Here is a 114088-nt window from a genome sequence, read left to right on the forward strand (position 1 = left end):
CGGGTCATGCCGCCGTCGACGTCGTCGAAGGCGCGGTCGTCGATGTGGTGCCACTCGTAGACCTCCTCCCGCTCCAGGTCCCCGGTGAACGGTTCGAGGCGATGTGCGTAGGGCAGGGCGGGCAGGTCGCGGGGGGCGGGTACGCGCATCGGAGTCCTTCCGGGGCAGACACAGGTCACGCCTGCTGCGACCCGGTCGGGGGCCGCCTGGGGTGCGGGGGGGGGTCTTCATGCTGACCCGGGCCCGCGGGTTCCGCCTAATCGCGTCGCAGACAGGAATCGCGGTACAGGACCGCGCGCTCACGGACTCTATAAACGCCCAAACATCACATACAGGATGAATCACTGCTGTGGCGTGCTGACCCCTGCCGCCCTCGAAAACACGGCAGCGCCGTCCTGCATCCCGCACACGGAGTCAACACGCCTGCTCCACACGCCGGTTGGTTCACCAGGGTGGTGGCCCGGGCGTCGAACGCCCGCCGGCCCCGGACTTCCCTGAGATTCATTTTGCGCCTCAGGCCCGATTGTCCCGCTACGAAGATCGCGCGCTCGGGCCGTCCTGGACAAGCTCGGCGGCCAGAACACCTCGTCCGATGACTTCAGGCGTCGCCAGCAGATGAGGGCGCGTCCAAGGGTGAGAGAGGCTTTATGGGTGTCGTCACGTACTTCCCAGCGGATCCGAAAGCTGCGGAACCAGTGCAGTTGGGCGAACGCACGCTCAACAACCCAGCGCCTGGTACCCAGTCGCGCACGGGCGGAATGGCTTCGAGTAGCGGGATGCCAGTGGCGTCGGTGATCAGTGGCGCGCCTCGTGGAGCCGGGGCCAGACGTCGGCCCGCGGGTCCACTCAGCCAGGCGGCGCCAGAACGTCATTCCCGAGCCGAACCCGAGCTCCCGGGCAGCTGAGGCTCTTCCCCACCCCGGGCCGCCAGTTCGCCCGCACCCACGCGGCCCGCATCGGCGACCGCGGCATCCCCGACTTCCAGGCCGTCTCCCAGCAACCGCAGCGGATGGCCGACGAGCGCCGGGTACACGTCCGGACAACGTGGATCTGGCGGGGAGAATCACAGGTCGCGCGTGCCGTCCCTGTTCGGCGGGGCCGATCGGTGCTTGACCTTCGACCTGGGTCGAAGGTCTACCGTCGGTGGTGTGAGCACGATGCGGATTTCCCAGCTCGCCGAGCGCTCTGGCGTGCCGGCGACCACCCTGCGTTTTTACGAGGGCACGGGAATACTGCCGGCGGGCCGGACCCCGGGCGGCTACCGGGTGTACGGCGAGGACGCGGTCGAGCGGCTGGCGTTCATCGGCGCGGCCAAGCACCTCGGGCTGCCGTTCGAGGAGATCGGTGAGCTGCTCGGAGTGTAGGAGGCCGGTGCTTGCCGGGACGTGAAGGCGGACCTGCGGCCGCGGATCGCCGCCCGTCTGGCCGAGGCCGAGTCCCGGGCCGCCGAGCTGGCCGCGTTCGCCGCCTCCCTGCGCACGGCCCTGAAGCACCTGAACGCGGTGCCCGACGGCCTGCGGCTGACCCTGCCCGTCGACCGGACGGCGCGGGTGGCGGAACTGGCGGCGGCCGAGCAGCGGTGCTGCCCCTTCTTCGACTTCCGGCTCCATCTCAACGGCCCCCACCTGTACCTGGAAGTCCGCGCGCCGGCCGACGGCGCCGCTCTGCTCGCCGGCCTGTTCGCCTCCGCCGCCTGACCGCCCCCTCTTCCCCCTTCCCCTGCTCCGGAGAGTTCCTGCCGCGCTCGTCGCGCGCTCCATCGCCCTCGGCCGGATCCTCGCCGCGTACGGCGGGATCTCGTCGATCGCTGGGGCGTGGTCGCCGACGGCTACCGCCCCGACCGCTACGACGTCATCGGCGCCCTGATCCGCCTCGCTGGCATGGCCGTGATCATGTGCGCCCCGCGCGGCCACTGAACCCGCCGTGCGGGCTCAGGTTCACGGGCAGCAGATGCAGCCCGGCTCACAGTCGCACGCGTCCGACTCGGCCGCGGCGGCTCCGGCAGTGGCCGGCGCGTGGGCCGGCGGTGCGCAGCAGCCCTTGCCCTGCCAGGCGTCGCGGCCTTCCTTGACCGCGATGGCGGCAATGACCAGGGCGGCGATCGGGTCGGCCCAGGACCAGCCGAGGGTGGCGTTGAGGACCAGGCCCACGAGGAGGACGGCGGAGAGGTACGTGCACAACAAGGTCTGCTTGGAGTCGGCGACGGCGGAGGCGGAGCCGAGTTCGCGGCCGGCGCGGCGCTGTGCGGCGGAGAGGAACGGCATGATCGCCAGGGACAGGGCGGCGATGACGATGCCAGGGATCGAGCGGTCGGCCTCGCCGGTGCCGACCAAGGCTCGGACGGCGTCGAAGGTGACGTAGGCGGCGAGGGCGAAGAAGGACACGGCGATGATCCGCAGGGTGGTCTTCTCCCGGGCGTCACGCACGGCGTGGTCGCGGGCGGAGAACTGCCAGGCGACTGCGGCGGCGGAGGACACCTCGATCACGGAGTCCAGCCCGAACCCCATCAGTGCCGTCGAGGAGGCGATCGTGCCCGCGGTGATCGCGACGATCGCCTCGATGGCGTTGTAGGTGATGGTCGCGGCGACCAGGAGCCGTATGCGGCGGGCGAGCGCGTCGCGTCGGGCCGGAGACGGCCCGAGGGATATCGCGGACATCAGCAGCAGTCCTTCGTGGCGGCGTCCGGGCAGGTCTTGTCGGTCTCGACCGCGACCACGGCGGCGAGCAGGTGGTCAAGGGCGTGGCCGAGGCGTTCGTCGGCGAGCTCGTAGCGCGTGCGGCGGCCGTCGGGCACGGTGACCACGAGGCCGCAGTCGCGCAGGCAGGCCAGATGGTTGGACAGCCGGGTCCGGGAGATGTCGAGGGTGTCGGCGAGGTCGGAGGGGTAGGCCGGCGCCTGGCGCAGGGCGAGCAGGATGCGGCAGCGGATCGGGTCGGCAAGCGCTCGGCCGAAGCGGGCCAGCACGTCGATGTCGGAGGCAACAGTCAGCACAGGAGGACAGTACATCTAATCGTGAATCCATGACATCCTGAATCATTGACGACTCGTCACTTCCCACCGGGAAGCCACCGGACTCGGGCAGGCGAGTCGGTTCGCGCGGAGAGTGAGCTGCACTGGCGAGACATGAGCGCCGCGGCGCCAGCGCCCATGACCGCTGCTAGCCGGCCGTGCGGAAATGCCGCACCCGTGAGACTCGACCACGTGCCATCGGCCTGAGACAGCGGAAGACGCACAGGCCGGAAGGAAGGGCCTCCGAACGGACACTTGCGCGAGTTTGGCCGGATTCACTCCACCCATGAAAACAGAGAGTAGCCAGACTGCTACGTTCCGACCATGGCAGACTTCAATGCAATCGCCCAAGCCTTCGTGGGCCACTACTTCCGGACCTTCGACAACTACGACGCGCGGGACAGCCTCGCCAGTCTCTACCGGCCGGAGTCGATGCTCAGCTGGGAGGGCTTCCAGATCCAGGGGGCGGAGAGCATTGTCCAGCAGCTGAAGAAGCCCGAGCTGAAGGTCGTCAAAACCCAGATCACCTCGATCGACGCGCAGCCCGGGTTGAACAACGGCGTCGCGGTCCTCGTCACCGGCACCCTCGTCATCGACAACCAGTTCGACAAGCCGATGAACTTCACCCGGACGTTCACCCTGGCGCCGATCCCCGGCCAGCCTGGCGGCTTCTTCGTCTACAACGACATCTTCCGTCTCATCCTCGGCTAGCAGCCCGTCCCCGGCCGTCCCGCGCGGCGAGCAGCGGGCACCCAGTTCCGCTCTCCGCGCCGCGTGGGACGGCCGCCGCACAGCGAGGGACCAGCATGCTGGAACTGCGCGACCTGACAGAACAGGACGCCCACGCCGTCCGTCGCATCTACACCGGCCGCGCGGTCGCCGACATGTGGTTCGGCCAGATGACCAGCGCCCAGGCCCACGACTACGTGTGCGAATCCATGGCCAGCAACTACGCAAGCCCGCGCACCCTGCACGTGCTCGGCATCGATCTGGACGGCGACCTGATCGGTGTGGTCCGACTCCGCACCACCGGCAGCATCGGCCACCTCGCCTACATCCTGCGCGAGAACACCTGGGGCCACGGCTATGCCACCGCCGCGGTGCGGCTCCTGCTGGCCGGCACCACGGTCCCGTTGGTCACCGCCGAACACCGCGTCGGCAACCCCGCCTCGGGCCGCGTGCTCGCGAAGGCCGGCTTCGTCCAGATCGACGCGAACGCCGATCTGCTGCGCTACGAGATCGCCACCTCGAACCAGACTTCCGCCACGGAACGGCAGAACCTGCAGCGATCTCAGGAATCGAGGGTGATGGGGCCGTCCGGGATCCAGTCCTCAACGTAGCCGGTCATCAGAATGCCGAGCTCCCGGGGGAAGACGATCGCTGGATCGATGTCTGCGTGGGGACAACCAGAGCCCGAGCGCCCACCTGGAGCTGTCGTTCGTCACAGTCCGCGGATCAGTGCGTCGAGTCGCCGCCACGCCGGGGACGATGCGTTGATCGTGCGCTGGACGAGGGCGGGGATGTCGGAGTCCTCGTCCAGGTGGGGCGGTTCCTCGGAGCCGTAGCGCTTCCGGGTCGCTTCGACGATGCGTCGGGCGAGGTCGTCGATGCGGGGATCGCCGGGGTCCAGATCGTGCGCGTGGTCGTAGTCGAGGAAGAGCTGCCGCAGCGCCGGATCGGCCAGGGACGCGGCCTGGTCGTGGAACAGGGTGATCGCGTGGTCCGGGTACGTGGCGAAGACGAGGATCCACAGGTCACGCTGCAGTTCCACCCAGCGCGGGGTGAATCCCCAGTCGGCCAGGTGCTCCAGGTGGGCGGCGACCTCGGCCGGCACCGGTGCCAGCCGGCCGGCGGAGAGCCTGCGCAGGCGCCCCTGGGTCACACGCAGGCCCCGGATGCGAGCAGTGAGTTCGTCGTCGATCTCCCTCAGTGCCTGTTGGAGCTCTTCCTCCGTCGCTGACCTCAGGTCTCGGATGCGGGTCAAGGGGACCCCCGCCTCGGCGAGCGTCCGGATCTTGATGAGGTCGATGACGTCACTCGCGCCGTATCGCCGGTAGCCGGACGCGTCACGGTCGGGCTCGGGAAGCAGTCCCTTGTCGTGGTAGACGCGGATGGTCTTGATCGACACTCCGACGTAGCCGGCCAGCTGCCCGATGGTGATCACCCGGCCATCGTCCCACTTGACCTTTCCCCAGGGGCAAGGTCGCACCATGGCGTCATGGAGAACACGAACATCGATCGCGAGACCCTGCGCGAGCTGGCCGACGAGGGCAACGAGACCGCCCTGGATCGGCTGGCCGACCTGGCCGACAAGGCCGGCGATCTTGAGGAGCTGAGCGAACTGCTGGACGAGGGGGCCATGCACGCGGGGTTCCTGCTCACCCGACGGGCGGTAGCCGCCCGGGATCTGCGGGAGCTGCAGCGGATCTCCGATGCCGGGTACGACGAGGCCGGGAGCGAGCTGGAGCGGCTGCTGAAGGATTCGGCCGACGAGCACCGGGACTGACCTCGGTGCACCGGTGCCAGGCGGTCGCCAGGCACGGGAAGTACGGCGGGGAGCCGTCGGCCATCCTCATCAGCGAGGACCGCCTGGCGATCTCCGCGTACGCGAGGCCGTCGGCCAACCCCCATGCGATCTGCTGACGTTCGGGCTGGGCGAGTCCGCCTCTCGGCATCGCGGTCTTCTTCGCCCTCCGTGGCGCCGTCATAGCGTTCGCCTTCATTCCATTGCAACGCAACACGGGGAGGGCGTTGCGTTAGATTCAGAACCGTTGCAATGAAATCTCGCAACTGACCTGCAAGGATAGCCATTTTTCGCAACCAAGATCTTGCTGGATCATCGAACGCAACGTAGCTTTTCCTTCATCGGAAACAGCGAGGCGAAGAAGCGCCCGCTACAGACGAAGGAGAAGCACCATGCAGAAGTTCGACACCGCCGCCGCGATCGTCACCCTCCTCTCCGTCCCCGCCGGACGCATCCACTTCATCGCCTCCGACCGCGCCGACACCACCGTCGAGATCCTGCCCGCCGACCCCTCCAAGAGCCGCGACGTGAAGACGGCCGAGCAGACCGAAGTCACCTACACCGACGGTGTCCTGCGGATCGAGGTCCCGAAGACGAGGAACGGGATCCTCGGCAACACCGGATCCATCGAGGTGACGGTCCAGCTGCCCGCCGGCTCCCGCGTCGAGGCCGAGGCCGCCGCCGCCGAACTCCACGCCGTCGGACGGCTCGGCGACGTGACCTTCGAGGGCGCGTACCGCCAGATCAAGATCGACGAGGCCGCGAGCCTCCGCCTCACCGCGACCGACGGCGACGTCGAGGTCGGCCGGCTGGGCGGCTCCGCGGAGATCAGCACCGCGCGGGGCGACATCCGCATCGCCGAAGTGGTGAGCGGCACGGTCACCCTGAGCACCCAGAAGGGCGACATCTCGGTCGGCGCCGCCGCCGGCGTCTCCGCCTCCCTGGATGCAGGCACCGCATACGGCCGCATCAGCAACTCCCTGACGAACGACGGCACTCCCGGCCTGAGCATCCAGGCCACCGCCGCGTACGGCGACATCACCGCTCGCAGCCTGTAACCCACCCCGCCCGACGCGCAGCCCCTGAAGGAGCACCTCACATGACCACCCCGGCCATCGCAGCGAACGGGCTGCGCAAGTCCTACGGCGACAAGACCGTCCTCGACGGCATCGACCTGACCGTCCCCGAAGGCACGATCTTCGCCCTGCTCGGTCCGAACGGCGCGGGCAAGACGACCGCCGTGAAGATCCTGTCCACGCTCATCACCGCCGACGGCGGGCAGGCCCGAGTGGCCGGTCACGACCTCGACACCAGCCCGCAGGCGGTCCGCGCCGGGATCGGTGTGACGGGTCAGTTCTCCGCCGTCGACGGCCTGATCACGGGCGAGGAGAACATGCTCCTCATGGCGGACCTGAACCACCTGTCCAAGCAGGAGGGGCGGCGGGTCACGGCCGAACTCCTGGAGCGATTCGATCTGACAGAGGCCGCGGCGAAGCCGGCGTCCACGTACTCCGGCGGCATGAAGCGCCGCCTGGACATTGCCATGACCCTGGTCGGCAGCCCCCGGATCATCTTCCTCGACGAGCCGACCACCGGTCTCGACCCGCGCTCCCGCCACAACATGTGGCAGATCATCCGCGAACTCGTCACCGGCGGGGTCACGATCTTCCTCACCACCCAGTACCTGGAGGAGGCCGACCAGCTCGCCGACCGCATCGCGGTACTGAACAACGGCAAGATCGCCGCCGAAGGCACCGTCGACGAACTCAAGCGCCTCATCCCCGGCGGACACGTACGACTCCGCTTCACGGACCCCGACGCCTACCGCAGCGCCGCCACCACGCTCCACGACGCCGGGCGGGACGACGAAGCCCTGTCGCTGCAGATCGCCAGCGACGGCAGCCAGCGCGAACTGCGCACCATCCTCGACCGGTTGGACACGGCCGGCATCGAGGCCGACGAACTCACCGTCCACACCCCCGACCTCGACGACGTCTTCTTCGCCCTCACCGCCACCGCCACCGTCCCCACGCAGTCCGAGGAGTCCGTCCGATGAGCGCCCTGTCCCTCGCCGCCCGCGACACGTCCACGATGCTGCGCCGCAACCTCCTCCACGCCCGGCGCTATCCCTCCCTCACCCTGAACCTCCTGCTCACGCCGATCATGCTGCTGCTCCTGTTCGTCTACATCTTCGGCGACACGATGAGCGCGGGCATCGGCGGCGGCGACCGCTCCGACTACATCGCCTACCTGGTCCCCGGCCTGCTGCTGATGACGATCGGCTCGACCACGATCGGCACGGCGGTCTCCGTCTCCACCGACATGTCCGAGGGCATCATCGCCCGCTTCCGCACCATGGCGATCCACCGCGGCTCCGTCATCACCGGCCACGTCATCGGCAGCGTGATCCAATCCGTCGTCAGCGTCGTCCTCGTCGGCGCGGTCGGCGTCGCGATCGGATTCCGCTCCACCGACGCCACCGTCCTGGAGTGGCTGGCCGCCTTCGGACTCCTCGTCCTCTTCGCCACCGCCCTCACCTGGATCGCCGTCGGCATGGGCCTGATCAGCCCGAACGCAGAGGCGGCCAGCAACAACGCGATGCCGCTGATCTTCCTCCCGCTGATCTCCAGCACGTTCGTCCCCGTCGACCAGATGCCCGGCTGGTTCCAGCCCATCGCCCAGTACCAGCCCTTCACCCCGGCCATCGAAACCCTCCGCGGCCTGCTCCTGGGCACCGAGATCGGCTACAACGGCTGGCTCGCCGTGGCCTGGTGCCTCGGCCTCGCCACCCTCGGCTACTTCTGGTCCAAGGCGGTGTTCAACCGCGACCCCGAGTAGGAGCCGTGAACACGCGGGCCATCACCCGCAACGCGTCCCACCCGAGGGCGGCGTACCCCCGACACCACGTCGGCGTACGCCGCCCCGTCCGCGTCCTCGTCCCCCCGGCGGTCCAGCGGCATCAGGTGGTCGCGCCGGCCGCCAGGTCCGGAACGGACGGCGGGGCCCCGTCGGCCATCCGCAGGCACGTGGCGGCCCATCATCGCCGCGGCGAACGCCGGCGCAGCGAGGGCGGAGACGCTGCGGCTGCGGGTGAGCGCGCCATCGTACGAGGCGCGCATGGTCGCCGACACGGTGGCGGCGAAGTCGTCGTCGGCGCGGGCCCGGACGATCGTGGAGCATCTTCCAGCTGCCGTCCGGCGCCCAGAAACGGCGTGGCCGACACGCCCGCACATGGCTACTCTGGCGCTCCTGGGAGCCGGAGGAGACACAGGACTGTGAAGCACAAGACACCCCAGGAGAAGAAGCGGCTGAGCTACGTCAGAGATCATCGGAACAACTACGGCGAGAACGACAAGAGCTCACGCAAGAACATCCGTCGAAACAAGCGGTTCCCCCACAGTGCCAACCGGCGTCACGCACAGACCGCGCTGACGGCACTCCTGGGCTCACCCGACGAAGTACGCGCCGACGCTGTCGAGGAGCGCATGAACGGCCGGCGTCCGAAGCGCTGGCAGAAGTTCCCCGACGCGCCGCTGGGTGCCATCGTCGACGGCACCCTCCAGCACCGCGCGAGGATGGGCACCGCCGAGGCCGAAAGTGCTGCTGCCCGCCTGCGCAGCGTCCGCAGTCGATTCGACTGGATGGCCCCCTCCGACAACCCGCTTCTGCCGCCCTTCGCGGTGCGCGCAGTCCGATCATCGCTCGCGGAAGGCCGGATCGGTCGGTGACGAGGTGGATCTTCGATCCGTCCTTGCCACGATCGGTCGGATCCGGTCCGGTCAGCAGCCCAGCCCCCTTTGAGAGCCCGGACGCTCACCGAGTCGATGACGAAACACGACCAGTCCAGGTCTCCCTGCGCGCCCAGCTCATCCAGGATGACCCGGTATCGATCACCCACTCCCCGACCGTCTGCCGTCTCAGACCGCGCAGGGCAGCGAGACAACCATGGTCAGGCCGCCGCCCGGGGTGTCCTCCGGGGTCAGCGTGCCGGACATCGCCTCGGTGAGGCCGCGGGCGAGGGCCAGGCCGAGGCCGACGCCCGTGGTGTTGTCCGTGTCGCCCAGGCGCTGGAAGGGTTCGAAGACTCGCTCCCGGTCGCTCGGGGGGAGTCCGGGGCCGCGGTCGACGACCCTCAGTTCCACTCGACCGGCGAGGGAACTCACGGTGAGGAGGACGGGGTGGGCGGGTGGTGCGTAGCGGCTGGCGTTGCCCACCAGGTTGGCGATCACGCGTTCGAGCAGGGGTGGATCGGCGAAGACCGGCGGAGCCTGCTCGAAGCCGTGCAGGACGGGTCGGGGTGCGCCGGAAGGCAGGGTGTCGAGAGCGGCGGGCAGGACTTCTTCCAGAGCCGTGGGGCGGAGTGAGAGGTTCAGGGCGCCTGCCTGGAGGCGGCTCATGTCGAGGAGGTTCTCGATGAGCCGGGCCAGCCGGGCCATGGACTCGTCGGCGGTGGCGAGGAGTTCGTCACGCTCGTCCGGGGTGAACTCCACGTCGGTGCTGCGCAAGGAGGCGACGGCGGCCCAGCCGGCGGCGAGGGGCGTGCGCAGGTCGTGGCTGACGGCGGCGAGAAGGGCCATGCGCATCCGGTCGGCGGCCCGGACGGGCTCCACTTCGGCGGCGGCCTCGGCGAGCCGGGCGTGTTCGGCGGCCGCGGTGACGTGGGCGGCGAAGGCGGCGAGGACGCGGCGGTCCGATGACGGCAGGGTCCGGCCGCGCAGGACGAGGAAGTGGCCGTCACCGACGGCGACCTGGCTGACGGCGGCTTCGCCCTCATGGGCTGCGGGGAGCTGCGCGGCCGGCACGAGTTCGACGGACTCCGCGCCGAAGATCTCCCGGGTACGGGCGAGCAGAGCGGCCACCGTGTGGTCACCGCGTACCACCGACCCGGCGAGCGAGGAGAGGGTCTCTGCCTCGGCGGTGGCCCGGGCCGCGCGTCGGGACAGGCGGAGGGAGCGGTCGACGGCACCGGCCATGAGGGCGGCGACGAGGACGAACACCGCGAGGGCGAGCATGTTGTCCGCGTCGGCGAAGGTGAAGGCGCCCACAGGTGGGATGAACCAGTAGTTGAGCAGCAGTGACGCGGTGACGGCCGCGACAAGCGCCGAGACGACCCCGCCGAGGCAGGCCACGCCGACCACGGTGGCGAGGAACAGGAGCGCCTCGCTGGTCAGGTTGAACACGCCCCGCGTGTGGTCCAGGAGCAGGGTGAGCAGGGCCGGCAGGACGAGCCCGGCGAGCGGCCCTGCGATACGGCGCGAGACCGGCAGCGTGCGACGGCGGGAGGGCAGCAGCCGGCCGTGCCCCGCGCGCTCGTGGGTGACCGTGTGGACGTCGATGTCGCCGGAGAGTTCGACGGTGGTCTCGCCGATCCCCCGGCCGGTCAGGAAGCGTTCGAGGCGGCCGCGTCGGCTGGTGCCCAGGACCAGCTGCGTGGCGTTCTCGGCCCGGGCGAACTCGACCAAGGCCGTGGGGATGTCGTCCCCGACGACGGTGTGGAAGGTGCCGCCGAGGCTCTCGGCGAGCTGCCGCTGGCGGGCGAGGGCCGCGGACGAGGTGCCCGCCGCGAGGCCGTCGCTGCGGACGACGTGCACGGCGAGCAGCCGGCCCTGTGCCGTCCGGGCGGCGATGCGGCTCGCGCGTCGGATCAACGTGTCGCCCTCGGGTCCGCCGGTGAGAGCGACGACGATCCGCTCGCGTATGTCCCACACCCCGCCGATGCCGCGCTCGGAGCGGTACTTCCGCAGGGCCTCGTCGACGCGGTCGGCCACCCACAGGAGGGCCAGTTCACGCAGCGCGATGAGGTTGCCCGTACGGAAGTAGCTGGCGAGGGCCGCATCGACGTCTTCGGGCGGGTGGATGTTGCCGTGGGCCATCCGGCGCCGCAGCTCCTGCGGGTCCATGTCCACGAGCTCGATCTGGTCGGCACGGCGGACGACCGCGTCGGGCACGGTCTCGTCCTGCGGCACCCCGGTGATCTTCTCGACGACGTCGCTGAGCGACTCCAGGTGCTGGACGTTGACCGTGGTGACGACGTCGATGCCGGCGGCGAGCAGTTCCTCGACGTCCTGCCAGCGGTGGGCGTTGCGGTGGCCCGGCGGGTTGGCGCGGGCGAGGTCGTCGACGAGGAGAAGGGCAGGTCTGCGACGCAGAGCCCGGTCGAGGTCGAGGTCGAGTTCGGGGTGGACGCGGCCGTCAAGGACGGCGCGGGACGGCACCAAGGTCCCCAGGCCGGCGAGCATCGCCTCGGTGTGAGGGCGACGGTGGCACTCGGCGATGCCGACGACGACGTCGGCGCCGCGTGTGGCTCTACGTCTGCCCTCGTCCAGCATGCGGTAAGTCTTTCCGACACCGGTGGCGGCACCGACGAAGACCTTGAGCCGCCCCGGACGGGTATCAGGGGCAGTGGGCTCCGACGGTGCGGGAAGGTTCAGAACTTCTCCGGGCGGATCAGTGCGGCCACCAGGTAGCCGACGATGCAGACGGCGACGATCAGTCCGACGATCTTCTCCACACTCATGTGCTCACCACTCCCTGTCGGCGGGTTGTCCCTGTCGGGAGGAAACCCGCTGCGCGGCGTCAGTACGAGCACCCTGACGGGTCTCTGGCGGGGTGCCGCCCCATGCTGACGCCGTCTTGGCGCGTCCCTTGCGCGGAGCCGCCCGTTCAGCGGAACTCGGCGAGGCGCGTCGTGGGCGTCCATGTCGTTGAGGGCGAGGTCGAGGCCGGCGGCGCTCACGGTGCGCGGGGTGTGATGGCCGGTGACGGCGTCCCAGGTGTCGGAGGCGGCGAGTCCGGCCGTGATCATCAACCCGGTGCAGGCAGCCGTGAGCAGCAGGATCGCCGTACGAAGCAGACGCAGCCGCGCGGGCAACGTGACCCACCGGCGGCGCCGCAGCGCGCGAAGGCGACTCCTCGCACGTCCGGGGGCGTCGCCGGCAGGGCCGACGGACGGGCCGTCCGGTCCGCGACCCCCTCGTTGCCGCGGACTGGGACGGACCACCGGCGGACGGCGTTGACGTGGCCCTGATGCTCCTTCGGTCCGATTTGACGCGGCCTTGACGAGGACGGCCAACAGCCGTCAGGGAGCCGTCAATTCGGGCGTTCCGATGCGGCTTCCGCCTCCTGGTGGTCCTAGCTTTCTTCTCGGTCGCTCACCGGCCGCGGACGTCAGTGGCCTGATCGTCCCGGACCGCGGGGGCGCGGCAGCACACACCCATCCGGCTGCCGCGCCTCCGCTCCCCGAGCGTCGCTGTCCGTCCGCAGCCGTCCTGTGGGTGCCTGGAAACCTCCGCGCATCCACGGGCGCGGACGAGGGCGGCCCTGCCGTGCTCTCCCCGGCCGGCGCCGATCGGGCGGGCCGGGCTTCATCAGAAGGTCTTCCGCGATGCATTCCCGCGCGCCCCAGCAGGCGCCCTCCGCTCCGCCCATGTCGGCTCCGCCGTCTGCTCCACCCCGCAACCCGAACCCCGGGCCGAAGCGGCGGCACTCCGCACAGAGCAGTGGCCTGCTCGACCCTGTCCAGCTGGTGAAGTGCTTCCCGGAGGCCGTGCGCAAGCTGCATCCACGGGCCCTGGTGCGCAATCCCGTGCTCTTCGTCGTCGGCGTCGGTTCCGTCCTCACGACGCTGTCGGCGCTCTTCGACCCATCCGTCTTCACCTGGGTGATCAGCGTCTGGCTGTGGCTGACGGTGATCTTCGCCAACCTCGCCGAGGCCGTGGCGGAGGGGCGGGGCAAGGCCCAGGCGGAGTCGCTGCGCAGGGCGCGTACGGACACGGTGGCGCTGCGGCTGAAGCACTGGCGGTACGGGACGGACATCGACCGGGCGGAGACGGAGGCCGTCGCCGCCACCGACCTGCGGCTCTTCGACTTCGTGCTCGTCGAGGCGGGCGAGCTGATCCCGGCCGACGGCGACGTCGTCGACGGCGTCGCGGCGGTCGACGAGTCCGCCGTCACCGGCGAGTCCGCCCCCGTCATCCGTGAGTCCGGCGGCGACCGGACGGGAGTGACGGGCGGTACGACGGTCCTGTCGGACCGGATCGTCGTACGCGTCACCTCCCGCCCCGGCCACTCCTTCATGGACCGGATGATCGCCCTGGTCGAGGGCGCCTCCCGGCAGAAGACGCCCAACGAGATCGCGCTCAACATCCTCCTCGCCGCCCTCACCGTCGTCTTCGTCCTGGTGGTCGTCGCGATCCAGCCCATGGCCTCGTACGCCGGCGCCGTCCCCTCCACCACCGTGCTCGTCGCCCTGCTCGTGACCCTGATCCCGACGACGATCGGCGCGCTGCTCTCGGCGATCGGCATCGCGGGCATGGACCGGCTCGTGCAGCGCAACGTGCTCGCCATGTCCGGCCGGGCGGTCGAGGCCGCCGGCGACATCAACACCCTCCTCCTCGACAAGACCGGCACCATCACCCTCGGCAACCGAGAGGCCGCCGACTTCGTCCCGCTGCCGGGGATCGACGAGGCGCAGCTCGCGAACGCCGCCCAGCTGGCCTCGCTCGCCGACGAGACGCCCGAAGGCCGGTCCGTGGTGGTGCTCGCGAAGGAGCGGTACGGGCTGCGGGCGCCGGCCGAGGGCGAGTTGGCGAACGCCCGGTTCGTGGAGTTCAGCGCACAGACGCGGATGAGCGGCATCGACCTGCGCTGGGACAACGGCGCCGCCTGCCACATCCGCAAGGGCGCGACGGCGCAGGTCATCGCCTGGGTCGAGATGTACGGCGGGAAGGTGCCGGGCGAGGCACGCGCCTGGAGCAACCACATCTCGGGCGCCGGCGGCACCCCGCTCCTGGTGGCCGTCAACGACTGGGACGGCCCACGGGTCCTCGGGATCGTCCACCTCAAGGACGTGGTGAAGGACGGCATCAAGGAACGGTTCGCCGAACTGCGCCGGATGGGCATCCGTACGGTGATGATCACCGGCGACAACCCGCTCACCGCGCGCGCCATCGCCCACGAAGCCGGCGTCGACGACTTCCTCGCCGAGGCCACCCCCGAGGACAAGCTCGCCCTCATCAAGAAGGAGCAGGAGGGCGGCAAGCTCGTCGCGATGACCGGCGACGGGACGAACGACGCGCCAGCACTGGCCCAGGCGGACGTCGGCGTGGCCATGAACACGGGTACGTCGGCCGCGAAGGAGGCCGGCAACATGGTCGACCTCGACTCCAACCCGACCAAGCTCATCGAGATCGTCGAGATCGGCAAGCAACTCCTCATCACCCGAGGTGCCTTGACGACCTTCTCGATCACCAACGACGTCGCGAAGTACTTCGCGATCATCCCGGCCATGTTCACGGGGGCGTACCCGGGACTCGAAGCGCTGAACATCATGGGCCTGCACAGCCCGACCTCGGCGATCACCTCGGCCATCATCTTCAACGCCCTGATCATCGTGGCCCTGATCCCCCTCGCGCTGCGCGGCGTCCGCTACCGGCCCGCCTCGGCGCACGACCTGCTGCGCCGTAATCTCCTGGTGTACGGCCTCGGTGGACTCGTGCTGCCCTTCCTCGGCATCAAGGTCATCGACCTCCTCGTCTCCACCGTCCCCGGCCTCGGGTGAATCCTCATCAGGAGGGCGTCAGGGAACCGTCGTCCACCTTGTCCGAGGCGTCCGGTGCGGGTTCGATGGGAGGCATGAACAGCGCGTGGCTCCTGACCGACCGGCCGCCTCATCAGGCGCCCCGTCGCGAGCCCCGCTGCCCGGAGACGTCCGCCCGCCGCTGACGTACCTCCGCATCACCGGGGGCGTCGTGACATCCCTTGTCCGGCGCCCCTTCCTCGTACCCGTACACACCTTTCATCCCTGAGGGACTGACCAGTCATGTCCGTATCCGACCTTTCCTCCCGCACTGTCCTGGTGACCGGTGCCACCTCCGGCATCGGCCACCAGACCGCGCGGCTCCTCGCCGAGCGCGGAGCCACGGTGCTCGTCCACGGCCGCACGGCCGAGGAGGCGCTCGCCGCCACCGACCGGCTCGTCACCCTGTCCGGGGTCGACGCGAACCGACTGTGTGCGTTCGGAGCCGACTTCACGCACCTGGAGGAGGTCGAGCACCTCGCGGCCCGGGTCCTCGCCGAGCACCCGCGCCTCGACGTCCTCGTCAACAACGCGGGCATGGCGGCGCCGGAGCGGCACACCGTCACGGCCGACGGCAACGAGATCGCGTTCCAGGTCAACTTCCTCGCTCACTACCTGCTCACGCACCTCCTGGAGCCGGCACTCACCAGCGACCCCGGCGGCCGGGTCGTCAACGTCTCGTCCTCCCTGCACCGCACCGGCTCCATCCAGTGGAACGACCCCAACCGAGTCCGCCGCTACTCCCGCCTCCCCGCCTACGCCCAGTCGCAGCTCGCCTTGACGGTCTTCGCGGCCGACCCGCGGGTCACCGCGGTCTCCGTCCACCCCGGCATCTGCACCACCAGCCTCCTCCCCCTGTACGCCCACGAGGGGCTCGCGCCGGCCGAGGGCGCCGCCCACGTCGTACGGCTCTGCGACCCGGCCGTCGAGATCGTCAACGGCGCCTACTACGACCGCGACCACCGCGTCGCCCCCGCACCCGCTGCCTCGGAGGAGCGCACGGTCAAGCGCCTCACCAAGCTCGCCGACCTCCTCGTCGGCCAGAACGCCTGACCGGCCTGACCGGCCCGACCGATCTGAAAGGACAACACCTCATGTCGAAGCGCGCGAGGAAGCGGCGGGACCGCCGCAAGAAGAAGGCGAACCACGGCCGCAAGGCCGGACAGCGCTGACCCACGGGGGCGGCTCGCGTGCGGGCCGCCCCCGTTCCCCTTTCCGTACCCGGAGGTTCCGTGATCCCGCACCCGTCCCACCAACCACCCGCCTCCGCCCGCGCGTTCCCGTCCGGTGCGCCGGGCACCGCGGCTCTCGCCGAGCACGTCCTCGCCACCGGCCATGGACAGTGGTGGACCGACCGGGCCGACCGTCCGCGTGTGGTGGCGGTCTCGTGCGGCGATCACGTGCTTCTGGCCGGCGACCCCACCGCCGTCACCCCGGCGGAGCTGGCCCCGCTCTCCGGGCACTACATCGAGACGGCCGACCGCTTCCTGCCCACCCTCGGCGCCGCCTTCGAGCAGCTCGTTCCGTGGGAGCGGATGCTCTACGTCCACCGGGCCGAGCCCGTCGCACCCCGCGTGCCCCGTGGCGTGACCGTGCGCCGCCTCACCTCCGGGGACGCCCCGGCGCTCTCGGCGCTCGACCCCTCCATGGCCTGGATCCACGGCACCTGGGACAGCCCCGCCGCCCTGGCCGGGTCCGGCGTCGCCTGGGCCGCCTTCCGCCGGGGCCGCGTGATCGCCATCGCCTGCACGCGCTTCCTCGGCAGCCGCTACGAAGACGTCGCCTGCGCCACCGCGCCCGACGAACGCCGTCAGCACCTCGCCCTGGCCTGCGTCGCCGGACTGACCGGCGACATCGCGACACGCGGCCACCGCGCAAGCTGGTGCTGCTCCCGCGACAACCGCCCGAGCCGACTCCTCGCCTGGACCGCAGGCTTCCGCCTGACCCACGAGTACGTCCACCACGTCGCCGGACCCGTCAGCCGCGCGTCAAGGTTGGCCGAGGCGGCATAGGTACCCCGTCAAGACAGACCGGCAGGGGCCGGTCCGGGTTCTAGCGTCCGTTCCATGGAGCCAAGATTCGTCCCGCAGCCAGAGCAGCCCGGTGACCGCACCGTCCACGACAGCGAGTGGGCCGGCGAGGCCCGGGCCGCCGTCGGCTGCGCGGGCCTCCTGCTGACCCTGTCGCTGAGCGTGGACGCCGGGGACGACGGACTGACTCTGTCGAGCGCCCTGATGTGGATCGCCCTGGCCGTCGTGCTGTTCGTGATCCTGCTGCCCGCCAGGGTCGTCGCGTCACCGGGCCGGCTGACCGTTCAGAGCCTGTGGAGCCGGAGGACCACGTGCACCGACCGGCTCGCGGCCGTCCGCTGGCCGGACGGAATCGAACAGCGTCTCGTGCTCACCGACGCCGACGGCGGCCGGGCCCAGATCGAACTGCGCGTCCTCCTCGCCAACCCAGCCCTCTGGCTCCTGCTGGAGGCAGACGCACGGACCTCCTACGAGAACGGCACCTTCCGGGAAGGCGTCCGGGACCTCGACCGGCTCGCCCGCCGTGTCGACAGGGACACGACCCACTCGGTCTTCACGATCTCGGGCCTGCACTGACCCTGTCGTCGTCCAGAGCGGCGGCGGTACGGAGCCGGGTTCGGGAGTCAGAAGGAAGCGGCCCTGGTACCGCCCGTGGACGATGGCGCGCAGTTCGGTCTAGCCCTCCGGCCAGCCCTGCCGCTCCAAGTCCCAGATCCAGCAGTCCACCTTCACCGTCCCGTCCGGGTCGAGCCGCGGCGGACGCCCGATGAGCGTGCCGTACTCGAAACGGCACGCCCTCAGCTCCAGCACGTCGATGAGTTCGTGCCGCACTCGTTGGACGACGTCGTCGGAGGAGGACGTGCTGGAGCGGGCCAGGCGGGTCGTGCCGTGCAGCCGCTCCAGATGCGTGGCGTCCGTGACCGCGACCCGCTTCATCGTCCGGGCGCGCGCGGCAAGTTGGGAGACGATCAGGCCGACGACCAGGAGCAAGACGGCCGTCTCGATGTCCGCCCGGTCCTCGATATGGAAGCTCTGCCGTCGGTGTCGCGCGGGCTCCCCGGACCCGTAACGCACTCCTCACGGACAGCGGGTGGAAGGACCGGTGGGGCTCGGTCAGGGCGTGCCCTCCGCCAGCTGACGGGCGTCGAACCGCAGCCACCGGCTGAGCCGGCGGTGCGCGGAGACGAGGTCGCCCAGCAGGGGCGAGGGCGGTACGGCGAGGACCGGGCAGGCGGCATGGGCGACGCAGTACCGGACGACCGACGGGAACATCAGCCGCCGCAGACCATGCCGCTCATCGCTCCATCACCCCTCGGCGTACACACATGCGGACTCTGTGCTCCCTGCATACGCCCGAGGGCAGAGGTAGGCCATAGAGTCCGTGTGCGCCTGACACATCTCTGACGCCGAGGGCCCAGCGCCCCATGGGCGGCACCCTGGCAGCGTCGATGGGGACGCGGGGGCAGCAAGGCCTCTGGCACGCCTCTCCTCCCCCTCCGCCCCCACCGACACGGCCGACCCGAGCCCACGGCCTCCGCCCTCCCGCCCAACGAGGCAACCCAGCCCTTCGACAAGGGCACCTGCCTCAACGGGGAGTTACCGGACTCGACGACCCCCGCGCGTCGACGGTGCGGCGGCGGATCCCCTGCACAGCGTCCGACGCGTTCTGCCGGGTGATCGAGAGGGTCCCGGATCCCGATGGCCTCGGGATCCGGGACCGCTGTAGCGACAACCCCAAGACCGAGTACGCGTTGCGCCTACCGCTTCACCCTCAACGGCAGTGTCACCGCCCCGTGCGTCGGCTGACCCGTCGGCATCGGCTCGTACGCCTGCCGACTACGCCCCCGCCTTCGGCCGGTAGGTACACACGTGCACTCCGGTGCCGCTGACGACCGTGGAGACCAGTTCGAACGTGCGGAGGTGACCGTCGGCCGGGTAGATCGTCTTACCGCCGCCGAGAAGCACCGGCATGATCATGAGCCGGAGCTCGTCGACCAGTCCCTCGGCCAGCAGGGTGCGGGTGAGGGACGCGCTCCCCATGACCACCAGGTCGCGACCTTCGGACTCACGCAGCTTCTTGATCTGGTCCAGTGCCTGGTCGCCGGGGATGCGCGTGGTGTTGTTCCACGTCAGCTCGTCCTCGCCGAGGGTGCTGGACACGACGTACTTGGTGACGCTGTTCATGTGGTCGGCGAAAGGGTCGCCGGCCCGGCCGGGCCACGCCGCGGCCATGGTCTGCCAGGTGCGGCGGCCGAACAGCAGGGCGTCGGTGGTGGCCTGCCATTCAGACAGGGCACCGCCCATCACCTCCGGGTCGAAGAACGGGTGGGTCCAGCCGCCCTGGGCGAAACCGCCGTCGGTGTCCTCGTCCGGGTGCCCGGGGGCCTGAACTACGCCGTCCAAGCTGATGAATTCACCAATTGCAATGCGCATGCGGATCTCTCTCTTCCTGATCTGTTGAGTTCAGATGGGATGGGTAGCGGCGGTGTCGACGGCCTGGAGGCTCATGTCGGGCTCCTGCCGCTGGAATCCCCGTCGTTCGCGACAAAAGAAAAGCTATGTTGCGTTCAGCTGTCCAGCAACCGATTGAAGACCCAGTCTCCGTATCTATGCAGGTCAGTTGAGAGACATCATTGCAATGGATCTGTCGCTAAACGCAAGGTACGCCGTCGAGCCATTGCAATGACCTGAGCGTGAACGCTCAGTGGTGGCCGGTGTGGACTACTTAGCCTCCGGCTGGCGGCGGGCCAGCCGGACGGTCACCGCGGTGAGTGCGGCGAGGCCGAGCGCCGCACCCACGGTGAAGGACAGGACGGAGGCCGCGGACCCGGCGAATCCGGCGAGGACGCCCACGGGGACGATGCGGCAGGCGATCGCCCAGCCACGCTGTCGCCGGTCGGCGAAGTGGCGGGCCAGCACGAGGAACCCGGCACACAGGGCGAGGTAGCCGACCATGCCGGCGAACATGTGGACCGCGCCGTGAACGCTCAGCGTGGGGGTCACGGCATCCGGGGTGCCGGCGGGGAAACCTGCCCCCGGATCGGCGGCGAACACCCCGTTGACCAGGAACGAAGCGCCGAACACACCGACCAGCCAGGGCGCCGCGCGGTGGCCGGGGCCGTCGACCAGCGTGCGCCGCAGCCCGACCGCGCCGGCGATCATGAGGGCGCCGGCGACGAAGAAGCTGGTCATCTGGATCCAGCCCAAGTCGCCGAGGCTGAGCTGGCTGATGGCGTTGCGAGTGAAGTCGAATCCCTCACGAGTGAGGCCCTGGATGAGCCCCACGCCCAGGAACAGCGGGCCTGATACGGACGCACAGGCCAGCAGAACCCGCCCCGCCGGCCGGATGACGGCCGCGGATGCGGCCGCGTTGGGGACGGCGGAGGTGCTGATCGTCTGGGTCATGGCATACCTTCCTCGCTTGCCGCGCCCACCCCGGGGTCGGGATCGCGGCACTGGAACCTCGTTGCCTGTATGACCGTGAGGGCTGACCTGACTCATCGGCCTAGCCGAAGCGATTCCAGATCACATGACGATGCTGGTTCCTCGTCCGCGTCCTCGTCCGCGTCCGCGTCCGCGTGCCGGGCTCAGGCGAACAGCTCGGCGAGCATCTCGGGGCCGATGGCGATGGGGGCGGGGCGGTGGGCGGGCGGCTGCGTGCCCATCAGCTCGCGCACCAGGAAGTCCCAGCAGCGTGTGCGGACGTAGGCGAGGTGGTCGATGAACGTGTGCTCGGCGCCGGGGACGATGAGCAGTTCGAAGTCCTTGCCCGCGGCGATCAGACGGTCGGCCAGGCGCAGGGTGTGGTCCGGGTGGACCTGGTCGTCCATCTCGCCGTGGATCAGGAGCAGTTTGCCCGCAAGGCGGTCGGCGAGGTCCACGTTGGAGGTACGGGCCCAGGCCTCGGGGTTGTCCGCGCCGTCGTAGGTCTCGATGAAGCCGGCGTTGAAGTGCCGGGCCTCGTGCGAGCCGGCGAGTGCGACTCCGGCCTTGTACGTCTCGGGGAAGGCGAGCATCGCGCGGGCCGCGGCGAAGCCGCCGCCGGAGTGGCCGAACACGCCCACGCGGTCCAGGTCCATCCACGGCCGGGTCTCGGCCAACTGCCGCAGCGCCGCGACATGGTCGTCCAGGCCGCCCGCGTCGGCCATCCGCCCGTACGAGGCGTCGTGGAAGGCCTTGTCCCGCCCCGGGGTGCCGCGACCGTCCAGTGCCACCACCACGAAGCCCAGCGCCGCCAGGGGTTCGGCGTCGAGGCCCATCCCGCCGGGGTCGAAGCAGGGAGCGACCCGGTCGACCTGCGGGCCCGGGTAGACGTTGTCCACCACCGGGTATTGGTGGGCGGGGTCGAACCCGTGCGGGTGGTACAGCACGCCGTAGATGTCCGTCACCCCGTCGGCCGCCTTGACGCGGAACCGTTCCGGCGCCGTCCAGCCGGTGGCGGTGAGCTTGCCGATGTCGGCGCGCTCCAGTTCCACCAGCACCCGGCCGGTCCAGTCGCGGACCGTCGTCACCGGCGGGGTGTCGACGGTGGACGCGGAGTCGATGAAGTACTGCTGGTGGTCGGGGAGGGTGAGGGTGTGGTCCAGGTCGTCGTCCGTGAGCCTGGCGAAGCCGGAGCCGTCCAGGGCGACGCGGCAGACCGTGCGTCGGTACGGGTCCTCGTCGACCAGCCCGGAGGCGGTGAAGTACACCACGCGCTCCGCCTCGTCGACGCGCAGGATCTGCCGCACCGCCCACTGCCCGGAAGTGACCTGTCCGAGCAGCGCGCCGGTGCGCAGGTCGTACCGGTACAGGTGACCCCAGCCGTCCCGCTGGGAGTACCAGAGGACCTCGTCGGCGAGCACCCGCACGATCGGCGGCTCGTACCCGAACTGGTTGGGCTCCACGCGGGTGGGTCCGGTCTCGCTCAGCACCGGGGTGACCTCGCCCGTGGCCGGGTCCAGCCGGTACAAGGTCAGCGTGCGCAGGTCGCGGGGCCGGCCGAGGTAGTACACCGCCGAGCCGTCCTCCGCCCACCAGGCCCACTTGGTCATGATCGGCGACAGCTGAGGCATGAGCAGCGGCTCGGCCTGCGCGCGGACCACCGTGCCTGACTGCACGTCAAGGACGACCAGCTCGGCGAGAGGGAGATGCTCGTCGCCGGGATGGGCGTACCGCTGGGTGTGCAGCACCGGGGCCCCGCCGTCGGCAGGCCTGGCCTCCACGAGGTGGGTCTGCCGGACATCTCGCTCGTCGGTGCGGTGTGCCAGTACCTTCGTCGAGTCGGGCGACCAGGCCACGGCGGGCGGCAGGTACGGCAGGCCGATCTTGCGCAGCAGGGTGCCGTTCGCCGTGCAGTCCGGGCCCGTGCCGTACTGATGGTCGGGCGCACCACCGGTGGTCAGCGCCCACTCGCGGCCGTCGGACAGCGAGCGCGCCCACAGGTCGTGGCCCCGCCGGGACACCGCAGTCTTCTTGTCGGGTGACGGCACTTCGAGGGGGTTGCCCGGCGGCGTGAACTCGGCTCGCTCGCAGGTGTAGTCGTCCAGGTGGCAGCGCCAGTACTCGCCGAACGCGTCGAACTCGACGGTGTTCCCGGCCAGTTCTATCGCCGTGGTCGGCAAGAATTCGGGGTCGACCGGTTGCCCGGAGGCGCTGGCAAGGGCGGCGGCGAGCCGGGCGTGGTCGAAGGCCGGCTCGCGGGTGCCGGCCGTCGGGTCGACCAGCACGAACCGCTTACCGGCGCCGTTGCTCACCGCGTACCAGAACCGGGCGCCTCCGTCGATCCACTGCGGCCTGACCTTGTCGCCGACGACGAACTCGCCAGGGCGGGCGGGCCGGCCGAGGAGCTGCTCGGCGGCCTGGTAGTGCTGAGTGGTGCTCATTCTCTCTGTCCTTCTTCGGTGTCGGTTCTGGGCATGGTGATGCCACGGTGGCGTCATCACGGCAGGGGTGATGTGGCCTGGGAGTGCTCGTGCGAGGGCGCCGGCCGTCTCGCGTGCCAGGCTGAGGGAAGGCAAGCGCAGTGAGTGCCGCGTCGGCGCGTGAAGTCGGCTTCCCGAGCGCGGTCCTGCGAGGCGGAGCCACGGATTCGTCCCGCAGCTTTACGAGCGCGGCGTCGGCATTCGGCGGGGCACCGACAAGGGCCGCTGACTACAAGGGCCCCTTCGGGGCTGCGCGGATCAGAGGCTGCGGGCGGTGATGTCGCCGTAGGAGGTGGTCGCGTGGATGTTCAGGCCCGTGCCGTCGCCTTCGGTGTTGCGGAGCGAGTTGTGGATCCGGCCGTACGAGGTGCGGGCGTCCAGGGAGGCGGAGACCCCGCGGGCAGCGCCGACGGAGATCGCGCCGTGCTCGGTGCTCAGGGTGACTGTGCCGGTCACGGCCTCGGCGATGTGGATGTCGCCCTTCTGCGTGCTGATCTGGGCGGGGCCGCCCAGGCGGCCGACCGAGATGTCGCCGGCGAGAAGGGCGAGGTGGGCGCTCGCGGTTTCGTCGAGCTTGATCGTGCCCTGCGCGCCCTCGAAGCCGACGTCGCCGAGCCGTCCGACTCCCTGGAACTCGGCGCTGGCCGTCTTCGCCTCGATGCGGGAGCCGGCGGGCAGCTGGACGGTCACCTCGACGGATCCGGAGTCGCCAAGGATCTGGTTCTTCGCTGCCGGGGCCACGATCCGCAGGACGCCGTCGCCGTATTCGACCTTGGTCTGCTCCGCCGCCTGTACGTCGCGGCCCTTCGAGGCATCCGCGGGCAGGACCTCGACCACGGCATCGGCCCGGTCGGCGGCGATGAACCGGATGCGTCCCGCGGGGATGTCCAGGACGGCGGCGATCGTGCCGGGGGTGTCGAACTTCTGCATGGCGCTCTCCTTGAGCTCGTTGTTTCTGATACAGGAAAAGCTACGTTGCATTCACGACTTCATCAACCAGTCCACTGCCTGAAATCACTATCATTGCAGGCAGGAACCGTAAGATCGTTGCGATGATCTTAGAGGTTAACGCAATGACGGTCATCAGGTCGTTGCAATGGATTGACGGTGAACGCCCGAGCGGCTTCATCCGCGCGGCTGCTCCCGTCAGGGCCCTGGCAGCCGCGGGCGGCATCACCAGTCCAAACCCTTCGACTCAACGGTGTTCGGGGGCGCCGGCCGGCGGCACCCATTCGGTGAGCTGGACCACGACGCCATTGGGATCGGTGAGCCGGAACAACCGCTCACCCCAGGGCTCTTGGCGGATCCCGCCGCAGACGACGGCCCCTTCGCTCCGTAACCGTTCGTACTCAGCCGCGACATCCGTGACGGTCAGGATCACGGCCAGGTCGGCCAGCCCCTGGCCCCGCCAGGCCTGCGGCGGCAGCTCGGGGTCGCGCTCGGTGAGGGCGATCTCGGCGGAGGTGTCGTCCCGGCGGAGGCAGACGTACCCCTCCGCCGACTCGACTTCACGAAAGCCCAGATGGGTGGTGAAGAACCGGCAGGAAGCGCCCACGTCCTCCACGGTCAACGACACCTTGGTACTGACAACGTTCATGCACTGAGCATCACGTGTGGACAAGTTGATCATCAACCGTCGATCATGCAACGTCGGTTAAGCCTGGGGTTAATGAACAAGCGGGGGCGTGGGGGCGCGTGGAGCTGCGTGACATCGAGATCTTCTTGGCATTGTCGGAGGAGCTGCACTTCGGCAGGACCGCCGAGCGGCTGCACGTGTCGGCGGCGCGGATCAGTCAGGCGATCAAAAAGCAGGAACGGTCGATCGGGGCCCAACTCTTCGAGCGGACCAGCCGCCAGGTCCAGCTCACACCGGTCGGTCAGCAGCTGCGCGACGACCTGCTCCCGGTCTACCAGGGCCTCAAGGCGAGCGTGGACCGGGCGCGCCTCACCGCCCAGGGCAAGACGGACGTCCTGCGGATCAACCTGTTGGTCTCCAACGCGTACGAACTGCGGCCCTTCTGGGACGCCTTCCGCTCCCGGAACCCGACGTGCGGGGTGCGGCTCCGCTACAACGGCTTCGTCGATCCGTTCGGGCCGTTGCGCAGGGGCGAGGCGGACCTGCTGCTCGCCTGGCTCCCCGTCGAGGAGCCGGATCTCACCGTGGGCCCCGTGCTGTTCGAGGAGCCCCGCGTCGTGGCGATGGCGTCCGACCACAGACTGGCGGACCGGCCGTCGGCGTCCATGGAGGTGTTCGCCGACCACGTCGTGCTCGGCGGGGACTCGCTGCAGCCCGACTACTGGGAGGACGCCTTCATGCCCTTCTACACGCCCAGCGGCCGGACGATCGAACGGGGGGACTTCGGCGCCAGGGACCTGGATGATCTGTACACGATCATCTCCTCGGGCGACGCCATCCACAGCCTGGCCGCCCAGGTCGCCCGCTTCCACCTCCGCCCCGACATCACGTACCGGCACCTCCACGACGCCCCGATGCTGCGCTGGGGCCTGGTCTGGCTCTCGGACAACGACGACCCGATGGTCCGGTCGTTCGTAGCCGTCGCCCGCCAGCTCGGCACCATGACCTTGTGAGGAGCCTTCCGACCGGCCGCACGCACGATGAACCATCGGAGCGTGCGGTCGGCGCCGTTGATCAGGGGGACGATCCGGCAGTTCGGCGGGTACGAGCGGCGCTACCGGGTGGCCTCGGAGGACGCACTCGCGGGTCACCGCTCGCAGAAGCGCTGAGCGGCCCGCCCCACCAAGCGAGCGACCGGAAGCGTATGTCCACTATGTGGAATGGCGGCTGAGACGACTCCACCTGGTGCTAGCGTGCACCTCATGCAGCACACCGCCACCCTCGCCATGATGCGAATGATGCCCCCGCCCCCGGAGGCGCTTCGCTAGCGAAGCCGTGTGCGCGCAGGACGCGACGGACCCTCCGGAGACGGAGGGTCCGTTTTTTGTTGTCCCGGCCCGCCACCGAGCCTGTCGGCCCCTGCACCTCGAACCCCACCCACCCCGTGTCCTCCCTCGACAGAAGGGCGAAGTCCCGCCATGCCGATTCCCCCGGTCGTCTCCCTCACCGACTGCGCCGACCCCAATGCGCTCGCCCGCCAGTCCACCCGGATCGCCACCCTGTTCGGCTCCACGCCGACCGTTCTGCCGCTCGGCGGACCGGACCCGGAGGGCGCCGCCGCCCTCACCCTGCTCGACCTGCTCCGCTCCACGGACCTGATCGGCGGCCCGAGCCGACCCGTCGTGGTCCTCGTCAACATCGCACCGAGGGACGGGCACTGGCCCAACGGCGTGCCCTTCTGCTCCTTCCGCCACGGGAACCACCTGGTCGTCAGCACGCTGAACCAGCGGGTCCTCGCCCCGCTGGCGACCTACCTGGGTCTGACGGAGGTCCAGGTCACCGATGTCCGCGAGGTGCTGGAAGCCGCCGCCGACGACTGGGCCGAGCTGACGCCGGCCGAGATCGAGGAGATGGTACGGACCCAGTTCCGGAGCCTCTGGTACGCGCCCCTGCTGGCCCGCTGGCTGGTGGACGGCCACCCCGTTCCCGCGCAGCCGACAGCGGTGCGCCCGTCCGTCGCCGACGACGTGCGGATCGCTGTCGTCGACAACTTCGGCAACTGCAAGCTGGACCGCCCGGCCGCCGAACTGCCCGGCTACGACACCGCCGACAGCCTTCTCGTGCGCAACCGGCTCGACGGCCGCGACATCCGGGTGCGCTGTTACGACCGACTCCCCGACGTCCCGCTCGGCGAGCCCGGAATCACCGTCGGGAGTTCCGGGGTCGGATTCGCCGAACTGGTGGTCCGCGGCGGTTCCGCGGCGGAGACATTCGGACTGCGTCAAGGCGACCGGGTATTCCATCTCACCAGCTGACATGTTATCAACGCGTTACCCCGGCAACGGTCTTCCCGATTGACGCCGGTCTCCGTGAGCCGGAATGCTGAAAAGCATGTCCGGAACTCTCCTGCTGGTACGCCGCCGCCACGTGGACAACGTGCGCTGTGCGGCCGATCTGTGTCGCTGAACGCACAGCACCGGCCCTCTTACCCGTACCTTTCCCGGACTTCTCTCGAAGGACCTCCGATGTCCCGTACCCGCATATCCCTGGCGGCCTCCGCCGCAGCCCTCGTCGCGCTGGCGGCGGCCGGCTGCGCGCCGCAGCCGCAGAACACCCCCGAAGCGGCCGGCGCCAAGGACGCCGCCCGGTGCACGACCGACAGCCCGAGCCTCCACAAGCGCGGCCGGCTCACCGTCGCGACCGACTCCCCGGCCTATGAACCGTGGTTCGACAGCAACACCCCGTCGAACGGAAAGGGCTTCGAAAGCGCCGTGACCTATGCGGTGGCCGAAAAGCTGGGCTTCGAAAGCGACCAGGTGAAATGGGTCGTCGAGCCTTTCGCCCATTCGTACGCCCCCGGCCCCAAGGCTTTCGACTTCGACATCAACCAGATCTCCATCACGCCGCAGCGCGCGAAAGCCGTCGATTTCTCCACCAGTTACTACACGGCCAATCAGGCCATCCTGACGCTCGACGGATCCGCGTTCACGAAGGCCACGTCCCTGAACGCCTTCAAGGACGCCAGGATCGGCGTGCAGGTCGCGACGACCAGCTACCAGGCCGTGCTCGACCAGATCAAGCCGTCGAAGCAGCCGAGCGTCTTCAGCACCACCAAGGACGAGGTCACCGCGCTGCGGAACGGTCAGATCGACGCGATCGTCACCGACCTGCCCACCGTCTTCTACCTGGCCGGGGCGGAGCTGGACAACGGCGAGATCGTCGGCCAGTTCGGCTACGCGGGCGGCACCCCCGAGAAGTTCGGTCTGCTGCTGCCGAAGAACAGCGGATACACCTCCTGCGTCAACCAGGCCCTCGACGAGCTCAAGGCCGACGGCACGCTCGCCAGGCTCACCACGCAGTGGCTTTCCGCCTCGGCGAACGTCCCCGAGCTGAAGCGATAACGGGCCGGCTGTGGACATCAGCAAGACGGCCGTACCGGACCGGTCGGCCACCTCTCCGGGCACGCCCGACACCGACTACCGGCCCAGCGACCACGAACAGGAGCGGCAGCGGTACCGCCGCTCCCGCAAGCGCCGCCACACCTGGGTCTCCACCCTCTGCACCCTGCTCGGCCTGGTGGCGGTAGGCGCGGCCGCGGTGGCCTCACCGGGCTGGGAGCGCGTCGACAGTCTGTTCTTCGACGGCGCCGAATTCCGCTCCGCCTTCCCCGACCTCCTCCGGGGCTTCTGGCTCAACATCCAGATGTTCCTCGTCGCCGAGGTGCTGATCCTCGTCCTGGGCCTGCTGATCGCCCTGGTGCGGGTGACCCGCGCACCGGGTCTCCAGCCGCTGCGGCTCGCCGCCACGGTCTACGTGGACGTCTTCCGCGGCGTACCGACCCTGCTGCTGGTCTTCCTCGTCGGCTTCGGACTGCCGGCGCTGCAACTGCAGGGCACCCCCTCCGAGCCCTGGCTCCTCGGCGTGATCGCCCTCACCCTCTCCTACACCGCGTACGTCGCCGAGGTGTTCCGGGCGGGACTGAACTCGGTCCACCCGGCCCAACGGAACGCCGCCCGGGCCCTGGGCCTCAACGAGCGGCAGACCGTGCGGCACGTCGTCCTGCCCCAGGCCGTGCGCAACGTGCTGCCGCCCCTGCTCAACGACTTCATCGCCCTGCAGAAGGACACGGCGCTGGTCGCCGTCCTCGGTCCGCTCGAGGCGCTGCGGGCCGCGCAGATCAAGGCGGACTACGACTTCAACTACACCCCGTATCTGGGAGCGGCCCTCTTGTTCATCGCGGTGACCATCCCGCTGACCCGCTTCGCCGACCGGCTCCAGCGGCGGGCCGCCCAGCGCACCTGGGCGGGGGCGGTCCGATGAGCGAGTCGCTGCTGCGCATCCGCGGCCTCCGCAAGCAGTACGGGGAGCGGCTGGTGCTGCGCTCGATCGACCTGGACGTCGCCGAGCACCAGGTCGTCTGTCTGATCGGCGGCTCGGGTTCGGGCAAGTCGACCCTGCTGCGCTGTGTGGACCTGTTGGAGGTCGTCGACGACGGGACCGTCCACCTGAGCGAGACCGAGCTGACCGATCCCCGTCTCGACCCCGACATCGCCCGCCGTCGGATCGGCATCGTCTTCCAGGCGTACAACCTCTTCCCGCATCTGAGCGTGCTGGACAACATCACGCTCGCGCCCCGCCAGGTCCACGGCGTCCCGCGCAAGAGGGCCGAGGCCTCGGCCCGCGAGCTGCTCGACCGCCTCGGGCTCGCGGACAAGGCACACGAACACCCCGACCGGCTCTCCGGCGGACAGCAGCAGCGGGCGGCGATCGCCCGCGCCCTGGCCACCGAGCCGGAGCTGCTGCTCTTCGACGAGATCACTTCGGCCCTCGATCCCGAACTGGTCGGCGAGGTCCTGGACGTCGTCGCCGACCTGAAGGGGCGCGGCCTGACCATCCTGATGGCCACCCACGAGATGGACTTCGCCCGGCGGGTCGCGGACCGGGTCTGCTTCCTGGAGGGCGGCGTGATCGTGGAGCAGGGCACCGCGGAGCAGGTGCTCACCGCTCCGCGGGAGCAGGCCACGCGGCGCTTCCTCGCCCGCGCGCTCGACCGTTCCTAGCGCCGTCTCCCGCGGATCGCGGAAGCCGGTCCCTCCCCCTGCCGCGGGGAGGGACCGGCTTCCTCCGTCAGTGTCGGAGCTGGGGACGTCGGTCCGTACGCAGCTGGGGAGAAAAGTCCGTACGCCAACCCGGGCCTGATCGGTCACGGGACCGCCCCGTGCGCACCTTGTCAGGTGAGGGCGGCGCCGCGCAGCAGGAGCAGGGCGACGTCGAGGGTAGCCAGGGCGAGGGTGGCCAGGAAGGGCAGCCGGCTTTGCGGATCGGAGCCGGTCGGCAACGCGACGGCGAGCGCCAGCGCGCCGGTGACAGCGAGGGAGACCCAGCCAACGGTGCCAATCCGCTCGCTCGGTCCCAGGATGAGAACGACCGCCCCGGCGAGCAGCAGGCCGGCGGACAGGAGCCTCGCGCGTAGCGGTCCGAGGCGCTGAGGCAGGCCGCGAACGCCTGTCCGCAGATCCCCGTCGATGTCAGGCAGGACGTTGGTGAGGTGGGCGCCCATGCCGAGGAGTGCGCCGGCCGCCACTGCCCATCCCGCGGGCCAGGAGTGGCCGGGCGGTGCGAGGGTGACGAAGGCGGGAAGCAGCCCGAAGGCCACGGCGTAGGGCAGCCAGGAGAGCACCGTGCGCTTGATGCCCAGGTTGTACGACCAGGCCGCGGCGATCCCGACCAGGTGGGCCGTACCGGCTGCCAGGCCGTTCGCCAGCGACAGCGGGACGCACAGCGCGAGCGCGCACCCGGCGGCGACGGCCACGGTCCGCGGGTGTGCCGCACCGGTCACCAGCGGCTTGTCGCTCCGGCCGGTGGCGAGGTCCCGGCGCAGATCGACGCGGTCGTTGCACCAGCCCACCGACAGCTGCCCGGTGAGCACCGCAGAGGCCACCAGTGCGCTTCCCGCCACGCTCCGCCCCGAGGCGGCGGCCAGTGCGGTGATCACGACGGTGACGGCGATCGACGGGGCAGCGTGGGAGGCGGCCAGCAGCCCCCGGACCGGCCCGCCCGGGCCGAGAGGCGACGCTACGTCTGCGGCTTCGCGCACCTGCTGGCCTCTGGCGGTGTACACGTCCCCATGCTAGATCGAGCAAACCGCCGAATCCCGGACATTTTGTAATGAATAGTCAGGTCGAACCTATTCTGGCCCGATGACCAGAATCGCGGCTGTCCACGGGGTGCTCCCGTCGCACCGGTACGAACAGGGCGAGATCACAGAAGCCCTGGCGGCGATGTGCCTGCCGCAGGACACGGAGCGTGGTGTCCTGGAGCGGCTGCACACCACCTCCACGGTCGGCACCCGTCACTTGGTCCTGCCGCTGGAGCGCTACCGGGAGCTGAGCAGTTTCGGGCAGGCCAACGACCTGTTCATCGAAGCCGGGCTGCGGCTCGCCGAGCAGGCACTGACCGGCGCCCTGGCGGCGGCCGGGCTGGCGGCCCAGGACGTCGACCTGGTGATCTCCACCTCCGTGACGGGCATCGCCGCGCCCTCGTTGGAGGCCCGGCTGGCCGGGCGCGTGGGCCTGCGGCCGGACGTGAAGCGCGTACCGATCTTCGGTCTCGGCTGTGTCGCGGGTGCCGCCGGCCTGGCCAGGCTGCACGACTACCTTCAGGGCCATCCCGAGCAGGTCGCGGTCCTGCTCTCGGTCGAACTCTGCTCGCTCACCCTGCAACGCACCGACACCTCCGTGCGGAACATGGTGGCCGGTGCGCTCTTCGGGGACGGCGCCGCAGCGCTGGTGGCCGTCGGCCGGGAGCACCCACGCCACCAGGAGTACGCGGGCCCGCAGGTGCTGGCCACCCGCAGCCGGCTGTACCCAGGCACCGAGCGCGCGCTGGGCTGGGACATCGGCGACACCGGCTTCAAAATCGTGCTCGGCGCCGAACTGCCCGAACTGGTCCACCTGCACGTCGGCGAGGACGTCCGGTCCTTCCTCGCCGAGCACGACCTGAAGCCGCCGGACATCACCGGCTGGGTCGCCCATCCGGGCGGGCCCAAGGTCCTGGACGCCCTGCACGAGACACTCGGGCTGCACGACGCCGCACTCGAGCTGACCCGACGTTCGCTGGCCGAGGTCGGCAACCTCTCCTCGGCCTCCGTGCTGCACATCCTGCGCGACACGCTCGCCCAGCGCCCGCCGGCGCACGGCAGCCCTGGCCTGCTCCTCGCCATGGGGCCCGGCTTCTGCTCCGAACTCGTCCTGCTGCGCTGGTAGGCCCGCGTGCTCCCCTACACCCTGCTGATCCTCCTGGTCGCCGCCGAACGCCTCGCCGAACTCGTCGTCGCGCGACGCAACGCCACCTGGAGCCGGGCGCGAGGCGGCGTCGAGTACGGCCGCGGCCACTACCCCGTGATGGTCCTGCTCCACACCGGCCTGCTGGTCGGTTGCCTGGCCGAGGTCCACCTCGCCCACCGCCCGTTCCTGCCCGCCCTCGGCTGGCCCATGCTCGCCCTGGCACTTGGCGCCCAGGCCCTGCGCTGGTGGTGCATCGGCACACTGGGGCCACGCTGGAACACCCGAGTCATCGTGGTGCCCGGCCTGCCGCTGGTCACCTCGGGGCCCTACCGGCTGCTCAGCCATCCCAACTACCTCGCCGTCGTCGCCGAAGGGGTCGCCCTGCCCCTCGTCCACAGCGCCTGGCTCACCGCGACCGCCTTCACCCTGCTCAACCTGCCGCTTCTCGCCACCCGACTGCGCTGCGAGAACACCGCCCTGACCCGCTGCTCCCCGGTGCCGGCGTGATCGACCTGCTGATCGCCGGCGGCGGACCCGCCGGTCTCGCCACCGCGATCCACGCCGCCACGGCCGGACTTGAGGTGGTGATCGTCGAACCGCGACCGACTCCGATCGACAAGGCGTGCGGCGAGGGCCTGATGCCCGGGGGCGTCCGCGCCCTGGCCGAGCTGGGCGTCACTGCGGCTGGGCAACCGCTGCACGGCATCCGCTATCTGGACGGCCACCGGCTCGCCGAGGGGCGGTTCCGGCACGGTACGGGCCTGGGCGTGCGGCGGACCGATCTGCACGCGGCGCTCTCCCGGCGAGCGGCGGAACTCGGAATCCCGGTCCTGTCGCTGAAGGTCGGCACCGTCCGACAGGACGCCCGAAGCGTCACTGCTGCCGGCCTCACCGCCCGGTACCTCGCCGCCGCGGACGGCCTGCACTCCCCCATCAGGCGGCAGCTGAGCCTCGAACTCCCCGACCCGCGAGCGCCCCGGCACGGGCTGCGGCAGCACTTCGCGGTGGCACCCTGGACGGACTGCGTCGAGGTGCACTGGTCCGCGCTCGGCGAGGCATACGTCACCCCGCTGGGCCCGGACTTGATCGGCGTGGCCGTCCTGACCGGCGAGCGAATGCCGTTCGACGCACTGTTGACCGCATTCCCCGCGCTCCTCCGCCGCCTTCCCCCTCGGGCCGCCTCCTCCGTCCGCGGTGCCGGACCGATGCGCCGACGGGTCCGGGCCAGAGTGGCCGGGCGGGTCCTGCTCGTCGGTGACGCCGCCGGCTACATCGACGCGCTCACCGGCGAGGGCCTCTCCCTCGCACTCGCCGGCGCCGCACACCTGGTGCGCTGTGTACGCGCCGACCGACCGCAGGAGTACGAGCAGGCATGGCGACGCACCACCCGACGCCACCGCCTGCTCACCGAGACGCTGCTCCGGATCCGAGCCAGCCCCTTGCTGGCCCCGCGGATCGTCCCGCTGGCCACCCGCGCTCCCACGGCATTCACCGCCCTGGTCAACCACCTCACCTGACCGTCACAAAAGCATCCAGGCCGAGGGCGAGATCCGCCCGAGCCGAGTTCGCATGCTCAGGGAGGCCACCCCGCGCACAGACGGTCACCCGCACGAGTGACGGTCCCCGCGGGGCGGATCGCCTGGGGGAGCGGGGCGGGCATCGGTACGTAACGTGCTTCGGAGACTCGCCGTCGGCGAGCCGTGCCACCGCATCCCCCCGGGGCCAAGAGGTCTGTCATGAATCGTGTCATCGCCCTTGCTGTTGGTATGGCCGCCGTTGCGGCCTGTGTCTCCGGATGCAGCAGTTCCAGTACCACGACTTCCTCGACCCCGACTCCAAGCGCCGGCGCCCCGACGACCACCGCCGGCTCCCCCGCTGCCAGCGGTAGCGCCTCCGCATCGACCGGCAGCGCCGCCACGGTGAAGACGGCGAGTTCGCCGCTGGGACAGATCCTGGTCGACGGCTCCGGCAGGACGTTGTATCTGTTCAAGGCCGACACCGGGACGACCTCGACCTGCGACGGCTCCTGTGCGCAGGCTTGGCCGCCGCAGATCACGAAGGGGACACCCCACAGCAGTGGTGTGTCCGCGTCCTTGGTGGCAACGACCGCCCGCTCGGACAACTCGACCCAGGTGACCGTCAACGGCCACCCGTTGTACTACTTCGTCGAGGACACAAAGCCCGGAGAAACCAACGGTCAGGGCGTCAACGCCTTCGGCAATTCGTGGTACGTGGTCAGCCCCAGCGGTGACGCGGTCACCAGCGCGGCCTCTGCGTCGGCTTCACCGTCGGCCAGCTCCAAGAGCGGCAACGGCTACTGAGTGGGGTCGGGGACCGGCGTGCTGACCGATGCTCCGTTTCCAGTCCCCACCTGCTCATGCCAGAGCTCCGGCTTCGGGCCGACGAACGGCGGGCTTCCGGCGGCCCGCTCAGTTCGTGCGCCGGAGCATCGCGAGTCTGCTCGCCGTGCGGTCCAGGTCGCGTGTCAGGGGCTGGTCGACGGGGAGGGAGGTCAGCGGGTCGCAGCCGATGAGGACCAGCCTGACGTCCCGGTCGCAGGCGACGTCCACGAGGTTTGCGAACCGGCGGCCTCCGACCGAGGCGGCGCAAGCCGGCGGAAGTCCACCGGACCGGTGACGTCCAGGACGTCCATCCGCTCCTCTATGAGCTTGATGGTGGACTCGAACAGGTGGTGGTAGAGCGGGTCCGGCATCAGCCCGGCGGGCGGGTAGTTGGAGGTCGTGACCAGGGTGATCCGGCGGTCCAGCAGTGTCCGGAAGAGGCGTGCGATCAGCATCGCGTCGCCCGCGTCGTGTGCGTGGAACTCGTCGAAGACCAGGACCCGGCTGTCCCCGATCAGCTCGTCGAGAGCGCTGTCGACAGCGCTCTGCCCGTCGTGGCGGGTACCCGGCCTGCTCACTCCGTCGTGCAGCCGCCGAAAGAAGTCGTGGAAGTGCAGGCGGCGTTTGCGTCCGGCGGGCAGCCCCTCGTAGAAGGTGTCCACCAGCCAGCTCTTCCCCCGGCCCACCGGGCCCCAGACGTACAGGTCGCGGGCAGGCCTGGGGAACGTCCAAGCCGGCCGGGCGAGTTCGGCCGCCAGCCGGGCCAACCGCTCGACGGCGGCCTCCTGTGCCGGGGCGACCGAGAATCCGCGCCGTGCCGCGGCCTGGTGGAAATGGCGGCGCATGGCCTGCTCGTGCTTGGGCACCGGTCAGCTCATCCGTTCGTACGCTGGGGTTCGGCAGGGCATCGGTCGAAGGGTCAGGCTAGTTCGGGGGCCGCGGTCGCCGGCTCCAGGACGTCCACCGTCCCGCGGCCGCCGTCCACCCGGATCCTGTCCCCCGTCCGGATCCGGGTCGTGGCGTTTCCGCATCCGACCACCGCCGGAATGCCGAGCTTCCGCGCCACGACGGAGGCGTGCGAGAGGTTCGCGCCGACGTCCGTCACGATCGCCGAGATCCGCGTGAAGAGAGGTGTCCAGCCGATGTTCGTCACGGTGGTCACCAGGATCTCGCCCGACCGGATGGCCTCGCCCTCTTCCATGGTCGCGACGACCCGGGCGCCAGGACCAGGAAGATCTCGATGTCCCGCAGCTCCATCACGCCCCCGTACGCCTCTGCGGCTCGACAACCCGGAAGCCGGCGAGCCACGGAAGTATATGGCGATCATGGTTCCGCAAGCTGGAGCCTTCGCCCGGGCGGAGCGAGATCCGGGCCAGTTGCGGGCCGGCCCCGCATGCTCGATGGCAGAACCCCCGTCGGCATCACCCGGGCGCCGCCGACAGCTGGCGGGGCGTTTCGGCGCATTCGACGCTGGACGGATATTGGCGTTAAGCCGGGAGAAAGCTAAAACGCCATCTCAGCCGAAGCTCCGCCGCTTCGGTCACCATCACGCTCGGCCTGACCGCACTGGCCGGTTGCTCGTCGGACGAGCCCTCCAGCCCCGCCGCCTCCTCGGCGGCCTCCGCAGTGAAGTCGGGGGTGTCCGAACGCGCGTCCACAGTCGCTTCGGCAGAGGCAGCGGTAGATGCCGCTCTGGCGAAGGTGAAGGGCGGACTGAACGCCACGGCAGACGGCGCCCTCGGCAGTGTCGCGACCGCCTCCGACGGTCCGGCGGAGGTCCCGGTGAACGTCACCAACCATGACGCGAAGCCCGCCGAGGTCCGCAACGCATTGCGGTACTGAACGGCGCCGGGCCGCGGCTTTCCTGAGCCCAAGGGAGGATCCGACAGCCCCGTCAGAGCAACCCGGCGCGCCATGGCCGTCACCTTCCGTGTCAGTGGAGGTTCGTAGCAGTCTCGAAGCGACCGCCCGTAGGAGCACGATGAACGACGCGGAGCCCTCGTCCGTACCGCCGTCCTCGGGCGGGACGGCAAGGCAGCGGCCGCCGGGCACCTCGACGAGCGGTAGCGCGGCCGCCCGTGCCGCTGCCGATCGGGCGGAGGGCTCCGGCCGGCTCGCAGCGCGGTTCGAGCGGAGGGCTCCTACGGTGGAGAGGTACGGCGCTCGGCATGTGCGGCCCGGTTGCGGTCCGTCCCCGTCCCGCGTCGGCCGCCCGCGACACCGGAAAGGCACATCGCCATGGCCACAGCATCCGAAACCCCCGTCCTGGACACCCTCGCCGCCATGACCGTCGACTCGGTCGAACGGTGCGGGCTGCCCGCGGACATGCTCATCCTCACCCGCATCGCCGCGCTCGCCGCCTCCGACGCACCGCCCATCTCCTACGCCGCCCACATCGAACCGGCCATGCAGGCGGACCTGACCGCCGAACGGCTCCAGGACGTCCTGGTCGCCATCGCCCCGATCGTGGGCACGGCACGCGTCATGACGGCGGCCGGCAACATAGCCGCTGCCCTCGGCGTCGCCATCGCCGTCGCCGAGGCGGAGATCGAAGCCGAAGGCTCATAGGGGGTACGGTCCTGCGCCCGGCGACCGGATGCGAAGACCGGGACCGGCCCGCAGCATGAGAACCATGACCGATCTCGCCGCAACCCCTTCGTCCGTATCGACGCCGGACCTGGTCGAGACCAGAATCGGCCCGCTGCGGTTCACCGACGGGATCCCCGACACCGACACCAGCGCCAAGCTCTACGACCACTTGGACCTGACGCGCGGCGTGGACGCCTACCTCACCGGGCTGCCAGGGGTGTCGGTACGGGCGATCCGGCAGGGGTTCCTCGACGCCGGCGTGGCGGACAACACGGTGCTGCTGTTCTCCGAACTGATGGACAGCCGCTCGCTGTTCCTGACCGGCAACGCCGACACCGTCTACTTCCTCAGCTTCCTCGACCTGAGCGACGGACCGCTGGCCGTGCAGGTGCCACCCGGATGTCTCGGCACGATCGACGACATGTGGTTCCGGTGGGTGACCGACTTCGGCCTGCCCGGCCCCGACCGCGGCCTGGGCGGCACCTACGTCCTGCTGCCCCCGGGCTACGACGGTCCGGTACCCGAAGGCGGCGCCTTCGTCGCCCGCTGCTCCACACTGCGCGCGTGCCTGCTCGGCCGCGCGTTCCTGGAGAACGACGATCCGGCCCCGACCGTCGCCCAGATCAAGGAGACCCTGCGCATCCACCCCTACGAGCCCGGCGGCTTCGGCAGCAGCATCGGCGCGTTCCTCCAGGGCAGAGCGCCCCTGGCCCCGGTCACCACGCCTGACCCGCCGGTCTTCGTCGAGGGCACGGGGCTGGCCATGAACACACTCCCGCCGAACGACTTCTCCTTCTACGAGCTCCTCGACACCCTCGTCCAGGAAGAGCCCGCCGACGCCCCCGACCTGGAGGCCGGCGGCGCGTTCCGCGCGATCGGCATCGCCAAGGGAGCCACGTTCGCGCCGGACACACGCATGCGCGCGCTCCTGGAGGAAGCGGTATCGCTGGGCAACGCCACCGCCCGCACACTCGGACTACACGCCCGCGACCAGGAGCACTTCGCCTACTACGACGACGGCTCCGCCTGGTACAACCCGCTGTTCGTCGGCGGATACGACTGGACGTCCCCGCCCCCGGAGATCACCGCCGACGGCTTGCGCCCCCATCCGCCGGCATCCGGGCGCGCGCTGAACTCGCGCACCGCGTTCTTCTACATCGCCACCGGCGTCACCCCGGCCATGTGCATGCGCCTGACCGGCATCGGCTCCCAGTACCTCATGGCCGCCGCCGACTCCACCGGCCGGCCGGTCGACGGCTCCCGCGCCTACACCATCCACCTGCCTCCCGGAATCCCCGCGGCGCGCTTCTGGTCCGTCACGCTCTACGACAACCAGACCCGCTCCATGCTGCAGACCCCCCAGCGGTGCCCCTGGGCCGGAAGCCAGAACTTCCCCGGCCCGGCGGCCACCGCGGCGGCGGACGGCACCACCACCCTCCACCTCGCACCGCAGCAACCCGACGGAGTCCCGACCAGCAACTGGATCCAGACCGTCCCCGGCAAGGGCTGGTTCGCGATCCTCCGCCTCTACAGCCCCGAACAGCCCTTCTTCGACAAGACCTGGCGCCCTTCCGAGGTCGAACCGGCACCCGGAGCGTGACGGGAAGAAGCAGGCGGAACTCTTTGGCGGACGTCGACGTAGTGGTCGTGGGCGCCGGGTGCCGGGGCGTGGTCCGGCGCGCTCCTGGACCGTGTCGACCCGGAGCAGCCGCCGAAGCCGCCGAGGAGGCCGTGGCCCATCACGCGGCACTCGCCGCCGAGTCCCGTATGCGCCCGCCCCTGACCGGAGCCTGGCCCGGCCTGCTCGCCGACGCCTACCGGCAGCTCATGGACCAGACGTACGCACGGATGCCGGACGGCTACGTCCTGCCCCCGGAACTGGCCCCGCTCGGCTACGAACACGGGCCCGCGCTCGCAAAACTCGCCCAGACCCACCTCGACCGCCTGGCGGCCAGGGAGAGCCCCGGCCAGTGAACGCCTCGGCCGGCCTCCGCTGCCGAGCGCAGTCCTTTCCGTTGGCCGAAGTCGTGCTTCTCACCGGCTACTTGCCGAGGCGGCTGCCCCGGGGTGGGTGTCCCCGTCCACAGCAGGCCGGCCGATCGTAGGAATCACCAGGTCACGCCCGTGGAGCGGTCCCCGGAACTGGTGGGACATCCACTGATCTTTCCCGACGCTGCGGTGTTGACTGCATGCAACCCTCCCATCACACCATCGCAGGTCGATTCCTCCCGTCGGCGTGCCTCAACATCGTCAAGGGGCAGGTACGTTGAAGACTTCCACACCACGCAGAGCCGGGCTCGTGCTCGGCTCCGCGGCCGCGCTCGTAGCCGGGCTGTGTCTGGCACCGGCCGCCCAGGCCGCACCGGATCCCAGCGTCTCCTTCGGCGGGGCGACCGCCGTCCCGCTGCCCGCGGGCTCCGGGAAGGGCACCGCCCCGGCGCTGGGCGACCTGAACGGCGACGGCAAGGCCGACCTCGTCACCCCGGTCCGGGGATCGAACACCCTGGTGGCCGCGCTCGGCGACGGCAAGGGCGGCTTCGGCCCCGGGGTCTCCTTCGGGCTCGACACCGGCACCTACCCGACGGCGGTCGCCCTCGCGGACCTCAACGGTGACGGCCGACTGGACGCGGTCGTCGCCGCGGCCCTGACCAAGCAGCCCACGCAGCACGGCGTGGAAAGCATGGGCAGCATCGTCGAGCTGCTCGGCGACGGCAAGGGCGGTTTCGCCCCTGCCACCTCCTACTTCGCGCCGACGCTGGTCAACCCGTCGACGAACGCCATGTTCCCCGTGGACATCACGGTCGCCGACATGAACGGTGACGCCAAGCCCGACGTGCTGACCTCCAACACCAACGGCGACAACGTCTCGGTGTGGACCAACGACGGCACCGGCGCGCTGGGCACCGCGAGCAACTACTACGTCGGTGGCGGCCGGCCCAGCAGCCACTCCGCCGCGCAGCTGCGCCCTTCCGGCTTGGAGACCGGGGATGTGAACGGCGACGGCAAGCCCGACGTGGTCACCGTGAACACGGGTACGTCCGACATCTCCGTCCTCCTCGGTGACGGCAAGGGCCGTCTCGGCCCGGCCACCCGCTTCGCCGACGGCGTCTTCCTCGGCCGAGCCGTCGCCCTCGGCGACGTGAGCGGCGACGGCAAGCCGGACGTGGCCGTCGCGCACACCGACCGGACGATCACCGCCTTCCTCGGCGACGGCGCCGGAGCCTTCGGCGCCCCGGTCACCTACCCGGTCGGCGGCAGCGCTCTCGAGGGCGTGGCCGTCACCGACGTCAACACGGACGGCAAGCCGGACCTGGTCACCAACAACGGCCCCGACAACCAGCCCACCGTCCTCCTCGGCGACGGCACCGGCACCTTCCGCAACGCCGGCCCGCTGTACGACACGAAGAGCGGCGGGACCGGCTCGTACGCTGTCGGAGACCTGAACGGCGACGGTCGGCCCGACTTGGCGGCCGCCTCCACTGCCACGGGCGTCGCGGCGCAGGTGCTGCTGAACACCTCGAAGCCGAACCGCACGGCCCAGTCGATGTCGATGCAGATCGCCAAGGCGCCCGGTGTCCTGTCGATGGAGGTGAACCTGCCGGCCGTCAACTTCGGCACGCTGACGTCCGGCACCGTCAGCGCCCCGGCCGGACTCGGCACGTTCACGTACACCGACACCCTCTCCACCACCGCCCCCTGGTCGGTGACCGTTGCCACCACCGACCTGGTCAGCGGCACGGACACGATCGGGTGGAACAATCTGAGGATCACGACCGGCGGACACCTCAACGGGACCGGCGGCCAGTGGACGGGCATGGCCAAGCCCGGCCCGGGCGGCCACTTCCCCGAAGGCGCCGACCCGCGACCGGGCACCAGCCTCTCCCCGGCCGTGACGATGGCGACCGGCGACGGCGGCACCCGCGGCGTCTTCACCCACGACGGGTCGACGGCGCAGTGGAACATCCCCACGGAGACAGTCCCCGGCTCGTACAGCGGCACCCTCCAGTACACGATCACCGGCTGATCCCGTGAACGGCTGTCTGCGCGCCCGGGGCGGCGCCACCGCCACCCACCGGGCACGGTTCCCCGCCCTGTGGAGCCTCCTCCTCACGGGCCTCGTGCTCGCTCTGGCGTCGGGCGCGCAGGCAGCGCCGGCCCCCGTACCCTCGCCCACTCCCCCGGAATCCGCTGCGGGCGGGCCGTTCGGCGTGCAGGCCGGGCTCTACGGTCTGACGACGCTGACCGGCGGGCACTTCGGGTACGCGCTGAAGGCAGGTGCCCGGATCGAGGATTCCGCGGTCGTCTACAACGAGAGCGACGAGGCCCGGACCTTCCACGTCTACGGCGCCGACGTCACCAACGCGGCCGGCGGCGGTCTGGCCCCCGCACAGGAAGGCCAGAGGATGCGCGCGGTCGGGGCCTGGCTGAAGCTGGGCTCCGACGCCACCGTCACCGTGCGGCCGAAGAGCAGCGCCACAATCCGCTTCTCCCTCGCGGTCCCCGATGGCACCCCGCCGGGCAGCTATCTCGGCAGCCTGGTCACCGCGCTGCGCACCCCCGCGGTCAGCGGCAGGGTGAACACGGAGACCCGTATCGCCCGGCTCGTCGAACTCACCGTCCCCGGCACCGCCGACCTCCAGGTCTCCCTCACGGAACTGGAGCACCGGCCTTCGGGCGGCGGCGAGGAGTTCACCGTGACCGTACGCAACACGGGCAACGTCCTCTACACCTTCGCCGGAACGCTGAACGTCACCGGCGGCGGCTCCGCGCGTACCGTCCCGCTCACCCCCACGGGGATCTACGTGATCCCCGGCGGCAGCGCCACCCTCACCGGTCACCTGGCCGACCTCCCCGCTCTCGGCCGCCGCGCGGTCACCGCCTCGGTGACCGCCACGGTTCCCGGCGGCGCGGCGAAGACCGTGGACAGCAACACGGTCCGGCTGACCTACTTCCCCTGGCTCATCGCCGCCCTCATCGCCGGCGGCCTCCTTGCCCTGGGCCTGCTCCTCGTCATCACGCGCAAGCGACGGCGTGCTTGGCTGCGGCGTCGCGCGGAGGAACGTACCGCGCTGCGCGCTCTGCGGCGGGAACTGCGGGCGGGCAACCCGCCTGCCGACGCCCCTCATGAAGCGCAGGCAGGCGGCGCCGAACACCCGTGACCGGGGCAACGGGCTGTGGCGGGGGCGGCCGTGTCGGCCCTTTGGGCAGTGACCCGAATGTGTCGTGACCCGAATGTGTAGTGATCCGAAGAACAGGACCGGGGCCCGCCGGATTCGGCGGGCCCCGGTCCTGTCGGCGGGTGGGCTCAGCAGGCGCCGAGGTCCTGCCACACGCCCCACTCGCCCGTGGTGCCGGGCTCCTCGCCGGTGGTCCACCACTTGGCCTTCCAGGTGTGGCCCTTGTGCGAGACCTGCTGGCCGCCGGTGTACACGCTGGAGGAGACCCACGGGGCCGCCGTGCACTGGGTGGCGCCGCCGGTGACGGTCAGGGAGAGGACCGCCGCGTGCCCGGCCGAGGCGCTCGCTCCGTTGACCACGATCTGGTAGGTGCCGGAGACCGTGGCCGCCGTCGTGTTCAGGGTGAGGGTCGAGGAGCCCCCGGCCGTCACCGACGCGGGGCTGAGCGTGGCGGTGACGCCCGCGGGCAGCCCGCTGACCGTGAGGTTCACCGTCTGTGCCGTGCCGGCGGTGACCGCGGTCTTCACTGTGGCGGAGGTGGATCCGCCGGCGGTGACGGTGGCGGCGGCCGGGGTGGTGGTCACCGAGAAGTCGTCGGCCGGGGCGGTCGTCCCGCTGGTGAACGGGGCGAAGATGTGCGAGAAGTCCCAGGTGTTCTGCTGGATGCCGGAGCAGCCGTCGGCGGCGGCACCGCCGGCACAGCTGCCGTTGTCTCGCTGGAGCGCCCAGAACGAGAGGGTGTTGATGCCCTTGGAGACCGCCCAGTCGTAGACCGTGCGGGCGTTGGCGAGGGTGAAGGTCTCGGCGGGGCCGAAGTCGTCGACGCCGATCATCTCGGTGATGCCGACCATGCCCCAGAGCTGGGTCGCCGTCTTGGTCGGGTAGAGCTTGGCGAGCTGGTCGTAGAGGCCCTGGGCGGCCGTCTTGGTGTCGGCGGCCATGTCGTGGACGGCGTTGTCGTAGTAGTCGAAGGTCATCAGGTTGACGACGTCGACGCGCGCGCCGTTGGTCACGGCGTTCTTGAGGACCGCCAGCCCACTGGCGGCGAGGCCGTGGGTGGTCGTCGGCAGGGTGTACGAGATCTGGATCTGGCGGCCGTTGGCGGCGGCCCAGTCCTGGACGAGCTTGATGGCCTTGTTGCGGCGGTCGATGCCGGCGGTGTTGTCGAGGGAGTCGACCTCGATGTCCATGTCGAGCCGGGTGACGTCGTAGGTCGTGATGACCTTCTCGTACGCGGCGGCGATCTGGTTGACGTCGGTGCAGCTGTCGGCGATCTCGGTGCCGGTGGTGTCGGCGGTGTAGCCGCCGAAGGAGGGGATGACGTCCCCGCCGCGGGACCGCATGGTCGCGATGTCGGCGCCGAAGGAGGACTGGGCGATGGGCAGCCCGGTGTCACCGTTCCAGTACACGGTGCAGGAGCCCTTGGCGGCGGTCTGGAGGAACGCCATCGTGAGGTGCTTGGCGCCCGACTGCGCGCTGAGGGCGGCCGGGCTCTCCCCGGTCCAGGACTCGAAGTAGGGGGCGAAGACCCGGGCGGGGAGCGGGGTCGCCGCCTGGGCGGGGGCGACGGCGCCGAGGCCGAGGGCGGCCACGGCGGTCACGGCGACGGTGAGGGCCGAGCGGAGAGAACGTACGCGTCGTCTCATGGCAATCCCATGTCTGCGGGGGGCGGGGGTGCGTCAACGTCCTTGTCGCGCACGACTGTCGCGTTACGGAGTATCCCCGCGGCCATGGGCACGTCAATGGCCTGGACCAAACTTGGACTAGACCAATTTCGCGGTTCGGTGTGTGGTGCATCCAGCCGGTGCGGGCGGGTCCTGGAACGATGCGCGCGGACGGCCGGATTGGTCCAGCGAGCCAGGCCCGGCACCCCTCGCGCTCGGAAGCGGTTCCTCCGCGGAACGGCCGGGTACCTGGCGTGCATGTCAAAAGGCTGGCACTGGCTCCTCCTGGTCGCGTTCGTCGTCTGGACCGCCCTCGCGCTCCAGTGGAAGGACATCGGCTGCGACTACCCCGAGGCCTACCTCGCGGTGATCCGCTTCGGCACACCGGAGGGCCTGGAGTTCATCCCGGCCTGCGCGGGCTGACAAGGCGTACGCCTCCCGGAAGCGAACGGCGGTGACCAGCACGTGGCCACGTCTCAAGCCCACACCGCCTTGACCACGGCGTGACCTGCCGAAGCCGCCCGCCCGTAGAACTCCTTGAGGTCCCGGTGATGTTCGAGGTACTCCTGCCTGGCCCCGCCGAAGGCACTGAACCTGACACCGACAACGTTCCACAGCTCGTCGAAAGAGACAGTCGTAAGGAAACGCGCGGCCTGTGACACCCCGGCCGGCTCCAGAAGCATCAGCGGGGGATCCGAGGGGTCGGCGTCAGCGCTGTGGGGCACGGGGCGGCCGCCGTAGATCGGCAGATTCCAGGACTCTTCGGCGACTGCACAGAGGGCATCGGCTGCGGCAAAGAGGTCGTTGACAGCGCCCCAGCTCTTGCAGATCGAGTGGGCAATGCCCACTGCGTATTCGTCGTCGCTCTTTTCCCAAGCCTCGGACATGAACGCAGCGAGCCAGGTGTGGTCGTCCCGGATCTCGGACTCAGCCACGGCACGAAAGTGCAGGTAGATGCTCACTACGCCGAATCCCTCAGCTCAGACGACCCGTCTGTCAGGCCGAACGCACAGAACCTACTTGAAGACCCCGGTTCAGCTCGGCGGGTCCTCACCCGTGAGCCCGTCGACGGATTCACGGATGAGGTCGGCGTGACCGGCGTGGCGGGCGTACTCCTCGATGAGGTCAAGGAGAATACGGCGGAGGTTGGGGCTTTCGCCGCTACGGGTGGTGAAGGCGCCGAGTCGGTCCAGTCCGCCCGTGCTGAGCGCCTCGTCCACGATGACACGGGAGCGGGCGACCGATTCCTGCCAGAGAGAGCGCAGTTGCTCGGGGGTGTCCTCCGCAGCGGAGCGGTAGTCCCAGTCGGGAGTGCTGTCCCAGTCGACGGTGTCCCAGGGAGCGCCGACGGGGGAGCCGAGCCACAGCCGGGCGAAGTGACTGTCTTCCACGTGCGCCAGGTGCTTGAGGAGGCCGCCCAGGGTGACGGTGGACGGGCCGAGTGTGGCGCGAAGGCCGGTGGCGTCCAGGCCGGAGCACTTCCAGGCCAGGGTGGCCCGCTGTCGTTCGAGGGCGCCGAGGACGGCTGCTGCCTCGGTGCCGGCGAGCGGAGGTTCCGGCCAAGCTTCGGCTGTGCTCTCAGTCATGACCGCAGACCTTAGCGAACGGAGCTGACAGTGCGGCCGACGGGTGAACGTCGACGAACCGCTCGCTCACACCACGAGATCCGCTCCTGAGGCCGAACCGTCCGTACCTCATGCGTTCGGTGCGAGAGGCCCTGGCAGCTGCACCTCCTGGCCTTCCGGCGGCCCGTAGAGGGTCTCGCGCAGCAGGGCCGCTTCGTGGTCGAGGTGGTGCAGCAGGGCCTGCAGGGCCGGGGCGCGGGTGCGGTGCGCCGCTTCCGTGGTGCCCACCGTGCGCCCCACCGAGGGGAGTTCGACCGGCAGAGCGGCGAGGTGTTCGTCGGCGCGCAGGACCAGTTCGGGAAGCAGCGCGACCATGTCCGTCTGCAGCAGCAGTGCCCGCATGGTCAGGATCGACGTGCACTCGACCCGGTCCGCGGGCAGGGCGAGGCCCAGGTCCGCGAAGAGGGCGCCGAACTCCTGGCGCAGGGCGGTCTGTTCGACCGGGAGGATCCACGGGAAGTCGAGGGTGTCCGTGAGCGTGACGCCTGAGGTCTCCGAAAGGGGGTGGCCGGACCGGACGGCGAGCCGGATGCGTTCCCGGTACAGCCGCCGCTGGCGCAGTCCGTCCCCCTCCTTGGGGGCCGGTCCCACCCGGCCGACGATGACGTCCAGTTCGCCTGCCAGCAGTGCCGGATGGAGGACGTCCGGCGTCCCCTCCCGTACGACGACGGTGACCCGGGGCCGTTCCCGCTTGAGCTGGGCGACGGCACGGGGCAGCAGCACGTTGGTGCCGGCGAGGAGCGCGCCGACGGTCACCGTTCCCTCCCGGCCCTGGCGCAGCCCGGTGAGGTGTTCCCCGGCCCGCCGCATCTCGGCGATCACGGCGCGGGCGTGCTCGGCGAGTGCCTCTCCGTAGAGCGTCGCCCGCATGCCGCGCGGCATGCGGACGAAGAGCGGCAGGTCGGCGATGCCCTCCAGTTCGCGGAGGGTGCGGGTGGCGGCGGGCTGGGTGAGGTGGAGGGTCTCGGCCGCCCGCCCCACGCTGCCGTGGTCGACGATCGCGACGAGGAGGGTGAGGTGCCGGAACTTCAGCCGGCCGTCCAGGAGATCCATCGCCGGGGGCTCCTTCCGTTTCCGTGAGCGGTCGGTCGGTCGGCCACGCCGCGCTGTCGGGCCCGCCGGATTTCCTCATACCCGAATCGGTATAGGTCCAGCACTTTTTGGCATTGGTTCGGTATGGCTCGCTGGGCGCATGATACCGGCACACGCCGGGGCCGGTTCCGAGGTCCCGGCCTGGCGACGGAGGTCTGCAAGGTGCGCTCACCTGTGCGGCATTACGTGGGGGGCGAGTTCGACGCGTCGGGCGTCCCGTTCCCGCTCTTCGACCCGGCCCGTGGGATCGTCGTCGGCGAAGCGCCGTCGGCCTCCCGGGAGTTGGTCGACCGTGCGGTGGGCGCGGCGCGGGACGCGCTGCGCGGCCCGTGGGCGTCCTGGAGCCCGGCGGACCGTTCGCGGCTGCTGCACCGGATCGCGGACGGCATCGAGCTGCGTTTCGAGGAGTTCGTCGATGCCGAGTGCGCGGACACGGGGAAGCCCCGCGACCTCGCCTCGACGGTCGACATCCCGCGTGCGATCGCCAACTTCCGGTCGTACGCGGACCTTCTGGCCGGTCGCGGCGAGCGGTCCTGGCACACGGCCACCCCGGACGGCCGTGGCGCGCTGAACTACACGGTGCGCAAGCCGCTGGGCGTGGTCGCGGTGATCTCGCCGTGGAACCTGCCGCTGCTGCTGCTCACCTGGAAGGTCGCGCCCGCCCTCGCCACGGGGAACACCCTCGTCGCCAAGCCCTCCGAGCTGACCCCGGGCACGGCGTGCCTGCTGGCGGAGGTGATGGCGGAGGCCGACGTGCCGGCGGGCGTCTTCAACGTCGTCCACGGCGGCGGTGCGGACGCCGCGGGGCAGTGGCTCACCGAGCATCCCGGGGTGGACGCCATCGCCTTCACCGGGGAGTCGCGCACGGGCGGGACGATCATGCGGGCCGCCGCCGCGCGGCTGGCCCCCGTCTCGTTCGAGCTGGGCGGCAAGAACGCCGGGCTCGTCTTCGCCGACGCGGATCTGGAGCAGGCCGTGGCGGGCACCCTCCGCTCGTCGTTCACCCACAGCGGGCAGGTGTGTCTGTGCACCGAGCGGGTGTACGTGGAGCGGTCGGTGTTCGACGCGTTCGCCGAGGCGCTGGCCGCCGGTGCCCGCGCGTTGAGCGGCTACGGGCCGATGGTCTCGGCGGCGCACCGCGACAAGGTCCTGGGCTACCTCGACAAGGCCGCGGCCGACGGCGAGGTGCTCGCGGGAGGGGGCGCGCCGCGGTTCTCCGACGACCGGGACGGTGGCTTCTGGGTGGAGCCGACCGTGCTGGCGGGGCTCCCGGAGGACCACCCGGTGGTACGGGAGGAGATCTTCGGGCCCGTCGTCCATCTGGCGCCGTTCGACACCGAGGAAGAGGCTCTGGCGTACGCGAACGCCGGGCCGTACGGGCTGGCCGCCACGGTGTGGACGGGTGACGTCAGCCGGGCGCACCGCGTCGCCCCCGCCCTCGACGTCGGGATCGCCTGGGTCAACACCTGGAACCTCCGCGACCTCCGTACCCCCTTCGGAGGCGTGAAGGCCTCCGGGATCGGCCGCGAGGGCGGCGATCACTCCCTGGACTTCTTCTCCGAGCCGATGAATGTGTGCGTGAAGCTGTGAGCACGGTGGACGAAGCGGTGGCGCGGGCCGCCGAACGCCTCGACACGGCGCGCCTGACGGGCGTTCCCTGCGAGCCCGTCCGTGATCTGCTGCCCTCGGGGGACCTGGCGGCCGCCTATGCCGTCCAGACCGTCCTCGGCGAGCGCCGGATCGCGGAGGGACGCCGGGTCACGGGCTGGAAGATCGGTCTGACCTCGGCGGCCGTGCAGGCCCAGCTCGGCGTCGACACGCCGGACTTCGGCCGTCTGACGGACGACACGGCCGTGCCGGACGGCGCGGAGATCCCCTGGGGCACGGTGCTCCAGGCGCGGGCCGAGGCCGAGGTCGCCCTGGTTCTCGAACACGACCTCACCCATGAGCGGCACACCGTGGCCGACGTGATCCGGGCGACCGCGTTCGCGCTGCCCGCCGTCGAGGTGGTGGGCAGCCGGATCCGTGACTGGGACATCTCGGCCGTGGACACGATCGCCGACAACGCCTCCAGCGGCGTGTACGTCCTGGGCACCCGCCCCGTACCGCTGCGGGAACTCGACCTGCGGACCGTCGGCATGGTCCTTGAGCGGCGCGGTGAGCCCGTGTCCACCGGGGCCGGTGCCGCGTGCCTGGGGAATCCGCTGCACGCCGCCGTGTGGCTGGCCGACACGCTCGCGCGGCTCGGCCACCCGCTGCGCGCCGGGGACACCGTGCTCACCGGCGCGCTCGGCCCCATGACCACCGTCGAGCCCGGTGACGTGCTCGAAGCCCGCATCGACGGCCTCGGTTCGGTGCGCGCGGCCTTCGGGCGCACCAAGCGGGAGGGAGACACCCGATGAACATCACGGCACTGGCCGAGGCGCTCGACTCGGCGGCGCGTGAAGGCCGTCCGCTGGCCGGCGGCGGAAGCGGCCTGAAGGACGCCGGGGAGGCGTACGCCGTCCAAGAGGCCCTGGTCGCCCGGCGGCTGGCCCGCGGCGAGCGGCTGACCGGCTTCAAGCTGGGCTTCACCAGCGTGGCCAAGATGCGGCAGATGGGCGTGTCCGACCTGATCCACGGGCGGCTGACGGACCGGATGGAGATTCCCGACGGGGGACGGTTCGACGCCTCCGGTCTCATCCATCCCCGGGTCGAGCCCGAGGTGGCCTTCCTGCTCGGTGACACGCTGCGCCCCGGAGCCGACCCCATGGCGGCGGTCGCGGCCGTGGCCCCGGCGCTGGAGGTCATCGACTCCCGGTACGACGGCTTCCGGTTCTCGCTTCCCGAGGTGATCGCCGACAACACCTCCGCCGCGGGGTACGCCGTGGGCCCCTGGAGCGCCCCGGGCGACCTGGGCAACCGCGGTGTCCTGCTGGAGCTCGACGGGCGCCTGGTCGAGGCCGGTTCCACCGCGGCGATCCTCGGGCATCCGCTGCGGGCCCTCGCGGCCGCGGCCCGGCTCGCCGGTGCGCTGGAGCCCGGCACGGTGATCCTGGCCGGTGCGGCGACCGCCGCCGTACCACTGCCGCCCGGGACGCACGTCCGGGCCACGGTCGCCGGCCTCGGCAGCGTCCGGTTCACCACCGGGGAGGGCGCGTGATCGTGCCCGGCGCCGCCCCGCCCCGCGGCCGTTTCCCCCACTTCCGGCGTGCGGGCGACCTGGTCTTCGTCTCCGGTACGAGCGCGCGGCGCCCCGACGGCACGTTCGTCGGAGCGAGCGCCGACGCGATGGGGGTCACGGACCTCGACATCCGTGCCCAGACCCGTGCCGTGCTCGACAACATCGGGCGTCTGCTGGCCGCGGCGGGCGGCGGCCTGGAGGACCTGGTCTCCGTCACCACGTACCTGGTCGGCATGAACGACTTCGGCGGCTACAACGAGGTCTACGCCGAGTACTTCGACGAGCGTGGTCCGGCCCGCACCACCGTCGCCGTCCACCAACTCCCCCACCCGCACCTGCTGATCGAGATCAGCGCCGTCGCCCACATCCCGCAGAACACCCCCGTGTCCCCCTCCCGGAACAAGGAACCGCGCCCATGACCATGAGACCGTTCAACCTCCAGTCCTGGATCGAGGAGCACCGCCACCTGCTCAGGCCGCCGGTCGGCAACGTCCAGATCTGGCAGGACGCCGACCTGATGGTGACGGTCGTGGGCGGCCCGAACCGCCGCACCGACTTCCACGACGACCCGATCGAGGAGTTCTTCTACCAGCTCAAGGGCGACATGGTGCTCCGTGTCATGGAGGAGGGGAGCCCGCCGCGCGACGTCCACATCCGTGAGGGGGACGTCTTCCTCCTCCCGCCGCACGTGCGGCACTCCCCGCAGCGGCCGGAGGAGGACAGCATCGGCCTGGTCGTCGAGTTCGCCAGGCCGCACGGTCAGCGCGACGCCTTCGAGTGGTACTGCACCGAGTGCCACCACCTGGTGCACCGCAGCGAGGTGCAGCTCACCTCGATCGTCGACGACCTCCCGCCGGTGTTCGACTCCTTCTACGGCGACGAGGCCGCACGCACGTGCGGGAACTGTGGCGCGGTGCACCCGGGCAAGGACTGGCCCGAGGAGCTGCGGCCGCGCACCCGTCGCGACGAGGCGGGCGGCGCATGACCGTCGTCGACATCCACGCCCACGTCTTCCCGGAGATCGGCCGTGCCGAGTCGCGGCGGCTCACCGGCTCCGACGACGGCCCCTGGCTGCGGACCACGGACGGTCCCGACGCCGGGATGATGATGTCCGGATCCGCCGAGTACCGGCCGGTCCGCCGCACCCTGTGGGACCCGGCGGAGCGCATCGCCGACCTGGACCGGCTCGGCGTGGACATCCAGGTGCTGTCCAGCACCCCGCTGCTCTTCGGTTACGGGCTGGAGTCCGGGCGCGCGGTCGACTGGTGCCGTACGGTCAACTCCCGTCTCCTCGCGTACGGTTCCTACGCCCCGCACCGGCTGGCCCCGCTGTGCCAGGTGCCGCTCCAGGACACCGAGGCGGCCTGCGCCCTGCTCAGCGAGGCGATGCGCGAGGGGTTCCACGGCGTCCACATCGGCAACCACCTCGGCGACCGCGACCTCGACCACGGGGCGCTCCTGGAGTTCCTCACGCACTGCGCCGACGAGGACGCGGCCGTCCTGGTCCATCCCTGGGACCTGCCGGCCGGCCCGCGCTTCTCCCGGTACATGCTGGCCTGGCTGGCGGGCATGGCCGCCGAGACCCATCTGACCATCCTGTCGCTGATCCTGTCCGGCGCCTTCGAGCGTCTGCCGGCCTCGCTGCGGCTGCTGTTCGCCCACGGAGGCGGCAGCTTCCCGTACCTCCTGGGCCGGGCCGACAACGCGTGGCACCGCCGTGACCTCGTCCGCGCCGACAGCCCCCACCCGCCCTCGCACTACACCCGGCGCTTCTCCGTCGACTCGGCCGTCTTCGACCCCGGCGCGCTGCGCCTGCTGGTGGACGTGATGGGCGCGGAGCGGGTCCTGCTCGGCTCCGACCATCCCTTCCCGCTCGGCGAGGAGGAGATCGGCCGGCTGGTCCGGGACAGCGCGCTCACCCCGGACGAGACCGAGGCCGTCCTCGGCGGCAACGCCGTCCGCTTCTTCGGTCTCACCCCGCTGTCGAAGGAGGCCGTCCGATGAGAGCGGCCGTGATCGGATCGGGCAACATCGGCACCGATCTCCTCATCAAGATCGTCCGGGGCTCGGGGAACGTCACCGCCGCCGCGATGATCGGCATCGACCCGGACTCGGAGGGGCTCGCACGGGCCCGCCGGCTCGGTGTGCGGACCAGCTCGGACGGTGTGGCGGGGCTGCTGGCGCTCGACGACTTCGACGACATCGACATCGTCTTCGACGCCACGTCGGCAGCCGCCCACCACCGGAACGCCGCCGCGCTCGCGCCGCACGGCAAGCGGATCGTCGACCTCACCCCGGCGGCCCTCGGCCCGTACGTCGTCCCGCCCGTCAATCTCGACGAGCACCTCGACGCCCCCAACCTGAACATGGTCACCTGCGGTGGCCAGGCGACCGTCCCGATCGTCGCCGCCGTCTCGGCGGTGGCACCGGTGCTCTACGCGGAGATCGTCGCCTCGATCGCCTCGCGGTCGGCGGGCCCGGGCACCCGGGCGAACATCGACGAGTTCACCGAGACCACCGCCCGCGCCCTGGAGCGGGTGGGCGGCGCGGCCCGGGGCAAGGCGATCATCGTCCTCAACCCGGCGGAGCCGGCACTCCTGATGCGCGACACCGTGCACTGCGTCGTCGACGACTGCGACACGGATCGGGTGGCCGCCTCGGTGCGCGCGATGGCCGCGTCCGTCGCCGCGTACGTGCCCGGCTACCGGCTCAAGCAGGAACCGCAGTTCCGCGTGCTGCCGGACGGTGATCCGCTGACACGCCTGGCCGGGGGCGGGCGGCTGCTCGTCTCCGTCTACCTGGAGGTGGAGGGCGCCGCCCATTACCTCCCGGCCTACGCCGGAAACCTCGACATCATGACCTCCGCCGCGCTGCGCACCGCCGAGCGCCTGGCCGAACGGAGTCCGGCCCGATGACCTCGGTCTACGTCCAGGACGTCACCCTTCGCGACGGCATGCACGCCGTGTCGCACCGCTACACCCTCGACCAGGTGCGGGCCATAGCGGCCGCTCTGGAGGCCGCCGGCGTCGACGCCGTCGAGGTCGCCCACGGCGACGGCCTCTCCGGCTCCTCCGTCACCTACGGACCCGGCGCGCACACCGACTGGGAATGGCTGGAGGCGGCGGCCGAGGTGCTCGACCGGGCCAGGCTCACCACCCTGCTGCTGCCCGGTGTCGGCACGGCGGGGGATCTGCGCCGCGCCCACGCCCTCGGGGTCACGTCCGTGCGCGTCGCCACCCACTGCACGGAGGCGGACATCTCCGCCCAGCACATCGGTCTGGCCCGGGAGCTGGGGATGGACGTGGCGGGCTTCCTGATGATGTCCCACATGGCCCCGCCGGCCGAACTGGCCGCCCAGGCGCGCCTCATGGAGTCGTACGGCGCACACTGCGTCTACGTCACGGACTCCGGCGGCCGGCTGACCATGGACGGCGTACGGGACCGGGTCCGCGCGTACCGCGACGTCCTCGACCCCGCCACCGAGATCGGCATCCACGCCCACCACAACCTCGGCCTGGGCGTGGCCAACAGCGTCACGGCGGTGGAGGCGGGCGCGTACCGCGTGGACGCCTCGCTCGCGGGCCAGGGCGCCGGCGCGGGGAACGCGCCGCTGGAGCCGACGGTGGCCGTCTTCGACCTGATGGGCTGGGAGCACGGCTGCGACCTGTTCCCGCTGATGGACGCGGCGGAGGAGCTCGTACGGCCGACGCAGGACCGGCCCGTACGGGTGGACCGGGAGACGCTGACCCTGGGATACGCCGGGGTGTACTCCAGCTTCCTCAGGCACGCGGAGGCGACCGCCCAGCGGCACGGTGTCGACACCCGGGACCTGCTGGTCGCGGCCGGACGGCGGCGGCTCGTCGGCGGGCAGGAGGACCTGCTGGCGGACATCGCGCTGGATCTCGTCCGCGACCGTGACGCCGCCGCGCCCGCCCTCGCCGTGGCCGCCGCCTCCCGTACCTCCTCCCCCGCCGCTTCTCCCGCACCGATGGAGTGACTTCGTGCCGACCGGAACATCGTCCGAGAACCTCAACGGAACACCCACCGCGCAGCTCACCACGGCGCATGCCGAACGCGCCGCCGCGCTGGACGCCGCCGACCCGCTCGCCCACGTCCGCGACCGCTTCCTCCTCCCCGAGGGGGTCGTCTACCTCGACGGCAACTCCCTCGGCGCCCTTCCCGCCGCCGTCCCCCCGGCGGTCGAGGACGCCGTGCACCGGCAGTGGGGCACCGACCTGATCCGCTCCTGGAACGCCAACGGCTGGTGGGAGGCCCCGGTACGGACCGGCGACGCCATCGGCCGGCTGATCGGCGCGGCCCCGGGGCAGGTGGTGGCCGGGGACTCCACCAGCGTCCAGCTGTTCAACACCCTGCTGGCCGCCGCCCGGCTGCGCCCCGGCCGGCGGCTGCTGCTGACCGATCCCGACCACTTCCCCACCGACCAGTACATCGCCGACTCGGTGGGGCGGCTCCTCGGCCTGGAGGTCCGCCGGGTGCCCGCACGCGAGGCCGCCGCGGTGCTGGCCGCCGAGGGGACGGACGTCGCGGTCGCCGCCTACGCCCCGGTGGACTACCGCACCGGCGAGCTGTACGACATGGCCGCGCTCACCGCCGCCGCGCACGCCGCGGGAGCCCTCGCGCACTGGGACTTGTGCCACGCGGCGGGCGCCCTGCCGATCGCCCTCGACGCCGTGGCGGCGGACTTCGCGGTCGGCTGCGGCTACAAGTACCTCTCCGGCGGTCCCGGCGCCCCGGCGTTCGCCTACGTCGCCGACCGTCACCAGCGGGCCTTCGACCACCCGGTCACCGGCTGGCACGGGCACGCGGAGCCGTTCGCCATGGCCGGTACGTACGCCCCCGCGGCGGGCATCACCCGGGCCCGCATCGGAACGCCGGCCCTCCTCTCGCTGGTCGCCCTGGAGGCCGCGCTGACGGCGTACGACGGGGTGGACATGGAGTCCGTGCGGGCCAAGAGCCTCTCGCTGACCGGGTTCTTCCAGCAGTGCGCCGACTCCCTCCTCGACGGGATGGGCTTCACCATGGCCACTCCGCGCGAGCCCGGACGGCGGGGCAGCCAGGTCGCCCTGCGGCACCCGGAGGCGTACCCGCTGGTCGCCGCGCTCACCGCGCGCGGGATCATCGGCGACATGCGCGCCCCGGACCTGCTGCGGTTCGGCTTCAACGCCCTCTACGTCTCGCACGCGGACGTCCTGCACGCCGTGTGCGCGCTGCGGGACATCGTGTCCTCGGGCGCCCACCTGGCTGCCGCGTTCCAGCGGCGGCCGACGGTCACCTGACCGGTTCGCACGACCACCCGGCTCGCGCGATCCCCGAGGCCACCGCACCCGCGTGACCTCCGCGCGACCGGGTCCACGCCGGTCGGTCTCTCCGTACCGGCGAGCCGTGCCGTGCCTCCGCGCGGCCGGCACCCCCTTCGCACGTCCACTCTCCGCCGCCGAGAACCCGAGGACAGCCCATGCGATCCCTCCGCACACGAACGACCCTGGCCGCGGCAGTCGCCGCCGCCACCGCCGCGACCCTCCTCGTGCCGGGCGGTTCCGGCGCCACCACCGCGACCGCGGCCGGCCGCGATCCGGACATCCCCGAGGTCTGCGCCGACCGCCGCCCGGAGCCGGCGGACCCCGGCGCGTACGGCATGCAGCTGGACGACACCTTCCGCCACCCGGCCCTCACCCCGGTCGACGAGGAGCACGAGCACTCCTTCCCGGGCCGCAACGAGGAGTACGACACCCGCTCGTACATCAAGAACATGAAGGTCGAAGCCGCTTACGAGGGCGAGGACTTCACCCCCGACCACTTCCACACCTGGCAGAACATCGTCGACTTCGACGGCCGCCGCTACATGTTCCAGTACGACCGCTCCGAGGGTCGCGTCTACGACATCACCGACGTGAGGAAGGTGAAGGTCGTCGAGCGGATGAGCCGCGGGGACGTGGACGGCGACGAGACGAGGTCCAACGGCGACTGGGCGGCCAACGACTACTGGGGCGCCTCCACCGTCCAGTGGAACGAGAGGCTCGACGCCTACGTCATGGTGCAGAGCTTCGAGGACAAGCGGCAGATCCAGGAGCTCACGGACGACCCGGCGCACGACAAGTACAACAACCCGGAGGGCGTCAGGAAGCTGCGGGAGAAGCCGGGGCTCAAGGGCTTCAAGGTCTTCCGCCTGGACGGCCCCCGCAAGAAGGACTGGAAGCTCCTCGCGACCGTCTCCACCGACGCCACCCAGAAGGACCCCCTCAGGAGCGACCCCGACACGGCGCAGCAGGGCTCCGGCTCCCTCGACACGCCGTACTGGACCGGCGGGCGGTACATGTTCATCGCGACGGCCCCCGACGACACGTACTCCCGCACGGAGTACCCCACCAACCTGCACTCGGCGGGCTACCAGTCCTGGGACATGGCCGACCCGGCCCACCCGAAGCTCCTCGACACCTGGCACCTGCCGGGCCAGCGGACGGGTGAGGACGCGGCGTACCGGAAGAACCCGCGCTGCGGCAACCGCACCAGCTGGATGGGCGCACGGATGCCGCTGTTCATCCCCAAGCCCGTGGAGCAGGGCGGGCGTTACGCGTTCGCGGCCATGGGCGGCTACGGCCTGACCGTCCTCGACATCTCGAACCCGGCCGACATGAGGACCGTGAGCCACCTGGACCTGCCGCCGTCCGTCTCGGGCACCGAGGGCGACAACATCGACGTCTCGCAGTACGAGAGGACCGGAATCGTCTACTACTCCGGCTACCCCCTCACCGAGGACTGTTACGAGCCGTACAAGGACGTCTACCAGATCGACGCCAAGGACCCGAAGAACCCCCGCGTCGTCGGCGCCCTGCCCCGCCCGACCCCGCCGCCGTCGGCCGGCTTCACCGACTTCTGCCAGCGCCGCGGCAGCTTCGGCCCCAAGCGGACCGGCTCCTACACCAACCCCGGCCGGCACACCCCCGGCGTGCTCGGGTACGGCTTCTACAACGCGGGCGTCCAGTTCTTCGACGTCTCCGACCCGGCCGCGCCGAAGATCGACGCCTACTTCGTGCCGAAGGCGTACGGCACCGGGACGCCGGACTACGCGTACGGCAACCAGACGCACGGCGTGTACGTGGAGTGGGACCGGAACATCGCCTGGGTGCTCACCAACCACGGCATCTACGCGCTGTCCTCGCCGAAGGTGCTGGGCAAGCCCGACCTCAACCGGCCCGAGAGGCCTTTCCGCACCAGCGAGTTCTGATCCGCGGACCCGCCCGTCCGCTCCCGCCCCCGCCCCCGCAGCACCGCCGCCCCGCACCCGTACGGAAGGACACCCGTCATGGCCGCTCCGGAAAGACCCGCCCAGGCCCCCACGTCCTCTCAGGCTCCCGCCTCGCCTCCGCCTCCCGCCTCATCCGTCGGCGCGCACGGCGAGCCCGTGAAGGACACGGGCCTCGTCCGCTCCCTCACCCCTCGTCAGACGACGATGATCGGCCTGGGCTCCGCGCTCGGGACGGGCCTGTTCCTCGGCTCCGGGTCGGCGATATCCGCCGCGGGACCCGCGGTGATCATCTCGTACGCGATCGGCGCCGTCCTGGTCGCCGTCATCGCGGTCCTGCTCGGCGAGATGTCCGCCGCGCATCCGGTGCAGGGCTCGTTCGGCGCCGTCGCACACCGGTACCTGGGCCCCTGGGCCGGCTTCGTCACCCGCTGGACGTACTGGTTCAGCGCGGTCGTGGTCATCGGTACGGAGGTCGTCGCCTCCGCGCTCTACATCCGCTGGTGGTGGCCCGGCGTGCCGATGTCGGCGGCCATCCTCGCGATCGCGGCGCTGGTGCTCGCGGTCAACATCATCAACGTGAAGTCCTTCGGCACCACCGAGTTCTGGCTCTCCGCCATCAAGGTGACCGCGCTCGGAGCGTTCATCCTGTGTGCCGCCTTCCTCGTGTTCTTCGGGCTGCCGGACCACGAGGCCACCGGCTTCGCGCACCTCACCGACGACGGCGGGTTCGTGCCGCACGGTCCCAAGTCCGTCTGGATCGCCATGTCCGTGGTGATGTTCGCGTACGCCGGATTCGAGGTCGTCGCCATCGCGTCGGCCGAGGCCACCGACCCGCAGCGCTCCATCCGCACCGCGATGCGCCAGCTCGCCTGGCGGCTCAGCGTCTTCTACGTCCTGGCGATCACCCTGGTCGTGGCCCTGATCCCGTGGCAGCGTCTGGCCGCCGGTGACGGCAGTGTCGAGGCGAGCCCGTTCGTCAGGGTCTTCTCCGACGTCGGCGTGCCCGCCGCCGCGACACTCACCAACCTCGTCGTGCTCATCGCGGCCGTCTCCGCCGCGAACGCCCACCTGTACGGCGCCTCCCGGCTCCTGCACTCCCTCGGCGACGACGGTCTCGCCCCGGCGCCCCTGGCCCGCCTCACCTCGCGCGGCGTCCCGGCCAACGCCCTCGCCGCCTCCACCCTGGGCATCGCGGCCGCCGCGCTGCTCGCCTTCTACGACGTCGCCGGCGTCTTCGGCATCCTGATGTCGATCGCGCTCTTCGCCGTGCTGCTCGTCTGGCTGCTGATCCTCGCCTCGTACGTCGCCTTCCGGCGCCACCGGGACGCGCATCCCGAAGAGTTCACGGGGTTCAGCATCCCCGGAGGGAGCAGGCTCGCCCTCGTGGCCGGGGCCGGCGTGCTGGCCGTCGCCGCCACCGCGATCGAGGTCCCTGACATGCGCCAGGCGGCGGGCGTCGGGCTCACCTTCACCGTGGTCCTGCTCGGCTGCTACGCCCTGACCGTCTTCCGCCGGTCCCGGAGGACCTGAGGGACGGCGGGCCGGAGACCGGCGGTGCCGCCGTCGCACCGGTGACGACAGTGGGGCCCCCGCAGCGCTGCGGGGGCCCCGTGTCACGTGCGGTGAGCCGCGTCGGTCAGAAGCGGTCCTGCCGCCCGGGGAGGCCCGGAGGCGTCGGCAGCGGGAGGTCCGGACGGTTCTGCGCCTGGGCGGGCGTGGCCCGGCAGGCCAGGTCCGCGGCCGGCAGCCTGCCTGTCGTCAGGTAGGCGGTGGCGGTCTTGTCGGCACAGGACTTGGAACCGTAGATGCCGTGGCCCTGGCCGTCGAGGACGGTGACCATCCGGGAGCCCTTCATGCTCCGGTGCAGCCCTTGCCCGCTGACCAGCGGGGTCTGGGAGTCCCACTCGTTCTGGAGGATGAGCGCTCCGACGGAGTTGTTCACCGTGGTGGCGGGCTCGGACCCGTTCGTCCAGAACGCGCACGGCTTGATGTTCGACGCGAAGTCGCCGTACAGCGGGTACCGGGCCTTGTCGCGGATCGCGTCGCGGCGGTACTGCTCCGGGTCGCGCGGCCACGAGCGGGTGTCGGCACAGGCCACGGCCCAGAAGGCCGCGTCCGAGTTGTCGGAGGGGACGGCGCGGGCGAACGACGGCGGCACGGGTCGGGGCGACGTCCTCCGCTTCGACGGCGCCGCGGACGGAGTACCCTCGGCGGCCTTCTTGAGCTCGGCGATCGCCTCGGCTGCCCCCTTGACGTCGAAGAACACGGCCCGGCCGGCGCGGATGTCGTCGCCGGTCAGGAGCGTGCCCTGGAAGTCGATCGGCTTGCGGTCCGCCTGGGCGACCAGGTCCCAGAAGGTCCTGCCGACCTCGGCCGGGGTGTCGCCGAGCCCGTAGGTGGCGTGGCGCTCGGCGGTCCACGTGGTCCAGCGCTTGAACGCCGGCTCCGCGCCCTCGGCCCACACCTGGATCATGCCGCGCCAGATGCGCTGCGGGTCGACCGCGCTGTCCAGCACGAACCGGTCCGTCCGCTTGGGGAACATCTGCGTGTAGACGGCGCCCAGGTACGTGCCGTAGGAGTACCCCAGGTACGAGATCTTCTTCTCGCCGAGCACGGCGCGGATGACGTCCATGTCCCGCGCGGTGTTGCGCGTGGTGAGGTGGGGCAGGACGTCACCGGCCTTCGCTCGGCACTTGTCGGCCACGGTCCGCGCCCACCGGACGTCCTTGGCGAACGTCGCGGCCTTGTACGGGCGCTGCCAGTTCAGCTCGTCGCCGTTCAGACCGCAGCTCACGGGTGAGCTCTGACCGACGCCCCGGGGGTCGAAGCCGATCAGGTCGTACCGCTCCTTCACCTCGGTCGGCAGCTCCGGGCCCATCCACAGGGGCATGTCAAGACCCGGGCCGCCGGGGCCGCCGGGGTTGAGCAGGAGGACACCGCGGCGCTTCTGGGGACTGGTCGCCTTGATCCGGGACACGGCGACGTCGAGCTTCTTGCCGCCCGGCCGGGAGTAGTCGAGCGGCACCTTGAGCGTCGCGCACTGGTAGTTCGCCGGTGCCTCGGCCTCGCAGCGCTTCCAGTGCGGAGTCTGCTGGGTGTACTGCTTCAACAGGTCGGGGTCGGCGGACACCGCCCGTCGGGGTGCCGGGGCGTCCGCGAACGCGACAGCGGGCGTGAGAGCGGGGACGAGGGTCGCGACCGCGCTGATGGCCACGAGGGGTGCTATTCGTCTGCTTCGCACAGTGAGTCAGATCCTTGCGGGAGGTGGGTGATCCGTCTCATGCACCCTTGTGCAGCGGGCAGTTGTGCGCATCCCTCCCCCGGACGGCATCGCGTGCGACCACAGGAGGAGAGCGCCCGGCGGAATGGTTCCCGAGGTGGAGAACGCGACGTGCCGCTTCCCCGTCCGCCCCCTGGCGTCCGGCCTGCGCCGCCTCCGCGTCCGCCTCCGCCGGCGCCGCCGGTCCGAGCCGAACAGCGCCGAACAGGGCCGCCGGCACCGCATTTTCACGACGCGGAGAATCACTCTTCCGATCTCTTCTGATTTTCTCCCTATTACGGCATTCGAATTACTCATGATCATCCACGGGATTCTCCGTGCTTATCATTCCCAGGCTATGACAGAAGATCAGAATGGCCTGGCGTCACGCGCATTCGCGGATGTGGTCGTCCTCGGCGCCGGCCCCGCCGGCCTGGTGCTCGGCAACCTCCTGGTGGCCGCGGGGATCGACTGCGTCGTCCTCGAACGGGCCACGCGCTCCCACATCCGGACCCGGGCCAGGGCCGGATTCCTCGCGCCGAACACCGTACGGATCCTGGACCGCCACGGCCTCGCCGACGGACTGCACCGCGACGGACGCTCCCACGGCACATGCGAGTTCCGGACCGCCGACGGCGGATTCCGCCTCGACTACGGCGACCTCGGCCGTGGCGAGCGGCACACCGCCTACCCGCAACAGAACCTGGTGACCGACCTCCTGGAGCGCTACGTCGACGCCGGCGGGCAGATCCGTTTCAGCACCGAAGCACTGGCCGTCCACGACGCCGACGGCACCCACCCCCACGTCTCCACGCGGGAACCCGACGGGCGCCCCGTCCGGTGGGACGCGCGCTACGTCGCCGGCTGCGACGGACGCCACGGCGCCGCCCGCCGCTCGCTGCCGCCGGACGCCGTCCGTCACCATCACGACCACGGCGTGAGCTGGCTCGGCCTGCTCGCCCAGGCCCCGCCCAGCCTCGACGCCGTCGGTTACGCCGTCCACGACCGCGGCTTCGCCGGGCACATGGCCCGCGGCCCCCAGGTCACGCGCTACTACCTGGAGTGTCGACGCGGCACCCCTGCCGACGCCTGGTCCGAGGAGCGGATCTGGGACGAACTCGACCTGAGGATGCGCGCCGAGGAGCACGGCCCGCTGCGCAGGGGACCGATCATCGAGCGCGGCGTCGTCGACCTGGCGTGCGACGTGGTCGAACCCCTGCGTCACGGCTCGCTCCTGCTCGCCGGCGACGCGGCGAGCCTGACCGCCCCGGCCGCCGCGAAGGGGGCGAACCTCGCGGTGCTGGAGGCGGAGCTCCTGGCCGGAGCCCTGGCCGAGGCCCTCCACCGAGAGGACGGTGGAGCCCTGGACCGCTACTCGGCGCAGTCCCTGGCGTACATCTGGCGGGCGCAGGAGTTCACCCAGTGGATGACCGGGCTGCTCCACGCACTGCCGGGGCAGGACCGGTCAGGAGGATCGTTCTTCCAGGCCGCCGTGCGACGTGCCCGCCTCGACTCCCTGCGCACCTCCCGGGCGCACCAGGACTGGTTCGCCGAGAACTACGTCGGCGTTTGAGGCGGTGGCGCGCCCCGGGCGCCGTCCTGATCCCGTCTTCCTGAGTGCCGCCCCGGGCCCCACTTCCCCTGGTGCCATCCCTGGCGCTGTCCAGGGCGCCGTGCCAGGTCCCGTTCCCGAGCGCCGTTCCCGAGCGCCGTTCCCCTCTCACCGGGCCGCACCCCGGCCGCACCATGCCCTCCACCCCAGCTCCCACCTGAGGACACCCCCGTCATGACAACGACACTCCCCGTGGAAGCCCACCTCCCCGGCGCGGCTCCGCTGCCCGGTGAAACGATGCTTCTCGATGACGCCGCGCGCCTGCGCGCGGCAGCGGCCTTCGTACGGCACCACGAGAGCGCGACGCTGCTGCCCCTCCTCCTGCCCGGCCTGCACGGTCCCGAACTCGATTCCGTGGCCGCGTACTGCCGGTTCGCCCACGTCGGCATCCTGCTCTTTCCCCGGGACCCGCAGCACCTGCGGGACCTCCTCGCCGTGAGCGGGCTCGCCGCCGACACCCCGTCGCACCCCAGCGTCGTCGTACGGGAACGTCTGGCCCGGCGCCACCGCCACGACGTGGCAGATCTCGACGTCCGGATCCTGCGTCCCCGCGTCCACGGCCCGGCGGACGAGCCCCGCGCGGTGGAGGTGTTCGCCCTCGCCGTACCCGCGGGATCCGGTCTGGAGCCGATCGCGGCGCACGAGCGTGCCCTCGGCCATGAGACCCACCTGGCCTTCGAACTGGAGCACCCCGAGCCGCTCGTGCTGCGCGGTCTGTGCGCGGTGCTCAGCAGGCACGGCGCTCGCCCGGACGGCGGCGGGTACAACCCGCACGAGAACGGAACCGTCCTCTACTTCACCACCCCGGACTCGACGTGCGGCTATCGCCGCCTCGAGCTCTATGCTCCCGGCGACCACCGCACGGTCCTCGCCGCCCACTTGGGGGAACGCCCCGGCACGAAGCGACCCGCCGAAACGCTCCTCCACCTGCTCACCGGAGCGTGGACCACACAGGCCCTCGCCGCGTTCGCCCGCCTGCGCCTGCCCGAGGCCATGGACACCGCCGGCGCCGCCGGCGCCACCGGTCTCCGGGAACTCGCCCGGCGCACCGCCACCCACCCCGACGGCCTCGGCACGCTCCTGCGCTACCTCACCATGCTCGGTGTCGTGGCCGAGGACGTCGAAGTCTCCGAAGCCGCCCTCGGACAGAGCGCGTTCCGCCTCACCCCGCTCGGCCGCCTGCTCCTCGCGGACCGTCCGGACTCGATGCGCCCCCTGGCGCTGATGTACGGAGGCCCCTTCTACCGCTCCTTCGCCGCACTCGACCACTCCGTACGAACGGGACAGCCCGGCTTCGACCACCTCTTCGGCGAGAACCACTTCGACCACTTCGCCCGCGACCCCGAACTGGCCGACCTCTTCGACCGCTCCATGGCCGCGAGTTCCCGGATGTTCCAGCCGCTCCCCGCCCACCCGGTGATCACCGCGGCGGCCCAGGCCCCCACACCCCGAACCGTCGTCGACGTGGCCGGCGGCAACGGGGAGCTGCTCGGGCACGTCCTCACCGCACACCCGTCCCTGCGCGGCACGCTCCTCGAACGCCCCCACGCGGTCGAAGCCGCCCGCCGTTCGCTCGGCTCGACGGAGTGCGGCGCCCGTTGCGACTACCGCAGCGGCGACTTCGCCGATGTGCCGCACGGCGGGGACGTCTACGTACTCTCCCGCATCCTGCACGACTGGGACGACGACCGGTGCCGCGAGATCCTGCGTCACTGCGCCCGCGCGATGCCCGCCCACGCCGACCTGCTGATCGTCGAACGGCTCCTCCCCACCGACGGCTCCCCCTCGCTGGCCACCGCCTGGGACCTCCACATGATGTGCAACGTCGGAGGCCGCGAGCGGAGTGCCGAGCACTACGCCCGGCTGCTCGGCGACGCCGGGCTGGAACTCGTCGACCGCACTCCCCTGCCCCTGGAGGCCCACGTCCTGCACGCCCGCAAGGCCCCGCGGCCGGGCCCGGCGGATGCCCACGGCCTGTTGACCTGAAGTCACCAGTTGGCCTGAAGTCATCAGACGTGCCCGCGGTCCGTGACCTTCCGGGTGGCCTCCGGCGGTGGCGGGGCCCGGCTCATCCACTGTTCGCGTACAGGACGCTCCGTCGAGATGCGTCGTTCACGACGGCCACGGGCCGCGGGGTGAGCCGCCTGGCGGGGGCGGCGCGGCCCCCGCCACAGGAACCCCCGGGGCCGCCACTGTTCATGGCCACAGGGGCCGATGCCGGACGGTCGGAAAGTGGCCATTCTTTACCTCGGGCGTACCCGGCCGACGATCTCCCCAGGGCGTCGGCCCACCCTCGACGGACGTCCGAATATCGGACAGTGGCTGTCATGACCTCATCATCCCGCTTCCTGGCCCCTCGCCCCCGGCCGCGCTGCACGCTCCGCACCGCAACGTCAACCACGCCCCGGGGGATGTCCAGAAGGGCTCAGACCCCGTCCCCTCCGCGGCACCGCCGCTGTACTTTCCTCCTGCACCCTGCTGACCTTGACGCCGACCAGGGTCATCCCCGCTCCCACCAGGTCGCTCCGGCGACCGCAGCAGCCCAGCGCACCGCAGTTCCCCCGTGCCTCCCCCCTGCCTTCCCCGGTGGTTCGTCATGCCCGCTGCACCCGCCCGGCCCCCGACCTCCCGCCCCAGGCCGCACGGCTCCGGCCATCCCTAGGGCCTGTCCGGCCTACCCGACCCTGATCCACCGGACAGGGCCTGGGGACCCACCTGGTACCAGCGGACGAGGAAGGCGAACACGACGGTGCGATTCCAATTACTCGGGCCCTTGAGCGTCACCGACGGGCGGGACGTCGTGATGCTCCCGCCCTCCAAACCGACGGCGCTGCTCGCCGCGCTGCTCGTCCGGCCGGGTTCCGTCGTCTCCACCGACCGGCTGCGCGACATCGTCTGGGGCGAGGAACACCCCACGACGGCCAAGACCGCCCTGCAGAGCTGCGTCCTGCGCCTGCGGCGGCTGTTCGCCAAGTACGGCATCGAGGACCAGGCCGTCGTCGCGGTGGCCGGCGGCTACCGCATCGACGCCGACGCCGAGACGCTCGACCTGCTCCACTTCCGCCGGCTCGTCGAGCGGGCCGCGTCGTCCGGGACCGGCTCCGAGCTGTACACACTCCGCAGCGCGCTCGCCCTGTGGCAGGGGGGCCTGCTCTCCAACGTCCCCTCCGACCTGCTGCACCGGGACGAGGTGCCCCGCCTCGCCGAGGAGCGGCTGAGGGTGCTGGAGCGAGTCTGCGACATAGAACTGGAGCACGACCGATGTCGCGAAGCACTCGTTGATCTTTGGGAGGTTACGCGCGTATACCCGGCGCACGAGCGGTTCGCCGAGCAGCTGATCGTGGCCCTGTACCGGACGGGCCGGCAGACCGAGGCCCTCGCGGAGTACCGAAGGATCAAGGGTCACCTGCGCGAACGGCTCGGCGTCGATCCGCGGGCCGAACTCCAGCGTCTGGAACTGGCGATCCTGCGGGGTGAGGACCTCGGCCGCGTCGAGGCGGCGCGAAGGCCGGACGCGCTGACGACGGCGCCGAGCGCGGCCGTTCCCTCCCTGCCCCCGCCCCCACCCGCCTCCGCCGGCAGCGGCTCCGCACCGGTGGAACAGGACGCGACCCCGCCCCCTCAGGACATGCGCGGCCCTCGGGACCCTCACAGCCGCCGCGGCCCTCGCGACTCCCGGCGCCCGCAGGGCCCTTCGGACTCCGCAGAGCCCGGCGTCCACGGCGCCCCACCGCCGCACCCGCCGATTCCCACCGTCCCCGGTTTCACCGGACGGGAGCACGAAGTCGACTCTCTGGTAAGGCTGTTGACGACCGAGAGACCCGGCGGGAGCCCCGAGCGGGCTCCGCTCGCCGTCCTCTCCGGAGCGCCCGCTATCGGCAAGACAGCCCTCGCGCTGCACGTCGCCCACCTGGTGAGCGGTCACTTCCCGGACGGTTGCCTCCTGGTGCCGCTGACCCGTCCGGACGGCAGTCCCCGCCCGGCGGAGGAGGCCGCAGCCGAGCTCCGTCACGCACTGCGCGTACGGCCCGGAGCGGGCCGGGGCCGTGTCCTTCTCGTCCTGGACGACGTCGTCCACCCCGATCAGGTCCGCCCTCTGTTGACCGCGTACGCCTGCGGCGCGGCGATCGTCACCAGCCGGATGGGGCTCGCCGCGCTCGTCGCCACCCACGGCGGCACCGTGCACCGGCTCGGAGCCCTCGATCCGGAGCAGTCGCAGGCGCTGCTCACCACCGTCCTCGGCCGGGACCGGATGGCCGCCGAGCCCACCGCGGCGGTCCCCCTCGCGACCGCCTGCGGCCACCATCCGCTCGCCCTTCGCATCGCCGCCGCCCGGCTGCTCACCCGGCCCCGGCTGCGCCTCGCCGACTACGCCGACTGGCTCCGGCACGACCCCGTCGGCCGGCTCAGCCTCGCCGACGACCCCCGCATGTCGGTGCCGCAGCGGCTCGACGAGGCCCTGAGACGGCTCCCTCCCGCGCTCGCCGAGGCCCATCTGCGCCTCGCCTCGTCGCCCCACGACCCGCTCACCACCGCCAGGGCGGCCGGGCTCCTCGGCCTTCCGGAGGACGCGGCGGAGCAGGTGATCGAGGACCTCCTCGACGCGGGCCTCCTTGAGGAGGGGCAGCCCGGCGCCTTCTGGACGCACGATCTGCTGCGGGCGCACGCCCGCCGTGCGGCGGGTTCCTCCGCCGGCCACGCCCCCGCGTTGCTGCGCCCGCCCCGGCACGGGGAGTTCCCGCAGCTGGACGGGAGCAGGCCGGCCGCCATGAGGTGACGACGGGGCCCCTCCCCGGCCCGTCCGCCGAAGCCAGGACGCCGGTCCCTGGACGCCGGACAGACCCGGGGGCCCCACGTACCCGAGACCACCCCGTACACCCCGCAAGCCCCGCACACCCCGTACACCCACACGCCCCGCAGTCCGTCCCCCGCAGCATCCCGAGCAGAGCAGTCGGCCCACCACCCCGGGCTCCGTCTCGCCGCCCCGTAACGAGAGGTGTGACGCACGCATGACCCTTACGTCGTACGCGGAGATCGCCGGAACCCGGCCCCGAGTCCGTCGAGATGTCCTGTTCACGCAGACCCCCAACGGCGTGATCTTCCACAACGCCGACGGCGGTTTCCAGCTCACCGCGAAGTCCGGCTACCGCTTCGCCACGCTCCTCATGCCGTACCTGGACGGCAGCCGAGCGGTCGAGGAGATATGCGCGGGGTTCGGCGACGCGCAGAAGGCCATGGTGGGCGAGCTGGTGCAGGCGCTCTACGGGCGGGACTTCGCCCGCCCCGTGCCGGCGCCGGACGGGACGCCCGCCGCGCCCGCGCCCTCTCCGGAGGCCGCGGCCCGCTTCGCCCCGCAGATCGCGTACATCGACCACTACGCCGACGCCGCCGCAAGCCGCTTCGCGCGCTTCCGGGAGACCCGGGTCGCGGTCGTCGGGGACGGTCCGGTGGCCCGCTGGTGCGTGCTCTCCCTCGTCCGGAACGGCTGCGCCGCCGTGGGCGTCGAGCGCTCCCTGGCCGAGAGCGACGCCGGTGTCACACGGGAGGAGTTCGCAGCCGTCCGCGAGGAGGCCGCCGCCCTCGCCGAGGAGGGCTGCCCCGTCGAACTGCCGCTGCTGCCGGGGCGGGACACGGTCCGCGGCCGGGAAGCCTGGTCCTCGTACGAGGGGTACGACGTGGTGGTGGCCGCCGCCGGTGCCGACGTCCCGGGCCTTGTGCTGCCGCTGCTGCGGGAGGGCGTGCCCCGGGGTCGTACGCTGCTGCCCGCCTGGACGTTCGGCGGTTCGGCCGTCGTCGGCCCCGTGACGACCGCGGACTCGGCGTCCTGCTGGTCCTGCGCCGCGCTCCGGCTCGGCGCGGCCGGTGGTACCGCCGCGTCGGACGCCGCCGAGCTGTGGAGCGGTCTCGCCCTCGGCACCGGCACACCGGGCACCCAGCCGGCCGGGCCGCTCGCGGCGATGCTCGGGAACCTCCTCGGGTACGAGGTGTTCCGGCTGGTCACCGAGGCCCTGCCGGCCGAGACCCGGGACCGGGTGCTCGTCCAGTCCATGGCCAGCCTCGACGTCGCGTCGGAGCCGCTGCTCGCCCACCCGCGCTGTCCGTTCTGCTCGTCCGTCGCGGGCCTGCCCGAGCCGGTCGACGTGACGTCGGCGCCGGCGCGTCCCGCCTTCCTGCCGACGGTCGCCACCGCCCCCGACGACGACGCCGCCCAGGGGCCGCTCGCCGAACTGGAGCGGCGCTCGGCGCTCGTCCGCCCCTTCACGGGGGTCTTCAGGTCGTACGCCGACGAGCCGCTGACGCAGACCCCCCTCAAGGTGGGCTCGGTCGTCCTCGGTCTGGGGCCGCGGGGCACCCGTACGATCACGGCCTTCGACGTACACCACACCGCCGGTGCCCGGCTACGGGCGCTGAACGCGGCGGCGGTGGTCTACGCCGAACACGTGGTCCCGTCCGCCGCGTTCGCGGAGCCGCTGGACGCCCTGCCGCCGGTGGCCCCCGACACCCTGACCATCGCATCGGGAACGGGCGGGGCGGGCGGTACGACGAGCTGGACACCGGCCACCTCGCTCCTCACCAAGGAAGTCGTACGGGTGCCCACCGGCGCCGTGCGTCCCTTCGGCCCGGACAACGCCGACCGCCGCTTCGAGCCCACCCGGGCCGGAGCCGGGGCGGGTTCGGACCTCCCGGACGCGGCGGCCGCGGGGCTGCTGTCGGCACTCGCCCACGACGCGCTGTGCCGGGCCGTCGCGGGCTCCGGTGACACCGCCCTGATCGCACCCGAGGTCTTCGGCGCGGCCCCGGAGACGACGTTCCTGCTCCGGTCGGCCGCACTGCTCGGCCTCACCGTCGAGCTGCTCGACCTCGGCGAGCGGGCGCACTCCGGCGCGTCGGTCGTCATCGCGCGGACGGCGCCCGGTGACGCGGCCCCCAGCCGCTGGGCCGTCGGCGCCGCCCTCGACCTGGCCTCGGCCGCCGTCGACGCGATCCGGGACCTCCTGGGAGTGGTCCAACTCGCCGGGGAGGAGCGGACCACCGACGAGGGCGACCCGCTGCTGCGGGACCTGGCCCCGGGCCTCGTGCCGGTCACCGGCGACGGGCCCGCGCAGGCACCGGGCGACCCCGTGGAGTGGCCCCACGTCCTGGAACGCCTCGCCGCCGCGGGCCGCGACGCCTTCGTCGTCCCGACGCACGCCGGCGACCTGCCGACGGCGGGCATCCACACCGTACGTGTCCTGCTCACCCGGGAAGCCCGATGAGAGCCGAGGCCGTGGCCCGAGCCAAGGCTGTGGCCCCGCCGGAGGCCCGGACCGCGCCCCTGCCGCACGCGAACACCTCCGGTGCCCCCGCCGCGCCCGCGCGCGCCGGGTCCTCGTCCCGGTTCGCCGTCGCCCTGCGCACGGAGCTCGACGCGATCGGGGCCGTATCGGGCAGCCCCCTGCCGGCCGTGACGGTCGCCGCCCTCGGTGTACGGGACGCGTACGCGGACACCGCCGACGGACCCGGCCCCCGCCACGACTCCGCCGTCGCCGGCCGCCCGGTCCCCGTGCATCTCTACGGGCGTCAGGTCTTCGTCGGCCCGTGGCCCGTGTCGCCCGGGGCCGCCGGGAACGCGGACCGCGCCGGCTGCGCGACCTGCCTCCGCCGCCGCTGGCAGGGAGTCCGCTCCGTGCCCCTGCGGGAGGGGCTCGAGCTCGGGTCGGAGACCCGTTCCGCGGGCGACTGGCCGTACGCCGTCCCCTTCGCCGTCGCCACCGTCGCCGCCCTGATCGCGGGGCTGGCGGAACGGGGGCCGGAGCCCGGCCCGTACCCCCGTGTCCATCTGATCGACCTCGACACCCTGTCCGTGCGGAGCCATCCGCTCGTGCCCGACCCGGAGTGTCCCTCCTGCGGGACGCCCGAGGAGGACACCGCCGAGGCCGCCACGCTGACGCTGCGTCCGGCACCCAAGTACCGGCCAGGCGTCTTCCGGGTCCGCCGGATCGAGGACTACCGGCTGCCCTTGGACGCGTTCGCCAACCCCCACTGGGGCGCGATCGGCCCGTCCGTCGTCTGCGACGTCGCCTCGGCCACCACTTCGGCCACCGTCGGCTGCTTCTCGTCCCGCTCCGGGGAGTACCTGCGCGAGACGTTCTGGGGCGGCCACGCCGACACCTACGCGCGCAGCGTGTGCGTCGGGGTCCTCGAAGGCCTTGAGCGCTACGCGGGGATGCGCGCCCGGACCCGGACGGCGCGTCTCCGGGCGTCGCTGGACGACCTCGGCCCGGTTGCCGTGGACCCGCGCGAGACCGGGCTGTACGCGGACGGGTTCCACCGCGACAACCCCCGGGTGCGGCCCTTCGCCCCGGACCGGGAGATCCCCTGGGTGTGGGGCTGGTCGCTGCGGGACGCGGCGCCGCGCGCGGTGCCGGAGATCCTGGCGTACTACCACGCCCCGGGCCTGGAGAACCGGTTCGTGCAGGAGAGCTCCAACGGGTGCGCGTCCGGCGGCAGTACGGAGGAGGCCGTCTACTTCGGCCTGATGGAGGTCATCGAGCGGGACGCCTTCCTGCGCGCCTGGTACGGGCAGGTGCCGCTGCGCGAGATCGACCCGTCGACCAGCTCCCGGGCGAGCACCCGGCACATGGTCGACCGGCTGGCCATGTACGGCTACCGGGCGCGGTTCTTCGACACCCGGGCCGACCTCCCGGTCCCGGTGGTCACCGCCTGCGCCGAGCGGTTCGACGGGGGCGTGGGCCGCATGTGCTTCGGCGCGGGCGCGGGACTCGATCCCGAGTCGGCGCTCGACTCGGCGCTCTGCGAGATCGCCACCGACTCCGTCAACCTCGTCGGCCGGACCCGGCGCGACGAGGCGCGGCTGCGGGCGATGGCCGCCGACTTCGACCGGGTCACCACCCTCCACGACCATCCGCTGGTCTACGGCGTCCCGGAGATGGGTCGGCACGCCGACTTCCTGCTGCGGCAGCCGGACCGCCGGCCTCCCCTCGCGGTGGCCGACCTCGCGTGGCCGGACGCCGACGGAGCCACCGTCGCCACGGACCTGCGTGAGGACCTGCTGCGCGCCGTGGGAGCGGTGACGGCCGCCGGCTTCGACGTGGTGGTGGTCGACCAGACCCTGCCGGAGCAGCGCGCGCTCGGTCTGCACACCGTCAAGGTCCTGGTGCCCGGACTCCTGCCCATCGACTTCGGCTGGTCCCGGCAGCGGGCCCGCCACATGCCCCGGATGCGCGCGGCCCTGGGCGCCGCCGGACTCCACCCCGCCCCCCATCCCTTCCCCTAGCGGCGCCCGTCCCGCACGCCGTCCGAAAGGAGGCCGACCCCATGGGGTACGCCCATGAGTACGCCGATGCCGTCCTGCACCGCGGCCGCGTTCCGATGGAACCCGCCGACTTCGTCCCCGACTGGCCCGACGGGCCGCGCAGGGGGAAGTTCTACCCGGGCGTGGAGTCCTACGCCCTGCCCGACGGGGACGACCTGGCCGACGCGCCCGCGTGGGCCGGCCTTCTCCCCCGGTCCGGCGACAGGCTCGCGGCCGACGCACCGGCCGGACCGGCCGGGGCGCCCGGGGCGCCTGGGGCGCCTGGGGCGCCTGGGGCGCCCGGGGGCTTCACCCTCCCCCTGCTGTCCGCGATGCTCAAGGACTCGTACGGGCTGACCGGCCGCCGGCTCGGCATCCAGGCCAACAGCGACCTGTCCGGGCTGCCGCTCTACCCCCACGCCAACTGGTCCCGCGGCACGGCGGGCGGCGGCGGTCTCTACCCGGTCGGCGTCTACTGGGCCTCGGGGCCCTCCGGCCCGCTCACGCCCGGCATCCACTACTACGACGTCCAGCGGCACGCCGTACAGCGGCTGTCGACGGGGGACGTGACGGCCCGGGTGCGCGAGGCGCTGGGGCAGGACGCCCCCGCCGAGGCCCTGGAGACGGACCAGTACCTGATCCTCGGCGTGAAGTACTGGCAGACGGCCTTCAAGTACAACAGCTTCGGCTTCCATGTGGTCTGCACCGATGTCGGGACGCTCGTGCAGACCTGGCGCATCTGGGCCGCCGCTCACGGGCTGCGAACCGCGCCCCTCCTGTGGTTCGACGAGCCCCGGCTGAACGGCCTGCTCGGCACGGCCGGCGAGGAGGAGGGTGTGTTCGCCGTCGTGCCCCTGCGCTGGGACGGCGACCGCACCGTGCCTCGTGCGGCGGTGGCCGACGGCCCCGACCCGGCGGTGCGGCACCGGGACGTCGAGCGCTCCCGTACCGTCATCGAGTTCCCCACGGTGCTCGCGATGCACGCGACGACCGTGGCCGGCGCCGCCGACCGGCCCGCGCCCGGCGCGCTCGCCCCGGCGGCGGCCCGGCCCGTCCCCACGGGCGGCACCCGGGTCCCTCTGCCCGCACCCGCCTTCCCCGAGGTGTCGGTGCGCCGCGTCCTGCGGAGCCGGCGCAGCAGTTTCGGGCGCTTCGACGCGGCCGACCCGGTCACGCCCGGCCAGCTGTCGTCCGTGCTCGCGGCCTGCGCGGCGACGTCCCTCGGCGGGGAGGCCGATCCGGACGGCACGCTCCGGCAGGTCCGTCTGTACGCCTTCATCAACCACGTCCGGGACATCGCGCCCGGCGCGTACGTCTACGACCCCGACACGGGCGATCTCGCGCTCGTGGTCCCGGGCCCGCAGGGAGCGTTCCTCCAGGAGAACTACTTCCTGGCCAACTACAACCTGGAGCGGGCCGGCGTCGTCCTCGTGCCGACGGTGCGGACGACGGCCGTCCTGGACGCGGTCGGGGACCGCGGCTACCGGCTTGCGGTCGGCACGGCGGGGGCCGTGGCCCAGACGTTCTATCTGGCGGCGTCCGCCCTGTCGCTCGGCGCGGGAGTGGCCCTGGGCTTCGACAACGTGTCGTTCGTCGAGAGGCTCGGCCTGGAGGGCACCGCGGAGGCGCCGCTGCTGATCATGCCGCTCGGCAACGAACGCCCGGGCCCCGCCGACTTCCGTCACGAGATCGCCTGAGGGGGACCCGCGATGACACTGCTGACCAGCACCAGCACCAGCACCAGCACCGGCACCGGCACCGGCACCAGGACCGGGACCGGGACCGGGAACAGCACCGATGCGGGCACCGATGCCGACACCCCGCTCCCCCGTCCCGTCACATGGGAGGTGGGCCGGCGCTTCCTGCTCCGCGCCGCCGGTCTGCCCGTGGAGACCGTGCACGGGCTGCGCTGCCCGCGAACCCGCGCCTGGGCCGACGAGGTCCTGACCCGTGAGGAACGTCTCGCCGCCGGCGGCGCCGCCCTCAGCGAGGAGCTCCATGCCCTGGTCGAGGCGGCCGACGCCGTCGGCGACGACGCCCGGCGGGCGCTCCTCGCCCTGCGCCGCCAGATCTTCAACAACCGACTGCCAGCCGACCCGGCCGCGGCCGTACGGCTGGTGACCGGACTCGACGGGACGGCCGGCGCACACGTCTCAGCCTGGCTGGACGACCGCGTCGCGTACGGCGGCCTCCTCGGCGTGGGCCCGGCCCTCCTCGCGGAGGAACTGCGCACCGCCCGCGTCGCGTTGCGGACCGCGCTCGCCGGCGAGCCGCTGCGCCGGGGACTGCTCCTGGCGTCACCGGTGCTCGACAGCCGGCTCGACGCCTACCTGGGCGACACCCGTGCCGACCCGGGCAAGCGGATGCGCAAGATCGAACGGTCGGCGCTCGCGTACCTCTACCGCACGGCGTGCAAGACCAGCCCGTTCAGCACCCTCACCCCGGTCGCGACCGGGATCTTCGACGCCGGGCCCGGCGAAGGCGCCGACCTGCGCGTCGGCGGGCCCGAGGCCTGGAAGGGTCACGTACGGCTCAATGTGGTCGCCCTGGGGCGACTCGCCGAGCTGATCCTCGCCGATCCCGTGCGCCGCCAGGACCTCCCCGTCGTACTGTCCCCGGGCTGGGGCCGTGACGAGGACCGGATCCGCTACGTACGGCAGTGGGTGACGAGCGGCGACGACGACGCGTCCGTCACCTTCGACTCCGTCCGCGACCGGCTGTTCTACCTCCGGGGCAGCGGAACCCTGGAGCGTCTGCTCGCGTTCCTCGACGAGCGTGCGGGACTGCGCCACCGGGACCTGGTCGAGTGGCTCAGGACCGAGCACGGTGCCGACCCGGGCGAGTGCGAGCGGTACGCGGCCGCGCTGCTCCAGCTCGGCATGGTCCAAGTGCCGTGCCTGCGCACCGATGTGCACAGCCCCGACCCGCTGCGTTCGTTCCAGCTCGCCCTGCGTGACCTGGCGGCCTCGTGGGCCGATTCGGTGGCCGACGCCCTGGACGGACCGGCCGCCTGCCTGGCTGCGTACCCCGCCGCGGATCTCGCCGGACGGCGCGCGATCCTGCGGACCCTGCGCGAGCAACTCCTCGACGTCCAGAGGGAGCTGGGAGCGGAGGAGCCCACACTGCCGCGCACGCTTCTCTACGAGGACGTCAGCGCGGGCTCCGACCTGCCTTGCGGAACGGGACTTCTGACGGGTGCGACAGGACGGGCCCTGCGGGCGGTCGAGGGCGTGCTGCCGATGTTCGACCTCACGCTGCCCCACCGCATCACCCTGCACGGCTTCTTCCTGGCCCGCTTCGGGCGCGGTGGCCGCTGCGACGACCTGCTCGGCCTCGTGCACGACTTCCACGAGGACTTCTTCGACCAGTACGTCTCCTTCGCCGCGAAGCGCACGGCGTTCGACGCGAACGGGGAGTACGTCCCCGAGGAGAACTGGCTCGGCCAGCCCGCGCTGCGCGGCCTGGACGGCGCCCGCCGCCAGTTCGTCGCGGGAATGCGGGAGTTGTGGGAGGCGTGGGAGCGGAACGGGACCGACGACGAGCTGCGGCTGCCCGCCGATCTCCTCGCCGCCGTGTCGGGTGCGCTGGAGCCGCTCGTCGACGACTTCGTCCCCCAGAGCCATCACCTCCAGGTGACCCTGCCCGCCCCGGACGGCGAGGCGCGCCCCCGTGTGGTCCTCAACCGCTCGTACGGCGGACTCGCCTTCCCCTTCAGCCGCTTCACCCATGTCTACGACGGGATGCCGGGGGCCGTCCCGACCGGCGGGGCCGGACTCTCGGAGCGGTTGCGCGCCGAGCTGCGCGACCGTCAGCCCCGGGGGGCCGTCTTCGCCGAGCTGACCGGTGGTCCCGTCACCAGCAACCTCAATCTGCACGGCAGGCTGACGGACTACCAGATCGTGTGCCCGGGCGAGACGTCCACGGTTCCGGAGGATGCCCGACTCGACCTGAGCGACCTCTCGTTGGAGCACGACGAGCGGACCGACCGTCTCGTCCTGCGTTCGCGCCGGCTCGACCGCGAGGTCGTCCCGGTCTATCTCGGGTACCTCGTTCCGGTGGCCCTGCCGGAGATCCCCCGCACCCTGCTGCTGCTCTCGCCGAGCTCCATGACACCGACCGATGTCTGGGGCGGCGTCCCCGAGGGTCCGGCCGTCGACGGCGTCACGCGCCGGCCGCGGGTGGTCCACGGCGACATCGTGCTGAGCCGTCGCAGCTGGACGGCGGACGCCGCCGTGCTGCCGGTCCGCCGCCCCGGCGCGGACGAGGCGTCGTGGTACCTGGAGTGGCGGCGCTGGCAGCACCGGCACGGCCTGCCCGACCAGGTCTTCGCCACGGTGCTCCGCGAGGGCCGCAGGGCCCTGGGCGCCAAGCCCGTGTACGTGGACTTCGCGAGTCCGCTGTCGCTGACCTCGTTCGACGCCCTGGTGGACCGCGAGCCGGGCACCGGGGTGGCGCTGCGCGAGATGTGCCCGGCCGAGGACGCGCTGCATCTGACGTCCGCCCAGGGCCGGCACGTGGCCGAACTGGCCGTGGAGACCTTCACTTACCGCCACCGCACCGAGGACTGCCCGACATGACCGAACTGATCCCCCCGCACCCCGCCCCCGTCCCCCGCGTCACGCCCGGCCCCGGCCCCGGCGAGGGTGCTCCCGGCTCCCCGGTCCAGGAACCGGGAGAGTGGATCGCCCTGCACGTCTTCTACGCCGCCAGCCCACGGCCGATGCTGGTGGACTGCGTCCGGCCGCTCGTCGCCGGGCTCACCGCGGAGGGGCTGCTCGCGGGTCACTTCTTCATCAACTACTGGCTGGAGGGCCCGCACGTGCGACTGCGGCTGCGCCCCGCGAGCCCGGCCGCGGCTCCCGAGGTGAGACGGCGGGCCGAGGAGGCGCTCACCGCCTTCCTGAAGAGCCGCCCCGCGCTGTACGAGGTCGACTCCGGCTTCCTCAAGGACTTCTACAACGAACTGTTCGACATCGAGTTCCCCGGGGAGGACCGGGGTCGATACATGGGCGACGACGGCCGGATGAGGCTGCGCCCGAACAACAGCCTCAGCGAGGAGCCGTACGCCCCCGAGTACGCCAAGTACGGCGGCCCGGCCGGCGTCGAGCTCGCGGAGTGGCACTTCCGCCACTCCAGCGAGCTGGTCGTCGACGCCTTCCGCACCATGAACCTCCACCTCCGCACCGTGCTGCTCGGCACCTCCGCGCAGCTGATGATGGTGATGGCGAGCTGCTTCCTGCCGGAGGAGGACCGGCTCGCCGACTACCTGGACGGCTACTACGCGTTCTGGCACCGGGCCTTCCCCGGGACCGGGTTCATCGGCTCGAAGGAGTACGAGCGGAACTACGCCGAGATGGCGCCCGTCCTGAGCCGCCGGTTCGCCGCCGTCCGGGCCGCGAACGCGAGCGGCGAGCTGGAGCGGCTGCCGTCCTTCCTGCGGGGCTGGGCGGCGCACTGCCTGGAACTGCGGAGTCGCATCGAGGAGTTGACGGGCCGGGGCGAGCTCCTGTTCCCGCTCCATGAGGGCCCCGCCCGCGAGGACACCGGGCAGGTGCGCACGGAACCGGCGGACGCCGTCCCGACGGCGCCGCTCACCCATCTGCCGTCGGTCCTCCCCCGACTCCTCTCCCCGTACATGCACATGACCAACAACCGGCTGCATGTGACGATCCGCGACGAGGCCTACCTGTCCTTCGTCCTCGGCCAGGTCCTCAGAGACCCGCACGTCGCGGCGGCGGACGCATGACGGCCACCGCGGCGCGGGCCTATCGCCCCGCCCTCCGGCCGGGGGTGCTCCTCAGCCCGCCCCTCCTGCGCGGCCCCCGGACCGTGCACCTCGTCCGACACCCGGTCACCGGGGCGGCGTTCGAGGTCGGGATCAAGGAGCACTTCCTCATGTCGCGTCTCGACGGCACGCGCACCCTTGACGACCTCGCGCCCGCGTACGCGGAACGGTTCGGCCGCCGGCTCGGCGAGGAGCACTGGAACCGGCTCCTCGGCCTCCTCGGCACCCGGGGCCTCCTCGTCGGCGCGCCCGATCCGGCCGCTCCGACCGCCGCCCCTCAGCACCCCAACTCCCTCTGGCGTGGCACCCGCCCGATGGTCGCGGACGCCGACGCGACCACCGCCCGACTCCACCGCCTCCTGCGTCCTCTCCTCCACCCGGCCGTCCAAATACCGCTCCTCGCGGCTGTCTTCGTCCTCATCGGCGCGCTCGCATGGCGGTCGGGGGAACTGCTCGACGGCACCGCCCAACTGGTCCGGCAGCCGTTCGCGCTGATGGGCGTCGCCCTGTTCCTCTGGGCGAGCATCACGCTGCACGAGCTGGCGCACGGCGTCGCCGCCCAGCACTACGGGGGGCACGTCGCCGAGATCGGCCTGCGCTGGCGGTTCCCCGCCGCCCTCCTCTACTGCACGGTGGACAACTACCTCTTCCTGCCGGGCCGGAGGGCCAAGCTGGTCATCGCCGGGGCCGGCGCGCATCTCAACATGCTGCTCCTGCTGCCCTTCGGCGTCTGGTGGTTCCTGCTCCCCGCCGACGCGCCGGAGCGTTCCCCGCTCGCCGGCCTCCTGGTGTTCGGCACGATCCAGGCGCTGAGCAATCTCGTACCGCTGCCGCCGCTCGACGGGTACCGGATGCTCGGACACGCACTCGGAGCCGATCACCTCGCCCCCGAGACCCGGACCTATCTGGCGCTGCGTCGCCGCGGGGCCGCGGGGGCCGAGGCCCTTGCCGACTATCCGGTTCGGGCCCGGCGGATCTACACGGCGTACGCGCTCGGCTCCACCGCCGTGGTCCTGCTCGCCGCGGCGGCCACGATCACGTTCGTACTCCACCTGCTCGGCTGACCCGAAGGAACCGCGCACCACATGAGTGAGGTACAGGCCATGTCAACCACATCCGCCGCGGGCGGTTCGCCGACCGCCGCCGTCCAGGTCCGGGGAGTCTCCAAGCGGTACGGGGACCGCCAGGCCGTGGACGACGTCTCCCTGCAGATCCACCGGGGCGAGTTCTTCGGGCTCCTCGGCCCCAACGGTGCGGGCAAGTCCACCCTGATCGAGATCATGGAGGGACTGCGCCGGGCCGACACCGGCACGGTCTCCGTCTTCGGCGAGTCCCCCTGGCCCCGCAACACCGCGCTGCTCCCCCGGCTCGGCGTGCAGACCCAGAGCTCGGCGTTCTTCGTCCGGCAGACCGCCCACGAGCACCTGCGGACCGTCGCCGCTCTCTACGGGGCGCCCCGGAGCGCCGTCGACGCCACCCTCGACTCCGTGGGCCTCACCGAGCAGCGGGGCGTCCAGGTCGAGAACCTCTCGGGTGGTCAGCGGCAGCGGCTGGCGATCGCCTCCGCGCTCGTCCACGGTCCCGAGCTGATCTTCCTCGACGAGCCGACCGCCGCCCTCGACCCGCAGGCGCGCCGCGCCCTGTGGGAGGTGCTCCGCGGGCTGAAGGCGGAGGGACGCACCATCGTGCACACCACCCACCACCTCGACGAGGCGGAGGCCCTCTGCGACCGGATCGCCATCCTGGTGGACGGCCGGATCGCCGTGACCGACTCCCCGCACAACCTGGTCGGCGCCTCGCGGGCCCCGAGCCGTCTGCTGCTTCCCCTGGGCCGCCTCGACGAGGGACGGGCCGCGGCGATCGAGGGCGTCGAACGGGTCAGCGTCGAAGGCGGCTCGCTCGTCCTGGAGACCCACGCGTCCGGTCGTGTCCTCTCCGCCGTCGACAAGCTCGTCGGACTCGACGGCGTCCAGACCCGCTCCGCCAGCCTGGAGGACGTCTACCTCGACCTGACCGCCCGCCTCACCGGTGCCGGACGGTCCGGCCACCCGCACGCCGAGACCACGGAGTCCTGACCATGAGCGCCTACGCCGCACTGACCGGGGCGGGCTACCGGGCCCAGGTCCGCGACAAGACCACCCTCTTCTTCACGTTCGCCTTCCCCCTCCTCTTCCTCGTCGTCTTCGGGCTGATCTTCCGCGGCCAGGCCGTGGAGGAGAGCGGCCTGTCCTACCTCTCGTACACCGCGTCCGGGGTGCTGTCCTGGGGCGTGGCGAACGCCGCCGTGTTCGGCATCGCCTTCACCCTCATGCAGTGGCGGACCGACGACATCCTGCGGCTGATCCGGATGTCCCCGGCCCCGCTCTCCGCCGTCATCGGCTCCCGCTACGCGATCGCGCTGGTCGTCGGCGCCGTCCAGTCGCTGCTCTTCGTCGGGGTCGCGATGCTGCCGGTGTTCGGCCTCGAACCGGCCTCCGGCTGGCCTCTGTTGATCCCGGTCCTGATCCTGGGCATCACCACCTTCCTGCTGCTCGGGGTGATCATCGGGTCGTTGGCCGACACTCCCGAGTCGGTCGCGGCCGTCGCCAACTTCCTGATGCTGCCCATGGCGTTCCTGTCCGGGTCCTTCTTCCCGCTCGACTCGATGCCGTCCTGGCTGCAGAACGTCTCGCTTGCCATGCCGCTGCGCTATCTCAACGACGCCGTGTCCCACGCGCTCGCCGGCCGCGGCGACTCCTCCGACGTATGGGTGGGATGCGTCGGACTGCTCGTGTTCGCCCTGGTCTTCGGCGCGGTCGCGGTGAGGACCTTCCGCTGGACCAGGTCGTCGTGAGCGCCGCCGGGAACACCCTGGGCGGGACCGCGCCGCCCCTGCCCCTCGACGAGGCGCGGGCCGGTCTACGGGCCGCGCTCGCCGTGCGTCTCGGACGCGACGTACCCGTCGTCCCGGTCGGGGTCACGGACGCCGGCGCACCGCTCGGCGGCCGAGGAGCCCCCGACCCCTGGGCGGCCGAACGCGCCGACGCCCGCGTCCACCTCACCGCCTCCGCGGTGCTCGTCGGCCCCTGGGGCGGCGACGGCACCGCGCCCGCCTGCGGACGCTGCCTCGCCCTGCGCTGGCAGCGGCTGCGCAGCCGCAGCGAGCGCGACGCGCTGGAGACCGGCGGTCCGGACGGACCGCGCCCGGCCGGGGTGTGGCCGCTGCTCACCGACCATGTGTACGACGCGGTCGCGGCCCTCCATCAGGCGGTGCTCGACGGCCGACCCGGGGCCGAGCCCGCCTCGCCGGATGCCGCCGACCGGGCGCTGCCGCAGGTGTCCCGCATCGACCTGCCGACGCTCGCCGTCCGCACGTACCCGCTCCTCGCCGACCCGCTCTGCCCCGACTGCGCTCCGGACCGCGCCCCGGCAGGGCCGCGTCCGATGGCCTTCGCCGAGCGGCGGAAGCCGGACCCGGGCACGTACCGGCTGCGTGCCGCGTCCTCGTACCCCCTGCCGCGCGAGGCGCTCGCCAACCCGGTCTGCGGCGCGCTCGGCGGCGGCACGTGGATCAGCGTCACCTCGCCGACGACGGCGCCGGTCGCCGGGAGCGTCTTCGTCCGTGGTTACGCCGGTCTCAACGACGTCACATGGAGCGGCCAGGAGAACACCTTCTCCACCAGCCGCACCCTGGCCTTCCTTGAGGGCCTCGAACGGTACGCGGGAACCCACCGGCGCGGCCGGCACACCCCCGTGACCGGCTCCTGGAACGAACTCCGGGACGACGCCGTCGACCCCGCCACGTGCGGCTTCTACGATCCGCGCACCTATCGCGACGATCCGCTGGTCGACCCGTTCGACCCGGACCGCGCGATCCCCTGGGAGTGGGGCTGGTCGCTCCGCGACGAGCGTCCGGTCCTGGTCCCCTCCCGGCTCGTGTACTACAGCGCGGGTCTCGCCGCCGACAACTTCGTCTTCGAGTGCTCCAACGGCTGCGCCATCGGCGGCAGCCTCGAAGAGGCGGTCCTCGGCGGGCTGCTCGAACTCGTCGAGCGGGACGCCTTCCTGAACGCCTGGTACGGCGACGCCCGGCTCACCGAGATCGACCTGGTCACCGTCGGCGGCGGGTCGTCCGCGGCCATGGCGGAACGTGCGGCGCTCCAGGGGTACGACGTCCACGTCCTGGACAACCGCATCGACCTGCCGGTCCCCGTGGTCACCGCGGTGGCCGTACGCCGCGACGGCGGCCCCGGCACCCTCTCGTTCGCGGCGGCGGCCTCGCTCGACCCCCGGTCCGCGGTGGAGGGCGCGCTGTCGGAGGTGCTCACCTACATCCCGCACCTCTCCCGTCAGACGCAGGAGCGGAGGGGCGAACTGGAGGCGATGGCCGATGACTTCGGCCTCGTCCGCCATCTGAAGGACCACGCGCAGCTGTACGGGCTGCCGCGGATGGCGGTGCATGCCCGGGGATATCTGGAGCCCCTGGCGGTACGTCGCTTCGACGAGGTCTACCGGGACTGGGAGTCGACCGGCCGGCCCCGGACGGACGATCTCCAGGACGACGTCCGGGCCGTGACCGACATGCTCGCGGCGGCCGGACATGACGTGGTCGTCGTCGACCAGACCACCCCCGAACAGGAGCGGATGGGGCTGTGCACGGTGAGCACCCTCGTACCGGGTCTGCTGCCGCTCGACTTCGGCTGGAACAGGCAGCGGGCGCCGCTGCTGCCCCGGCTGCGGACGGCTCTGCGCCGGGGCGGCCATCGTGCGACGGACCTGACCGAAGCCGAGATCCGCAGGGTCCCGCACCCGTTCCCGTAACCGGAGAGCCCCGGAATCGGCGGAACGGAAGGCGCCCGGTGTCCGAGGAACGGACACCGGGCGCGCCTCCGGCCGTGATGCGGCCGGTGGGACGTCGATCAGGCCGAGCAGGAGGTGGTGCTGGTGGTGGAGCTGCAGGTCGAGGTCGAGCTGGTGCTGGTGGAACCGGCCAGCACGACCTCGCTGGCGTCCGAGTAGTCGGAGATCTCGAACGTCTCGGCCTCGAGCTCGAGGATCTCGTCGGCGAGCGTGCTCAGGTCCTTGTTCATGGCGCCTCCTCTTGACCACGGTCCGAACGGGACCGTCCGGGGGGGGTGTGTACGTCTCTCATTCCACCGCCACCCGCTCACCGTTCGGCATGTCTCCCGCACGCACATCGCTGGCACGCGACGCCAGCGGCGTGCCTCCTCCCCTCTGGAGCCTCGTGAACCAGCCCGAACCCCTCGGCCCCGTCCTCGCCTCGGCCGGGGAGGCACTGCGTCCCGCTCTCACTCTGTACCTGGACGTTCACCGGGTCCCGGAGCTGTCCGGCGAGGAGCGCCGCACGGCCGGGCTCTTCGCGGACCGCCTTGACGCCCTGGGCCTCGACGTCACCCGGGGCATCGGCGGTCACGGTGTGGTCGGCGTCCTGCGCAACGGCGAGGGCCCACGGGTGTACCTGCGGGCCGAACTCGACGCCCTTCCCCTGGAGGAGCGGACCGGGCTGCCGTACGCGAGCGGGAACGGCGCCATGCACGCCTGCGGCCACGACCTCCACCTCGCCGCCGCGGCCGGGGCGGCGGACGTCCTGGTCCGCGCGGCCGCGCACTGGCGGGGGACCCTCGTGGTCCTCGGCCAGCCGGCCGAGGAGACGCTGACGGGTGCGCGCGCGATGCTGGAGGACGGTCTGTACGAGCGGTTCGGCAGACCGGACGCCGTCCTCGCCCAGCACGCGGCGCCGCTGCCCGCGGGTATGGTCGCGCACGGCACCCCGCACGCTCCGGTGACCGCGGCGAGCATCGCGCTCGACGTCGTGCTGCACGGGCTCGGAGGTCACGCCGGAACGCCCCACCTGGCCGTGGACCCGGTGGTGACGGCAGCGGCCGTGATCACCCGGCTGCAGACGATCGTCTCCCGCGAGAGCGCCCCCGCCGACCAGCTCACGCTCACGGTCGGCACCCTGCGTGCGGGCACGGCGGTGAACGTGGTGCCGGACACGGCGGAGTTGGGGATCGGCCTGCGGGCGCTCACGGACTCGTCCCTGGACCGCGCGCTCGCGGCGGTCGAGCGCATCGTCCGGGCCGAGTGCGCCGCCTCCGCCTGCCCGCGCGAGCCCGAGGTGACGGCCGTCTCGCGCGCCCCGGCGCTGTGGGGCGATCCGGCCGCGACGCGGGCGGTCCGCGCCGCCCACACGGGGCTCTTCGGTTCCGCCCGGGTCGCCGACTGGCCGCCGTCGCTGGCCTCGGAGGACTTCCCGCTGTACGGCGGCGCGGGCGCCGCGCTCCACGGCGAGAAGGACGTCCCCCTCGTCTACTGGATGGTCGGCACCGCGAGCCCCCGTCAGTGGTCGGCCTCGGCGGGCCGGCTCCCGCCCAACCACTCCCCTCTCTTCGCCCCCGACCCGCGCACGGCCCTGCAGCCCGCCGTCACCGCCCTGACGGTGGCGGCACTCAGCAGGCTCGCGCGGCCGTCCGGCAGGGGTCTCAGGCGCGGGCGGCCGCCGCGGCGACGATCCAGTTCCTGAACTCGACGGCGTAGTGCCGCAGGTGGTGCTCCAGGACCTCGTCCGGGCAGGTGACGGGGAAGTAGACCGTCAGATTCGCGGTGAAGCCGTCGGCGGTGTCGCCGAATTGGATCAGTGCCCGCCCGACGACGGTGCCATCGGCCAGGAAGAGGTTCGAGGACATCTTGCGCGGGAACTCCGACTCCGGGAGGAGCTCGGCCGCGTCCTTGGCCCAGTTCAGCGCGTCGGTGCCCCAGCCGCCCATGGAGAAGTCGGCGACGTGCGGGCCGATGTTCTCCACCACACGCGCGCCGATCTCATCGGTGCCCATCACGTAGTGCTCGGGGTGCGCCGCGAGGAGCGGCTTCTCGTCGCCGGCGAAGGCCTTGTCCATCCAGGCCAGGAACTCGCCCGAGGTCAGCCCCTTCGCCGCGAGCACGGTGGTGCCCCCTTGAAGGCGCCGTCGGAGGTGCGGCGCTCTCGCGCAGGAAGGCGTTGCCCTCCTCGATGTCCGCGGCCAGGAGGTCGAGGAGCCCTTGGCGGCCCAGCAGTGTCCGGAAGCGGTCGACTGCGCGGCGGGCGTAGAAGAGCTCGAAGTCGTCGATGCTCCCGGCGCCGGCGGGTCCGGCCGCAACGGTCGACACCGCGGCCCGCGCCCTCCTCGGCGCCTGCTTCCACAACTCCGTACGCCCCGATGCCGCCACCGGCGAGGCGGCCGGACGCCGGTACGCCGACGAGCTCAGCGACATGGCGATCGCCTACCTCCTCACACCCGACCGGCGCCGCAACGCAGAGTCACGCCGATCGGCGGTCCCGACGTCGTAGCCTTGTAGCAGCCGCGCACGACCGCACGGCCTGGACCACTACGGGGCAGGAGAGCAGCATGGACAGCTCCCTCTGGCTCATCGTGGCCGTGGTTCTCGTGCTCGTGGTGGCGGGATTCGCGGCTGTTCTGCTCGTCCGCGTCTTCCAGGCTCGGAGGCTGCTGCTGGCCGCCGGTGTCCCGTTGCGGTCCAAGGCCCTGTTCTGGGCAGCGGTGGCCTACACGATCTCGCCGATCGACCTGATCCCGGACCCGGTCTATCTGGATGACATCGGCGTCCTCCTGATCGCCCTGCGCGTGTTGCACGCGGCGACCTCCGGGAGCGAGGCGGCTCCCGGGGGGCTCCCCGGGGGGTCGAAGGCCTCGGGGAGCGGTCCGGCGGCGGTGTCGCAGCCTCAGTGAGGTGTGCCGGCGTTCCGGCCGTCCTCAGGAGGGCAGGTTCTGTTCCGCCCACACCACCTTGCCGGTCACGGTGCGGCAGGAGCCCCATCGGCGGCACAGCATGTTGATGAGCTGGAGACCTCGGCCGCCCTCGTCACTGAGATCCGCGTGCTGGATCTGGGGCAGGTCGGGTCCCGTGTCCGAGACCTCCACGACAAGTCGGTCGCCGCGCAGCAGCCGGAGTCTGCCGGGCCCGTTGCCATAGCGCAGGGCGTTGCCGACGAGTTCGGAGACGACGAGTTCGAAGACGTCGGTGAGCTCCGTCAGATCCCACTCGGCGAGCTGGTCCGTGACCAGGCCCCGGGCCACGGACGCCGCTCGCCCTTCCTGCGGCAACTGCCACTCGCGCAGGTCGGCCGGGGCCTCCGAGACGGCCGTCGCGACGATGAGTACGGCCTCGTCGAAACGGGTGGGGTCGGCCGGGGCGCGCTCGATCAAGCCGCCGGCTTCGAGAGCCTCGGATGCCAGGCCGCACGCCGTGGAGCGCAGGGACTCCAGCTGGTGGTCGATGTCCGCGCGCCGGGACTTGACGAGCCCGTCCGTGTACATGACCAGGTTGCCGCCCCTCGGCACCTTGACACGGATCGGGTCGTACGGGATCACTCCGGCCCCGAGCGGCGCGCCGACGGGTACGTCCACGAACTCGGCGGAGCCGTGTCCGTCGAGGAAGAGCGGCGGCAGGTGCCCGGCGCTGGCCAGCGTGTAGGTGGAGTCGGCCGGGTCGAAAACGGCGCAGAGGAAGGTGGCGACCTGCTCGTCCTCCAGGTCACGCGTGGCGAGGTCCAGCCGGGCCAGGACGCGCTCCGGAGCCATGTCCAGGGTCATCAGGGTGCGGGCCACCGTCCGCAGCCGCCCCATCGTGGCGGCCGCGGGCAGCCCGTGGCCCATGACGTCGCCCACCATGAGGGCCGTACGTCCGCCGGGCAGGGCCATGATGTCGTACCAGTCCCCACCCACGCCGTGGTGCGCCGTCGAGGGCGCGTACTCGGAGTGCACGCGGAGCCCGGGCGTCACCGGGGTCGCGCGCGGCAGCAGTGCGCGTTGCAACGAGACGACGTGCTCGTGCTCGCGCCCGTACAACCGTGCGTTGTCGATGTAGACGGCGGCCTGCGAGGCCAGCTGTTGCACCAGTGCGAGGTCGGTGGTGGAGAACGGTGGTGTTCCGGGGCCGCGGACGAAGTCCGCGCTGCCGAGCAGCAGCCCGCGGGCGATCAGCGGCACGGCGAGATAGCTGTGCACTCCGGCGGCTCGCATCTTCGCCGCGGCGCTCTCCGTCGGCGCGACCTTGATGAAGTCGTCGTTCCTCATGCGGCTGACCAGCACGGGCTTGCCCTGTCGCAGACAGTAGCGGTGCAGCAGCGTCTCGTGCGTCTCCTCGACGCGGGCGGTGGTCTCGCCCACCGGAGTGGGCTCCAGAGAGGACAGCTCCTCGACGGCGCACAGCGCGGTGGCCCGCATGAGCGGGACACCCGTACCCGTCCACTGTGCGCCCTCGTCGCCCCGCAGGACACGCTCCAGGATGTCGACGGCGGCACCGTCGGCGAAGCGGGGCACGGTGAACTCGGCCAGCTCTTGGGCCGTGCGTTCCAGGTCGAGGGTGGTGCCGATCCTGGAAGCGGCGGAGTTCAGCCAGGCGAGCCGACCTCGCGTGGTGAGCCGGTCGAGCGGGACCTCGCCGCCATCCCGGGCGAGTCGCCTGCGGGATCCGGCCGAGCGGTGCGCCGCGGCACCCTTTCCGGCCGAAGCCCGGGCGGCCAGGCGCCGTCTTCCCTCGCCGCCGTTCATTCTTTCGACCTCCGGAACAGGAACTCGACCACTGTTGGTGCTCAGCATGCACCCTTTTTCGGCCGATCGGCCGACTTCCGGCCGGGAACCGGGCCGGTACGGCGCGGAGGGGGAGGAAGCGGTGCTCGGGAGGCAGGCGCGCCTACGGGAACGGGACCTCCGGTCCTCGGGCGTCCGCTCGCCGTACCAAGCAAGATCCGAACCGCACACCGGCCCTCATGGCCGGTCTACCGCCCCCGGGATCCGTGCGAGACCATGGTCCCCTGCTCTCGCGAATCATGCAGTTCCACCCGGTGGTCGGGCGGCTCCGAGCCGTCGGAAGCGGATCAGGGGGAAACATGGGTTTGATGCACGCGTTACGGATGAACAAACTGGTCTCGGACGCCAAGGCGGCGTTCGACCGGGGTGACGAGACCTTCAGCGCCGTCTTCGACATCGACACCCGCGCCAGGTTGTCCATGCGGAAGATCCGCAAGGAGATCGACCTGATCGTCGCTCGAATAGAGCCCATCGGCTGGGACTGCGCGAGGGTCGCCCCGTTCCTCGCATCCGTGGAAATCGACTTCGTTCGATCTGCGAGGCCGCAGGCAGCCGTGAAGGCGAAGCCGGTGGACATCAACCGCATCACGCCGGCCCTCAGGGAGCGGCTGGAGGTGCGCAATCTCTTCCTCTACCGGGAGCCCTCCATGGGAGGGCCCGGTGAGCAGGCCGTGTCCGTTCGCCTGAATCACGGCAGTCCGGACGGGTTCCCGGTCGGCCACGTCGTGTCTTCGGGTTCGACGTGGGTCTCCTATGCCCGGGTCCCGCACGGCGGCACCTTCAGGAACAAGGAGTTCCTGGGGCCACAGACCTTCGAGGAGGCTCTGGACACCGTCCTGACCTTCGCCCGGTACGACGACCTCGTACGCCTTTCGGAACCGTCGGGCCGAACGCGGGGGTACACCGTGGTCATGGGCGTGGCGCGGGCGGAGTGGCTCGCCGACCGTACGGAACCGGCGGGGATCACTCACCTCGGAGCCGGCAGGGTCCGACTCACCGAGTCCGCCGTTGCCTACCTGCGTAACCCCCCGCCCTCAGTAGGGCTTTTCCTTTTCGTCACCGACAGCAACAAGCTGTGGATCGACGGGGACACCTACCCCATGACGCACGACGCCTAGAGGTGTGGCCCCCACGTTGGACGGGCCGGGAAACGCACACCGCCTCCGGCGCCGGTTCGTCGGTCGGCCCGGCCCCGGGGCGGCGCGCGCCTAAGATCGCCGGGACGGGGACGGCGGACGAGCACGGTTGAGGTGGCGGACATGGCGGACGAGCGCGTGTACCTGGTGACCGGGGGCGGAACGGGGATCGGGGCGGCGACCGCGCAGTCGTTGGCCCGGGCGGGGCACAAGGTGGCGGTGTCCGGGCGCCGCCCCGAGCCGCTGCGGCTGGTCGCCGAGGAGACCGGCGCCCTGCCCGTACCGTCGGACATCGGGGACCCCGCCGCGGTGGTTTCGCTGGTCGAGACAGTGGTCGGCACGTACGGGCGGCTCGACGGACTGGTGCTCAACGCCGGCATCGGGCGGGGCGGCGGGGTGGGCGAGGTGACCCTGGAGGACTGGGACGAGGTCATGCGGACCAACCTCACCGGTCCGTTCCTGCTGCTGCGCGCCGCGCTCCCCCACCTGCTCGCCGCCCGCGGCGCGGTGGTCGCCGTGGCCTCGGTGTCCGCCCTGCGCAACGGCGTCGGCAACGCCGCCTACGCCACCTCCAAAGCGGCGCTGCTCCAGCTGTGCCGCTCGCTCGCGGTCGACTACGGGGGCGTGGGGCTGCGCGCCAACACCGTGTGCCCGAGCTGGGTGCGCACCGACATGGCCGACCGCCGAATGAACCGGTTCGCCGAAGAGGCGGGCCTGGACGGGAACGGCCTGGAAGCGGCGTACGAGGAGGTGACCCGGGTCCTGCCCGCCGGGCGTCCCGGTGAGCCGCACGAGGTCGCGGAGGCCATCGCCTGGCTGCTGTCGCCCGCCGCCTCGTTCGTGAACGGTGCGACGCTCACCGTCGACGGCGGCGCGACCGTACTCGACCCGGGCACCCTCGGCTTCGAGTTCCGGCTGGAGCCACGCACCCCGCGGGCCTGACCGACCGTCAGCGCCTCAGCAGGGCGCAGACGAAGTCCTCCTGGACGGCGCGGACCTTGGCCAGCAGTTCCGGCTTGACGCTCTTGCTGGTCTGGGTGGTGATCGAGAACGTGAGGGACCGCTTGCCGTCCGCCGTGCCGACCGCCAGCTGGGTGTAGCCCGGGAAGTTGCCGGTATGGCCGTAGACGGTGCCGCACCGCGTCGTGTAGCGGAAGATCGCCAGTCCGCCCGCGTTGACGCCGGGGCCCGCGGGCTCCGAGGCGGCACCGGGGATGAAGGTCCGCTGCCGGCGGCGCGTCTCCTCCGTCAGGAAGCCGCGTCCACCGGCCCAGGCGCGGACGAAGGCGTTGAGGTCCTTCGGCGTCGAGACGATACCGCCGGAGGCCCAGACGCCCGACGCGCTGAGGACCTCGCTGATGTCCTCCGGCGGGGCGGGTGGCGTCACGTCGTAGCCGTGCAGGTACGGCCTCGGCATCCGGTAGCCCTGGGGCAGGCTGGTCTGACGCAGGCCCAGGGGCCGGTACACGAGCTGCTCGAGCAGCCGCTCGTACCGCTGTCCCGTGGCCGCTTCGGCCATCAGCGCGACGGCGATGTTGTCGGAGTTCGAGTACGAGTACTTCGATCCCGCCGGGAACAGCAGGTCCTTTTCGGCGACGAAGTCGAGCAGCCGGCGCGAGTCGAAGTGATGCCTGGGGTCTTCCCGCAGGATCGCGAGGAACGCCGGCGCCGCCGAGAAGTCGGGCAGCCCGCTGGTGTGGTCGAGCAGCTGGCCGAGCGACACCTTGTGCCATGCGGCGGGCAGTGACGGCAGGCGCTCGCCGATCGTGTCGTCGAGGTCCAGCGCCTTCCGGTCCACCAGGCGCAGGGCGACCGCACCGCTGAAGGCCTTGGCAACGCTCGCGATCCGCATGTGGTCGGTCGTTCGGGGCGGACGGCCGGTCCCCGTGTCGGCGACGCCCGCCCGGTAGACCGCCGTCCGGTCGCCCTGCCGCAGCAGCGCGATCACTCCGGGCGGCCCTCCCGCCGTACGGACGAGGTCGTTCAGTTGCTTCTGCAGGGCCTTGTCGTGGGGGGCCGGTGTGCCTGTGGCCTGTACGGGCTGGACCAGGGCGCCGAGCACCGCGGACGCGGCCAGGCCGGCGACGGACAGCCGCAGCCGTGCGCGCGAGCGGGAACGGTGGTGAGTACGTGCCGCCACAGGAGCTCCTTCACGATGACGCCGGGCGGACGCGCACCCGGTTGAAGAGGGTCCGTCCCAGCATCGGACGCACCGCAGGGACTCGCCTGCCCGATGCTCCGTCCGGCCCAGACACCGCCTGGCCCGGCCTGGGACGCCCCGGCGGGGCGCTGCGGCCTGCCACGCCCGGGCAGCGCGGCTTGTCGCGGCCGGCGCGGGTGCCGTGGCGTGGGGAGTGGGGTGTGGGCCATCCTGGGGGTATGGGTGCCGAGTGTGGTGGGTCCCCGCGTCAGGGCCGGCACGGAGGCCGCGGCCCCCGCTGGGCTCTGCACGCCGCCGTCGCCGGGGTCGCCACAGTGGTGGCGGTCGTCGCCGCGCCGGCCAGCTGCGCGGGCGGAAGCGGCGGTAGCGGTACGGGCACAGGCGTGCACGGCCCGACGTCGGTGGTCCTCTCGACCTCGTCACCGGACTCCACGGCCACGGCCCCTCCCCTCACGGCCTCGGCCGCTCCGGCCACGTCGCCGGCTCCCTCGCCGCAGGAGCCTGTCACCGCCGAGATGTCCATACCGTCGATCGGCATCGAGAACCTGCACGTCACGCCGTACGAGGGCACGACCGACGACCGCGAGGGCACCCGCATCCAGGATCGTGGCGTGGCGGCGAGCCCGTACGGGGAGCGCGGAGGTGTGGGGCCGGGCGAGATCGGCAACTACCTGGTGACCGCCCACCGGCTCTCGGCCGGCGGACCCCTGCGCGACCTGCCCTCGGTCGAGGTCGGGGACCTGGTGCACATCATCGCTGAGGGCACCGTCTACACCTACGAGATCGTCGAGACCCGGACCACGTCCTTCCGCTCCGCCCGCTCACTCGCCGAACAGCGGGCCGCGGTGCCGGGTGAGCCGGACGGGAAGCCCACCCGGGCCATGCTCACGCTTTCCACCTGCGCGACGCCGGAGGACGACGCGGCAGGCAACTTCTGGCGAGACGCCCAGAACAACCCCGAGCACCGCATAGACAAGATCGGCATGCTGGTCTCGACGCGGACGGCCTAGCGACGCCGGCGCGGCGTAGCGGACCGGAGCGGATCACACGTGCGGCGGATCGGACGCGCACCGGGGGCACAGTCCGTGGTAGGTGACCTCGACCTCGGACACCGTGAAGCCGAAGCGCTCCTGCTCCGGGAGAGCGGCCAGGGGATCGCCGGTCGGGTGGACGTCGCGGATGGTGCCGCAGCGGGAGCACACCAGGTGCTGGTGCGGGTGGTGCGCGTTGGGGTCGTAGCGTTTCGCGCGGCCCTGGGCGGAGACTTCCACCACCTCACCGAGCAAGACCAGTTCGCCCAGGGTGTTGTAGACGGTCGCTCGGGAGATCTCGGGCAGCCGCTGTACGGCGCGCGCGTGCACCTCGTCGGCCGTGAGATGGACGTGTTCGCCGTCGAGGACCTCGGTGACGACACGTCGCTGGGGCGTCATCCGCCAGCCACGCCCTCGCATGCGCTCCAGCAGGTCGCTCATGTGGGTTCACCTTGTTCAGGCTCAGTGGGGTGACGGGAGTTTACCGGCAGAGGTCCAGGTTCCGGCAGGAAGCGGATGGGGCGACTTCCCGGATCCGAGCGGATTCCGGCGACGCGATCACGATGATCAGAAAATGCCACCTCTCCTCGGAATTCGACGTTGTTATGCGGGGGCGCTCTGCGTGTTTCCGTGCCGGTGCGGTCCACGGTGCGCGACCATACGGACGCCGACGCGGTCCCGGCGTCATGACACGGACGGGCGCGGGGCACGACGCTCGGCAGCAGAGAAATGCGTACGCCGTCCGGAGCAAACAGACAGCGGACGGAACACCAAGACAGGAAGAAGGACGGACGTGTCCGGCAGCGAAAGCGAGAATCCGGTAATCCCCACCCCCACTCCCACGCCGACCCGGCCGAGGACGAACCGGGACTGGTGGCCCGAGCAACTGGACCTTCAGGTTCTCCACCAGCATTCGCCCCAGTCCAATCCGATGGACGAGGACTTCGACTACGCGGAAGAGTTCGCGACCCTCGACGTCGACGCGCTGAAGCGCGACGTCATCGAGGTGATGACGGCGTCGCAGGACTGGTGGCCGGCCGACTACGGACACTACGGGCCGCTCTTCATCCGGATGAGCTGGCACGCCGCGGGCACGTACCGCATCGCCGACGGACGAGGTGGTGGCGGCTCCGGCGCCCAACGCTTCGCCCCTCTCAACAGTTGGCCGGACAACGCGAGCCTCGACAAGGCGCGCCGTCTCCTCTGGCCGGTCAAGCAGAAATACGGCCGGAAAATCTCCTGGGCCGATCTTCTCGTCTTCGCCGGCAACTGCGCCATGGAATCGATGGGATTCAAGACGTTCGGATTCGGTTTCGGCCGAGAGGACATCTGGGAACCCGAGGAGATCTTCTGGGGGCCCGAGGACACCTGGCTGGGAGACGAACGCTACAGCGGCGACAGGGAACTCACCGGGCCTTTCGGCGCCGTACAGATGGGACTGATCTACGTCAATCCGGAGGGGCCCAACGGCACCCCCGATCCGATCGCGGCCGCGAAGGACATCCGCGAGACGTTCGCGCGCATGGCGATGAACGACGAGGAGACGGCCGCGCTCATCATCGGCGGCCACACGTTCGGAAAATGCCATGGCGCGGTCGATCCCGCGTACATCGGTCCGGAACCCGAGGCCTGTCCCGTGGAACAGCAGGGCCTCGGCTGGCGGAACACGTACGGCAGCGGCAACGGCGCGGACACAGTCACCAGCGGGCTCGAGGGCGCATGGACCTCCAAGCCGACGACGTGGGACAACGGGTACCTGGACAACCTGTTCCGGTACGAGTGGGAGCTGACGACCAGCCCGGCCGGTGCTCAGCAGTGGACTCCCACGGATCCCGCGGCGAAGGGCACGGTGCCCGACGCGCACGACCCGTCGAAGCGGCACGCTCCCATGATGCTGACGACGGACCTCTCGTTGAAGCTGGATCCGGTCTACGCACCGATCGCGAAGAGCTTCCACGAGAACCCGGAGAGGCTCGCGGACGCGTTCGCCAAGGCGTGGTACAAGCTGCTGCACCGCGACATGGGACCCCTCTCGCGCTACCTCGGCCCGTGGATTCCCGAGCCTCAGCTGTGGCAGGACCCCGTGCCCCAGGTCGATCACCAGCTGGTCGGGGACGAGGACATCGCTGCCCTCAAGGCGAGGATCCTCGCCTCGGGGCTGTCCGTCTCCCAGCTGGTCACCACCGCCTGGGCATCGGCGGCGAGCTTCCGCGGCACCGACAAGCGCGGCGGGGCCAACGGGGCGCGGATCCGGCTCGCACCGCAGCGGGACTGGGAGGTCAACGACCTGCCGGAAGTGGCCGAGGTGTTGCAGACCCTTGAGCGGCTCCAGCAGGACTTCAACGACTCGCCCTCCGGCGGTACGAGGATCTCGCTCGCCGACCTGATCGTCCTGGGCGGCTGCGCGGCCGTCGAGCAAGCCGCGAAGAACGCCGGGCACGACATCACGGTCCCGTTCGCACCGGGGCGCACGGACGCTTCGCAGGAGCAGACGGACGTGGAGTCGTTCTCGGTGCTCGAACCCCGGGCGGACGGGTTCCGCAACTACCTCCGGGCGGGCGAGAAGTTGTCGCCGGAGACCCTCCTGCTGGACCGCGCCGGCATGTTGACACTGACCGCTCCCGAGATGACCGTGCTGACCGGCGGCATGCGGGCGCTGAACACCGGCTTCGGGCGGTCCCCGCACGGGGTCCTCACCCACAGGCCGGAGGCGCTGACCAACGACTTCTTCGTCAACCTGCTGGACATGGGAACGGAGTGGAAGCCCTCGACCTCGCAGGAGAACGTGTACGAAGGCCGGGACCGCGCCACGGGCGAGACCAAGTGGACGGCCACGGCCGTCGACCTCGTCTTCGGTTCGCACTCCCAGCTCCGAGCGCTCGCGGAGGTCTACGCCGCCGGGGACGCGGGAGGGAAGTTCGTGCGTGATTTCGCGGCGGCGTGGGACAAGGTGATGAACCTCGACCGGTTCGACCTCGCCTGAGCCCGACGTCCCGGTAGTCCGCCCACCGGCGGACCGGGACATCATCGGGATCCGGTCCGGGCGGTGAGGTCAGTCGTCAGCATCGACCTCACCGCCCGGACCACCGCCCGGACCACCGCCCGACAGGTTGAGAATGCCCCGCCCCCGCCCCTCGGGTAGCGGTACCGGTCAGCGCCCGTCGAAGAGGTGGGGCAGCCGCGACGGCGTCAGCGTCATGCGGTCGAATCGGACGACACAGCCGTCTCCGACCGGGGACTGGACTTCGATCCCGACCCGCACGTCGGGCGCGCTGTCCAGACCGAACTGGCGCGCCAGGCGCCAGGATTCGCCGTCGAGCGATGTGTGGAAGGCGAAGCCGCCGTCGACGCGGCTGATCCTCAGCCAGACCGGACCGTGGTGGAGGGGCCATCCCACGGCGTCGTCCGAGAGCCCCCGTGTGACGACCGAGTACACCGTGGGCGGACCGTCGGGCGACTGCTCGAAGTTGAGCTTGGCCCAGACGTCCGCTGCCGACCAGACGACCAGGGCGCCGGCGTCCCACGGCGCTCGGAAGTCCACACGGAGACGGGCCGAGAACTGCCAGTCGCCGGAGGGCGGGACCAGGAGGGCCCGTGCCGCGTCGTTCCTGACCTCACCGGTCAGCGGGTTGGTGAAGACGTCCGTCCTGGCACCCGCCTCCACGGTCAGCACGTCGTCGTCGAGTTCGAGGGCGGCCGGGGGCTCTGCCCAGTACCGAGCGTTCGCCAGAGTGGCTTCCAAGGTCATGACGCCCACCCTGACGACCTGGGCGGGCTCTCTCAAGGAGAAGCCACGAAGATCCATGAACTGGCCCGAAAGTCCAGATCCACGGAGTCCTGGAGCACTGCCCGAACCGTAGGACGGATCACGGGGAGATCATGGCGGCCGGTGGCGTGTCGGGTCCTCCCCGGCGGGTGGGGACCGGCCGCACGCCGGTCCCCACCCGGGCGGCCATGGAGGTGCGCCGCCCGGTCACGGGGTGGGTCAGCAGCCGCTGGTGAGCCAGCGGCAGGCCGTGATCAGCGCGGCGGCGTGCTCCTCACCGCGGGCGTCCTCGGTGCGGACCTCCTCGGGCAGAACCTGCAGGGCATCGATGTCGAACTCCGTCATGACGGTCTCCTTCTTCGGTTGCTTCGACGGGATGCCGGTGGCCGGCGGCCACCGGACACTCAGGGGTGGGCCGGACCGCCCTCGGGCAGCCAGGCGCGGGGGCCTCCGCACCGCATGCGCAGCAGCAGGGAGAGGCTTCCTGCGAGGCCGGTGGCGTACTCGGCGAGGACGGTCCTGCGGTTCTCGTCGGGCACCAGGAGGCGCCCGTCGCGCAGCACGGCCTGGGCGGCGAGGTGCTCGACCAGCAGCTCGGCGGCGGCAGCGTGGCTCTCGTCGCCCGTCCGTACGGCGGCGTCGAGCAGGAACTCGGCGTTGCCCGCGAGCCCGTGGCAGGTGGCCGGCGAGTCGGTCACCCGGCCGGCCCGTACCGCGAGGGCCGCGCCGTCCACCAGGTCGCGCAGGACCTTGTCGGACGCGCCGGTGGCCGCCCAGAGCCGGACCAGGAAGGTCCCGACGCCGGACGAGCCGCTGCACCAGTGGCGGGCGAGCTCCGGGGAGTCGGAGAGGTGGCGGGCGCGGTCGACGGGCCAGAGCGCACCGGCTGGTCCGCTGCGGGCGGCGGCCACGAGGGTGGCTCCCGCTTCGGTGGCCGCGTCGAGGAGGCGTGCGTTCCCGGTGGCCTCCGCCGCGAGCAGGAGGAAGGTGCCGACCCCGGCCACGCCGTGCGCGAAGCCGTAGTGCCAGGCACCCGCGAGAGCCGACCCGAAGTCCTCCGGCACCGGCCAGAACAGCCCCTCGGGGGTACGCCGAGCGGCGTCCAGGAGCCCGTCCGCGACCTGTGCGGCACGGTCCAGGAACCGCGGATCCCCGGTGGTGCGCCAGAAGTGGAGCTGAGTCAGACCGGAGCCGGCCGCTCCGTGGCAGACGTCCGGGTTGGGCCAGTCGACGGGGAGGGCGAGCGCCAGTGCGACGGCGCGGTCCGCCAGAGCGGTGTCGTCCAGCGCCCGCGCGGCGTCGAGCAGGGCCCAGGCCGTACCCGAGCGGCCGAAGTGCAGACCCGGCAGGTTGCCCGGCAGAGCGTCATGCCGTCCCGCCGTCCAGCGGGCTGCGGAGCGGAGGCCCTCGGCGAGCGCCTCGCGGGTCACGGGCGGTGTCGCCCCGGTCGCCGGGGTGTTGAACGGCCCGGTCGTGCCGGCGGCCCATTGGTCCAGGGCCCGGGCGAGCAGGGCGACGCCGCCCGCCGAGCCGTGCTGCACGGCCACCGGATCGCAGGTCTCGCCGAAGGTGTCCGAGGCCCACAGCCGTTCGGGGTCGTTCGGACGCATCGTGGCCAGAAGGTGGGCGATGCCGTCGTGCAGGAGCCGTGCGCGTGTGGTCGCGGCGTCGTCCGGGTGCTTCTCCCGCGTCGCCGGACCAGGGGTCCGGTTCGGCTCGACCTCGTTGGCCTGATCGACCTCCTTCGCCTGAGCGACCGACCTCGCCTGATCGTCCACCCGCTCCGGTGACGTCGACGCCCCCTGGCCGCCCGTGAGGAACTCCCGCGCCCGCTCCAGGGTCCAGCGGTCGTCGGGTTCGTCCCGCATCAACCCCCGGATCAGCGGCGAGAAGCGGCGTACGAGCGCGTGGTCGCGGGCCAGCAGTTCCACGAGGCACGCCAGGCGCCGCTCGTCCGGCCGGGCCGTGTCCCGCGGCAGGTCCTCGGCGAAGAGGGGATCGGCGCCGCTGACGGCGTGCAGGACGGTCGCGCCGAGGGCGTACAGGTCGACGGTCGGCGGCAACGCGGGTGCCACCTGGTCGACGGTGCGCAGCTCGGGGGCGGTGTAGCCGGGGGTGGCGCCGAGAACCCATCGCTCCCCCTCCCGGGCCGCCATCTCCAGGTCGATCAGGACGAGTCGTCCGTCCGGGGTGACCATGACGTTGTTGGGGTTGAAGTCGTGCAGGGTGACGCCCAGTTCGTGGGCGGTGGCGACGAGCTCGACGAGCTGCCGGACCAGGGAGTCGGCGGTACGGTCGTCGGGGCAGCCACTGCCGTCCCTGGCCAGTCGCTCGGCGACGGTGCGCCGCAGCGTCGCCCCCGGTACCGACGCGGTGGCCAGGAACACGCTGCCCTGCTGCTCGAACACCTCGACGAGCCCGGGGACACGGTCGGGGCGCGCGCCGCCGAACCGTTCGAGCAGCGCGGCCTCGCGGCGCAGCAGGTCCCGGACGTCGAGCCCTTCGAGGCCGGCTCCCACGTGGGGCCGTGCCTGCTTGACGACGACCTGCTCGCCGGTCCGGGTGTCCTCGGCGCGGAACACCCCGCCCTTGTTGGAGTGCTGGATCGCGCCCCGTACCAGGAAGCGGTCGTTCAGGAGGACGGGCTTGGCCGTGGCCGTGCTGCGGGCCGGGGCGGCCGGACGGTCGGGGAACGGGTCTCCGGCCCAGGCCGGCGGGGTGAACCAGGCGTTGCGCTCGTCGGCGACCGGCCGGCCCTCGGGGTCGGTGAGGCGGGCGGCGAAGGCGCCGTCGGCCGTCAGCTCACGGACTCCCCTGAACACGCCGTACCGGTAGAAGACCTGACTGTCGGGCCGGTAGCGCCGGTCGGAGAGGACCGCGGGGCCGGGCAGCCCCTCGGTGGCCCGGTGCAGTTCCTCGGCGAGCAGCCTGAACCGGTCGTCGTCGGCCGGGTACACGGTCAGGAACTTGCCGCCGCCGCCCCGCGCGAAGCGCCCGGACACCAGCGCGGCGACCCTGGCGGGACTCCCCGCGAACTTGAAGGCCGCGCCGTGGGCGACGAGCACCTCGGCGGAACGGGCCAGGACCAGAGGTGCCGAGAGCGGGGTGGCCGGGACGTGGATCTTCCAGCCCTGGGCACGCCCGACCGACTCCCCGGGTACGACATGGCACCAGAACTCACCCTGCTCGACGCTCCAGTCCACCGGCCCGGCTGCCGCCCTTCCGCGCCCACCGCTCTCCGTCCCCGGTGCGCTCCGGGCGATCACGGCGCGCACGATGTCGGGCAGCAGCGCGAGGTCCGACGGGCTCTCCGCGCGCGACCGCCGGGGCCCGGGGCCGGACGGGGAAGGACTCACAGTGGGTGACGACACGCTCTTCGTCCTCGCCTTTCGCATGGGAACGAGCACTCGACGAGCCCCTGGGGCCTGTCCGCGGATCAGGGTCGACAGGCCTTAGAGGACGGGCCGGACGTAGTCGTCGCCCCAACTGGTGTCCAGGGGGCTCCCGGCGACCGTCCGCGCCGTCCCCGGTCCGCCGTCCGCCGTGGCGGCGGTGGCACCGCCGGCGAGCAGGACCGTGAGGAGAAGGAGGCAGCGGACGGCAACGGACATGGTGCGACTCCTGGTTCGGGAGGTGAGCTGGCAGGCGGGAACATCCGCGTCTGGCGGGTTCACGTCGAATGTCGGCCTGATGGGGTTTCCCTCGGCCGGACACCTCCAGTTCATCCCGGCGGGCCCGCTTGGTCCAGCGCCATGACCTGGCAATACCCTGCATGGCACGGAAGTAGCAGGGCCGCATCACGGGGGAAACACGTGACTACTGGGATGGATGTGGACGGAATGCCTCGGCTGGACGCGAGGGCCGTCGCCGTCTTCGCGTACGTACTGGAGCGCGGCAGCCTCGCGCGCCGGACACCGGACGTGCTTCCGGCTCTCGGTCTGAGCCAGGAGGAGGTGGAGGCGGCCTGCGGCACCCTGCAGCGACTACGCCTCCTCAGACCGGCTCCCGGCAGGCCCGAGGAACTGATTCCGGTCAGCCCGGACGCCGCGGCGGCGGAGGTGGTCGGCCCGCTGGAGGCGGAGCTCGCGCGGGCCGCCGTGCGGGCCCAGTCGCTCCGCGACGAACTGCACTCCCTGATGCCGCACTACCGCGCCGCGCGGCGCGAGCAGGGCCGCCGGGAGGGCTTCGACGTGCTGCCCGACATGGCCTCCGCCTCCGCGATGCTCACCGAGGAATCGGCCCGCTGCCGGGAGGAGGTGTTCAGCATCCAGCCCGGTGGCGGCCGGGCACCGCACCGCCTCGGGGACGCCGTCGAGCGGGATGTGGCGATGCTCGGCCGGGGTGTGCGCATGCGCACCCTGTACCAGCACTCGGCACGGGCCAGCCTGTCCACCCAGGGGTACGTGGAGAGGCTCACCGAGGCCGGCGCCGAGTACCGCACCGCTGCCGAACTGCCCGACCGGGCCGTGGTCTTCGACCGGTCCGTGGCCTTTCTGCCCCGGCGCGCCGACGGCGGTACGGGCGAGGGGGCGGTGCTCGTCCGGGACCCTGACGTGGTGGCGTACCTCTGCAGGGTCTTCGAGCAGCACTGGTCCGGGGCGGCCCCGTTCCGGGGCACCAGCGAGGCCGCCTACAAGGAGGTCGGCCACAGCTTGCGGCGGGCGCTGGTGGGGCTGCTCGCGGAGGGCGCCAAGGACGAGGTGATCGCCAGGCGCATGGGGATGTCGCTCCGCACCTGCCGCCGTCACATCGCCGATCTCCTGGAGGAGTTGGGGGCGGAGAGCCGATTCCAGGGCGGCGCCCTCGCGGAACGCGCCGGTCTCACCGGAGCGGAGATCGCGACGGACGCCTCCGTCCGCTGATCCGTGACCGGGGGCGATGTCCACCGGCTTCGCCGCCCGGACGACCCCGGGGCCCGGGCCGGCTCGGGGCCCGGTCCGACTCAGGGTCGTCTCCCGACACGCAGGCCCCGGGAGACGACCCTCAGGACACCGAGATCAGGGCGTCATCTCGTACGCACCCGACAGCGCCTCGACGCGCTGCCAGACGCGCTCCGAGCGCGTCTCGTCGACGACGGGGCGCCGGACGGCGCCGAGCGCCCAGAGCTGCTGCGGCTCGGTTGCCGAGTCCTTGCCGTGCAGCTCGACCGCGTGCGCGGAGAAGTCGCGGACGAGGACGGCGAACAACTCGTCCAGCACGTCCTCGTCGAGACCGGTCAGGGCGGCCTGCTCCAGGACCAGCTGCCCGTGGACGACGAGGGCGAAGAGCTGGCCGACGGCGAGGAGGAGGTCGAGGTCGCGGCTCTGCTTCTCGTCGGGTGCGGCCTTGAGCACGAACTCGCAGAGGGCGTCGGCCTGTTCGCGGAAGCGAGCCACGTTGGACAGGTGGGCGTACGCGTCGTAGGCCGCGCGCCAGTCGTGGAACCGTACCGAGCCGAGGCCGCGGGCCGGCCCCTGGCGGAAGAGGAACGTGTCGTCGGCCGCGTCCAGACGGCTCGGCACGGGCTCGTACGCGACCGGGTCGAGGAGGTGGTTGCGCATGAACTTCAGGATCAGCGCCAGGTTGACGTGGACCGTGCCCTCCAGCTTCGGCAGACCGCGGATCTCCACGGCCGCCTGGGCGAAGTAGTTGTCCTTCTCGAAGCCCTTGGCCGCGATGACGTCCCACATCAGGTCGATGACCTTCTCGCCCTCCGTGGTCACCTTCATCTTCGTCATCGGGTTGAAGAGGAGGTAGCGGCGGTCGTCGGGACCCGCGGTGCGGAAGTAGTCGACGGCGCGGTCGCTGAACAGCTTCATGCCGACGAGCCGGACGTACGCGTCGGTCAACTCGCGCCGCACGTGCGGGAAGGCGGTGACCGGCCGGCCGTACAGCATGCGGTTCTGCGCGTGCGTGACGGCCTCGTACATCGCGTGCTCGCAGATGCCGATCGATGCGGTGCACAGGTTGAACTTGCCGACGTTGACGGTGTTGAGGGCGGCGTCGAAGGCGGCGCGACCGGTGTGCAGGACGTCCTCGGCGGCGACCGGGTACTCCTCCAGACGGAACTCGCTGACGTACTTGGAGGAGTCGACGACGTTCTTGACGAGGTGGTACGCCGGGTGGCGGCTGTCGGCGGCGAAGAAGACGTACGCGTCGGGACCCTCGACGTCGGTCCGGCGGCCGAAGACGGAGACGAGCCCGGCCGCGTTGCCGTTGCCGATGTAGTACTTGGAGCCGGTGGCGCGGAAGCCGCCCTGGCCGTCGGGCTCCAGGAGCATGTCGGTGGAGTAGATGTCGGCGCCGTGGGACTTCTCGGAGAGCCCGAAGGCGAACACCTCGCCCTGGGAGAGGAGTTCGGCTGCGCGGTCCCGGGCGGCAGCGTTGTCGCTCTGCCAGACCGGGCCGAGACCGAGGATGGTGACCTGCCAGGCGTACCAGTAGTCGAGGCCGTAGAAACCGAGGATCTCGTTGAGGGCGGCGATGCGGGCGGTGTCCCAGCGCTTGTCGCCGTCGCGCTCACCGGCGGCGGAGGACGGCGTCAGGAAGGTCGCGAAGAGCCCTTCCTCGGCGGCGAAGGCGAGGAAGTCGCCGAGCCAGGCCCGGGTCCGGTAGTCCTCGATGATCCGGCGCTTGCCCCGCGCCTCGAACCAGTCGACGGTGGCGCGCAGGAGCCGGCGGGTCTCCGGGTCGAAGTGCGCGGGGTCGTAGGTGTGCGGGTTGAACAGCAGCGGGTCGGCCATGAGGTCCGCCTTTCCGGCTCGGGATGAGGGTGGTGGTGCGGGGTGTGGTGGTGCTGGGTGTGGTCGTACGAGGGAGGTCACACAAAGGAGGTCACACAGACCTGGTCGTGCGGCTCGGTTCACTGCCCTGTGCGGAACCGGCCCAGCGTGGCGAGGACGTCGTCGAGCCAGCCGATCATCATCCGCTCGTACGCGACGCCGCCGCGCAGCACGACGTGCTGGAGCTCCCGCTCGGCGTCGAGCGGGCCGCTCTCCGGCGGCTCCCCGAAGTCCCGTGCCTCGCCCGCGAGATAGTGGGCGAGCCGCTCCGTGTGGGCCTGTCGGTGCCGCTGGACCTCGCTGATCAGCGCGGCCGGATCGTCGAAGGCGGCACCCCGGATCTTCACCGCGAGGTCGTGCCGCACGCTCTCGGGCTCGATGGGTTCGTGCAGCCACGTGGAGAGCGCGTCCCGTCCGGGCCCGGCGACGGAGTACTCCTTCTTGTCCGGGCGCCCCTGCTGCGGCACGTCCCGGACGTCCACCCAGCCGTCGCTCTCCATGCGCTTGAGCACGCGGTAGATCTGCTGGTGGGTGGCGGTCCAGAAGTATCCGATGGACCGCTCGAAGCGCCGGGCCAGCTCGTAGCCGGATCCGGGCTTCTCGAGCAGGGACACGAGGATCGCGTGGTCGAGCGCCATGCGCCCGATCTTGCTATGCAACGAGTTGCATAGCAAGACCGGCAGGGCCCGCTGAGACGCGGCTCACCCCGGCCCCGCGCGGACGCCGGGTCAGGCCCCTCGCAGGCCCGGGAGACTATCCGCCCTGTCCTACTCCGGGCGCCTCCTACGCCAGGCCGACCCCCGCAGGGTCGTCGTCGAGGAAGCCGCCCGACTGGTGCTGCCACAACTTCGCGTACGCGCCCTCCGCGGCGAGCAGCTCGTGATGCGTGCCCTGCTCGGCGATCCGTCCGCGGTCGAGGACGACGAGCTGGTCCATGGTCGCGACCGTGCTCAGCCGGTGGGCGACCACGAGCGCGGTCCTCCCGTCCATGAGGCGCCAGAGCGCGTCCTGGACCAGGACCTCGCTCTCGGAGTCCAGGGCGCTGGTCGCCTCGTCGAGCAGCAGGATCGGCGCGTCACGCAGAATCGCCCGCGCGAGGGCGACCCTCTGGCGCTGGCCGCCGGACAGCTTCACCCCGCGCTCGCCCACCATCGTGTCGAAGCCGTCGGGAAGCGCATGGACGAACTCCGTGACGTGCGCCGCCTCGGCCGCACGACGGATCTCGGCGTCGGTGGCGTCCGGCCGGGCGAACGCGATGTTCTCCCGCAGGGTGCGGTGGAACATCGCCGGGTCCTGCGGCACGTAGGCGATCAGGCTGCGCAGTTCGGCCTGCCGCAGCCTGCTGATGTCCTGTCCGCCGATCGTGATCCGGCCGCCGTCGATGTCCGTCATCCGCAGCAGCAGCCGGGTCAGCGTCGTCTTGCCGCCGCCGGACCTGCCGACGAAACCGACCTTCGCCCCGCTGGGCACGGCCAGGTCGAGGCGCTCGAAGAGCGGCTTCGCGCCCGCGTGGGCGAAGTCGACCTTCTCGAAGCGCACGTCGGCGCCCTTGACGAGGAGCGGCTCCGGCACGGCCGGGTCCGTGACGGTCGGCGGGGTCAGCAGCAGTTCGGTGAACTGCGCGGCCTCGGTCATCGAGCTTTCCAGGCGGCGGTAGATCTGGTTGAACTCGAACATGATCCGGGTAGCGTTGGAGTAGTAGGTGAAGGCGACGACGACCGCCTCGACGCCGTGCTCCCCCGCCCCGAGCGAGAGGGCGAGCAGCAGTCCGAGGACGTTGGTCAGTACGGACATCGGCGCGACCATGGTGTCGATGCGCAGGTTGCCGTAGTCCCACGAACGCAGGCTGAGCCGCCGCGATTCGGCGACGCGGGAGCGGTGTTCGGCGACCTCGCGGTGTTCGGCGGCGAAGGACCGGACGGTGTCCATGTTCATCAGGGAGTCGGCGACGTGGCCTGATACCCGGGCGATGGCCTCCTCGCGCTGGTCGACGAGCGCCTGCCGGCGACGGATCAGGGGCCGTACGCACAGGGCCGTCACGGCGATCATCACCAGGAGCCCGACGACGAGCAGGGGCTCGTATGTCCACAGCACCACCGACGCGAACACGAGGGGGACCAGCTTGCCCATGACCGAGAAGGTGAGGGTGTCGACGAACTCCTCGAAGCGGGAGGCGAAACTGAGGACCCGCTTGGTCAGCGAGCCGGCGAAGTTGTCGTGGAAGAAGGCGGCGTCCTTGGCGAACAGCTCGTCCATGCCGATGACGTACAGGTGCTCGATGCCGAGGGCGTCGAGGCGGTTCAGGCAGTGCAGTCCGAGGCGCCACAGCGTCTCGGCGAGAAGCAGCACGCCGGCGAAGACGAGGACGTAGGGAAGCATCGGGGCGATGCCGCCGTCGGCGCCCCCCGCGATGCGGCCGACGAGCTTCGCGACGACGAGCGGCGCGATGTAGAAGATGCCGATGTTGCCCAGCGCCGGAAGCAGCATCGCGGGCACTGTCTGCCGCTTGAGCCGGACCAACTCCTTTCCGTAGTAACGAAGTGCGAGGAGCACGGGGCCCCTGCCTGGCGAACTCTTGCGCGATTCAGGCGTTCCCATCCCAACCCTGCTTTGTCATGTCGAACTGGACAGGGCTGGCAGTGTTCCGCGCGGACACGCGCACCGTCCAAGGGTTTTTCCCGGCCGACGGACAAGCGGTCGGAGCCTCAAGGCCCCATGACCGCGCGAGCGGGGCAGCCCCGAACCCGGTCTCGACCAGCCATCCAGGACTGACACTCACAGAGTGTAATGATATGCTACACAGTGTGACAATGGAGCCCGAGGGCATCCCTCGACACCTCACGAACGCGCCCAATCGCGTCTACTACCTCGACATCGGGACCGGTACCTGGCAGGGAACGGCCACCTTCCGCGTCACCTCTTGGCGTCGCCTCTCGCGCAGCCGCATCGGGTTCACGAACAAGCTGCTCGTGGCCGCCATGCACGTCATCGAGCTGCTCACCGGTGCGCCACGGCAGGACTCGAACATCGTGGCGAAGCCGGACGAGGGCGAGTTCGGTCAGGCCGACAACGTGGTCAGGATCTCCAAGTTCGGCGTGACCCTGTACCTCCTCGAAGAGCAGTACGTACTGCACCGCGACGGAACCGGAGTCACTGTGAACGGGCACGAGAGGCTCGGCCCTCTGCCGCGCCTGTTCACGCGGACCTTCACCTACTCTGCGGTGATCCGCGACGAAGGGATGGCCGCGACCTACCGCATGCCGTTGCTCGGAGCCCTCTGGACCGGGGACTATCGGGTCGCCCCCGACCGCCAGAGCATCTTCGCGGAACTGCTGTGCGACTGGGGCAGGGCGACCGAGGACACCCGCCGAATCAGCGCGCCGGCTTAGCGGACGGCAGGAACCTCCTCCCGATGAACGCCGAGTTCACACTCCCCGCCGAAAGGGTCACCCTGGTCGCCGGACTGCTTGCCGACCGGGTCAGGCAGTACGACACCGCACGCGATCGCCGGGCCGCGTTCGCCTACACCTACTACCGCCTCACGACGGCGCTCGCCACCGGCCTGGAGAAGGGCACCCCCGAGTTCCACGACCCGCCGTGGGTCGCCGAGCTGTGCGAGACGCTCGCAGCGGCCTACTTCAGCGCGATGGACAGCATCGACGCATGGCTGGCAGGACGATCCGGTGGCTCCGCGGACGAGGTTCGGCCCGGTGATCTGCCGGACTCCGTCCCTCAGCCATGGCGGGACGTCTTCGCCGCTTCGAGTGTCCGGCGCTCCTACATGCTGGAAGACGTGCTCTTCTCCATGATGGCGCACATGTCGTACGACTTGCCGGAGGCATTGCGGCGCATGGCGACGTCCACGGGCGACCGCGGCCGCATCGCGGACTTCCACCGCATGAACGACGTGCTGGCGTCCTGTATCGACGGGGTCCAGGACGACCTCGCGGCCAGGTACTTCCATGGACTCAGCTCATTGGACAAGCTGTTCACCCGAAGTGACGAACTGTTGACCAATTACGGGATCCGGGTCGCACGGAGCTTGGCCTGGTTCAACTGCGACAGACTCCTGGACCCGGATTCGACCGAGGAAGCGTCGCGGTCGATCGGCAGGAGCACCGCCGCGCTCATCTCCGAAATCCGCTCCCCCGGCGACCGGAAGCTGCGCGCCTGCTTGTGGATCCTGCGCAGGTTGATTCCCGATCGTCGGCACTGGCCCGCAGCGAATACGCCCCTCGCGTAGAACGCCGAAGACGGACCTCGCCTCCCCCACCCGCCCCAAGACAGGGACGTGTCTCGGGTCACACCTCGACCCCTTCGTGTCGCGGGCCGTCCCGCTGGCCAGGATGAGGTCATGGAGATAGGCATCGCACTGCCCCAGTACGGCACCCACGCCCGCGCCGACCGCATCGTGGCCTTCGCGCGGGACGCCGAGGACGCCGGGTTCGACTCGTTCTGGGTCGGCGACCGCGCCCTGACCCCGGTCGCCCCCAGCAACCTGTATCCGGGGCACACCCCGGAGAACCCGTACCCGCACCAGTACAAGACCTTCCTCGACCCGTTGACCGTGCTCACCGTCGCCGCCGGCGCGACTTCCCGCGCCCGGCTCGGCATGAGCACCCTCAACGGCCCCTGGTACCCGCCGGTCCTGCTCGCCCGCTCCCTCACCTCGCTCGACCAGGTCAGCGGCGGGCGCCTCGACGTCGGACTCGGTATCGGCTGGCTGCGGGACGAGTACACCGCCGTCGGCGCCGACTTCGGCCGGCGGGGCGCCCTCCTCGACGAGCTGCTCGACGTCCTCCACAGCTTCTGGACCCAGGAGGAGTTCGGCCACGAGGGGCCTCACTGGACGATCCCCGTCTCGTACGTCGGCCTCCGCCCCGTCCAGCCCGCGGGACCGCCCGTCTATCTCGGCGGCTTCGGCCCGGCCGCCCTGCGCCGGGTCGGCCGCCGGGCGGCCGGCTGGGTCGGCGCCGTCCTGCCGCCGGGGGCGGCCGAGGGCCTGTGGGACGTGGCGCGGCGAGCCGCCGAGGAGGCGGGCCGCGACCCGGGGACGCTGCGCCGGCAGATCCGGCACAACCCCGCTCCCGGCGACACGGCGGACGCGATCGCCGCCGTGCTCGCGGGCGTGCGGGACACCGGCGCCGACGGCTGCTTCGTCGACCTCCAGCGGTCGGTCGACTCCCCCGGCGAGGCCCTGGAGCTCGGGGCCAAGGTCCTGGGCCTGCTGCGGGGCTGAGCACGGCGGAGGGGCTCCGGGCAACCGGGGCCGGGCCCCTCCGGTCGTCCCGGCCGGCCATGGGAGTCCCCGGTGCCACCGGGTATCGTGATCGCGCTTCGGTGGACGGAGCGGGAATCCGTAGAGCGTCATATGTATGGGGTGGGGAAATGCCGAAGCACCGGTTGTCCAAGAAGGGCCGCTACATAGCCCTGGCCACGACCGCCGTCGTCGTCGTGGCCGGCGCCGGGATCGCGGCGCAGACCTCGATGGCCGCCTCCGCGTGGCCGGCGCAGAAGACCTACACCGGCCGGGCGTTCGACGCCTGCACTGCGCCCTCGCTCACCGCGATGAAGGCGTGGAAGAAGGACGCCTACTACGGCGGCGTCGCCGTCTACGTCGGCGGCAAGAACCGCGGCTGCGCCCAGCCCAACCTGACCAAGTCCTGGGTGAAGTCGGTCGACACGCTCGGCTGGCGGGTCATCCCCCTCTACGTCGGCGCCCAGCCGCCCTGCCAGCAGAGCCGGAACAAGGAGAGGTTCACCGCGGCCACCGCGGCCTCGGTCGGGGCCGCCAACGCCAACGACGCGATCGCCAAGGCCTCCGCCCTCGGCATGAAGGCCGGCAGCCCGATCTACCTCAACATGGAGTCGTACGACATCGCCGACAAGGCGTGCAACGACGCCACCCTCACTTACGTGCGGTCCTTCACCAAGACGCTGCGGGCCAAGACCTACCGCGCCGGCCTCTACGGCTTCAGCAGCTCCAGCGCCAAGGCGATCGCCACCGCCACGAACCGCACGGACCTGCCGGGCAACCTCTGGTACGCCCTGTGGAACGGCCAGGAAACCACCACCAAGGACTGGCCCTGGGATCCGAAGCTGTACACCGACCACAGCCGCGGCCACCAGTACAAGGCCAACAGCAAAGAGACCCGCGGCGGTCACACCATCACCGTCGACCGCAACGCCTGGGACGCCCCGGTCGCCCTCGTCGGCTGACCGTGGACCGTTCCGACCCGGTGCCTCATGAGCCGATCGGCGGCCGGCGGGGCCCGGTCAGGCGGAGACGCTTCTGCTGAACCAGCCGCTGAACGTCGGTTCCTTCGACGCGACCTGAGGCCGCTCGGCCCGTTCCAGTACCCTTTCGGCCTCCGCGCGCCAGCCGGCCGCGTCCGCGTGGGGCGGGGGCAGGAACGGGCCACGCCCGGCCGCTTCCGCGGCGGCTCCGAAGAAGTCGCCGCCCTTGCGCTTGACGTCGTCCGTCCCCCACGCGCGGCCCGCGTCGCGTGGGGGCGCCTTCCGCAGGTGGGGAATGTGCTTGGCGCAGTGGATGTACGCCTCCTCGACGGCGACCTCCACCCAGACCTGCGCCCGGCGGCCCGGTACGGGGTCGTACGCGAGACCGACGTGCGTACGGCGCATCTCGTCGTCGGCCACGACCCGCGCCGTGCCGTTCACATGGAGTCCGATGCGGTCCTGGAGGAAGTCCATCATCAGGATGCCGACGTGGGGGTTCTCCTCGATGTTGCCGAGGCTGGCCTGGACGCCGTTGCCCCGGTACTCGGGGTAGGCGAGGGTCCGGTCGTCGAGGACGTGGAGAAATCCGGGCGGCCCGGCGCGGAAGGTGTTGTCGCATTCGCCGTGCCGGTCGGCGGTCGCCAGGAAGAACATCTCCTGCCGTGCCGCGAACTCCCGCATCCGGGTGTTGAGCCGGTCGAGGACCTGGTCGGCGTAGAACCTGTCGGCGCGTTCGGTGGTGCCCATGCGCTGTTGGACCCGATGTTCGCCGTCGCTCCCCGGGCGCGTGGTGCGTACCGGCGGCGCCTGCCGGAGCGCGCCCTGTTCGCGTTCGAATGCACTCAATTCCTTGCCCCGACCAGTTCTTCGATGGAGTCGTGCCGTATGCGGTGGGCGGGTATGCCGATGTCCACCAGTGTGTCGACGCCGCGGCGAATCATGCCGGGCGGTCCCGACAGGTACGCGTCGTAGGTGTGCCACGGGCCGTACTCGTACACGGCTTCCGGGAGCCGGGCGCCCAGGCCGCCGCGGGGGCCCTCGTCGACGACCGGACGGACGGAGAGCCAGGGGTGCGACTGCTGCATCCGGAGCATGGTCTCGATGTCGTACAGGTCGAGGTCCCGGCGGGCTCCGTAGAACACCTGGACGGAGCGGCGGCGGCCGTGCTGGGCCACGTCCTCGACCAGGGCCTTGATGGGCGCGATGCCGGTGCCGCCGCCGAGGCACAGGAGCCCGTTGTTGGTGGTGTGGTCCACGGTCATGGATCCGGCGGGGGGACCGAGCCGGATGACGTGCCCCGGGCGGGCGCGGTGCACGAGGGCGTTGGAGACCCAACCCGCCGGCACGGCCTTCACGTGGAAGGAGAGCAGGCCGTCGGAGCGGGGTGCCCCGGCGAAGGAGTAGTGCCGCCAGACGCGCGGCCACCAGGGGGTCTCCAGAGCGGTGTACTGCCCGGCGAGGAAGGGGTACGGCTGGTCGGGCCGGACCGTCACGACGGCGACGTCGGGCGTACGCATGTCATGGGCGACCACCTCCGCCGCCCACGAGGCGGGGGCGCGCAGCGCGTCCTCGGCCGCCGCGTCGATCATGATCTGGGAAATCGTGGTGTAGGCGGCCACCCAGGCGGACTCGGTCCTGGGCCCCCAGCTCCGCGGGGCGTAGCGGGAGAGCGCGCCGATGAGGCATTCGCCGACGGCGGGATAGTGCTCGGGAAGGGTGCCGTACTTGCGGTGTCCGCGGCCCAGGTGGGACAGGTACGCGGCCAGGGTCGCGGCGTCGTCCGCGTGGGTCGCGGCAGTGAGCAGCGCCTTGAAGAGGCGGTCGCGCTGGGTGTCCATGGCAGCGGGGAAGAGCGCCCGCAGGTCGGGATGGCGGAGGAACAGCAGGGCGTAGAAGTGCGAGGTGACCTTGTCGGCGATCGGCTCGATCTCGGCCATGGTGCGCCGCAGAAGCCCCGCGTCGGAGGTGTCCTCCGGGGCCGGGGACGGGGCCGGAGGTGGAGCCGGAGCCGTGGCCGGAGTCGGGGTGGCGGCCTGGGGCGCGCCCTGCCGTTGAGCCGGCACCTGTGCGGGTGACTCGGGCGCCGTGCGGCTCCGGTCGGCGCCGCTGCCCACGAGGCGTATCCGGGTGAAGGGGCGGGCGGACATGCCGTCCTCGGCGTCCTGGTGACCGTCCCTTCGGCCGCCGTGCTGCCCGTTCCGGTGATGCTGCGGGTCCGTTCCGAACCAGCCGGCGCTCCGACTGTCGCCGGACGTGTCGCCACCGGCGGACGTAGGGTTCGGAGCATCCATCGGTTTGCCTCGCCTCGATCGAGCATCTTTCGGTCGTCTGTGTACGTGGGGTCCGAGTGTGCCCCATTCTTCCTCTCCGTATCGGAATTCCCGGCGTTTCACCTCAGCTGCTTTCAAAGCCGATGGCACGCACCGCACTTGATGGGCGACAGCACCCGAACATCCGAACGAGTTCGACCATACCCCGCCCGCACGCACTCATGAACGGACCCCTAAGCCGCCACGGCGACACGGCATTTGAGCAGGTCAAGGCGGTGCGCGGGCGGAAGACTCGGGATCTGCGATGAGTTACCGACGAGTTCGAGCGATACGGCGAGCCGTTGGCCACAGACTCATGAGGAAATTCCCGACAGAAATGAAGCAGGGCCTCTCGAATCTCTCACACCGCGCGCGCGGATTCCTTACTTTCTCCACATTCAGGTGGAGCCATCACTCCGGAGGTTTCGGGTCCGGGGCCTTCGGGACGGCGCGGTCGCCCGGGTGGCGCAGGGCGCACAGGAAGCCAAGAGCGAGGGCGACGGCCATGCCGTAGAAGACCCATTGGTTGGCCTGGGCGAAGTCCATCTGAATCGACGACATGGCGTCGCGGGTGGCCTCGGCGACCTGGCCGGTGCCGGTCGGCGGGGTGGCGTCGCCGTGGCCGGAGACGGAGTCGGTGATGCCGCGGGCGACCTGGTCCGCGATGGCGGGTGAGATGCCCCGCGCCCGGAGCGTGTCCGTCACGTTCTCCGTCATGGCCCGGGACAACAGGGTGCCGAACACCGCCAGGCCGACGCTCGCCGCGTAGTTGCGGACGGTCTGGGTGATGCCGGTGACCTCGCCGTAGGAGGTGCCGATGGCGCGGTTGACCGCGTCCGTCGACGCCGGGGCCAGGATGAAGCCGATTCCCGCGCCGGCGAGGGCCACGTAGGGCCATTGGTCGTGCATGGACAGGGTCGTCAGTTTGCCGGCCCACAGGGCGAAGCCGACCGCGCCGAGGATCGATCCCGCTTTCAGCGCGGGGCGCGCACCCCGTTTGTCGAGGATCCGGCCGCCCCACTGGGAGGCGAGGGCGAAGCCGACGAAGAAGTACAGGAGGAAGAGCGCCGCCTGGTTGGGAGAGGCGCTGAGGGACACCTGAGCGTAGACGGAGGAGAAGAAGAACACCGGCACGAAGGCGAGCATCGCGAAGAACAGTACGGCCGTGTCCACCCTGAACGCCTTGTCCTGGAAGACCCGCAGGTCGATCAGTGGGTGGCGGAGGCCGCGCTCGTACCGTACGAACACGTACAGGATCGCGATGCCGCCGACGACGCACAGCCAGGTCGCCCAGCTCGCCCATCCCCATGACCACGCCTGTTGGAAGCCGAGGACGCTCAGGCCCATGCCAGCGGCGACGAGGGCCGCGCCGGGCACGTCGAGGGTTCCGGGGCGCCGGTGGTCCGCGATGTGCGCGAGGGCGGTGAGGATCAGGGCGATGATCGCGACCGGCACGTTGACCCAGAAGACGGCGCGCCAGGTCCACGAGGCCGTGAGCCAGCCGCCGAGCAGCGGCCCGACGGCGGTCAGCGCTCCGGAGATCCCGAAGAACAGGGCGAGGGCCCTGCCCCGCCGTTCGACGGGGAACACCGCCACGACCACGGCCAGCGCGGCCGGGAAGAGCAGCGCCGCGCCGAGACCCTGCACGGCCCGGAAGGTGATGAGCCAGGGCTGGGCGTAGTCGCCGGAGGGGACGCAACCGCAGAGGACCGACGCGACGACGAAGACGAGGGTGCCGATGACGACGATGCGGCGTGGCCCGTACAGGTCGGCCAGGCGGCCGCCGAGGGCGAAGAACGCGGCGAGGGCGAGGAGGTAGGCGTTGACCACCCACTGCATGCCCGAGCTGGAGAGTCCCAGCTCGCGCACGATGTCGGGGGCGGCGATGGAGACGATGGTCTGGTCGATGAAGGTCATCGCCACCGCGAACATCATCGCCGCGAGTGCAACTGTCTGGTTCGGGAGCCGCCCGCCCTTCTGCTGCGCGGGGAACGGCTGCGGACCAGGTTCTGTCCGGCTGCTCACTCTGTCCAGTCTGATCCCGTCCGCGGCGTCGCGCATGCCGCGCGCAGCCCGGGGCGGAGCGGCGTCGGGCTCACGGCGACTACGGTGAGGGGGAGACCGAGACCTGGAAGGCTACTGACACCGGTGTCCTACGGCTTCCCTCTGGGCGCCTGGTCCGTGGCCGCGCGTTGCGCCGTCCGGTTCCGGCGGGTCCGGCGCCTGCCTACGCCGTCCATCTGCTCGGCAGGCAGCCTCCCGAGGCCCCCTGGGACGTCCGGTGGCTGCGTTGGCCGGACTTCTGGCTGCCCAGCAGCCACGTCCAGGCCCGAGCCGTCCTTGGTGAGGCATGGGCTCGTGCCGACACCGAGCGCGTCGAGATCGCCTGTGGCGGTGGCCGTGGCCGAACCGGCACGGCCCTGGCCTGTCTCGCCGTCCTGGACGGCGTACCCGCCGACCGGGCAGTGGACTTCGTGCGCCGGAACTACGACCCCCGCGCCGTCGAAACCCCCTGGCAGAGGCGCTACGTTCTCCGTTTCGCCGACTGACGACGACAACTCGCCGGCGCCGGCGACGGGTTCACCTCGGTCCAGGTCGCCGGTGCCGTGTGCGGGAAAGCTCCGTCCGGTGGGACGGAACGGGTCACGCGAGGGTGAGGAAGAGCTTCTCCAGCTCCTCCTGTGTCATGGGCGGGGTGCCGGAGTCGTCGCTGAGACACTGCCGCATTCCGCTCGCCACGATCTTGAACCCGGCCCGGTCCAGGGCCTTGGAGACGGCCGCGAGCTGAGTGACGACGTCCTCGCACTCCCCGCCGGACTCGACCATCGCGATCACGGCGGCCAGCTGTCCCTGCGCCCGTCGCAGGCGGTTCAGGACCGGCTTCATCGCTTCTTCGTCCACCTGCACAGGACTCCTCCTCCTTCACCCCCACCCTGCACGCCCCTGGAGGCATGCGTCCTTACGTCACTTCGATGATGCACCCTGACCGGCACCGGCACGGGCACGGGCACGGGCACGGGCACGGGCACCGGCTATCGGTTCCCGGTGCGGCGCCCGTGAGCGCCGCCGCATCCGGGCGGCGACCGCGACGGTCCCCACGGCTCCGAGCACGGCCCAGGTGGCGGGGTGGGTCCACACCACGGTGTCGAGCTGCTGGGCGAGGACGAAGACGCCCATGACCACGACGAACCAGCCGAACGCCTTGCGCAGCGCGTCCTGCGGGATGCGGCCCGCGAGGCGGGCGCCGACCAGGCTGCCGATCACGGCCGCCGCGGTCACGGTCGCGGCGATGCCCCAGTCGATGGAGACGCCGGAGAGGTGACCGGCGAGGCCGGCGAAGGACTTCATCGCGATGACCAGGAGCGAGGTGCCGACCGCGATGCCCATCGGCAGTCCGCCGAGGATGGCCAGGGCCGGAACGACGAGGAATCCGCCGCCGGAGCCGACCAGGCCGGTCACCGTACCGACGACGAGGCCCTCGACGGCGATGTGCTTCAGCGGCAGATCCTTGCCGGCGGGCCGGGCGGGTCGGGCGCGTTCGCGTCCGTCGCGGGGCTTGCGGAGCATGGCGAAGGCCGTGGCCAGCATCATCAGGGCGAACGCGACGAGCAGGACGGTGCCGGGGATGTACTCGGCGAGGCGGCCCCCGGCGTAGGCGCCGGCCATGCTGAAGGCGCCGAAGAGCAGTCCGGTCTTCCAGCGGACCCGGTGGGCGCGGGCGTGCGGGATCAGGGCGGCGAGGCTGGTGACGCCGACGACGAACAGGGAGGTGGCGATGGCCTCCTTGGTCTCCTGCCCGGCGAGGTAGACCAGGATCGGGACGGTGAGGATGGAGCCTCCGCCGCCGAGGATGCCGAGGCTGACGCCGATGAGGAGGGAGGCCGCGATGATCAGGGCGGTCACGACGCGCTCCGCAGCTCCGTGATGACGGTACGGATGTCGGTGCGCGGGCCGCGGTTGTAGGGGAGCTTGGAGAGCAGCACGCCCATGGCACAGGAGTTGCTCAGCGCGGCGTAGGTCAGGCCGGCGCCGATCGCCGTCCCGACGAGGTGGACGCCGGGGACCGCGATGCCGATGAGGCCGGTGGCCAGCACGACCGAGCCCGCGACAAGGCGGACCTGGCGCTCCATGTCCCACCGCTGGGGTCCCCGCTTCACGGGCGCGCTCGCCGCCTCCCAGGCGGTGATGCCACCCTCCAGGACGCGGAGGTTGGGCAGACCGGCCTGAGCGAGGGCCTGCTCGGCCTCCTTCGCGCGCTGCCCGGAGCGGCAGACGAGCACGACCTCCTCGTCCAGGTGCGAACGCAGCTCCGCGCGGTGCT

The 114088-nt window shown here is 71.5% G+C and carries 105 protein-coding genes and 2 pseudogenes (2 of these 107 only partly in view); 67 read left to right on the plus strand and 40 right to left on the minus strand.

Features of this window, described 5'->3' with window-relative positions:
* A protein-coding gene (locus ACZ6K0_RS10740) for a pentapeptide repeat-containing protein (protein WP_469236282.1) crosses the window boundary here: on the minus strand, nt 1-149 show its 5' portion. The gene continues 511 nt to the left of window position 1, outside the view; 149 of the gene's 660 nt are visible here — the first part of the coding sequence; it begins with the start codon at nt 147-149; its stop codon lies beyond the left edge, outside the window.
* 1008 nt (nt 150-1157) lie between these two features.
* On the opposite strand from ACZ6K0_RS10740, the gene ACZ6K0_RS10745 reads away from it, so the two are divergent.
* From ACZ6K0_RS10745 to ACZ6K0_RS10755, 3 genes and pseudogenes are all read left to right on the plus strand, one after another.
* Nucleotides 1158-1364: a MerR family transcriptional regulator gene (locus ACZ6K0_RS10745; protein WP_469236286.1), complete on the plus strand. Its 207-nt coding sequence runs from the start codon at nt 1158-1160 to the stop codon at nt 1362-1364.
* 21 nt (nt 1365-1385) lie between these two features.
* On the plus strand, nt 1386-1697 hold the full coding sequence (locus ACZ6K0_RS10750) for a hypothetical protein (protein ID WP_469236283.1): 312 nt from the start codon (nt 1386-1388) through the stop codon (nt 1695-1697).
* A gap of 70 nt (nt 1698-1767) precedes the next feature.
* A pseudogene (locus tag ACZ6K0_RS10755) lies at nt 1768-1916 on the plus strand (YnfA family protein); the annotation flags it as partial.
* A 21-nt stretch (nt 1917-1937) separates the two neighbouring features.
* Here ACZ6K0_RS10755 and ACZ6K0_RS10760 read toward each other — a convergent pair.
* Together ACZ6K0_RS10760 and ACZ6K0_RS10765 are read right to left on the minus strand one after the other, a co-directional pair.
* On the minus strand, nt 1938-2657 hold the full coding sequence (locus ACZ6K0_RS10760; RefSeq protein WP_469236284.1) for a cation efflux transmembrane domain-containing protein: 720 nt from the start codon (nt 2655-2657) through the stop codon (nt 1938-1940).
* Nucleotides 2657-2992 (minus strand): ArsR/SmtB family transcription factor, encoded by a 336-nt coding sequence (locus ACZ6K0_RS10765; RefSeq protein ID WP_376409344.1) that lies wholly within the window; start codon nt 2990-2992, stop codon nt 2657-2659. The genes ACZ6K0_RS10760 and ACZ6K0_RS10765 overlap by 1 nt, the downstream gene beginning before the upstream one ends.
* Before the next feature lie 342 nt (nt 2993-3334).
* Here ACZ6K0_RS10765 and ACZ6K0_RS10770 point away from each other — a divergent pair, with 342 nt between their 5' ends.
* Nucleotides 3335-3721: a nuclear transport factor 2 family protein gene (locus ACZ6K0_RS10770; protein WP_376409341.1), complete on the plus strand. Its 387-nt coding sequence runs from the start codon at nt 3335-3337 to the stop codon at nt 3719-3721.
* A gap of 95 nt (nt 3722-3816) precedes the next feature.
* Complete coding sequence (locus tag ACZ6K0_RS10775; RefSeq protein ID WP_469236285.1) at nt 3817-4350, plus strand: GNAT family N-acetyltransferase; 534 nt, start codon at nt 3817-3819, stop codon at nt 4348-4350.
* A 101-nt stretch (nt 4351-4451) separates the two neighbouring features.
* Here ACZ6K0_RS10775 and ACZ6K0_RS10780 read toward each other — a convergent pair whose 3' ends face one another.
* The gene (locus tag ACZ6K0_RS10780) at nt 4452-5174 is read right to left on the minus strand and encodes a MerR family transcriptional regulator (protein WP_376409335.1); all 723 of its coding nucleotides are present in this window, start codon (nt 5172-5174) and stop codon (nt 4452-4454) included.
* Between the two features lie 54 nt (nt 5175-5228).
* Between ACZ6K0_RS10780 and ACZ6K0_RS10785 the strand changes: the two genes are divergently transcribed.
* The 5 genes from ACZ6K0_RS10785 (at nt 5229) to ACZ6K0_RS10805 (ending at nt 9262) form a co-directional block, all read left to right on the plus strand.
* Nucleotides 5229-5516, plus strand: a complete 288-nt coding sequence (locus ACZ6K0_RS10785) for a hypothetical protein (RefSeq protein WP_376409332.1) — start codon at nt 5229-5231, stop codon at nt 5514-5516.
* Nucleotides 5517-5926: 410 nt separating this feature from the next.
* The gene (locus ACZ6K0_RS10790; protein ID WP_469575714.1) at nt 5927-6592 is read left to right on the plus strand and encodes a DUF4097 family beta strand repeat-containing protein; all 666 of its coding nucleotides are present in this window, start codon (nt 5927-5929) and stop codon (nt 6590-6592) included.
* 41 nt (nt 6593-6633) lie between these two features.
* A complete protein-coding gene (locus ACZ6K0_RS10795) occupies nt 6634-7590 on the plus strand; it encodes an ATP-binding cassette domain-containing protein (protein ID WP_469231513.1) in 957 nt (318 codons plus the stop codon).
* A complete protein-coding gene (locus ACZ6K0_RS10800; RefSeq protein WP_376409323.1) occupies nt 7587-8372 on the plus strand; it encodes an ABC transporter permease in 786 nt (261 codons plus the stop codon). The genes ACZ6K0_RS10795 and ACZ6K0_RS10800 overlap by 4 nt, the downstream gene beginning before the upstream one ends.
* Before the next feature lie 437 nt (nt 8373-8809).
* Complete coding sequence (locus tag ACZ6K0_RS10805) at nt 8810-9262, plus strand: hypothetical protein (protein ID WP_469232228.1); 453 nt, start codon at nt 8810-8812, stop codon at nt 9260-9262.
* Here the strand turns inward: ACZ6K0_RS10805 and ACZ6K0_RS10810 are convergent.
* From ACZ6K0_RS10810 to kdpF, 3 genes and pseudogenes are all read right to left on the minus strand, one after another.
* Nucleotides 9240-9435: pseudogene (locus ACZ6K0_RS10810) on the minus strand (IS5/IS1182 family transposase); the annotation flags it as partial. The gene ACZ6K0_RS10805 and the pseudogene ACZ6K0_RS10810 sit on opposite strands and share 23 nt — an antisense overlap.
* Nucleotides 9436-9451: 16 nt before the next feature.
* Nucleotides 9452-11863 (minus strand): ATP-binding protein, encoded by a 2412-nt coding sequence (locus ACZ6K0_RS10815; RefSeq protein ID WP_469231514.1) that lies wholly within the window; start codon nt 11861-11863, stop codon nt 9452-9454.
* A 98-nt stretch (nt 11864-11961) separates the two neighbouring features.
* On the minus strand, nt 11962-12405 hold the full coding sequence (gene kdpF, locus ACZ6K0_RS10820; RefSeq protein ID WP_469231516.1) for a K(+)-transporting ATPase subunit F: 444 nt from the start codon (nt 12403-12405) through the stop codon (nt 11962-11964).
* A 513-nt stretch (nt 12406-12918) separates the two neighbouring features.
* On the opposite strand from kdpF, the gene kdpB reads away from it, so the two are divergent.
* The 5 genes from kdpB (at nt 12919) to ACZ6K0_RS10845 (ending at nt 17717) form a co-directional block, all read left to right on the plus strand.
* Nucleotides 12919-15093 carry a potassium-transporting ATPase subunit KdpB gene (gene kdpB / locus ACZ6K0_RS10825; RefSeq protein ID WP_469575718.1) on the plus strand — a complete coding sequence of 725 codons (2175 nt, stop codon included), beginning with the start codon at nt 12919-12921 and terminating at the stop codon, nt 15091-15093.
* 261 nt (nt 15094-15354) lie between these two features.
* Nucleotides 15355-16164, plus strand: a complete 810-nt coding sequence (locus tag ACZ6K0_RS10830) for an SDR family NAD(P)-dependent oxidoreductase (protein WP_469231519.1) — start codon at nt 15355-15357, stop codon at nt 16162-16164.
* 41 nt (nt 16165-16205) lie between these two features.
* On the plus strand, nt 16206-16283 hold the full coding sequence (locus ACZ6K0_RS10835; protein WP_374119830.1) for a 50S ribosomal protein bL37: 78 nt from the start codon (nt 16206-16208) through the stop codon (nt 16281-16283).
* A 60-nt stretch (nt 16284-16343) separates the two neighbouring features.
* Nucleotides 16344-17123 (plus strand): GNAT family N-acetyltransferase, encoded by a 780-nt coding sequence (locus ACZ6K0_RS10840; protein WP_469231521.1) that lies wholly within the window; start codon nt 16344-16346, stop codon nt 17121-17123.
* Nucleotides 17124-17177: 54 nt separating this feature from the next.
* Nucleotides 17178-17717: a hypothetical protein gene (locus ACZ6K0_RS10845; protein WP_376409303.1), complete on the plus strand. Its 540-nt coding sequence runs from the start codon at nt 17178-17180 to the stop codon at nt 17715-17717.
* A gap of 99 nt (nt 17718-17816) precedes the next feature.
* Here ACZ6K0_RS10845 and ACZ6K0_RS10850 read toward each other — a convergent pair whose 3' ends face one another.
* The 7 genes from ACZ6K0_RS10850 to ACZ6K0_RS10880 form a co-directional block, all read right to left on the minus strand.
* Entirely contained in the window at nt 17817-18215 is a 399-nt protein-coding gene (locus tag ACZ6K0_RS10850) for a hypothetical protein (RefSeq protein ID WP_469231523.1), read from the minus strand.
* Nucleotides 18216-18254: 39 nt separating this feature from the next.
* Nucleotides 18255-18425: a hypothetical protein gene (locus ACZ6K0_RS10855; protein ID WP_376409416.1), complete on the minus strand. Its 171-nt coding sequence runs from the start codon at nt 18423-18425 to the stop codon at nt 18255-18257.
* Between the two features lie 552 nt (nt 18426-18977).
* Nucleotides 18978-19574 (minus strand): dihydrofolate reductase family protein, encoded by a 597-nt coding sequence (locus ACZ6K0_RS10860; RefSeq protein ID WP_376409297.1) that lies wholly within the window; start codon nt 19572-19574, stop codon nt 18978-18980.
* Between the two features lie 288 nt (nt 19575-19862).
* Entirely contained in the window at nt 19863-20546 is a 684-nt protein-coding gene (locus ACZ6K0_RS10865; RefSeq protein ID WP_469231525.1) for a DUF998 domain-containing protein, read from the minus strand.
* A gap of 182 nt (nt 20547-20728) precedes the next feature.
* Nucleotides 20729-23005, minus strand: coding sequence for a S9 family peptidase (locus ACZ6K0_RS10870; protein ID WP_469231527.1), 2277 nt, complete (start codon nt 23003-23005; stop codon nt 20729-20731).
* Between the two features lie 297 nt (nt 23006-23302).
* Nucleotides 23303-23974, minus strand: coding sequence for a DUF4097 family beta strand repeat-containing protein (locus ACZ6K0_RS10875; protein WP_469231528.1), 672 nt, complete (start codon nt 23972-23974; stop codon nt 23303-23305).
* Between the two features lie 265 nt (nt 23975-24239).
* Complete coding sequence (locus ACZ6K0_RS10880; protein ID WP_469231530.1) at nt 24240-24641, minus strand: VOC family protein; 402 nt, start codon at nt 24639-24641, stop codon at nt 24240-24242.
* A gap of 98 nt (nt 24642-24739) precedes the next feature.
* On the opposite strand from ACZ6K0_RS10880, the gene ACZ6K0_RS10885 reads away from it, so the two are divergent.
* The 5 genes from ACZ6K0_RS10885 to ACZ6K0_RS10905 all read left to right on the plus strand — a co-directional run bounded on the left by ACZ6K0_RS10885 (nt 24740) and on the right by ACZ6K0_RS10905 (nt 29680).
* On the plus strand, nt 24740-25633 hold the full coding sequence (locus tag ACZ6K0_RS10885) for a LysR family transcriptional regulator (RefSeq protein WP_469231532.1): 894 nt from the start codon (nt 24740-24742) through the stop codon (nt 25631-25633).
* A 465-nt stretch (nt 25634-26098) separates the two neighbouring features.
* Nucleotides 26099-26935, plus strand: a complete 837-nt coding sequence (locus tag ACZ6K0_RS10890) for an SAM hydroxide adenosyltransferase (RefSeq protein WP_376409279.1) — start codon at nt 26099-26101, stop codon at nt 26933-26935.
* Between the two features lie 210 nt (nt 26936-27145).
* Nucleotides 27146-28021 (plus strand): ABC transporter substrate-binding protein, encoded by an 876-nt coding sequence (locus tag ACZ6K0_RS10895; RefSeq protein WP_469231534.1) that lies wholly within the window; start codon nt 27146-27148, stop codon nt 28019-28021.
* Between the two features lie 10 nt (nt 28022-28031).
* Nucleotides 28032-28940: an amino acid ABC transporter permease gene (locus tag ACZ6K0_RS10900; RefSeq protein ID WP_376409273.1), complete on the plus strand. Its 909-nt coding sequence runs from the start codon at nt 28032-28034 to the stop codon at nt 28938-28940.
* Nucleotides 28937-29680 (plus strand): amino acid ABC transporter ATP-binding protein, encoded by a 744-nt coding sequence (locus tag ACZ6K0_RS10905; protein WP_469231536.1) that lies wholly within the window; start codon nt 28937-28939, stop codon nt 29678-29680. Before ACZ6K0_RS10900 ends, ACZ6K0_RS10905 begins: the two co-directional genes overlap by 4 nt.
* Nucleotides 29681-29850: 170 nt before the next feature.
* Here ACZ6K0_RS10905 and ACZ6K0_RS10910 read toward each other — a convergent pair whose 3' ends face one another.
* Nucleotides 29851-30741 carry a UbiA family prenyltransferase gene (locus ACZ6K0_RS10910; protein ID WP_469231538.1) on the minus strand — a complete coding sequence of 297 codons (891 nt, stop codon included), beginning with the start codon at nt 30739-30741 and terminating at the stop codon, nt 29851-29853.
* A 79-nt stretch (nt 30742-30820) separates the two neighbouring features.
* Between ACZ6K0_RS10910 and ACZ6K0_RS10915 the strand changes: the two genes are divergently transcribed.
* The 4 genes from ACZ6K0_RS10915 to ACZ6K0_RS10930 all read left to right on the plus strand — a co-directional run bounded on the left by ACZ6K0_RS10915 (nt 30821) and on the right by ACZ6K0_RS10930 (nt 34227).
* Nucleotides 30821-31885 (plus strand): type III polyketide synthase, encoded by a 1065-nt coding sequence (locus tag ACZ6K0_RS10915; protein ID WP_469231540.1) that lies wholly within the window; start codon nt 30821-30823, stop codon nt 31883-31885.
* A gap of 6 nt (nt 31886-31891) precedes the next feature.
* Entirely contained in the window at nt 31892-32413 is a 522-nt protein-coding gene (locus tag ACZ6K0_RS10920; RefSeq protein ID WP_376409261.1) for an isoprenylcysteine carboxyl methyltransferase family protein, read from the plus strand.
* The gene (locus ACZ6K0_RS10925; protein ID WP_376409258.1) at nt 32410-33423 is read left to right on the plus strand and encodes an NAD(P)/FAD-dependent oxidoreductase; all 1014 of its coding nucleotides are present in this window, start codon (nt 32410-32412) and stop codon (nt 33421-33423) included. The genes ACZ6K0_RS10920 and ACZ6K0_RS10925 overlap by 4 nt, the downstream gene beginning before the upstream one ends.
* Before the next feature lie 402 nt (nt 33424-33825).
* Nucleotides 33826-34227 (plus strand): COG4315 family predicted lipoprotein, encoded by a 402-nt coding sequence (locus tag ACZ6K0_RS10930; RefSeq protein WP_376409255.1) that lies wholly within the window; start codon nt 33826-33828, stop codon nt 34225-34227.
* A gap of 191 nt (nt 34228-34418) precedes the next feature.
* Here the strand turns inward: ACZ6K0_RS10930 and zapE are convergent, their stop codons facing one another.
* On the minus strand, nt 34419-35114 hold the full coding sequence (gene zapE / locus ACZ6K0_RS10935; RefSeq protein WP_469231544.1) for a cell division protein ZapE: 696 nt from the start codon (nt 35112-35114) through the stop codon (nt 34419-34421).
* A gap of 53 nt (nt 35115-35167) precedes the next feature.
* On the minus strand, nt 35168-35449 hold the full coding sequence (locus ACZ6K0_RS10940; protein WP_469231546.1) for a PEP-utilizing enzyme: 282 nt from the start codon (nt 35447-35449) through the stop codon (nt 35168-35170).
* A gap of 500 nt (nt 35450-35949) precedes the next feature.
* On the opposite strand from ACZ6K0_RS10940, the gene ACZ6K0_RS10945 reads away from it, so the two are divergent.
* The 6 genes from ACZ6K0_RS10945 (at nt 35950) to ACZ6K0_RS10970 (ending at nt 41996) form a co-directional block, all read left to right on the plus strand.
* Entirely contained in the window at nt 35950-36090 is a 141-nt protein-coding gene (locus tag ACZ6K0_RS10945; protein WP_469231548.1) for a hypothetical protein, read from the plus strand.
* Between the two features lie 396 nt (nt 36091-36486).
* Nucleotides 36487-36816: a carboxymuconolactone decarboxylase family protein gene (locus ACZ6K0_RS10950; RefSeq protein WP_376409243.1), complete on the plus strand. Its 330-nt coding sequence runs from the start codon at nt 36487-36489 to the stop codon at nt 36814-36816.
* Nucleotides 36817-36880: 64 nt separating this feature from the next.
* Complete coding sequence (locus ACZ6K0_RS10955; protein WP_469231550.1) at nt 36881-38437, plus strand: DUF1254 domain-containing protein; 1557 nt, start codon at nt 36881-36883, stop codon at nt 38435-38437.
* 131 nt (nt 38438-38568) lie between these two features.
* Nucleotides 38569-38811, plus strand: coding sequence for a hypothetical protein (locus tag ACZ6K0_RS10960; RefSeq protein ID WP_469231552.1), 243 nt, complete (start codon nt 38569-38571; stop codon nt 38809-38811).
* A gap of 292 nt (nt 38812-39103) precedes the next feature.
* On the plus strand, nt 39104-40861 hold the full coding sequence (locus tag ACZ6K0_RS10965) for an FG-GAP repeat domain-containing protein (RefSeq protein ID WP_469231554.1): 1758 nt from the start codon (nt 39104-39106) through the stop codon (nt 40859-40861).
* A gap of 4 nt (nt 40862-40865) precedes the next feature.
* Complete coding sequence (locus ACZ6K0_RS10970; protein WP_469231556.1) at nt 40866-41996, plus strand: hypothetical protein; 1131 nt, start codon at nt 40866-40868, stop codon at nt 41994-41996.
* A 146-nt stretch (nt 41997-42142) separates the two neighbouring features.
* On the opposite strand, the gene ACZ6K0_RS10975 is transcribed toward ACZ6K0_RS10970, so the two are convergent.
* Nucleotides 42143-43660 (minus strand): chitinase, encoded by a 1518-nt coding sequence (locus ACZ6K0_RS10975; protein ID WP_469231558.1) that lies wholly within the window; start codon nt 43658-43660, stop codon nt 42143-42145.
* A gap of 276 nt (nt 43661-43936) precedes the next feature.
* On the opposite strand from ACZ6K0_RS10975, the gene ACZ6K0_RS10980 reads away from it, so the two are divergent.
* Entirely contained in the window at nt 43937-44101 is a 165-nt protein-coding gene (locus tag ACZ6K0_RS10980; protein ID WP_376409231.1) for a hypothetical protein, read from the plus strand.
* 53 nt (nt 44102-44154) lie between these two features.
* Here the strand turns inward: ACZ6K0_RS10980 and ACZ6K0_RS10985 are convergent, their stop codons facing one another.
* The 3 genes from ACZ6K0_RS10985 to ACZ6K0_RS10995 all read right to left on the minus strand — a co-directional run bounded on the left by ACZ6K0_RS10985 (nt 44155) and on the right by ACZ6K0_RS10995 (nt 46356).
* Nucleotides 44155-44640, minus strand: coding sequence for a DUF1877 family protein (locus ACZ6K0_RS10985; RefSeq protein ID WP_469231560.1), 486 nt, complete (start codon nt 44638-44640; stop codon nt 44155-44157).
* A gap of 72 nt (nt 44641-44712) precedes the next feature.
* The gene (locus tag ACZ6K0_RS10990) at nt 44713-45264 is read right to left on the minus strand and encodes a DinB family protein (protein ID WP_469231561.1); all 552 of its coding nucleotides are present in this window, start codon (nt 45262-45264) and stop codon (nt 44713-44715) included.
* A 108-nt stretch (nt 45265-45372) separates the two neighbouring features.
* Nucleotides 45373-46356 carry a LysR substrate-binding domain-containing protein gene (locus ACZ6K0_RS10995; RefSeq protein ID WP_469231563.1) on the minus strand — a complete coding sequence of 328 codons (984 nt, stop codon included), beginning with the start codon at nt 46354-46356 and terminating at the stop codon, nt 45373-45375.
* A gap of 213 nt (nt 46357-46569) precedes the next feature.
* On the opposite strand from ACZ6K0_RS10995, the gene ACZ6K0_RS11000 reads away from it, so the two are divergent.
* The 11 genes from ACZ6K0_RS11000 to ACZ6K0_RS11050 all read left to right on the plus strand — a co-directional run bounded on the left by ACZ6K0_RS11000 (nt 46570) and on the right by ACZ6K0_RS11050 (nt 58355).
* Nucleotides 46570-47985 (plus strand): 2-hydroxymuconic semialdehyde dehydrogenase, encoded by a 1416-nt coding sequence (locus tag ACZ6K0_RS11000; RefSeq protein WP_469231564.1) that lies wholly within the window; start codon nt 46570-46572, stop codon nt 47983-47985.
* Entirely contained in the window at nt 47982-48797 is an 816-nt protein-coding gene (locus ACZ6K0_RS11005) for a 2-keto-4-pentenoate hydratase (protein WP_469231566.1), read from the plus strand. The genes ACZ6K0_RS11000 and ACZ6K0_RS11005 overlap by 4 nt, the downstream gene beginning before the upstream one ends.
* Complete coding sequence (locus tag ACZ6K0_RS11010; RefSeq protein WP_469231568.1) at nt 48794-49537, plus strand: 2-keto-4-pentenoate hydratase; 744 nt, start codon at nt 48794-48796, stop codon at nt 49535-49537. Before ACZ6K0_RS11005 ends, ACZ6K0_RS11010 begins: the two co-directional genes overlap by 4 nt.
* Nucleotides 49534-49977: a RidA family protein gene (locus ACZ6K0_RS11015; protein WP_376409211.1), complete on the plus strand. Its 444-nt coding sequence runs from the start codon at nt 49534-49536 to the stop codon at nt 49975-49977. Before ACZ6K0_RS11010 ends, ACZ6K0_RS11015 begins: the two co-directional genes overlap by 4 nt.
* Complete coding sequence (locus ACZ6K0_RS11020; RefSeq protein ID WP_469231570.1) at nt 49974-50543, plus strand: 3-hydroxyanthranilate 3,4-dioxygenase; 570 nt, start codon at nt 49974-49976, stop codon at nt 50541-50543. The genes ACZ6K0_RS11015 and ACZ6K0_RS11020 overlap by 4 nt, the downstream gene beginning before the upstream one ends.
* Nucleotides 50540-51562: an amidohydrolase family protein gene (locus ACZ6K0_RS11025; RefSeq protein ID WP_469231572.1), complete on the plus strand. Its 1023-nt coding sequence runs from the start codon at nt 50540-50542 to the stop codon at nt 51560-51562. Before ACZ6K0_RS11020 ends, ACZ6K0_RS11025 begins: the two co-directional genes overlap by 4 nt.
* Nucleotides 51559-52473 carry an acetaldehyde dehydrogenase (acetylating) gene (locus ACZ6K0_RS11030; RefSeq protein WP_469231574.1) on the plus strand — a complete coding sequence of 305 codons (915 nt, stop codon included), beginning with the start codon at nt 51559-51561 and terminating at the stop codon, nt 52471-52473. Before ACZ6K0_RS11025 ends, ACZ6K0_RS11030 begins: the two co-directional genes overlap by 4 nt.
* Nucleotides 52470-53555 carry a 4-hydroxy-2-oxovalerate aldolase gene (gene dmpG, locus ACZ6K0_RS11035; RefSeq protein WP_469231575.1) on the plus strand — a complete coding sequence of 362 codons (1086 nt, stop codon included), beginning with the start codon at nt 52470-52472 and terminating at the stop codon, nt 53553-53555. The genes ACZ6K0_RS11030 and dmpG overlap by 4 nt, the downstream gene beginning before the upstream one ends.
* An 88-nt stretch (nt 53556-53643) precedes the next feature.
* On the plus strand, nt 53644-54855 hold the full coding sequence (gene kynU, locus ACZ6K0_RS11040; protein WP_469232197.1) for a kynureninase: 1212 nt from the start codon (nt 53644-53646) through the stop codon (nt 54853-54855).
* Between the two features lie 179 nt (nt 54856-55034).
* Nucleotides 55035-56804, plus strand: a complete 1770-nt coding sequence (locus ACZ6K0_RS11045) for an LVIVD repeat-containing protein (RefSeq protein ID WP_469231577.1) — start codon at nt 55035-55037, stop codon at nt 56802-56804.
* A 177-nt stretch (nt 56805-56981) separates the two neighbouring features.
* A complete protein-coding gene (locus tag ACZ6K0_RS11050) occupies nt 56982-58355 on the plus strand; it encodes an amino acid permease (RefSeq protein WP_469231579.1) in 1374 nt (457 codons plus the stop codon).
* A gap of 106 nt (nt 58356-58461) precedes the next feature.
* Here the strand turns inward: ACZ6K0_RS11050 and ACZ6K0_RS11055 are convergent, their stop codons facing one another.
* Nucleotides 58462-60066 carry an alpha/beta hydrolase gene (locus ACZ6K0_RS11055; RefSeq protein ID WP_469231581.1) on the minus strand — a complete coding sequence of 535 codons (1605 nt, stop codon included), beginning with the start codon at nt 60064-60066 and terminating at the stop codon, nt 58462-58464.
* Between the two features lie 376 nt (nt 60067-60442).
* On the opposite strand from ACZ6K0_RS11055, the gene ACZ6K0_RS11060 reads away from it, so the two are divergent.
* The 12 genes from ACZ6K0_RS11060 (at nt 60443) to ACZ6K0_RS11115 (ending at nt 81576) form a co-directional block, all read left to right on the plus strand.
* A complete protein-coding gene (locus ACZ6K0_RS11060; protein WP_469231582.1) occupies nt 60443-61657 on the plus strand; it encodes a 4-hydroxybenzoate 3-monooxygenase in 1215 nt (404 codons plus the stop codon).
* 213 nt (nt 61658-61870) lie between these two features.
* Entirely contained in the window at nt 61871-63682 is a 1812-nt protein-coding gene (locus ACZ6K0_RS11065) for a methyltransferase (protein ID WP_469231584.1), read from the plus strand.
* 763 nt (nt 63683-64445) lie between these two features.
* The gene (locus ACZ6K0_RS11070) at nt 64446-66473 is read left to right on the plus strand and encodes an AfsR/SARP family transcriptional regulator (protein ID WP_469231585.1); all 2028 of its coding nucleotides are present in this window, start codon (nt 64446-64448) and stop codon (nt 66471-66473) included.
* A 232-nt stretch (nt 66474-66705) separates the two neighbouring features.
* Nucleotides 66706-68952: a TOMM precursor leader peptide-binding protein gene (locus tag ACZ6K0_RS11075; RefSeq protein ID WP_469231587.1), complete on the plus strand. Its 2247-nt coding sequence runs from the start codon at nt 66706-66708 to the stop codon at nt 68950-68952.
* On the plus strand, nt 68949-70973 hold the full coding sequence (locus ACZ6K0_RS11080) for a TOMM precursor leader peptide-binding protein (RefSeq protein WP_469231588.1): 2025 nt from the start codon (nt 68949-68951) through the stop codon (nt 70971-70973). Before ACZ6K0_RS11075 ends, ACZ6K0_RS11080 begins: the two co-directional genes overlap by 4 nt.
* Before the next feature lie 41 nt (nt 70974-71014).
* Nucleotides 71015-72688: a nitroreductase family protein gene (locus ACZ6K0_RS11085; protein WP_469231590.1), complete on the plus strand. Its 1674-nt coding sequence runs from the start codon at nt 71015-71017 to the stop codon at nt 72686-72688.
* A 12-nt stretch (nt 72689-72700) separates the two neighbouring features.
* Nucleotides 72701-75568 carry a lantibiotic dehydratase gene (locus ACZ6K0_RS11090; protein ID WP_469231591.1) on the plus strand — a complete coding sequence of 956 codons (2868 nt, stop codon included), beginning with the start codon at nt 72701-72703 and terminating at the stop codon, nt 75566-75568.
* On the plus strand, nt 75565-76737 hold the full coding sequence (locus ACZ6K0_RS11095) for a lantibiotic dehydratase C-terminal domain-containing protein (RefSeq protein WP_469231593.1): 1173 nt from the start codon (nt 75565-75567) through the stop codon (nt 76735-76737). The genes ACZ6K0_RS11090 and ACZ6K0_RS11095 overlap by 4 nt, the downstream gene beginning before the upstream one ends.
* Nucleotides 76734-77840, plus strand: coding sequence for a metalloprotease (locus ACZ6K0_RS11100; protein ID WP_469231595.1), 1107 nt, complete (start codon nt 76734-76736; stop codon nt 77838-77840). The genes ACZ6K0_RS11095 and ACZ6K0_RS11100 overlap by 4 nt, the downstream gene beginning before the upstream one ends.
* Before the next feature lie 39 nt (nt 77841-77879).
* Complete coding sequence (locus ACZ6K0_RS11105) at nt 77880-78851, plus strand: ABC transporter ATP-binding protein (RefSeq protein ID WP_376409169.1); 972 nt, start codon at nt 77880-77882, stop codon at nt 78849-78851.
* A 2-nt stretch (nt 78852-78853) separates the two neighbouring features.
* Nucleotides 78854-79609, plus strand: a complete 756-nt coding sequence (locus ACZ6K0_RS11110) for an ABC transporter permease (RefSeq protein ID WP_469231596.1) — start codon at nt 78854-78856, stop codon at nt 79607-79609.
* Entirely contained in the window at nt 79606-81576 is a 1971-nt protein-coding gene (locus ACZ6K0_RS11115) for a TOMM precursor leader peptide-binding protein (protein ID WP_469231598.1), read from the plus strand. The genes ACZ6K0_RS11110 and ACZ6K0_RS11115 overlap by 4 nt, the downstream gene beginning before the upstream one ends.
* Before the next feature lie 98 nt (nt 81577-81674).
* Here the strand turns inward: ACZ6K0_RS11115 and ACZ6K0_RS11120 are convergent, their stop codons facing one another.
* Nucleotides 81675-81845 carry a thiazolylpeptide-type bacteriocin gene (locus ACZ6K0_RS11120; protein ID WP_030757923.1) on the minus strand — a complete coding sequence of 57 codons (171 nt, stop codon included), beginning with the start codon at nt 81843-81845 and terminating at the stop codon, nt 81675-81677.
* 155 nt (nt 81846-82000) lie between these two features.
* Here ACZ6K0_RS11120 and ACZ6K0_RS11125 point away from each other — a divergent pair, with 155 nt between their 5' ends.
* Nucleotides 82001-83299: an amidohydrolase gene (locus tag ACZ6K0_RS11125; protein WP_469231599.1), complete on the plus strand. Its 1299-nt coding sequence runs from the start codon at nt 82001-82003 to the stop codon at nt 83297-83299.
* On the opposite strand, the gene ACZ6K0_RS11130 is transcribed toward ACZ6K0_RS11125, so the two are convergent.
* Complete coding sequence (locus ACZ6K0_RS11130; RefSeq protein WP_469231601.1) at nt 83259-83717, minus strand: hypothetical protein; 459 nt, start codon at nt 83715-83717, stop codon at nt 83259-83261. The genes ACZ6K0_RS11125 and ACZ6K0_RS11130 overlap by 41 nt on opposite strands.
* Before the next feature lie 164 nt (nt 83718-83881).
* Between ACZ6K0_RS11130 and ACZ6K0_RS11135 the strand changes: the two genes are divergently transcribed.
* Both ACZ6K0_RS11135 and ACZ6K0_RS11140 read left to right on the plus strand, forming a co-directional pair.
* Nucleotides 83882-84103 (plus strand): hypothetical protein, encoded by a 222-nt coding sequence (locus ACZ6K0_RS11135; protein WP_469231603.1) that lies wholly within the window; start codon nt 83882-83884, stop codon nt 84101-84103.
* A 58-nt stretch (nt 84104-84161) separates the two neighbouring features.
* Complete coding sequence (locus tag ACZ6K0_RS11140) at nt 84162-84503, plus strand: YkvA family protein (RefSeq protein WP_469231604.1); 342 nt, start codon at nt 84162-84164, stop codon at nt 84501-84503.
* A 24-nt stretch (nt 84504-84527) separates the two neighbouring features.
* Here ACZ6K0_RS11140 and ACZ6K0_RS11145 read toward each other — a convergent pair whose 3' ends face one another.
* Nucleotides 84528-86327: an ATP-binding SpoIIE family protein phosphatase gene (locus ACZ6K0_RS11145; protein WP_469231606.1), complete on the minus strand. Its 1800-nt coding sequence runs from the start codon at nt 86325-86327 to the stop codon at nt 84528-84530.
* Between the two features lie 278 nt (nt 86328-86605).
* Between ACZ6K0_RS11145 and ACZ6K0_RS11150 the strand changes: the two genes are divergently transcribed.
* Together ACZ6K0_RS11150 and ACZ6K0_RS11155 are read left to right on the plus strand one after the other, a co-directional pair.
* The gene (locus tag ACZ6K0_RS11150) at nt 86606-87484 is read left to right on the plus strand and encodes a hypothetical protein (protein WP_376409149.1); all 879 of its coding nucleotides are present in this window, start codon (nt 86606-86608) and stop codon (nt 87482-87484) included.
* A 141-nt stretch (nt 87485-87625) separates the two neighbouring features.
* Nucleotides 87626-88444 carry an SDR family NAD(P)-dependent oxidoreductase gene (locus tag ACZ6K0_RS11155; protein WP_469231608.1) on the plus strand — a complete coding sequence of 273 codons (819 nt, stop codon included), beginning with the start codon at nt 87626-87628 and terminating at the stop codon, nt 88442-88444.
* 7 nt (nt 88445-88451) lie between these two features.
* Here ACZ6K0_RS11155 and ACZ6K0_RS11160 read toward each other — a convergent pair whose 3' ends face one another.
* On the minus strand, nt 88452-89642 hold the full coding sequence (locus tag ACZ6K0_RS11160; protein ID WP_469231610.1) for a serine hydrolase domain-containing protein: 1191 nt from the start codon (nt 89640-89642) through the stop codon (nt 88452-88454).
* Nucleotides 89643-89881: 239 nt separating this feature from the next.
* Here ACZ6K0_RS11160 and ACZ6K0_RS11165 point away from each other — a divergent pair, with 239 nt between their 5' ends.
* Nucleotides 89882-90673, plus strand: coding sequence for a class E sortase (locus ACZ6K0_RS11165; RefSeq protein WP_469231612.1), 792 nt, complete (start codon nt 89882-89884; stop codon nt 90671-90673).
* Between the two features lie 33 nt (nt 90674-90706).
* On the opposite strand, the gene ACZ6K0_RS11170 is transcribed toward ACZ6K0_RS11165, so the two are convergent.
* Nucleotides 90707-91135, minus strand: a complete 429-nt coding sequence (locus tag ACZ6K0_RS11170) for a Fur family transcriptional regulator (protein ID WP_376409137.1) — start codon at nt 91133-91135, stop codon at nt 90707-90709.
* 352 nt (nt 91136-91487) lie between these two features.
* On the opposite strand from ACZ6K0_RS11170, the gene katG reads away from it, so the two are divergent.
* Nucleotides 91488-93677 carry a catalase/peroxidase HPI gene (gene katG / locus ACZ6K0_RS11175; protein ID WP_469231614.1) on the plus strand — a complete coding sequence of 730 codons (2190 nt, stop codon included), beginning with the start codon at nt 91488-91490 and terminating at the stop codon, nt 93675-93677.
* A 168-nt stretch (nt 93678-93845) separates the two neighbouring features.
* On the opposite strand, the gene ACZ6K0_RS11180 is transcribed toward katG, so the two are convergent.
* From ACZ6K0_RS11180 to ACZ6K0_RS11195, 4 genes are all read right to left on the minus strand, one after another.
* Nucleotides 93846-94442: a DUF1349 domain-containing protein gene (locus ACZ6K0_RS11180; RefSeq protein WP_469231615.1), complete on the minus strand. Its 597-nt coding sequence runs from the start codon at nt 94440-94442 to the stop codon at nt 93846-93848.
* 237 nt (nt 94443-94679) lie between these two features.
* Nucleotides 94680-94805 carry an ALQxL family class IV lanthipeptide gene (locus ACZ6K0_RS11185; protein WP_198540420.1) on the minus strand — a complete coding sequence of 42 codons (126 nt, stop codon included), beginning with the start codon at nt 94803-94805 and terminating at the stop codon, nt 94680-94682.
* A gap of 59 nt (nt 94806-94864) precedes the next feature.
* Nucleotides 94865-97831 carry a class IV lanthionine synthetase LanL gene (gene lanL / locus ACZ6K0_RS11190; RefSeq protein ID WP_469231617.1) on the minus strand — a complete coding sequence of 989 codons (2967 nt, stop codon included), beginning with the start codon at nt 97829-97831 and terminating at the stop codon, nt 94865-94867.
* Between the two features lie 81 nt (nt 97832-97912).
* Nucleotides 97913-98071 (minus strand): hypothetical protein, encoded by a 159-nt coding sequence (locus tag ACZ6K0_RS11195; protein ID WP_376409127.1) that lies wholly within the window; start codon nt 98069-98071, stop codon nt 97913-97915.
* A 228-nt stretch (nt 98072-98299) separates the two neighbouring features.
* Here ACZ6K0_RS11195 and ACZ6K0_RS11200 point away from each other — a divergent pair, with 228 nt between their 5' ends.
* Nucleotides 98300-99322: a hypothetical protein gene (locus tag ACZ6K0_RS11200; protein WP_469231619.1), complete on the plus strand. Its 1023-nt coding sequence runs from the start codon at nt 98300-98302 to the stop codon at nt 99320-99322.
* A gap of 135 nt (nt 99323-99457) precedes the next feature.
* Here the strand turns inward: ACZ6K0_RS11200 and ACZ6K0_RS11205 are convergent, their stop codons facing one another.
* The 3 genes from ACZ6K0_RS11205 to ACZ6K0_RS11215 form a co-directional block, all read right to left on the minus strand.
* Nucleotides 99458-101182 (minus strand): acyl-CoA dehydrogenase family protein, encoded by a 1725-nt coding sequence (locus ACZ6K0_RS11205; protein ID WP_376409121.1) that lies wholly within the window; start codon nt 101180-101182, stop codon nt 99458-99460.
* Between the two features lie 119 nt (nt 101183-101301).
* A complete protein-coding gene (locus ACZ6K0_RS11210) occupies nt 101302-101859 on the minus strand; it encodes a PadR family transcriptional regulator (protein WP_376409118.1) in 558 nt (185 codons plus the stop codon).
* Between the two features lie 145 nt (nt 101860-102004).
* Nucleotides 102005-103774 carry an ABC transporter ATP-binding protein gene (locus ACZ6K0_RS11215; protein WP_469231621.1) on the minus strand — a complete coding sequence of 590 codons (1770 nt, stop codon included), beginning with the start codon at nt 103772-103774 and terminating at the stop codon, nt 102005-102007.
* A gap of 251 nt (nt 103775-104025) precedes the next feature.
* On the opposite strand from ACZ6K0_RS11215, the gene ACZ6K0_RS11220 reads away from it, so the two are divergent.
* The 4 genes from ACZ6K0_RS11220 to ACZ6K0_RS11235 all read left to right on the plus strand — a co-directional run bounded on the left by ACZ6K0_RS11220 (nt 104026) and on the right by ACZ6K0_RS11235 (nt 107440).
* Nucleotides 104026-104610 (plus strand): hypothetical protein, encoded by a 585-nt coding sequence (locus tag ACZ6K0_RS11220; protein WP_469231623.1) that lies wholly within the window; start codon nt 104026-104028, stop codon nt 104608-104610.
* 23 nt (nt 104611-104633) lie between these two features.
* On the plus strand, nt 104634-105464 hold the full coding sequence (locus tag ACZ6K0_RS11225) for a DUF5995 family protein (protein ID WP_469231625.1): 831 nt from the start codon (nt 104634-104636) through the stop codon (nt 105462-105464).
* Between the two features lie 111 nt (nt 105465-105575).
* Entirely contained in the window at nt 105576-106460 is an 885-nt protein-coding gene (locus ACZ6K0_RS11230) for a TIGR03619 family F420-dependent LLM class oxidoreductase (RefSeq protein WP_469231626.1), read from the plus strand.
* 149 nt (nt 106461-106609) lie between these two features.
* On the plus strand, nt 106610-107440 hold the full coding sequence (locus ACZ6K0_RS11235; RefSeq protein ID WP_376409104.1) for a glycoside hydrolase domain-containing protein: 831 nt from the start codon (nt 106610-106612) through the stop codon (nt 107438-107440).
* Between the two features lie 57 nt (nt 107441-107497).
* On the opposite strand, the gene ACZ6K0_RS11240 is transcribed toward ACZ6K0_RS11235, so the two are convergent.
* From ACZ6K0_RS11240 to ACZ6K0_RS11250, 3 genes are all read right to left on the minus strand, one after another.
* Entirely contained in the window at nt 107498-108205 is a 708-nt protein-coding gene (locus ACZ6K0_RS11240) for a pyridoxamine 5'-phosphate oxidase family protein (RefSeq protein ID WP_469232199.1), read from the minus strand.
* A gap of 95 nt (nt 108206-108300) precedes the next feature.
* Nucleotides 108301-109749 carry a globin domain-containing protein gene (locus ACZ6K0_RS11245; RefSeq protein WP_469231629.1) on the minus strand — a complete coding sequence of 483 codons (1449 nt, stop codon included), beginning with the start codon at nt 109747-109749 and terminating at the stop codon, nt 108301-108303.
* 429 nt (nt 109750-110178) lie between these two features.
* Nucleotides 110179-111702, minus strand: coding sequence for an MFS transporter (locus ACZ6K0_RS11250; protein ID WP_469232201.1), 1524 nt, complete (start codon nt 111700-111702; stop codon nt 110179-110181).
* A 239-nt stretch (nt 111703-111941) separates the two neighbouring features.
* Here ACZ6K0_RS11250 and ACZ6K0_RS11255 point away from each other — a divergent pair, with 239 nt between their 5' ends.
* Nucleotides 111942-112316 (plus strand): phosphatase domain-containing protein, encoded by a 375-nt coding sequence (locus ACZ6K0_RS11255; RefSeq protein WP_469232203.1) that lies wholly within the window; start codon nt 111942-111944, stop codon nt 112314-112316.
* A gap of 94 nt (nt 112317-112410) precedes the next feature.
* Here ACZ6K0_RS11255 and ACZ6K0_RS11260 read toward each other — a convergent pair whose 3' ends face one another.
* The 3 genes in view from ACZ6K0_RS11260 to ACZ6K0_RS11270 are tightly spaced (at most 57 nt apart) and all read right to left on the minus strand, a layout consistent with a single transcriptional unit that may run on beyond the window.
* Nucleotides 112411-112674, minus strand: a complete 264-nt coding sequence (locus ACZ6K0_RS11260) for a metal-sensitive transcriptional regulator (RefSeq protein WP_469231631.1) — start codon at nt 112672-112674, stop codon at nt 112411-112413.
* 57 nt (nt 112675-112731) lie between these two features.
* Nucleotides 112732-113670 carry a sulfite exporter TauE/SafE family protein gene (locus tag ACZ6K0_RS11265; protein ID WP_469231633.1) on the minus strand — a complete coding sequence of 313 codons (939 nt, stop codon included), beginning with the start codon at nt 113668-113670 and terminating at the stop codon, nt 112732-112734.
* A protein-coding gene (locus ACZ6K0_RS11270) for a rhodanese-like domain-containing protein (protein WP_376409089.1) crosses the window boundary here: on the minus strand, nt 113667-114088 show its 3' portion. Its footprint extends 160 nt past the window's final position; the window shows 422 of its 582 coding nt (coding positions 161-582); the start codon falls outside the window, past its right edge; its stop codon occupies nt 113667-113669. The genes ACZ6K0_RS11265 and ACZ6K0_RS11270 overlap by 4 nt, the downstream gene beginning before the upstream one ends.

Source organism: Streptomyces sp. NPDC042346 (assembly GCF_055581845.1).

Coding starts and splice junctions, on each gene's coding strand:
- ACZ6K0_RS10800 (WP_376409323.1), top strand. CDS start 7,587: ATGAGCGCCCTGTCCCTCGCCGCCCGCGACACGTCCACGATGCTGCGC.
- ACZ6K0_RS10860 (WP_376409297.1), bottom strand. CDS start 19,574: ATGCGCATTGCAATTGGTGAATTCATCAGCTTGGACGGCGTAGTTCAG.
- ACZ6K0_RS11025 (WP_469231572.1), top strand. CDS start 50,540: ATGACCGTCGTCGACATCCACGCCCACGTCTTCCCGGAGATCGGCCGT.
- ACZ6K0_RS10845 (WP_376409303.1), top strand. CDS start 17,178: ATGGAGCCAAGATTCGTCCCGCAGCCAGAGCAGCCCGGTGACCGCACC.
- dmpG (WP_469231575.1), top strand. CDS start 52,470: ATGACCTCGGTCTACGTCCAGGACGTCACCCTTCGCGACGGCATGCAC.
- ACZ6K0_RS11200 (WP_469231619.1), top strand. CDS start 98,300: ATGCCTCGGCTGGACGCGAGGGCCGTCGCCGTCTTCGCGTACGTACTG.
- ACZ6K0_RS10775 (WP_469236285.1), top strand. CDS start 3,817: ATGCTGGAACTGCGCGACCTGACAGAACAGGACGCCCACGCCGTCCGT.
- ACZ6K0_RS11170 (WP_376409137.1), bottom strand. CDS start 91,135: ATGAGCGACCTGCTGGAGCGCATGCGAGGGCGTGGCTGGCGGATGACG.
- ACZ6K0_RS11135 (WP_469231603.1), top strand. CDS start 83,882: ATGCTCCCGGCGCCGGCGGGTCCGGCCGCAACGGTCGACACCGCGGCC.
- ACZ6K0_RS11095 (WP_469231593.1), top strand. CDS start 75,565: ATGACCGAACTGATCCCCCCGCACCCCGCCCCCGTCCCCCGCGTCACG.
- ACZ6K0_RS11150 (WP_376409149.1), top strand. CDS start 86,606: ATGCAGTTCCACCCGGTGGTCGGGCGGCTCCGAGCCGTCGGAAGCGGA.
- ACZ6K0_RS11140 (WP_469231604.1), top strand. CDS start 84,162: ATGGACAGCTCCCTCTGGCTCATCGTGGCCGTGGTTCTCGTGCTCGTG.
- ACZ6K0_RS11065 (WP_469231584.1), top strand. CDS start 61,871: ATGACAACGACACTCCCCGTGGAAGCCCACCTCCCCGGCGCGGCTCCG.
- ACZ6K0_RS10745 (WP_469236286.1), top strand. CDS start 1,158: ATGCGGATTTCCCAGCTCGCCGAGCGCTCTGGCGTGCCGGCGACCACC.
- ACZ6K0_RS10815 (WP_469231514.1), bottom strand. CDS start 11,863: ATGCTGGACGAGGGCAGACGTAGAGCCACACGCGGCGCCGACGTCGTC.
- ACZ6K0_RS10770 (WP_376409341.1), top strand. CDS start 3,335: ATGGCAGACTTCAATGCAATCGCCCAAGCCTTCGTGGGCCACTACTTC.
- ACZ6K0_RS11185 (WP_198540420.1), bottom strand. CDS start 94,805: ATGACGGAGTTCGACATCGATGCCCTGCAGGTTCTGCCCGAGGAGGTC.
- ACZ6K0_RS11245 (WP_469231629.1), bottom strand. CDS start 109,749: ATGGATGCTCCGAACCCTACGTCCGCCGGTGGCGACACGTCCGGCGAC.
- ACZ6K0_RS10890 (WP_376409279.1), top strand. CDS start 26,099: ATGCCGATTCCCCCGGTCGTCTCCCTCACCGACTGCGCCGACCCCAAT.
- ACZ6K0_RS10795 (WP_469231513.1), top strand. CDS start 6,634: ATGACCACCCCGGCCATCGCAGCGAACGGGCTGCGCAAGTCCTACGGC.
- ACZ6K0_RS11230 (WP_469231626.1), top strand. CDS start 105,576: ATGGAGATAGGCATCGCACTGCCCCAGTACGGCACCCACGCCCGCGCC.
- ACZ6K0_RS10915 (WP_469231540.1), top strand. CDS start 30,821: ATGACCAGAATCGCGGCTGTCCACGGGGTGCTCCCGTCGCACCGGTAC.
- ACZ6K0_RS11235 (WP_376409104.1), top strand. CDS start 106,610: ATGCCGAAGCACCGGTTGTCCAAGAAGGGCCGCTACATAGCCCTGGCC.
- kdpB (WP_469575718.1), top strand. CDS start 12,919: ATGCATTCCCGCGCGCCCCAGCAGGCGCCCTCCGCTCCGCCCATGTCG.
- ACZ6K0_RS11250 (WP_469232201.1), bottom strand. CDS start 111,702: ATGATGTTCGCGGTGGCGATGACCTTCATCGACCAGACCATCGTCTCC.
- ACZ6K0_RS10955 (WP_469231550.1), top strand. CDS start 36,881: ATGACCGATCTCGCCGCAACCCCTTCGTCCGTATCGACGCCGGACCTG.
- ACZ6K0_RS10870 (WP_469231527.1), bottom strand. CDS start 23,005: ATGAGCACCACTCAGCACTACCAGGCCGCCGAGCAGCTCCTCGGCCGG.
- ACZ6K0_RS11195 (WP_376409127.1), bottom strand. CDS start 98,071: ATGTCCGTTGCCGTCCGCTGCCTCCTTCTCCTCACGGTCCTGCTCGCC.
- ACZ6K0_RS10760 (WP_469236284.1), bottom strand. CDS start 2,657: ATGTCCGCGATATCCCTCGGGCCGTCTCCGGCCCGACGCGACGCGCTC.
- ACZ6K0_RS10940 (WP_469231546.1), bottom strand. CDS start 35,449: ATGGAAGAGGGCGAGGCCATCCGGTCGGGCGAGATCCTGGTGACCACC.
- ACZ6K0_RS11060 (WP_469231582.1), top strand. CDS start 60,443: ATGACAGAAGATCAGAATGGCCTGGCGTCACGCGCATTCGCGGATGTG.
- ACZ6K0_RS10980 (WP_376409231.1), top strand. CDS start 43,937: ATGTCAAAAGGCTGGCACTGGCTCCTCCTGGTCGCGTTCGTCGTCTGG.
- ACZ6K0_RS10895 (WP_469231534.1), top strand. CDS start 27,146: ATGTCCCGTACCCGCATATCCCTGGCGGCCTCCGCCGCAGCCCTCGTC.
- ACZ6K0_RS11085 (WP_469231590.1), top strand. CDS start 71,015: ATGGGGTACGCCCATGAGTACGCCGATGCCGTCCTGCACCGCGGCCGC.
- ACZ6K0_RS10990 (WP_469231561.1), bottom strand. CDS start 45,264: ATGACTGAGAGCACAGCCGAAGCTTGGCCGGAACCTCCGCTCGCCGGC.
- ACZ6K0_RS10830 (WP_469231519.1), top strand. CDS start 15,355: ATGTCCGTATCCGACCTTTCCTCCCGCACTGTCCTGGTGACCGGTGCC.
- ACZ6K0_RS11110 (WP_469231596.1), top strand. CDS start 78,854: ATGAGCGCCTACGCCGCACTGACCGGGGCGGGCTACCGGGCCCAGGTC.
- ACZ6K0_RS10835 (WP_374119830.1), top strand. CDS start 16,206: ATGTCGAAGCGCGCGAGGAAGCGGCGGGACCGCCGCAAGAAGAAGGCG.
- ACZ6K0_RS11120 (WP_030757923.1), bottom strand. CDS start 81,845: ATGAACAAGGACCTGAGCACGCTCGCCGACGAGATCCTCGAGCTCGAG.
- ACZ6K0_RS10875 (WP_469231528.1), bottom strand. CDS start 23,974: ATGCAGAAGTTCGACACCCCCGGCACGATCGCCGCCGTCCTGGACATC.
- ACZ6K0_RS11205 (WP_376409121.1), bottom strand. CDS start 101,182: ATGGCCGACCCGCTGCTGTTCAACCCGCACACCTACGACCCCGCGCAC.
- ACZ6K0_RS10790 (WP_469575714.1), top strand. CDS start 5,927: ATGCAGAAGTTCGACACCGCCGCCGCGATCGTCACCCTCCTCTCCGTC.
- ACZ6K0_RS11180 (WP_469231615.1), bottom strand. CDS start 94,442: ATGACCTTGGAAGCCACTCTGGCGAACGCTCGGTACTGGGCAGAGCCC.
- ACZ6K0_RS10905 (WP_469231536.1), top strand. CDS start 28,937: ATGAGCGAGTCGCTGCTGCGCATCCGCGGCCTCCGCAAGCAGTACGGG.
- ACZ6K0_RS11030 (WP_469231574.1), top strand. CDS start 51,559: ATGAGAGCGGCCGTGATCGGATCGGGCAACATCGGCACCGATCTCCTC.
- ACZ6K0_RS11225 (WP_469231625.1), top strand. CDS start 104,634: ATGAACGCCGAGTTCACACTCCCCGCCGAAAGGGTCACCCTGGTCGCC.
- ACZ6K0_RS10975 (WP_469231558.1), bottom strand. CDS start 43,660: ATGAGACGACGCGTACGTTCTCTCCGCTCGGCCCTCACCGTCGCCGTG.
- ACZ6K0_RS11210 (WP_376409118.1), bottom strand. CDS start 101,859: ATGGCGCTCGACCACGCGATCCTCGTGTCCCTGCTCGAGAAGCCCGGA.
- ACZ6K0_RS11165 (WP_469231612.1), top strand. CDS start 89,882: ATGGGTGCCGAGTGTGGTGGGTCCCCGCGTCAGGGCCGGCACGGAGGC.
- ACZ6K0_RS11075 (WP_469231587.1), top strand. CDS start 66,706: ATGACCCTTACGTCGTACGCGGAGATCGCCGGAACCCGGCCCCGAGTC.
- ACZ6K0_RS10880 (WP_469231530.1), bottom strand. CDS start 24,641: ATGAACGTTGTCAGTACCAAGGTGTCGTTGACCGTGGAGGACGTGGGC.
- ACZ6K0_RS11145 (WP_469231606.1), bottom strand. CDS start 86,327: ATGAACGGCGGCGAGGGAAGACGGCGCCTGGCCGCCCGGGCTTCGGCC.
- ACZ6K0_RS10865 (WP_469231525.1), bottom strand. CDS start 20,546: ATGACCCAGACGATCAGCACCTCCGCCGTCCCCAACGCGGCCGCATCC.
- ACZ6K0_RS10950 (WP_376409243.1), top strand. CDS start 36,487: ATGGCCACAGCATCCGAAACCCCCGTCCTGGACACCCTCGCCGCCATG.
- ACZ6K0_RS11240 (WP_469232199.1), bottom strand. CDS start 108,205: ATGGGCACCACCGAACGCGCCGACAGGTTCTACGCCGACCAGGTCCTC.
- ACZ6K0_RS11100 (WP_469231595.1), top strand. CDS start 76,734: ATGACGGCCACCGCGGCGCGGGCCTATCGCCCCGCCCTCCGGCCGGGG.
- ACZ6K0_RS11020 (WP_469231570.1), top strand. CDS start 49,974: ATGACCATGAGACCGTTCAACCTCCAGTCCTGGATCGAGGAGCACCGC.
- ACZ6K0_RS10995 (WP_469231563.1), bottom strand. CDS start 46,356: ATGGATCTCCTGGACGGCCGGCTGAAGTTCCGGCACCTCACCCTCCTC.
- ACZ6K0_RS11010 (WP_469231568.1), top strand. CDS start 48,794: ATGAACATCACGGCACTGGCCGAGGCGCTCGACTCGGCGGCGCGTGAA.
- ACZ6K0_RS11105 (WP_376409169.1), top strand. CDS start 77,880: ATGTCAACCACATCCGCCGCGGGCGGTTCGCCGACCGCCGCCGTCCAG.
- ACZ6K0_RS11045 (WP_469231577.1), top strand. CDS start 55,035: ATGCGATCCCTCCGCACACGAACGACCCTGGCCGCGGCAGTCGCCGCC.
- ACZ6K0_RS10785 (WP_376409332.1), top strand. CDS start 5,229: ATGGAGAACACGAACATCGATCGCGAGACCCTGCGCGAGCTGGCCGAC.
- ACZ6K0_RS11080 (WP_469231588.1), top strand. CDS start 68,949: ATGAGAGCCGAGGCCGTGGCCCGAGCCAAGGCTGTGGCCCCGCCGGAG.
- ACZ6K0_RS11155 (WP_469231608.1), top strand. CDS start 87,626: ATGGCGGACGAGCGCGTGTACCTGGTGACCGGGGGCGGAACGGGGATC.
- ACZ6K0_RS11090 (WP_469231591.1), top strand. CDS start 72,701: ATGACACTGCTGACCAGCACCAGCACCAGCACCAGCACCGGCACCGGC.